General features: G+C 45.4%; 104 protein-coding genes, 2 tRNA genes and 3 pseudogenes (1 of these 109 running past the window's edge). 67 read left to right on the plus strand and 42 right to left on the minus strand.

Translation table 11 applies throughout. The features are described from left to right. Positions 1–97: 97 nt before the first annotated feature. From AQUSIP_RS01325 to AQUSIP_RS01345, 5 genes are all read left to right on the plus strand, one after another. Positions 98–1,330: an integrase family protein gene (locus tag AQUSIP_RS01325; protein ID WP_114835472.1), complete on the plus strand. Its 1,233-nt coding sequence runs from the start codon at positions 98–100 to the stop codon at positions 1,328–1,330. A gap of 17 nt (positions 1,331–1,347) precedes the next feature. Continuing rightward, a complete protein-coding gene (locus tag AQUSIP_RS01330; protein WP_114835473.1) occupies positions 1,348–2,028 on the plus strand; it encodes a hypothetical protein in 681 nt (226 codons plus the stop codon). An 82-nt stretch (positions 2,029–2,110) separates the two neighbouring features. Next, positions 2,111–2,389: a helix-turn-helix transcriptional regulator gene (locus AQUSIP_RS01335; RefSeq protein WP_114835474.1), complete on the plus strand. Its 279-nt coding sequence runs from the start codon at positions 2,111–2,113 to the stop codon at positions 2,387–2,389. A 1-nt stretch (position 2,390) separates the two neighbouring features. After that, entirely contained in the window at positions 2,391–3,953 is a 1,563-nt protein-coding gene (locus AQUSIP_RS01340; RefSeq protein ID WP_114835475.1) for a hypothetical protein, read from the plus strand. A gap of 138 nt (positions 3,954–4,091) precedes the next feature. Next, positions 4,092–4,490, plus strand: a complete 399-nt coding sequence (locus AQUSIP_RS01345; RefSeq protein WP_114835476.1) for a DUF5681 domain-containing protein — start codon at positions 4,092–4,094, stop codon at positions 4,488–4,490. 103 nt (positions 4,491–4,593) lie between these two features. Here the strand turns inward: AQUSIP_RS01345 and AQUSIP_RS01350 are convergent, their stop codons facing one another. The 3 genes from AQUSIP_RS01350 to AQUSIP_RS01360 are packed head-to-tail and all read right to left on the minus strand — an operon-like array spanning position 4,594 to position 8,937. Then, positions 4,594–5,838, minus strand: coding sequence for a restriction endonuclease subunit S (locus tag AQUSIP_RS01350; protein ID WP_114835477.1), 1,245 nt, complete (start codon positions 5,836–5,838; stop codon positions 4,594–4,596). After that, entirely contained in the window at positions 5,831–7,456 is a 1,626-nt protein-coding gene (locus AQUSIP_RS01355) for an HsdM family class I SAM-dependent methyltransferase (protein WP_114835478.1), read from the minus strand. Before AQUSIP_RS01355 ends, AQUSIP_RS01350 begins: the two co-directional genes overlap by 8 nt. Further along, the gene (locus AQUSIP_RS01360) at positions 7,453–8,937 is read right to left on the minus strand and encodes a type I restriction enzyme subunit R domain-containing protein (RefSeq protein WP_197737805.1); all 1,485 of its coding nucleotides are present in this window, start codon (positions 8,935–8,937) and stop codon (positions 7,453–7,455) included. The genes AQUSIP_RS01355 and AQUSIP_RS01360 overlap by 4 nt, the downstream gene beginning before the upstream one ends. A 296-nt stretch (positions 8,938–9,233) precedes the next feature. Between AQUSIP_RS01360 and istA the strand changes: the two genes are divergently transcribed. Continuing rightward, the gene (gene istA / locus AQUSIP_RS01365) at positions 9,234–10,751 is read left to right on the plus strand and encodes an IS21 family transposase (RefSeq protein ID WP_170131899.1); all 1,518 of its coding nucleotides are present in this window, start codon (positions 9,234–9,236) and stop codon (positions 10,749–10,751) included. Positions 10,752–10,767: 16 nt separating this feature from the next. Then, a complete protein-coding gene (istB, locus tag AQUSIP_RS01370) occupies positions 10,768–11,514 on the plus strand; it encodes an IS21-like element helper ATPase IstB (protein ID WP_114835531.1) in 747 nt (248 codons plus the stop codon). Positions 11,515–11,571: 57 nt separating this feature from the next. On the opposite strand, the gene AQUSIP_RS01375 is transcribed toward istB, so the two are convergent. After that, positions 11,572–13,140 (minus strand): type I restriction endonuclease, encoded by a 1,569-nt coding sequence (locus tag AQUSIP_RS01375; protein ID WP_114835501.1) that lies wholly within the window; start codon positions 13,138–13,140, stop codon positions 11,572–11,574. A 2-nt stretch (positions 13,141–13,142) separates the two neighbouring features. Then, complete coding sequence (locus AQUSIP_RS01380; protein ID WP_114835502.1) at positions 13,143–13,331, minus strand: helix-turn-helix domain-containing protein; 189 nt, start codon at positions 13,329–13,331, stop codon at positions 13,143–13,145. Between the two features lie 287 nt (positions 13,332–13,618). On the opposite strand from AQUSIP_RS01380, the gene AQUSIP_RS01385 reads away from it, so the two are divergent. The 5 genes and pseudogenes from AQUSIP_RS01385 to AQUSIP_RS12595 form a co-directional block, all read left to right on the plus strand. Beyond that, the gene (locus AQUSIP_RS01385; protein WP_114835503.1) at positions 13,619–14,845 is read left to right on the plus strand and encodes an AAA family ATPase; all 1,227 of its coding nucleotides are present in this window, start codon (positions 13,619–13,621) and stop codon (positions 14,843–14,845) included. Positions 14,846–14,936: 91 nt separating this feature from the next. Continuing rightward, a complete protein-coding gene (locus AQUSIP_RS01390) occupies positions 14,937–15,629 on the plus strand; it encodes a DUF3800 domain-containing protein (RefSeq protein WP_114835504.1) in 693 nt (230 codons plus the stop codon). Then, positions 15,629–16,078, plus strand: coding sequence for a hypothetical protein (locus tag AQUSIP_RS01395; RefSeq protein ID WP_114835505.1), 450 nt, complete (start codon positions 15,629–15,631; stop codon positions 16,076–16,078). Before AQUSIP_RS01390 ends, AQUSIP_RS01395 begins: the two co-directional genes overlap by 1 nt. Positions 16,079–16,312: 234 nt before the next feature. Beyond that, positions 16,313–17,488 (plus strand): annotated as a pseudogene (locus AQUSIP_RS01400) (ISL3 family transposase). Between the two features lie 29 nt (positions 17,489–17,517). Beyond that, positions 17,518–17,598: pseudogene (locus AQUSIP_RS12595) on the plus strand (transposase); the annotation flags it as partial. A 61-nt stretch (positions 17,599–17,659) separates the two neighbouring features. Here AQUSIP_RS12595 and AQUSIP_RS01410 read toward each other — a convergent pair. The 8 genes from AQUSIP_RS01410 to rpsU all read right to left on the minus strand — a co-directional run bounded on the left by AQUSIP_RS01410 (position 17,660) and on the right by rpsU (position 27,077). Further along, positions 17,660–17,733: transfer RNA gene (locus AQUSIP_RS01410), tRNA-Ile, on the minus strand. 86 nt (positions 17,734–17,819) lie between these two features. Next, positions 17,820–19,556, minus strand: coding sequence for a trehalase family glycosidase (locus AQUSIP_RS01415; protein WP_114834932.1), 1,737 nt, complete (start codon positions 19,554–19,556; stop codon positions 17,820–17,822). Between the two features lie 76 nt (positions 19,557–19,632). Continuing rightward, entirely contained in the window at positions 19,633–21,561 is a 1,929-nt protein-coding gene (locus AQUSIP_RS12315; protein ID WP_170131852.1) for a DUF2207 domain-containing protein, read from the minus strand. A 17-nt stretch (positions 21,562–21,578) separates the two neighbouring features. Then, positions 21,579–22,133: a LemA family protein gene (locus tag AQUSIP_RS01425; RefSeq protein ID WP_197737806.1), complete on the minus strand. Its 555-nt coding sequence runs from the start codon at positions 22,131–22,133 to the stop codon at positions 21,579–21,581. A 97-nt stretch (positions 22,134–22,230) separates the two neighbouring features. After that, positions 22,231–24,093: an RNA polymerase sigma factor RpoD gene (gene rpoD, locus AQUSIP_RS01430; protein WP_114834931.1), complete on the minus strand. Its 1,863-nt coding sequence runs from the start codon at positions 24,091–24,093 to the stop codon at positions 22,231–22,233. A gap of 126 nt (positions 24,094–24,219) precedes the next feature. After that, entirely contained in the window at positions 24,220–25,995 is a 1,776-nt protein-coding gene (gene dnaG / locus AQUSIP_RS01435) for a DNA primase (RefSeq protein ID WP_114834930.1), read from the minus strand. A 259-nt stretch (positions 25,996–26,254) separates the two neighbouring features. Further along, the gene (locus AQUSIP_RS01440) at positions 26,255–26,701 is read right to left on the minus strand and encodes a GatB/YqeY domain-containing protein (RefSeq protein ID WP_114834929.1); all 447 of its coding nucleotides are present in this window, start codon (positions 26,699–26,701) and stop codon (positions 26,255–26,257) included. Positions 26,702–26,828: 127 nt separating this feature from the next. Continuing rightward, positions 26,829–27,077 (minus strand): 30S ribosomal protein S21, encoded by a 249-nt coding sequence (gene rpsU, locus AQUSIP_RS01445; RefSeq protein WP_114834928.1) that lies wholly within the window; start codon positions 27,075–27,077, stop codon positions 26,829–26,831. 246 nt (positions 27,078–27,323) lie between these two features. On the opposite strand from rpsU, the gene AQUSIP_RS01450 reads away from it, so the two are divergent. The 3 genes from AQUSIP_RS01450 to AQUSIP_RS01460 are packed head-to-tail and all read left to right on the plus strand — an operon-like array spanning position 27,324 to position 30,316. Then, positions 27,324–28,259: an isocyanide synthase family protein gene (locus tag AQUSIP_RS01450; protein ID WP_114834927.1), complete on the plus strand. Its 936-nt coding sequence runs from the start codon at positions 27,324–27,326 to the stop codon at positions 28,257–28,259. 8 nt (positions 28,260–28,267) lie between these two features. Next, on the plus strand, positions 28,268–29,086 hold the full coding sequence (locus tag AQUSIP_RS01455) for a TauD/TfdA dioxygenase family protein (RefSeq protein ID WP_170131851.1): 819 nt from the start codon (positions 28,268–28,270) through the stop codon (positions 29,084–29,086). 12 nt (positions 29,087–29,098) lie between these two features. Next, the gene (locus AQUSIP_RS01460; RefSeq protein WP_114834925.1) at positions 29,099–30,316 is read left to right on the plus strand and encodes a cytochrome P450; all 1,218 of its coding nucleotides are present in this window, start codon (positions 29,099–29,101) and stop codon (positions 30,314–30,316) included. Here the strand turns inward: AQUSIP_RS01460 and AQUSIP_RS01465 are convergent. Continuing rightward, positions 30,304–31,176: a LysR family transcriptional regulator gene (locus AQUSIP_RS01465; RefSeq protein WP_170131850.1), complete on the minus strand. Its 873-nt coding sequence runs from the start codon at positions 31,174–31,176 to the stop codon at positions 30,304–30,306. The two genes, AQUSIP_RS01460 and AQUSIP_RS01465, sit on opposite strands and share 13 nt — an antisense overlap. Positions 31,177–31,266: 90 nt before the next feature. Between AQUSIP_RS01465 and tsaD the strand changes: the two genes are divergently transcribed. Further along, positions 31,267–32,280: a tRNA (adenosine(37)-N6)-threonylcarbamoyltransferase complex transferase subunit TsaD gene (tsaD, locus tag AQUSIP_RS01470; RefSeq protein ID WP_114834923.1), complete on the plus strand. Its 1,014-nt coding sequence runs from the start codon at positions 31,267–31,269 to the stop codon at positions 32,278–32,280. Between the two features lie 111 nt (positions 32,281–32,391). Here the strand turns inward: tsaD and AQUSIP_RS01475 are convergent, their stop codons facing one another. Then, on the minus strand, positions 32,392–33,318 hold the full coding sequence (locus AQUSIP_RS01475) for an F-box protein (protein WP_114834922.1): 927 nt from the start codon (positions 33,316–33,318) through the stop codon (positions 32,392–32,394). Between the two features lie 187 nt (positions 33,319–33,505). Further along, positions 33,506–34,156: a glycerol-3-phosphate 1-O-acyltransferase PlsY gene (plsY, locus tag AQUSIP_RS01480; protein WP_232058612.1), complete on the minus strand. Its 651-nt coding sequence runs from the start codon at positions 34,154–34,156 to the stop codon at positions 33,506–33,508. 112 nt (positions 34,157–34,268) lie between these two features. Between plsY and orn the strand changes: the two genes are divergently transcribed. Next, positions 34,269–34,826 (plus strand): oligoribonuclease, encoded by a 558-nt coding sequence (gene orn, locus AQUSIP_RS01485; protein WP_114834920.1) that lies wholly within the window; start codon positions 34,269–34,271, stop codon positions 34,824–34,826. On the opposite strand, the gene queG is transcribed toward orn, so the two are convergent. Further along, positions 34,804–35,880, minus strand: a complete 1,077-nt coding sequence (gene queG, locus AQUSIP_RS01490) for a tRNA epoxyqueuosine(34) reductase QueG (RefSeq protein ID WP_114834919.1) — start codon at positions 35,878–35,880, stop codon at positions 34,804–34,806. The two genes, orn and queG, sit on opposite strands and share 23 nt — an antisense overlap. A gap of 241 nt (positions 35,881–36,121) precedes the next feature. Here queG and AQUSIP_RS01495 point away from each other — a divergent pair, with 241 nt between their 5' ends. From AQUSIP_RS01495 to AQUSIP_RS01535, 9 genes are all read left to right on the plus strand, one after another. Beyond that, positions 36,122–37,315 carry an amino acid permease gene (locus AQUSIP_RS01495; RefSeq protein WP_114834918.1) on the plus strand — a complete coding sequence of 398 codons (1,194 nt, stop codon included), beginning with the start codon at positions 36,122–36,124 and terminating at the stop codon, positions 37,313–37,315. Positions 37,316–37,666: 351 nt separating this feature from the next. Continuing rightward, positions 37,667–38,875, plus strand: coding sequence for an amino acid permease (locus tag AQUSIP_RS01500; protein WP_114834917.1), 1,209 nt, complete (start codon positions 37,667–37,669; stop codon positions 38,873–38,875). A gap of 80 nt (positions 38,876–38,955) precedes the next feature. Beyond that, entirely contained in the window at positions 38,956–39,915 is a 960-nt protein-coding gene (locus AQUSIP_RS01505) for a TerC/Alx family metal homeostasis membrane protein (protein WP_232058613.1), read from the plus strand. 1 nt (position 39,916) lies between these two features. Continuing rightward, positions 39,917–41,410, plus strand: coding sequence for an NAD(P)H-hydrate dehydratase (locus AQUSIP_RS01510; RefSeq protein ID WP_114834916.1), 1,494 nt, complete (start codon positions 39,917–39,919; stop codon positions 41,408–41,410). 17 nt (positions 41,411–41,427) lie between these two features. Then, a complete protein-coding gene (gene tsaE, locus AQUSIP_RS01515) occupies positions 41,428–41,907 on the plus strand; it encodes a tRNA (adenosine(37)-N6)-threonylcarbamoyltransferase complex ATPase subunit type 1 TsaE (RefSeq protein WP_114834915.1) in 480 nt (159 codons plus the stop codon). A 53-nt stretch (positions 41,908–41,960) separates the two neighbouring features. Next, a complete protein-coding gene (locus AQUSIP_RS01520; RefSeq protein ID WP_172621963.1) occupies positions 41,961–43,415 on the plus strand; it encodes an N-acetylmuramoyl-L-alanine amidase in 1,455 nt (484 codons plus the stop codon). Next, complete coding sequence (gene mutL / locus AQUSIP_RS01525) at positions 43,393–45,249, plus strand: DNA mismatch repair endonuclease MutL (protein WP_114834913.1); 1,857 nt, start codon at positions 43,393–43,395, stop codon at positions 45,247–45,249. Before AQUSIP_RS01520 ends, mutL begins: the two co-directional genes overlap by 23 nt. A gap of 27 nt (positions 45,250–45,276) precedes the next feature. Next, on the plus strand, positions 45,277–46,185 hold the full coding sequence (gene miaA / locus AQUSIP_RS01530; RefSeq protein ID WP_232058673.1) for a tRNA (adenosine(37)-N6)-dimethylallyltransferase MiaA: 909 nt from the start codon (positions 45,277–45,279) through the stop codon (positions 46,183–46,185). Between the two features lie 130 nt (positions 46,186–46,315). Next, positions 46,316–47,266: a hypothetical protein gene (locus tag AQUSIP_RS01535; protein WP_114834911.1), complete on the plus strand. Its 951-nt coding sequence runs from the start codon at positions 46,316–46,318 to the stop codon at positions 47,264–47,266. A gap of 54 nt (positions 47,267–47,320) precedes the next feature. On the opposite strand, the gene AQUSIP_RS01540 is transcribed toward AQUSIP_RS01535, so the two are convergent. From AQUSIP_RS01540 to hldE, 4 genes are all read right to left on the minus strand, one after another. Further along, positions 47,321–47,980, minus strand: coding sequence for an HAD family acid phosphatase (locus AQUSIP_RS01540; RefSeq protein WP_114834910.1), 660 nt, complete (start codon positions 47,978–47,980; stop codon positions 47,321–47,323). Between the two features lie 10 nt (positions 47,981–47,990). After that, a complete protein-coding gene (gene rpoZ / locus AQUSIP_RS01545) occupies positions 47,991–48,305 on the minus strand; it encodes a DNA-directed RNA polymerase subunit omega (RefSeq protein ID WP_114834909.1) in 315 nt (104 codons plus the stop codon). 305 nt (positions 48,306–48,610) lie between these two features. Then, complete coding sequence (gene gmk / locus AQUSIP_RS01550) at positions 48,611–49,240, minus strand: guanylate kinase (protein ID WP_114834908.1); 630 nt, start codon at positions 49,238–49,240, stop codon at positions 48,611–48,613. Beyond that, positions 49,233–50,705, minus strand: coding sequence for a bifunctional D-glycero-beta-D-manno-heptose-7-phosphate kinase/D-glycero-beta-D-manno-heptose 1-phosphate adenylyltransferase HldE (gene hldE, locus AQUSIP_RS01555; RefSeq protein WP_114834907.1), 1,473 nt, complete (start codon positions 50,703–50,705; stop codon positions 49,233–49,235). Before hldE ends, gmk begins: the two co-directional genes overlap by 8 nt. Before the next feature lie 300 nt (positions 50,706–51,005). Here hldE and waaA point away from each other — a divergent pair, with 300 nt between their 5' ends. Next, on the plus strand, positions 51,006–52,289 hold the full coding sequence (gene waaA / locus AQUSIP_RS01560) for a lipid IV(A) 3-deoxy-D-manno-octulosonic acid transferase (protein WP_114834906.1): 1,284 nt from the start codon (positions 51,006–51,008) through the stop codon (positions 52,287–52,289). A 25-nt stretch (positions 52,290–52,314) separates the two neighbouring features. Here waaA and AQUSIP_RS01565 read toward each other — a convergent pair whose 3' ends face one another. Continuing rightward, positions 52,315–52,998: a uracil-DNA glycosylase gene (locus AQUSIP_RS01565; RefSeq protein ID WP_114834905.1), complete on the minus strand. Its 684-nt coding sequence runs from the start codon at positions 52,996–52,998 to the stop codon at positions 52,315–52,317. Between the two features lie 108 nt (positions 52,999–53,106). After that, positions 53,107–54,813: an NAD-dependent malic enzyme gene (locus AQUSIP_RS01570; protein ID WP_114834904.1), complete on the minus strand. Its 1,707-nt coding sequence runs from the start codon at positions 54,811–54,813 to the stop codon at positions 53,107–53,109. Positions 54,814–54,987: 174 nt separating this feature from the next. On the opposite strand from AQUSIP_RS01570, the gene coaD reads away from it, so the two are divergent. Both coaD and AQUSIP_RS01580 read left to right on the plus strand, forming a co-directional pair. Further along, positions 54,988–55,476 (plus strand): pantetheine-phosphate adenylyltransferase, encoded by a 489-nt coding sequence (coaD, locus tag AQUSIP_RS01575; protein ID WP_148326076.1) that lies wholly within the window; start codon positions 54,988–54,990, stop codon positions 55,474–55,476. Between the two features lie 6 nt (positions 55,477–55,482). Further along, entirely contained in the window at positions 55,483–55,740 is a 258-nt protein-coding gene (locus tag AQUSIP_RS01580; RefSeq protein WP_148326077.1) for a YfhL family 4Fe-4S dicluster ferredoxin, read from the plus strand. A gap of 301 nt (positions 55,741–56,041) precedes the next feature. Here AQUSIP_RS01580 and AQUSIP_RS01590 read toward each other — a convergent pair whose 3' ends face one another. Continuing rightward, positions 56,042–57,535, minus strand: a complete 1,494-nt coding sequence (locus AQUSIP_RS01590; protein ID WP_114834903.1) for a TolC family outer membrane protein — start codon at positions 57,533–57,535, stop codon at positions 56,042–56,044. Between the two features lie 102 nt (positions 57,536–57,637). Then, complete coding sequence (locus tag AQUSIP_RS01595; RefSeq protein WP_114834902.1) at positions 57,638–58,618, minus strand: zinc dependent phospholipase C family protein; 981 nt, start codon at positions 58,616–58,618, stop codon at positions 57,638–57,640. 129 nt (positions 58,619–58,747) lie between these two features. Between AQUSIP_RS01595 and AQUSIP_RS01600 the strand changes: the two genes are divergently transcribed. Continuing rightward, entirely contained in the window at positions 58,748–59,173 is a 426-nt protein-coding gene (locus tag AQUSIP_RS01600) for a hotdog fold thioesterase (protein WP_114834901.1), read from the plus strand. A gap of 16 nt (positions 59,174–59,189) precedes the next feature. Here AQUSIP_RS01600 and pdxA read toward each other — a convergent pair whose 3' ends face one another. From pdxA to AQUSIP_RS01615, 3 genes are read right to left on the minus strand one after another with little or no spacing between them, the layout of a single operon-like run. Beyond that, complete coding sequence (gene pdxA / locus AQUSIP_RS01605) at positions 59,190–60,146, minus strand: 4-hydroxythreonine-4-phosphate dehydrogenase PdxA (RefSeq protein ID WP_232058614.1); 957 nt, start codon at positions 60,144–60,146, stop codon at positions 59,190–59,192. Between the two features lie 26 nt (positions 60,147–60,172). After that, positions 60,173–61,141, minus strand: a complete 969-nt coding sequence (locus AQUSIP_RS01610) for a peptidylprolyl isomerase (RefSeq protein ID WP_114834899.1) — start codon at positions 61,139–61,141, stop codon at positions 60,173–60,175. An 8-nt stretch (positions 61,142–61,149) separates the two neighbouring features. Then, complete coding sequence (locus AQUSIP_RS01615; protein ID WP_114834898.1) at positions 61,150–63,738, minus strand: LPS-assembly protein LptD; 2,589 nt, start codon at positions 63,736–63,738, stop codon at positions 61,150–61,152. Between the two features lie 181 nt (positions 63,739–63,919). Between AQUSIP_RS01615 and AQUSIP_RS01620 the strand changes: the two genes are divergently transcribed. Both AQUSIP_RS01620 and AQUSIP_RS12600 read left to right on the plus strand, forming a co-directional pair. Beyond that, positions 63,920–64,957 (plus strand): aminoglycoside phosphotransferase family protein, encoded by a 1,038-nt coding sequence (locus tag AQUSIP_RS01620; protein WP_114834897.1) that lies wholly within the window; start codon positions 63,920–63,922, stop codon positions 64,955–64,957. A gap of 26 nt (positions 64,958–64,983) precedes the next feature. After that, positions 64,984–65,526: pseudogene (locus tag AQUSIP_RS12600) on the plus strand (sugar phosphate nucleotidyltransferase); the annotation flags it as partial. Between the two features lie 63 nt (positions 65,527–65,589). Here the strand turns inward: AQUSIP_RS12600 and AQUSIP_RS01630 are convergent. After that, a tRNA-Arg gene (locus AQUSIP_RS01630) sits at positions 65,590–65,663 on the minus strand. 279 nt (positions 65,664–65,942) lie between these two features. Between AQUSIP_RS01630 and AQUSIP_RS01635 the strand changes: the two genes are divergently transcribed. The 3 genes from AQUSIP_RS01635 to AQUSIP_RS01645 all read left to right on the plus strand — a co-directional run bounded on the left by AQUSIP_RS01635 (position 65,943) and on the right by AQUSIP_RS01645 (position 68,694). Beyond that, on the plus strand, positions 65,943–67,466 hold the full coding sequence (locus AQUSIP_RS01635) for a YifB family Mg chelatase-like AAA ATPase (protein ID WP_114834896.1): 1,524 nt from the start codon (positions 65,943–65,945) through the stop codon (positions 67,464–67,466). Positions 67,467–67,596: 130 nt separating this feature from the next. Beyond that, positions 67,597–67,986 (plus strand): hypothetical protein, encoded by a 390-nt coding sequence (locus tag AQUSIP_RS01640; protein WP_114834895.1) that lies wholly within the window; start codon positions 67,597–67,599, stop codon positions 67,984–67,986. Positions 67,987–67,989: 3 nt separating this feature from the next. Then, on the plus strand, positions 67,990–68,694 hold the full coding sequence (locus AQUSIP_RS01645) for a ferredoxin reductase domain-containing protein (protein ID WP_114834894.1): 705 nt from the start codon (positions 67,990–67,992) through the stop codon (positions 68,692–68,694). A gap of 160 nt (positions 68,695–68,854) precedes the next feature. Here the strand turns inward: AQUSIP_RS01645 and rpoH are convergent, their stop codons facing one another. The 3 genes from rpoH to ftsY form a co-directional block, all read right to left on the minus strand. Beyond that, positions 68,855–69,718 (minus strand): RNA polymerase sigma factor RpoH, encoded by an 864-nt coding sequence (rpoH, locus tag AQUSIP_RS01650; protein ID WP_114834933.1) that lies wholly within the window; start codon positions 69,716–69,718, stop codon positions 68,855–68,857. A 72-nt stretch (positions 69,719–69,790) separates the two neighbouring features. After that, complete coding sequence (locus AQUSIP_RS01655) at positions 69,791–70,675, minus strand: IS982 family transposase (RefSeq protein ID WP_148326070.1); 885 nt, start codon at positions 70,673–70,675, stop codon at positions 69,791–69,793. 147 nt (positions 70,676–70,822) lie between these two features. Further along, entirely contained in the window at positions 70,823–71,845 is a 1,023-nt protein-coding gene (ftsY, locus tag AQUSIP_RS01660) for a signal recognition particle-docking protein FtsY (RefSeq protein ID WP_114835451.1), read from the minus strand. 187 nt (positions 71,846–72,032) lie between these two features. On the opposite strand from ftsY, the gene rsmD reads away from it, so the two are divergent. The 7 genes from rsmD (at position 72,033) to gspF (ending at position 79,363) form a co-directional block, all read left to right on the plus strand. Continuing rightward, a complete protein-coding gene (gene rsmD / locus AQUSIP_RS01665) occupies positions 72,033–72,602 on the plus strand; it encodes a 16S rRNA (guanine(966)-N(2))-methyltransferase RsmD (RefSeq protein WP_114835450.1) in 570 nt (189 codons plus the stop codon). Further along, the gene (gene trpS, locus AQUSIP_RS01670; RefSeq protein WP_114835449.1) at positions 72,595–73,671 is read left to right on the plus strand and encodes a tryptophan--tRNA ligase; all 1,077 of its coding nucleotides are present in this window, start codon (positions 72,595–72,597) and stop codon (positions 73,669–73,671) included. The genes rsmD and trpS overlap by 8 nt, the downstream gene beginning before the upstream one ends. Next, a complete protein-coding gene (locus AQUSIP_RS12540) occupies positions 73,671–73,796 on the plus strand; it encodes a hypothetical protein (protein WP_267896362.1) in 126 nt (41 codons plus the stop codon). The genes trpS and AQUSIP_RS12540 overlap by 1 nt, the downstream gene beginning before the upstream one ends. A gap of 203 nt (positions 73,797–73,999) precedes the next feature. Then, a complete protein-coding gene (locus AQUSIP_RS01675; RefSeq protein WP_114835448.1) occupies positions 74,000–74,293 on the plus strand; it encodes a hypothetical protein in 294 nt (97 codons plus the stop codon). A gap of 217 nt (positions 74,294–74,510) precedes the next feature. Next, positions 74,511–76,583, plus strand: coding sequence for a type II secretion system secretin GspD (gene gspD / locus AQUSIP_RS01680; RefSeq protein ID WP_114835447.1), 2,073 nt, complete (start codon positions 74,511–74,513; stop codon positions 76,581–76,583). 79 nt (positions 76,584–76,662) lie between these two features. Further along, positions 76,663–78,129: a type II secretion system ATPase GspE gene (gspE, locus tag AQUSIP_RS01685; protein WP_114835446.1), complete on the plus strand. Its 1,467-nt coding sequence runs from the start codon at positions 76,663–76,665 to the stop codon at positions 78,127–78,129. 1 nt (position 78,130) lies between these two features. Then, positions 78,131–79,363 carry a type II secretion system inner membrane protein GspF gene (gspF, locus tag AQUSIP_RS01690; protein ID WP_114835445.1) on the plus strand — a complete coding sequence of 411 codons (1,233 nt, stop codon included), beginning with the start codon at positions 78,131–78,133 and terminating at the stop codon, positions 79,361–79,363. 253 nt (positions 79,364–79,616) lie between these two features. Here gspF and yhbY read toward each other — a convergent pair whose 3' ends face one another. The 3 genes from yhbY to AQUSIP_RS01705 form a co-directional block, all read right to left on the minus strand. Further along, positions 79,617–79,892: a ribosome assembly RNA-binding protein YhbY gene (gene yhbY, locus AQUSIP_RS01695; protein ID WP_114835444.1), complete on the minus strand. Its 276-nt coding sequence runs from the start codon at positions 79,890–79,892 to the stop codon at positions 79,617–79,619. A 100-nt stretch (positions 79,893–79,992) separates the two neighbouring features. Then, positions 79,993–80,772 carry a hypothetical protein gene (locus AQUSIP_RS01700; protein ID WP_114835443.1) on the minus strand — a complete coding sequence of 260 codons (780 nt, stop codon included), beginning with the start codon at positions 80,770–80,772 and terminating at the stop codon, positions 79,993–79,995. A 22-nt stretch (positions 80,773–80,794) separates the two neighbouring features. After that, a complete protein-coding gene (locus tag AQUSIP_RS01705) occupies positions 80,795–81,412 on the minus strand; it encodes a hypothetical protein (RefSeq protein WP_114835442.1) in 618 nt (205 codons plus the stop codon). Between the two features lie 185 nt (positions 81,413–81,597). Between AQUSIP_RS01705 and gspG the strand changes: the two genes are divergently transcribed. The 8 genes from gspG to gspM all read left to right on the plus strand — a co-directional run bounded on the left by gspG (position 81,598) and on the right by gspM (position 88,266). Next, a complete protein-coding gene (gene gspG, locus AQUSIP_RS01710; protein ID WP_114835441.1) occupies positions 81,598–82,047 on the plus strand; it encodes a type II secretion system major pseudopilin GspG in 450 nt (149 codons plus the stop codon). Then, a complete protein-coding gene (gene gspH, locus AQUSIP_RS01715; RefSeq protein WP_114835440.1) occupies positions 82,044–82,577 on the plus strand; it encodes a type II secretion system minor pseudopilin GspH in 534 nt (177 codons plus the stop codon). The genes gspG and gspH overlap by 4 nt, the downstream gene beginning before the upstream one ends. 342 nt (positions 82,578–82,919) lie before the next feature. Further along, the gene (locus AQUSIP_RS01720) at positions 82,920–84,005 is read left to right on the plus strand and encodes an IS110 family RNA-guided transposase (protein WP_197737807.1); all 1,086 of its coding nucleotides are present in this window, start codon (positions 82,920–82,922) and stop codon (positions 84,003–84,005) included. Between the two features lie 493 nt (positions 84,006–84,498). Then, positions 84,499–84,996, plus strand: coding sequence for a type II secretion system minor pseudopilin GspI (gene gspI / locus AQUSIP_RS01725; RefSeq protein WP_114835381.1), 498 nt, complete (start codon positions 84,499–84,501; stop codon positions 84,994–84,996). Further along, the gene (gene gspJ / locus AQUSIP_RS01730; protein WP_170131886.1) at positions 84,983–85,627 is read left to right on the plus strand and encodes a type II secretion system minor pseudopilin GspJ; all 645 of its coding nucleotides are present in this window, start codon (positions 84,983–84,985) and stop codon (positions 85,625–85,627) included. The genes gspI and gspJ overlap by 14 nt, the downstream gene beginning before the upstream one ends. Beyond that, positions 85,575–86,543 (plus strand): type II secretion system minor pseudopilin GspK, encoded by a 969-nt coding sequence (gene gspK, locus AQUSIP_RS01735; RefSeq protein ID WP_114835379.1) that lies wholly within the window; start codon positions 85,575–85,577, stop codon positions 86,541–86,543. Before gspJ ends, gspK begins: the two co-directional genes overlap by 53 nt. Continuing rightward, positions 86,537–87,751, plus strand: a complete 1,215-nt coding sequence (gene gspL, locus AQUSIP_RS01740) for a type II secretion system protein GspL (protein WP_114835378.1) — start codon at positions 86,537–86,539, stop codon at positions 87,749–87,751. Before gspK ends, gspL begins: the two co-directional genes overlap by 7 nt. Positions 87,752–87,759: 8 nt before the next feature. After that, positions 87,760–88,266: a type II secretion system protein GspM gene (gene gspM, locus AQUSIP_RS01745; protein WP_114835377.1), complete on the plus strand. Its 507-nt coding sequence runs from the start codon at positions 87,760–87,762 to the stop codon at positions 88,264–88,266. A gap of 9 nt (positions 88,267–88,275) precedes the next feature. Here gspM and AQUSIP_RS01750 read toward each other — a convergent pair whose 3' ends face one another. Both AQUSIP_RS01750 and AQUSIP_RS01755 read right to left on the minus strand, forming a co-directional pair. After that, a complete protein-coding gene (locus AQUSIP_RS01750; protein WP_232058615.1) occupies positions 88,276–88,662 on the minus strand; it encodes a sel1 repeat family protein in 387 nt (128 codons plus the stop codon). Continuing rightward, positions 88,662–89,165 (minus strand): type II secretion system protein N, encoded by a 504-nt coding sequence (locus AQUSIP_RS01755; RefSeq protein ID WP_170131885.1) that lies wholly within the window; start codon positions 89,163–89,165, stop codon positions 88,662–88,664. The genes AQUSIP_RS01750 and AQUSIP_RS01755 overlap by 1 nt, the downstream gene beginning before the upstream one ends. A gap of 69 nt (positions 89,166–89,234) precedes the next feature. Here AQUSIP_RS01755 and AQUSIP_RS01760 point away from each other — a divergent pair, with 69 nt between their 5' ends. The 15 genes from AQUSIP_RS01760 (at position 89,235) to AQUSIP_RS01830 (ending at position 108,233) form a co-directional block, all read left to right on the plus strand. After that, positions 89,235–89,696, plus strand: a complete 462-nt coding sequence (locus tag AQUSIP_RS01760) for a PH domain-containing protein (protein ID WP_114835375.1) — start codon at positions 89,235–89,237, stop codon at positions 89,694–89,696. A 166-nt stretch (positions 89,697–89,862) separates the two neighbouring features. After that, positions 89,863–90,933 carry a uroporphyrinogen decarboxylase gene (hemE, locus tag AQUSIP_RS01765; RefSeq protein WP_114835374.1) on the plus strand — a complete coding sequence of 357 codons (1,071 nt, stop codon included), beginning with the start codon at positions 89,863–89,865 and terminating at the stop codon, positions 90,931–90,933. A 14-nt stretch (positions 90,934–90,947) separates the two neighbouring features. After that, complete coding sequence (dsbD, locus tag AQUSIP_RS01770; RefSeq protein WP_114835373.1) at positions 90,948–92,753, plus strand: protein-disulfide reductase DsbD; 1,806 nt, start codon at positions 90,948–90,950, stop codon at positions 92,751–92,753. 150 nt (positions 92,754–92,903) lie between these two features. Beyond that, on the plus strand, positions 92,904–94,202 hold the full coding sequence (gene gshA / locus AQUSIP_RS01775) for a glutamate--cysteine ligase (protein ID WP_114835372.1): 1,299 nt from the start codon (positions 92,904–92,906) through the stop codon (positions 94,200–94,202). Next, positions 94,199–95,149 carry a glutathione synthase gene (gene gshB / locus AQUSIP_RS01780; protein WP_114835371.1) on the plus strand — a complete coding sequence of 317 codons (951 nt, stop codon included), beginning with the start codon at positions 94,199–94,201 and terminating at the stop codon, positions 95,147–95,149. Before gshA ends, gshB begins: the two co-directional genes overlap by 4 nt. Positions 95,150–95,531: 382 nt before the next feature. Beyond that, positions 95,532–96,641, plus strand: coding sequence for a DNA-processing protein DprA (gene dprA, locus AQUSIP_RS01785; protein WP_114835370.1), 1,110 nt, complete (start codon positions 95,532–95,534; stop codon positions 96,639–96,641). 17 nt (positions 96,642–96,658) lie between these two features. Continuing rightward, positions 96,659–97,126 (plus strand): Smg family protein, encoded by a 468-nt coding sequence (locus AQUSIP_RS01790; protein WP_114835369.1) that lies wholly within the window; start codon positions 96,659–96,661, stop codon positions 97,124–97,126. Between the two features lie 138 nt (positions 97,127–97,264). Further along, positions 97,265–99,562, plus strand: a complete 2,298-nt coding sequence (gene topA, locus AQUSIP_RS01795) for a type I DNA topoisomerase (protein WP_114835368.1) — start codon at positions 97,265–97,267, stop codon at positions 99,560–99,562. Between the two features lie 200 nt (positions 99,563–99,762). Beyond that, the gene (locus AQUSIP_RS01800; RefSeq protein WP_114835367.1) at positions 99,763–100,425 is read left to right on the plus strand and encodes a carbonic anhydrase; all 663 of its coding nucleotides are present in this window, start codon (positions 99,763–99,765) and stop codon (positions 100,423–100,425) included. A gap of 692 nt (positions 100,426–101,117) precedes the next feature. Then, positions 101,118–102,002, plus strand: a complete 885-nt coding sequence (locus AQUSIP_RS01805) for an IS982 family transposase (RefSeq protein ID WP_148326070.1) — start codon at positions 101,118–101,120, stop codon at positions 102,000–102,002. Positions 102,003–102,220: 218 nt separating this feature from the next. Then, positions 102,221–103,975, plus strand: coding sequence for an arginine--tRNA ligase (argS, locus tag AQUSIP_RS01810; RefSeq protein WP_114834848.1), 1,755 nt, complete (start codon positions 102,221–102,223; stop codon positions 103,973–103,975). A gap of 6 nt (positions 103,976–103,981) precedes the next feature. Continuing rightward, on the plus strand, positions 103,982–104,647 hold the full coding sequence (locus tag AQUSIP_RS01815; RefSeq protein WP_114834849.1) for an SPOR domain-containing protein: 666 nt from the start codon (positions 103,982–103,984) through the stop codon (positions 104,645–104,647). A gap of 265 nt (positions 104,648–104,912) precedes the next feature. Continuing rightward, positions 104,913–107,015: an adenylate/guanylate cyclase domain-containing protein gene (locus tag AQUSIP_RS01820; RefSeq protein ID WP_114834850.1), complete on the plus strand. Its 2,103-nt coding sequence runs from the start codon at positions 104,913–104,915 to the stop codon at positions 107,013–107,015. A gap of 30 nt (positions 107,016–107,045) precedes the next feature. Further along, positions 107,046–107,903, plus strand: a complete 858-nt coding sequence (locus AQUSIP_RS01825) for a YicC/YloC family endoribonuclease (protein ID WP_197737808.1) — start codon at positions 107,046–107,048, stop codon at positions 107,901–107,903. A 3-nt stretch (positions 107,904–107,906) separates the two neighbouring features. Then, the gene (locus AQUSIP_RS01830; RefSeq protein WP_114834852.1) at positions 107,907–108,233 is read left to right on the plus strand and encodes a YbjQ family protein; all 327 of its coding nucleotides are present in this window, start codon (positions 107,907–107,909) and stop codon (positions 108,231–108,233) included. Between the two features lie 160 nt (positions 108,234–108,393). Here AQUSIP_RS01830 and AQUSIP_RS01835 read toward each other — a convergent pair whose 3' ends face one another. From AQUSIP_RS01835 to AQUSIP_RS01850, 4 genes are all read right to left on the minus strand, one after another. Continuing rightward, positions 108,394–108,624 (minus strand): hypothetical protein, encoded by a 231-nt coding sequence (locus AQUSIP_RS01835; RefSeq protein ID WP_114834853.1) that lies wholly within the window; start codon positions 108,622–108,624, stop codon positions 108,394–108,396. 107 nt (positions 108,625–108,731) lie between these two features. Further along, the gene (gene icmW, locus AQUSIP_RS01840; protein ID WP_114834854.1) at positions 108,732–109,181 is read right to left on the minus strand and encodes a type IVB secretion system protein IcmW; all 450 of its coding nucleotides are present in this window, start codon (positions 109,179–109,181) and stop codon (positions 108,732–108,734) included. Between the two features lie 15 nt (positions 109,182–109,196). Then, positions 109,197–110,156, minus strand: a complete 960-nt coding sequence (locus AQUSIP_RS01845) for a hypothetical protein (protein WP_114834855.1) — start codon at positions 110,154–110,156, stop codon at positions 109,197–109,199. A 26-nt stretch (positions 110,157–110,182) separates the two neighbouring features. Then, positions 110,183–110,734: a hypothetical protein gene (locus tag AQUSIP_RS01850; protein WP_114834856.1), complete on the minus strand. Its 552-nt coding sequence runs from the start codon at positions 110,732–110,734 to the stop codon at positions 110,183–110,185. A 252-nt stretch (positions 110,735–110,986) separates the two neighbouring features. Between AQUSIP_RS01850 and icmV the strand changes: the two genes are divergently transcribed. Both icmV and dotA read left to right on the plus strand, forming a co-directional pair. Then, entirely contained in the window at positions 110,987–111,448 is a 462-nt protein-coding gene (gene icmV / locus AQUSIP_RS01855) for a type IVB secretion system protein IcmV (RefSeq protein ID WP_114834857.1), read from the plus strand. After that, positions 111,445–113,922, plus strand: coding sequence for a type IVB secretion system protein DotA (gene dotA, locus AQUSIP_RS01860; protein ID WP_114834858.1), 2,478 nt, complete (start codon positions 111,445–111,447; stop codon positions 113,920–113,922). Before icmV ends, dotA begins: the two co-directional genes overlap by 4 nt. A gap of 321 nt (positions 113,923–114,243) precedes the next feature. Here dotA and dotB read toward each other — a convergent pair whose 3' ends face one another. Next, positions 114,244–115,343, minus strand: the 3' portion of a protein-coding gene (gene dotB, locus AQUSIP_RS01865; protein WP_114834859.1) for a Dot/Icm type IV secretion system ATPase DotB. It continues 40 nt past the right edge of the window; the window shows 1,100 of its 1,140 coding nt (coding positions 41–1,140); its start codon lies beyond the right edge, outside the window — the gene reads right to left on this strand; its stop codon occupies positions 114,244–114,246.

Here is a 115,343-nt window from a genome sequence, read left to right on the forward strand (position 1 = left end):
ATCAAATACTATCACGACGTTTAATCCTCAGCTCCATGACTGAGTTTGAAATTGGCTTCCTACTATAGTCCTACTAAATGAAAAGGGCACCATCGAAATGGCGCGTATTAAATTATCAAAATCTAAGGTAGATGAGCTGCCATTTACTGAACAAGCAGGTGCGCAGGCTTTTTATTATGACACAGAGCTTAAGGGTTTTGGATTGAGGATAAGTAACAAAACCAAGACGTACATTGCTGAAACAAAGGTGCAAGGTAAGACAGTCAGGGTGTCATTAGGTAGGCATGGCGTGGTGACAGCGGAAGAGGCTAGAAAAGAAGCAAAGGTTCAATTGGCAGCCATGACGAAAGATGTCAATCCGAACCAAGTGCAGCGCGAAAACCGTATTAAGACTATCACCCTTAATGAAGTGTACACGCACTATATGGCTGCGCGTAAATCATTAAAGCCAAGCACAAAGCGTGATTATAAAACATGTATTGAAGTGTATTTGAAAGATTGGATGCATAAACCCATGCTCGATATCACGCGCGATATGGTTGAGAGCAAACATAAAGAAATCAGCGAAAAAAGTGAGGCAAGGGCGAATTTAGCAATGCGATTTCTGCGAGCATTATTTAATTTTGCTGCTGAATATCGCGATGCTAAGGGACGTGTTCTTATTGCGGATAATCCTGTAAGGCGACTATCTGCCAAGAAAATATGGAATAAAATAAAGCTGCGAAGCAACTATATTCAGCCTCATCAACTCAAAGCATGGTGGGATGCAGTTTGGGCACTAAAAAATGATCCAACTAGAGGTAGTACGCAAGATCGTGAGTCAGTTCGTGATTACTTGCTGGTATTGTTATTCACCGGTTTAAGGCGCGAAGAGGCACTGTCTTTGACGTGGGATAATATTAATTTTGAATCAAAAACTTTAAAAATATTTGATACTAAGAACAGGTCCGATCATGAGTTACCTTTGTCTAATTTTCTCTTTAATTTGTTCATGCGGCGCAAGAAAGATAACACCTGTAATTGGGTATTCCCAGGTAGTGGAAAACTAGGGCGTATTATTGATCCAAGAAAATTGATGCAAAAAGTAGAAGAAACCTCTGGTATCTCATTTACCAGCCACGATATGAGGAGAACATTTGCAAGCATAGTTAACATGTTGGGCGATTCAATTAGCTATTATACTGTTAAACGCCTGCTAAATCATAAATCCTCCGATGTTACTGCAGGGTATATTCAGCACAATCCGGAAAAATTGCGTGAGGCAATGCAGGCGGTGTCAGATTTTATATTGAAGAATGTAACTGTTTCGGCTGCTATAGAAGCTGCCTAATCAATAAGGAAAAGCATATGCAAAATATAACGCCAGATTATAAAAATCTGTCATTAAGGGATGGGTTGCTTGTAGAAGAGTTTTCGTTCCTTATTTATGAGGTTGACCCGAAATTGTATGTGGATGCAAAAAAGTACGACATGAGCATAGATTTTAATTTCAGTGATTTGGGGTTACCTCGATTGGTAATCCCATCTTCTTTAGAGGGTATGCTTGACGAACAGAAAATTAAGTTGATTGAAAATGCATATATTATTCTTGAAACAGTAAATTGGAAGGAAAAGTATAAGGGGCATGTTGATAAAAATTCACGGTTAATACATCCGTACCTTTTGGTTCGAGAGGCGCAGTTGAAGGATCTTCCTATTCCTGAAGTTTTTTTTAATTTTATTGAAGAGAGACGACTTAAAGAAAGTGAAATTGGATTATTGGAAGGAAAAGGTAAATCTTCAAAAAGATCACAGGCGCATATTTCTAGGTCTGAGAATAACAAAAATGCTCTTATTGCGGCTATGGCTTATGATGGCTATAACAATGCATTACGTAAACTTGATGGGCTTCCTGAAATTTTGGAAAAAGTGACTGATGAATTAGGGCGCCGTGTTGGCAAAGACACTATTAGAAAAATACTAAATGATGCATCGAGTTTTATACCTGATAAATTAGCAGGCGAGCTATCTAATAAAAAAGCTAATTAGCTTTTACGAATTCTAATTAGCGCCAATATCTATTTTAACCCTCCAAGATAGGACTTGTTTTTAAACAATAGGAACAAGTCTTATGAAATCTGATCGTAATAATACTGAAATGTACCGAGCTCGCTTGTTGCAAGAATTTCAATCCGCGCCGTCTGAAGCGTGGTTCGGACAAGAAGTTGTTGCAGCTATTAGAAATTGTTCTGAAGCCACCATCGAGCGTGATAGATGGTCTGGTGGAGGGGTGCCGTTTGTTAAATGTGGGCGAAGTGTAAGGTATAGCAAGTCTTCAATTTTGGAATGGTTGGCAAGCCACAAGCCTGTTAAATCAACAACGGAAAGTGATGCTAGGGAGGGTAATTAATATGGATAAGACTCAAAACAAAAGCCCCCAGTCTGTTACAGCAGATGTGAGGGCAAATGAAAATGTAATCAAAATCAATGATACTGCACTTTTGAAGAAGGAACAAACTAAAGCCCCGAAAGCTAGTGAGGATGACGGTAAGCCAAAACCGAATAGCACAGCATTATTGTTGGAGCTTGTGAAAAACGGTGACTTTTTTCATGACGAGCAAAAGAAGCCGTACATTACTATCGAGCATGACAACTATGTAACAACATTAGAGATTGATAGTAAATCATTCAGGGATTGGTTAGCCAATGAGTGCTGGAAAGTTTACGGCAGGCTTGCGAATAGCCAAATAGTAACTGATGCATTACAGATAATGAAGGGAAAAGCTTGCTTTGAAGGGCGATGCCTTCCTGTTTTTACGAGAATTGGCTCACTTAACGACAAGATATACATAAATCTGGGTGATCAACAGTGTCATGTTGTTGAGGTTTCGGCAAGTGGATGGGTTGTACTGAATAAGTCTCCAATCAAATTTAAACGAACCCAATGTATGAATCCACTGCCAATACCTACTCCTGGTTATGGCGATATTAATCTGCTCTGGCAGCATTTAAACGTGCCGGAAAGACAGAGACCACTTGTTTTAGCCTGGCTTATCGATTGTTTTATTACTAACACACCATTCCCAATTTTGGTGTTAATGGGCCGTCAGGGTAGTGGTAAAAGTAAAGCACAAGACAAGCTGCGTCACTTGGTAGACCCTAGTGTTGAGAACTTAAGAAATGCACCTAAGTACCGTGATGATATTTTAACGTCCGCAGCAAATAATTGGCTTGTGTCATTTAATAACGTGAGTAATCTGACTAATGATAATCAGGACGATTTATGTTGTTTGTCTACTGGTGGTGGTTTTTCAAAACGTCGATTTTTTAATGATAATGATGAAGTGGTCGTTAGTATAAAGAGACCGGTTATTCTTAATGGTATCGATGATCTTGTTACTAGGCAGGACTTGCTAGATAGGTCGGTGATTATAAGTCTTCCGGAAATAGACCCAAAGATGAGAAAAACGGATGTTGGCCTGGACAGTGCTTTTTTAAAAGATTACCCAGCAATATTTACAGGCTTGCTTGATGCGCTGGTGGCTGTTCTTCGTATATTGCCTACTGTGCAGCTATCGATAAAGCCACGCATGGCTGATTTTGCACATGTTGGGGCTGCGCTTGAAAAGGCGGGTATTGTACCAGTAGGTGTCTTTTTTGATGAGTATAAGAAAAACTATTCTGACAATATGCTTGCTTCACTGCAGGCATCGTCGGTAGCTCTGGTTCTTATTGATTATATGAAAGAGCGTCAATCAATTTATAGCAATTATGCTGGTCTATTAAAGGCACTAGACATCTATCGTCCGCACCGTGCAAGTGATTGGCCATCTTCGCCAAAAGATTTGGCGGCCACTTTGAAACGATTGGAACCTGCTTTGAGGTTTGCAGCTATATTTTTGCGATTTGATAGCAAGCCAAAGAACAATGGGTACCATGTTGAAGTATTCAATATGAATTTATATAAGGAATAGTCAATAAATACGTTCACCATGTTAACTAACTTCATTGACATAATGAGTCGCGGTTAACTTGGTGAACATGATGAACTTGTTTATGAAATTTATATATGTGTGCTTCTGTTAAATACAGGAAAAATACAGGGGGTAAATATGCAATTTAAACCAGGTGAAAGTGGAAATCCTGAAGGGCGACCAAAAGGGTCGTTGAATAAACGGACTCAATTGGTAAGGCTACTTGAACCGAGAGCTGAAGAGTTGGTGAATAAGATGGTTGAGCTTGCTCTTGGGGGTGATAGTAATGCGTTGCGTCTTTGTATCGAGCGTTTAATTCCTAAGGCAAGCAGTAGCCCTATAATTGCTGCGTTACCTGATTTGGATATTAATAAAGCGGGCTCTTCGATTGAAATAATAACAGAAGTAATGAAGCAAATGTTAGCTGGCGAGGTATCGCCTGATCAGGGTAAGGCAATCATCAGTCTGATTGAGGATTATAGAAGGATGCTAGATAGTCGTAAATCATCATTTTTCTTAGAGCCTGATGCTTTTTAGTGAATTTTTATTCAATAAATTGGGGTCGGTTGTACCGATCAGTTGAATTAAAGCATTGATTGTACGTTTGGGACTAATTAACTGTTATCAGCTCCCACGCACATTAAAAACTTGTAGATGCTGATTTAGCATTGCTTGCTTCATAATTACCTACCAACACCTGTTTATTCATTAGCATAGGGAGAAGCCAATCTCGGAGGTTAGATAATTGATTATTTTCAACCTGATTCTTGGCGCACATCATAATTGTGGGTCCTAAAATAGAGCCAAACAGTTCAGCAATATTATTATTATATGCAATAGAGTAATCCATCATTACAGCAGGATTGACTCTTTTATGGCTATTAGATGTGCCTGTTGCAGATTGTGTGCAGTATGTTACAAATGAAGTGTCTCTTGCAATCATGTATATATAATTTTTAATCGCGGTATTTCTAGCTCTCCAAACTACAAACTCAGTAGAACAAATTAAATCATCCATCTTGGTTGGAAAAATTACGCGACGAAACCATGGATTTAATTTGGAAACAAGTATATCTGTGTTCGTGACAATATATTTATTACTTTTTATTTCTACACCTTTCTCAATTTTAAAAGTACCTGACTCATCAAATGCTGGAATGCTATAGTGTTTGAATTCCTTATCAGGATAGTCCATGGGGTTCAGCGATTCATTGCTGATGTCTACAATGTCTGCTAAATTTTTTGCTTCCCATTCTGCTGGAATTTCTCTTTTTAATTTTTTATTCCATACCATTTTCCCGCCACTAGATTTGTATGGGTTGCCATTTTTATCGGGAAAATCAAATTGTATAAACCAATAATTATATAGAGTCCTAGCAAAGGTTTCTAAAGTATTGTTAATTCGGATATTTATATCAATTTTAGAATCCAATGGTGAGAGTGCCGCCGCAATTAATTTCTGGGTAGAGGGTAAATAATTAGGTATGTGGAATTTCAATATTTGCGATTTCTCACCGCGAGGCATTTTGGTGCCTTTTGAACCTTTCATCATGTGATGAAAAAAATCATCTCGGAAGAGAGAGTAGTATAGGAATTTAGAATCATACCCATTTTTAGATTTGAAAACTAAAACATCGGGAGAACATCCACCATCTTTGGTGGCAAACCAAATCTTTTTTAAATAGGGACGTATGTTAGCAACTAGAATATCACCTTTTTTAAATGCAATGAGGGTTGCATTTGGTAATTTTAAAGCTGAAACAATTCCACCCTTATTCGGTAGCATATTATCTGTAGTGACATAATCCTCTTTGCTAATATTAGAGGAATGAATCCTATCTTCGGAGTAAAATGCAGCATCGTCTAAAATTACGTATTCACGCATGGAATAGTTTTTCCAATTGTTTTTTGATATCAAGTTCAAGTTGATGTGATTCAGCAAAAAGGCAGTCTATATTTGATTTGAAAGAAGACATCTTGGCGTGAAATTCATCGGCAGTTATATCAGTATATTCTATTTTAACATCGAAATATTGACCGGCACTAAAAGAGTAAGCCTTATCTTTTATCTGTTCATATGAAACAATCACTGTAAAATCTTCTTTCGCTTCATGGCTCTTAAAGGTATTAATAATTAGATTTTCTTCGTCAACAGATAGAAGTGTTTTGTTATTTTTTCCTTCTTTAATTGTGGTACCCAGTTTAGATGCATCCATTAATACAATGTCACCTTTGGTATTAGCCTTATCAAGAAATAAAACGGAAACATTCGTTCCTGTTGTGGCAAAAATATTGCTTGGCATAGACACTACACCCCGTAACATTTTATTTTCTACAAGCTTTTCACGAATTTTGCGTTCAATCCCACTTTTTGCAGTAATAAAGCCAGTAGGTACTACTATAGCTGCTTTGCCAGTAGGTGATAATGAGTAGATTATGTGCTGAATGAATAGGAGGTAAATTTCCATCTTCTCTTTATCTTTGTCTTTTATTTTTGGTATCCCTGCAAAGAATCGATCGTGGTTTTGTTTTGAATCTAGAGTGTCTCGGTAATCACTAAAGTCTAATTTGAAAGGTGGATTTGAAATAATGTAGTCAAAAGTCATAAGTTTATCGCCAGACTTATGATAAGGATTAAGTAAGGTGTTACCTTGTATAATATTTTGAATTGAATGTACTAGATTATTTAAAATTAAATTCAGTCGTAGCATGCTGCTCGATTTTTGTGAGATATCTTGAGAATATATGGTGCAGCGATCTTCGCCAATCGCATGAGCTAAATTCATCAGTAAAGTTCCTGAGCCTGCAGAAGGGTCGTAACAGGTTACATTGCTGACCGGTTTGTCCACTAAAATTGACGCCATAATTTTTGATACCGCATGGGGTGTGTAATATTCTGCATATTTTCCTCCACCATCTTTGTTGTAATCTTTGATTAAATATTCAAAAATAGTAGAGAAAAAATCAAATTTTTGATTGAAAATCTTTTCGAAGCTAAAATTTACCAATGGGTTAATAATCGCTCGACAAAAGTTGTCGCGCTCTGAGCTATCTGTTATGTAATTACTTAATTCATCAAATAGAATAATTCTTGCACCAGTACCGGTTTTAACGGAAAAAATATCATTATTGAAAATAGAAATATCTCTCAGTGTGTCATCAAATAATTTGGCAAATTCCTCTGAATTTTGTTTATTGTGTAGATAAGATAGGTAATGTTCCCGTTTTAGTTTTGCGCTATCTGGACTCATCCGATAAAGAAGCATTTCGTATTCATTATCAGTATATTTTGCAATTTCTTTTTCCCAACTCTCAGCATTCTTTAATCTGGAATCTAATTGCTTTACTTCATATCCAAATTTGTCATTCATGAACTTGTACAAAAACATTTGCGTTATTATTTTAAATTCATTTCCATCATTACCTAGACCATAGGAGGTACAAACACCTTTTAGGCTATCAATCAATTTTTTTGTTTGAGCAGTAAAATCTTGTGTTGTCATCTATGCGTTCCTTGGTATTCGTTTATGTATTCTTTAACTAGGCAATGGTTGATAAATCTTGCAGATTCAGGCTCCAGAGTGATCTGCGATTTTTTGAAGCTATCAATAACCATTTTCATCATCATGCTTTCAAAATAGCTTTCATTATCTAAAAGACGAGAATTTGTTAAAACTTTTTCATCAGTCTGTTTTTTGATATCACTAAGAGTTTCATGAATTTTTCTTTCTTTATCGCATATGGATTTATTTTCCAATATCCGTTTATGTACGCGTGCATATTTCGCATCGTATTCATATTTTGCTTTTAATAAATTATTTTTACGGTTCAGTTCCGAGATTTTGCTGTATATTTGTTCTAATGTGCCAATATTTTCTTTCATTTCTTCTTGTGTTATTTCATCAAGATTCTTTTTGTCAAATAATCGTTTCAGTTCATCATAGAGCGATGCAAATTGCGGGTCGATTTGATCAAAGTTGTCACATAAGGCTTCGCGTGTTCTGCGCAGAGTATTTTTAAGCTGATCAGCGATTACTAATTCGTCTTCAGAAACTTTACGAAACATAAAGAAAATATTTTCTAAAGCGACATTCAATAAATTAGTAGTGTCTACATTGTTTTGTACTGAATCTTTCAGATTCAATAGATCAAGATGTCTCGCAGCCTCATTATAAAGTTGATTAATTTTTTTAAAATCCAATTTTTCTAATAACTCGAAATGACCATATAAGCGAATAATATTATAGAGATTTTTTGCGCTTTCTAATGCTTTCTTGATTTCAAGTATTTTTTTGCGATCTTCAATTTGATTAATCTGTTGTGAAAATATTTCAGCGTTACTTATATCGTAATGAAACAATGTTTCTTTGATATTTTCTATTTCTTCCTGTATTTCTTCTGCAGATTTAAAGAGATTCGAATAGGTTTGAATTTCATCGCCTAATTCTAACTGGAGCTCATCAAAATACGCTTTATTCGTTGTGTCGAATTCTGTTCGTATGTCTGCGAAATCGACTACAAATCCATATCTAAAGTCTTTATATGGACGATTTACTCGTGTTAGTGTTTGCAGCAGGTTATGGTCCTTAACAACGCGTCCTAAATATAGTTTTTTAAGTCGTTTAGCATCAAATCCGGTGAGCAACATGTTATATACAAATAACAGGTCAATTCTTCCTGCTTTAAAATCGCTCACTTCTTCTTTTCTTTCATCTTTAGACCCTACATGATGAAGAATCAAAGAAGCAGTTAGGCTTTTCTCATGTTTATTTCTATATGTAATGTATTCGGTTGGCTGTTCAGCGACTTTTAGATATTGCGGTACTTCTTCAATAGTTTTTTGAGTAGGATTGTATTTGCTTATGAATATTTCAAATAATTTCCTTGCTTGTTCAGCGCTATCACAGACAACCATGCCGCCAATTGAATGGTCGCCGAAGCGTATTCGGCTCTTAACGAAATCTTGAATAATATAATCCAGCATCGGTTCTACAAATCGTTCGTGAGCGAAGATTAGAGTTTTATTTAGATGGCCTTTTAATACTTCTATTTCTTTTTGTGTATTCCGACCTTATTAGACCACCTATTCCGGTAACATTGGGCCATCCATTCTGATTTTTCTGGGCCACTGGTTCTGGCCGTATTGGATCATCTGTTACGGGACATTGGGCCAGTGATTACGGCGTCATTGGGCTACTTACCAGCTCACGATAGTTTATTTTTTATACAATATCCTCTTGTTTTCAAAGCGAGGGGGTAGTAATCGTGAGATATATAAGTATGCGTAAAATCAGTGAAGTTTTAAGGCAATACCATGAGTTAAAATGCAGCCATCGAGTTATTGCAAGAAGTTTAAATATTGGAAAGACAACCGTTACAAGATACTTAGAACGGGCGAAAGCAGCAGGAATTAATTGGCCTTTGCCGCAATCGATGACAGAAGAAGATTTATACAATCGTCTTTTTCCATCTGCTGTAAAGGTCTCAAGACAGAAGGCATTTCCTGATTGGGAACGGGTCTATAAAGAGCTACGCAAAAAGGGCGTGACCTTACAACTACTCTGGCGAGAATATCGCGATGTTCAGCCGGAGGGCCTGGGTTATTCCCAATTTTGTACCCACTATCGAGCTTATCTCAAGGCGACATCACCCATCATGCGGCAAGTACACAAAGGTGGTGAAAAAACATTTGTAGACTATGCGGGCATGACAGTACCTTGGATTGATCCAGGGACAGGCGAAATTCATGAAGCACAAATTTTTGTAGGCTGTTTAGGCGCATCACAATTTACTTTTGCTGAAGCAACTGCCACGCAGCAAATACCTGATTGGATTCAATCACACGTCAGAATGTGGGAATATTTTGGCGGGGTCAGTGAAATCGTTGTACCAGACAATTTAAAAGCGGGTGTAAAAAAATCTCACCGCTATGATCCCGACATCAATGCAAACTATCAGCATGTGGGCGAGCATTATGGTTTTGCCATTGTTCCTGCGCGTGTTTATGAAGCAAAAGACAAAGCAAAAGTTGAAAATGCGGTTGGTATAGTTGAAAGACAAATTCTTGCGCCAATGCGGCATATCACTTTTACGAGTATTGCTGAAATTAACGCAGCCATCAAACCTCGTCTTGCTGTCCTTAACAATCAATCCTTTCAAAAAATGAAAACATCAAGACGGGCATTATTTGAAGAAATAGATAAATCAGCGCTAAAGCCACTGCCACCCGAAAAATACCAATACGCCGAATGGCAACACGCAAAAGTTCATATCGATTATCATTTTGTATTTGACGATCATTATTACAGCGTGCCGTATAAATATATTCATCATGAAGTTGAGATCCGTGCTACAGCTAACACGGTGGAGTGTTTTTATGAGAGAAAACGTATTGCTTCACATCCACGCAGTTATCATCGGTATAAACACAGCACCATCAAGGAACACATGCCGCCTGCACATCGTGCACATGCGGAATGGTCGCCAGACCGCATGAAGCGATGGGCAAATAAAATTGGCCCGCATACGATGAAGTTTATTGATCGCTTAATCGCCTCGCGCGCGTTTCCAGAACAAGCTTATCGCGCTTGCCTTGGTGTGCTTCGCCTAGGCTCAAGATATGGCGAAAACCGTCTTGAAAAAGCCTGCGCTATCGCCAATGAATCTGGTGCAACACGTTACAGCCAAGTCGAAGCAATATTAAAAAACAAACTTGATACTGTTCCCAATTCTCATTCGACGAATACGCCTGTTATTTCGTCGCATGGAAATATCCGTGGTTCTGACTATTACAAATAAAACTGGAGATAAAAAGATGTTAACTCAACCAACGTTAGAAAAACTAAGAGCGCTAAAATTATCTGGAATGGCAGAAGCTTTTTGTGAACAATTACAAAAACCCATGCCTGATCTGGATTTTGAAGCTCGCTTAGGGTTGTTGATCGATCGTGAATGGTATTTGAGAGAAAACCGCCGCTTAAACAGACGGCTTGCACAAGCAAAACTTAAAGCTCAGGCTTGCATCGAGGACATTGATTTTAAACATACCCGCAATTTAAACAAAACTGTCGTACAAGAACTTGCCCGAGGGCAATGGATTCAACAACACTTGAACTTACTGATTACTGGGCCAACGGGTTGCGGCAAAACTTATATTGCCTGCGCGCTTGCACATAAGACTTGCTTGATTGGCATGTCTGCGCGTTATTATCGACTCCCACGTCTTTGGCATGAATTAAAAATCGCAAAAGCAAATGGTAGCTATGCTAATTGGCTCGCACAACTAGCAAAAATTGATGTTCTTATCTTAGATGATTGGGGATTAGCAACTCCTGACGATGACCAACGCCGCGATCTGTTAGAAATACTTGATGATCGCTACCAACGAAAATCAACTATCATCACCAGTCAGTTACCAATCACACATTGGCATGAACATTTGAATGATGCCACTCTTGCAGACGCTATCCTTGATAGATTAATTCACAACTCAATCAGATTGGAATTAGATGGCGATTCACTTAGAAAAAAACAAAAATCTTTACAGACCGATGAAGTTTAACAGATAATGCCGTCGTGACTGGTAAAGTTGTCCCAATAAACCGGAATCATTGTCCCCTTACGGACTGGAATTAATGGTCCTTTCGATCGGAATACACACTTTTAAAGCTTTTTCAAGCTGCAGCCGATAGTTGGTTTCTATGCCCTCACGTATTAGTCTCAACGTGTAACCATCTGCTATAGATGCGTTGTAGTAATATTTATGAATATAATTCCCAAAAATATCCTTCGTCCGTCGGTCATTGCCTATTAAAGGCGTTCCTGTCAAACCTATCAAAATTGCATTTCTATAGGAGTTAAATAAATTTGCTAAAAAGCTACCTGACGGGTTATAGCTTCTATGAACTTCATCAAGAAAATATACGCGTTGTGTATTTAAATCATAGTCATTTTGGGTTAGAACGTCGGAATCTTCTTTGAACTTTTGGATATTTACTACTGTGATTTCACGTTTTCCAGCTAGGTTGCGGATCGCTTGTCTCAATCTGAAATCTTTTAACAATTCATCTTTAGTGTTTACAGTGTGTACAGTTAAGCCTCTGCTCGTAAATTCAGATTTTGCTTGATTCATGAGATCAATACGATCAACTATGAAATAGAATTTTGGAATTATGTTTTTACGTTGGAAATAATCTGTTAGATAGTGGACATTAAAGTAAGCAAGAGCTGTTTTGCCGCTTCCTTGTGTGTGCCATATAATTCCTTTTTTTATACCATTATCGATTGTGTGTTCTATGGCTTTGGTGGCAAATAGCTGGGGGTAACGCATTATATGTTTTTCAAGGCCGTTTTCAGTGTACACATATGCAAAACCATACCTCAATAACATTGCAATACGATCCCTATAAAAAAGGGACGTTAGTATTCTATTGGTAGGTGAGTTGGGATTTTTATTAGTGTGAAACTCAGGTGAGTGCTTAATTGCTGTAAGATTGTTGTCTTTGAGGATGAAATTCTCCAGTTCATTATTTTCTGGTTTGAGAATAGCTTCTATATCAAGTTTTTCTTCGTCTCTGAAACAATTAAAATTCGCATGAGAGTAAGAAGTAGATGAATAGAATGCTCCTTGTATCGGTTCAATTGATTCAATGTCATATTCCATGTTGTTGGAAAAAACAAGGAGTTGAGAAATGTTTACGAATTTGCGAAATTTTTTGTTCTTGAATCTGGAGTTTATTCTTTCTCTCTCTGCAAGTATTCCATCTGGATTATTAGGTTTCTTTACCTCAACAAATGCGAGAGGTATTCCATTGATTAAAATCGTAATATCGGGTCTGAATTCATCGTCGCCATTTTTATAGGTCAGCTCAGTTACAACGTGAAACGAGTTATTGTTGAAGTTTGCAAAATCAATTAATTTTGGTTCTGTAGTGGATGTAAGCAGATCAAAAAATGCTTTTCCCAGGTCTTCATTATCTAAAGCCAGTGTTATATTTTCCTGAAGCTTTTTAACGTCAGATTTTTCGATTTCTGGATTTATTCGTAGAATGCTCTCTGTAAAAATATCAGTAAATATATTTGTGTTGTTATCATATTTTGTTTTAGATAATGGGAGATAGTTATATCCCAATCTGCACAAATGAAGTATCGCCGGTATTTTTACTCTTGTGTTTTCGTTAAACGACATCTTTAAACATCCTCGGAAGCATTGCCGGATAAAACCCAGGCATCAACCTCATTTTGATTAAAACGCCATTGCTTGCCGACACGATGGGCGGGAATGCGTCCTTTCTCAAGCCAGCGATATATTGTTATCGCGGCAACGCCTAAATGCTTGGCGATTTCACTTACTGTCATCCACTTTTCAGTTGTGCTCATATTGAGTTGAGCCTTACTTATATTGGTTTTTTATGGTGTGATGATTATCAAAGATAAAATATGATAAAACAAGACGAAATTGGTATGTGGTTAAACATATACCTAATTTCCTTTTGATCGGATGAGAGCGGCCTGATTTATTAGCAGGTAATCCGCTTCTAATTTCCGGTTAAAATGCGTAACTATATGTATTAATAAGATTTTTATAATTTAATACTTGTTTATTGCAATCTATAAATTTATAGTTTACTCTAAATTTATATAAATCACTAAATGACCCTAAATCTATGACAACAGTTGTATTTGATAATCCTTTTCGTCCTGGCGCAGGACACAAGCCCCCTTATCTTGCCGGTAGAACGCATGAGCAAGATGAGGTAAGAGCTCTTCTTAAGCAGAAAATTGTAACTCAAAATATTGTGTTAACAGGGTTGCGGGGCGTTGGTAAAACTGTGTTACTCGAATCATTACAGCCCATAGCAGTGCAGGCGAATTGGTTGTGGGCTGGTACAGATTTATCTGAGTCAGCTAGTGTGACGGAAGAGACTCTTGCGGTCCGAATTTTAGCTGATATTTCAAGGATAACATCTACCTTGATTATGGCTGAAAGAACCATGCCTCCTACGATTGGCTTTACGCCACAATCAGAAAAGGTTTCCGAGCCCATCACTTATGATCACTTATATGATCTTTATTTAAAAACCCCAGGGCTGATATCAGATAAATTGAAGAATGTGTTAGAGGTCGTTTGGCATGTGATGCCTGACAAGGAGAAAATTCAGGGTATCGTATTTGCTTATGATGAAGCGCAAAATTTAGCTGATCATGCAAAACAAAAACAATATCCTTTGTCATTGCTGCTGGAGGTTTTTCAATCTTTACAGAGAAAGCAGATTCCATATCTCTTGATTTTGACAGGATTGCCAACTCTATTTCCTAAGTTGGTTGAAGCAAGAACTTATTCTGAGCGAATGTTTCATATTATTTTTTTAAAACAGCTAACCGAGGAAGCAACGAGGCAAGCTATTACAAAACCAATAGAAGATGCAAACTGTCCATTGAAATTTTCATCGGAGGCTGTTAATAAAATTGTAAAGCTTTCCGGTGGATACCCTTACTTTATACAATTTATTTGCAAAGAAACTTTTGACCTTTGGATAACTAAATTACGTCAGGGCCAAGTTCCATCAATTCCTGAAGAAGATATTATTAGGAAACTTGATTCTGATTTTTTTCAGGGACGGTGGGCAAGAGCGACAGATAGGCAGCGTTCACTATTGCATGTTATCGCCACTTTGAAGATGACCAATGATGAATTTACAGGCCAGGATGTGGCGGAAGCTTCAGAGAGGTTATTATCTAAACCGTTCAGTCCAAGTCGAGTAAATCAAATGTTGGTTGCTCTCTCAATGATTGGTTTGGTGTATAAAAATAGATTTGGTAAATATTCTTTGGCAGTTCCTTTATTAAGTGAGTTTATTTTGCGGCAACCTCCAGTTGTTGATGGGGAGTGATTATTTTTTAAAATGGATGCCGCAAAGCGGGAAGGTCTAATCCAAGAATAGATTCAAGAATTGTTATTTGCTTTAAAGCATGGAGTTGGTAATGGATTTCGAAGTTTATTGTGATGAAAGCCGTCAAGACCTTATAGCGCAGAAAAAAATTGGGCAGTACTTTATGATCGGAAGCCTCTGGCTGCCAGCAAATGTCAGAGAGGATGTTAAAGCTGGTATTGCACAATTACGTCAAAAGCATTCTGTCTGGGGTGAAATAAAGTGGAGCAAAATCTCACCTTCTAAGAAGGATTTTTATCTTGGGCTTATTGATCTGTTTATTTCTTACCAAGACAAATTGCGGTTTAGATGCATTGCGATTGAATCTAGTAAAGTGGATTTAGGTTGGCATAATCACGATAAAGAGCTAGGTTTTTACAAATTTTATTATCAGTTGTTGCATCACTGGATTTTGGATTTAAATACATACACAATTTTCTGCGACACAAAAACTAATCGTGATCCTTCAAGGCTCAAAGTATTGTCGGAATGCTTGTCTAGTGCCAATCTCACGGCAAAGATTAACTTTATACAAGCATTACCTTCTCATCAGGTTGCATTGATACAGTTCACGGATTTTTTGCTAGGCATAGTAAGTGCCAAAATGAATGATGGAACGAACAGCCAAGCTAAACTTGAAGTTATTACGCACCTTGAGCAAGAATTGCACCACAAATTGCGGCCGACTGTTCAACGCGAAGAAAAATTTAATATTTTCAAAATTAGGTTAGAAGGGGGGTGGTAATGTCGATGCCTGCCCTGACTATCTATGCCACAGTTGCAGAGTATAAGCAGCATTATGAAAAGCATTATTGCCAAGAGAAAATACTCACTTTTGATGGGATCAGGGTATATTTTCGCCAGTCGAAATTTGGTCATGTATTCTATGAGTCATCGGCTAAGGATGGCAAGAAAGATCAATTTTCAAAAATTCGTGCTGAGCGAATTGGTTGGATAAGAGCGACTCTTGAAAATCCTAAAGCGGAACTTTATCAGGGATGGAATAAAGACGGAAAGGTATACGATAGCACTCGACGAGTAAGCATTGTGTATGGGGATTTCATTGTAGTTATCAGGATGAATAAAACCGATTCGCAAGGGAAACCCTTAACCGCAGATTTTGTGACGGCATATGTTGCTAATAAAGGTAGTATTAAAAAGATTAAGGGTTCGCCGAAATGGATCAAAATCTAGGGGAATGGGCGGTCGCTGATTTGCTATGCTGGCTCGGCGACCGAAGCCTCTGTACGTTCCAAGCCGATAGGCAAAGAACCATATTTGAATTATAGCGCATCTTTGATTGATTTGAACAGTTCTATCTTTCCTACTATAGTCCTACTAAAACTGGCTCTACCCCAAATAAGGGGGCATTTTAATCGTAAATAACATACCTTACTTGTTGAATGGACAAGGAAAAGGAGATTAAAAATGCCCCAAAAGGATATTATCCTAAGTTTACCCGGCTTTACCATCAAAAATGTCAGTGGTCATAACCCGATAATTATTGATGTTCCTTATCGAAACAAACCATGATGCCCAGCTTGTAATGGCAGGAACGTGCGCAAGAAGGCTAGCTTCATTCGGCGTGTTCGTCATGAGCCGATAGGGCATAGACAAACAGTGTTGCGCTTTAAAGCTTATAAACTCTATTGCCATACCTGCCAGCGTTACTTTAACCAGCAGTTCCCTGGTATCAATAAGTATCAGCGAGCAACAGAACGCCTGCATAATCACCTTTATCATCGACACACGGAAGGTGTTTCGCAACAGTCTCTCGCTCGTGACTTTAAAATGGGTAAAGCAACCATTGAGCGCTGGTACCATCAGCAATATGTGCTTGCTCACAAAGAAATTGATGTTCGACACTGTCCAACAGTGCTTGGCATTGATGAGCATTTCTTTAGTAAAAAACAGGGTTATGCCACCACGTTTTGTAATCTCAGAAAACATAAAATATTCGACATCGTTAAAGGTCGATCGGCAAAAGATTTGGCAAGCTATTTAGATCGACTACCCGGAAAAGATCGCGTAAAAGTCGTCTGTATTGACTTAAGTAGCACATATCGAAGTATCGTGCATCAGTATTTCCCTAATGCCAAAATCGTTGCTGATCGCTTCCATGTGATTCGACTCATGCACCATATGTGTATGCAGACTTATCAGGAAATTGATCCCAAAATGAAAAATAAACGAGGGTTATTAGCAGCACTCAGAACTAACCCAGACAATCTCACTTCAGACAGATTGAAAAAGCGTGATCAGTATTTAAATGAGCATCCTGCAACTGCTGCCATATACCATTTTAAACGGCGCTTGCATCGATTGTTAATGAAAAAAACAGTGTTCAAAAGTCGTTGCCAGCGGCTAATTCCAGTATTTTTAAAAATGGTTACAGCATTGAAACAGAGTCCATTTAAACGATTAGTAACGCTTGGCAAAACACTTTATCAATGGCGTGAGGAGGTGGTACGTATGTGGCGATTCACAAAGAACAATGGAATAACGGAAGGCTTCCATCGGAAGATGAAATTAATACAGCGACGAGCATATGGGTTTCGGAACTTTGAAAACTATCGGTTACGTGTTAGGGTGCTGTGTTCGTAAATGGTGTGCCCCCTGAAATGGGAAAGACCCTGAAATTAATACAGCGACGAGCATATGGGTTTCGGAACTTTGAAAACTATCGGTTACGTGTTAGGGTGCTGTGTTCGTAAATGGTGTGCCCCCTGAAATGGGAAAGACCCCGAGAAACACTCGAACCTCTTGATTCAACACTGGGCCCACTAGGACTTGAACCTAGGACCAAGGGATTATGAGTCCCCTGCTCTGACCAACTGAGCTATGGGCCCGTGAAGGAACTTGGAGGTGGGAAGTATACACGGGAGAAAATGGCTTTGTCACTATTCCCGGTGATGCGCCCTAAGGGCAGTGGCATTTATTGCGCAGGAACGGGTTTATTCGTCGTGTCAGCGGCGAGGCGGATCTCTTTCTGTACAGTTTTATCCGGCACGAGGCCGAGCTCAGTTTGGGCGAAGTCACGTGGCAATTGGCGTAACAGTGCAAGAAACGTACCGTTTGTCCAGCCGAAGCCGATGACATTTACTTTGTAGCCTACTTTGATTTGCGTTTGTGACGAACCTGAAATCACATTGTATTTTTCCCAGATGGTCTGATCCCGTGCAAAATTATGCAGTACCATGGAGAGAAACTTGGAAGAGATGCGATTGGCATGCTGCTTGTAGCCGTACTGGTATAAGCCTTCAACGGTAATCAGCTGAAGGGGCGCCCAGCCATAAGGATAGTCCCATTGCACGCCTGACTCATGCAGGCTGGTCACGACGCCGCCGGACTTCTCAAATAGCGTCAGGTTAGCCGTGAGTTTGGCCGCCTGGTCGCGCGAGGCAAGTCCTGCCCACAGCGGGTAAAAAGCAGAGGCGTAGGCATCGCTTGACTGGCGTTTAAGACGTGCATTGTAGTCATAATAAAGACCCTGCTTATCATTCCACAGATAACGGTTTATCAGCTTGCGCCTTTGGCAAGCGCGTTTGCGCCATATTTTTGCTTGTTGCTTCCTGCCAAGTTGTTTGCTCATCCACGCCAGGTCTTTTTCGGCTTTGTAAAGCAGGCTGTTCAAGTCAACCGGTGCATAATCCAGCGTGTCAGCGCCAAAAGGGCCGAAGCGGAACGAAATATCGAAACCCGATTCACGCATGGCGCGGTCGCCTTGATAAAAGCGGGCATTGAGTGTGACGGCTTTCTTTTTGCAATGCCGATTTTGTTTTTTGCCGGGCGGACAATGCATGACAATATGTTTTTTTGTGTCTGCGCGCGAAACATATTCAAGATAATTTTTACCAACGTGTGGATGATGTAAAAAATAGCGGATGACATCTTCATAATACGTCACCATCGTGTCGTCCAGTTCAGGTACCGGGCCCTGACCGAAATCATAAAAGCGCGACAATCCTGTGTTGCCAGCGAGATGCGGTGAACGTGTCCATAAATTATAATCTCTGACTGCATAGCCATAGGCTTTTTTCAGCCACGCCAGATTCGCGCGGTGGTGTTTTTTTTCAGCTTCATACAGTGCGCGAATCATGGATGTTAGAAAGGGCAACTGACTGCGGGTGAGATAATACGTCCTGTTGCCATTTAACACGCTGCCGTAATGCTCAATCTCGAAAAAAAAGTTCTCGATCATGTTGTGCGCGAGGTCGAATTTTTTATCTTCCAGCAACCCGCGAATGATGAAATAACTGTCCCAGCCATACATTTCATTAAACATGCCGCCAGGGACGACATAGGGGTGCGGCAGGTAAAGCAATCCAGCAGGTTGGATGTTGTTAGCATCGATTTCGCCGAGTTGCGTAATTTTACGAGGAAGGCGCTTCAGGGTCAGCGAACAACGTTTTTGTAAATCCTGTATAGGCCGGGTGAGCGGGAAATCAGCCGGGATATAAAGGATCGAATGCATGTGCGTTTTGGGGTCTGTAAAGGTATGGCAATCCTCAATAGACCGTTTCAGTTCGCTCCATCCATTCGAAATATAATCCAGAATATGATAAGGGTTGCTTGCCTTATAAAGCTGGGCATTATTTTCAGCACAAACCCATGCGGGCAGGCAGAGCGCCACCAGCAACAGTATGATTGAAATAATGCCGTTTCGTTTCATCACACAGGTTATAAGAAGAAGTCAGTCCTCATTGTGTCAGACTTTTTTGCAAAGTTCGATGATGAAATAACGGTTTTTACCACCCGCCGCCACCACCGCCGCCGCCACCGCCGCCCGAAGAACCGCCGCCACCGCTTGCGGAAGAAGAGGAAGAGATGGATGAAGTCGCAAGCGCGCTGCTCAAGCCGCTGTTTAAAAAGACAGGCAGCGTGGCAGCTGTTGTCCCTGTCCACACATCGCCTGAATACCACTGTGGCCGATATGTTTGAGGATCCCTGCCTGCCTGAACAAGCAGATGGTTAAATTTTTCACCCCATTCATTTTCAACATTGAGTGCAATGGCATAGGGTAGGTATTTTTCAAATTGTTCCGGCGTTTGTTCTGGCGGCGTGAATTGTTCAAGCCGATAACGCTCCGTCGTGGATAAAAAGCGTTTGAATCCTTCGATCTGATCCATGAGCTTGCGTCCAGCTGGAGTAGGCGCTTTGAGCAGGCGAAAAAAAACAATATTAGCGATGACAATGATGAGTAATAGCAAGAGTAGGCTGATTGGGAGCACGCGTGAAAACATAATAAGCCCTGCTATTTCACCGCCAAAAAAAGGAATCGCGAATAACGTAGCCAAGCTGGCGGAGAAGATATAGCGGAACGAAGGCATGTAATAAGCGTGCTGAATCCCCCGCCATGCCATCAGAAAAAGCATGGTGCAGGCAAAGGTCCAGATACTTAGCCAGATCACAGCAAAAAGCGCCGCAGCATGATCATGCGAGGCGCCAACTGCTGCGAAAAAAGCAAGCAGAGTCAGGACCAGTCCGGGTAGAAGATAAGAAGTGTTTGTAATGAAGTACTGATCTGCACACGTTTTTTTTAAGGTTGTTTTAAAATCCTTTTTGGCTTGATTAATCACTGAAGCGTTACTTGATTGAAGCTGAAAAGAAGATTTTGTCTCAAAGAACCGGCGGCCAAGGACGGATTCTTCAGGAGAGAGGAGATTATCCTCGTCTGTTTTAGTTAACACAAAGGTATCATCTTTATTTTGAATAGTGAGATACCCTTTGGTTGCCATGCTGAGCAGCGCAGCAGTCAGTGCCTTGGTGTCATAACCCATGCGGCGAATATAGCGGAGAACGGCAGGTGTAAGGTTTTCTGGCGGTTCAAAAAGCGGGATGATTGTCCCCGGACGCAGGTCCCGTCCCACCATATACCAGACAATGAAATAATAAACCAACAGAATCAGTCCAATTTCAATGGCAATCCATCCGCCACGATTGACATATAGCTGGTTTTTTAACTGTGTTCCTATACCCGGGTGGTGAATAATGCCTTTAGGCCAGGCGACGGCAATGGTCAGGCCATCACCCGGCATCAGGGGACGAGTGGTTGCGAAAGAAATGCGGTTATCAGCGAGGGAGCGCGTGAAAAAATCGCTCCCTTTTTCCCCTTTTTTGCCTGTATAACCGGCAAAATTTTGAATAATGGCGCCTTCAGGAAGCGTGATATCTGCTTCGGCTTTAACGATGGGGAAGTCCCAATTATTGCCGGTGATATTCCAATAAAGTTCGTCTGCATCTTTCAATGCGTTTACTGCATAATCCACATGATACTGGATGGTAAAAACATAAATACCAGGCGAGAGCGTGACATCTTTTTCGCCGATATAAATGGCAAGCTGGTTGTCGGTGCGTTGTGTGTGATAGAGCGCGGGCTGGTTGTTAACCAGTATTTGTCTCAGTTGATAATCAGGACTGCGTGAGATGCCATAGCTGTCAGTGTAATGAGTAGGTAACCAACGCACCAAGCCGTGAATAATTTTTTTTTGATCGGCCTGCGCTGAAACAATTTCAGTGACATCAATGGAAGCATCTTTGTTGACGACGATGCTGCTATAAAAATTTAAAATCCGCTCTGACTGGCTTTCAAGCGCAAAGCTGTTTGCGTAAAAAAACAGACCAAACAGACCAAACAGAACAAAGGGAACTAACCATCCAATTTTTTTTTGTACCATCTCTTTTCTCGCGGATATTAGGGGAATTTCACTGTGGGAACTTCGCGTTCTTTTGCCTCTTCAATTTCAAAAAACGCGGCTGGCCGGAATCCAAAACTTTGCGCGACCAGGTTGCTGGGAAACGACTCGATCGTAATATTCAAATCACGCACTGTGCCGTTGTAATAACGACGGGCCAATTGAATCTGGTTTTCGATGGCGGCAAGCGACTGTTGCAGCTCGATAAAATTCTGGCTTGCTTTTAAGTCAGGATAATTCTCGGCTAGCGCAAATAATTGCCGGAGCGCGCCTGTCAGCATATTTTCGTTTTGGGCACGCTCCTGCACATTCTGCGAGGTAAGGCATTGCGTGCGCAACGCAGTGATTTGTTCGAGCACACCGCGTTCGTGGCCCATGTAGCCTTTGACGGTTTCAATCAGATTGGGAATGAGGTCTGCGCGCTGGTTAAGTTGCACGTCAATGCCGCTCCAGCCTTCTTTAGTGAGATTGAGCAGCCGGATGAGACGGTTATAGACATAGATGATGTAAAGAACAACGAGCGCGATGACAACAAGCAGAATGGTCATAATCATAATGCCTCCTCATGAAGCACCAATCGTCTACGGTTTTTTTTTGGCGGTCATACCAGCGAAAGCGCTGGTATGACCGCAATCGATGTTGGAAACACGATTACTCTTGTTCTTCCAGGAAGCTGCGCAATTGCTCGGCGCGGGAAGGGTGACGCAGTTTGCGCAAGGCTTTTGCTTCGATCTGACGAATACGCTCGCGGGTGACATCAAATTGTTTGCCCACTTCTTCCAGTGTATGGTCCGTATTCATGTTGATACCGAAGCGCATACGCAACACTTTTGCTTCGCGCGGCGTCAGTGATCCCAATACTTTTTGCACGGCTTCTGACAAGCCGAAATTGGTCGCTGCATCGATGGGCGACATGGTATTCATGTCTTCGATAAAATCACCCAGATGCGAATCTTCATCATCGCCAATCGGTGTCTCCATGGAGATGGGTTCCTTGGCGATTTTAAGGATCTTGCGGATTTTATCTTCCGGTATGTTCATTCGGCGGCTTAATTCTTCCGGCGTCGGTTCCTGGCCGGTTTCCTGCAGCAGCTGACGCGAGATACGGTTCAGTTTGTTGATGGTTTCGATCATGTGCACCGGGATACGGATGGTTCGTGCCTGGTCGGCAATGGAACGGGTGATAGCCTGACGTATCCACCAGGTAGCATAGGTAGAGAATTTATAACCGCGCTGATACTCGAATTTATCGACTGCCTTCATCAGGCCAATGTTGCCTTCCTGAATCAGGTCGAGAAATTGTAGACCGCGATTGGTGTATTTCTTCGCGATCGAGATAACGAGTCGGAGATTGGCTTCGACCATTTCTTTTTTCGCGCGACGCGCTTTGGCTTCACCGATGGAAAGACGGCGATTGACTTCCTTGATTTCAGCGATAGTCATGCGCATCTGTTCTTCGAGTGTAATCAGTTTCTTCTGTGCGCGCTGAATATCGGGCACGAATTTTTCCATATCACTGAAATAACTTTTACCTTCGTGCTGATGAATCCAGTCTATATTCGTTTCGTTATTGATAAATGAGCTGATAAACGCTTTGCGCGGGAGTTTGCCTTTGTTAACGCACAGATCCATGATCGCGCGTTCCTGTGAGCGAATTTCATCCAGCATACTGCGCATTTTTCTGGACAGCTTATTAAACTGACGCGGCGATAATTTAATGTCCATGAAATATTTGGCTAATTCATCGCGTTTTGCGATGCATTTCTTATGCTTCTGGCCGTGTTTTTTTTCTGCCGCAATGGTCTCCTGATAGAGTTTGCGCAGGCCTTCAAACCGTTCTCTGGCCACTTCTGGATCAAGACCGGCTTCATCATCAAATGGATCGGCAGCGCCTTCGCCTTCTTCTTCTTCATCTTCGGATTCTGCTGCTATTTTGGCAGGTGCGGCGGATTCTTTTTCTTCATCGCCATCTTCGCCTTCAAGGTTAGGCTCGATATAGCCGCTAATGACATCACTTAATCGTAATTCACCCTTTTCAACCCGGTCATAATCACCCAGCACTTCTGCAATCATTTGAGGCTGATAGGCAAGCGTCGTCAACATCTGATTGACGCCTTCCTCGATGCGTTTGGCGATAGCGATTTCACCTTCGCGGGAGAGCAGCTCAACGCGACCCATTTCACGCATGTACATGCGCACCGGGTCCGTGGTCCGGCCTAATTCGCCGTCTACAACAGCGAGAGCATTTGCCACTTCTTCCGCTGCGGACTCATCTTCAGCTGCTTCATTTTCTGTAAGCAGCAGTTCTTCCATTTCGGGCGCTTCTTCAGAGACACGGATACCCATGTCATTGATCATGCTGATAATATCTTCGATCTGTTCAGAGTCGGTAATATCAGCAGGCAAATGGTCATTGACCTCGGCATAAGTCAGGTAACCCTGCTCTTTACCGCGGTTAATCAATTCTTTAAGACGTGATTTCTGGGATTCTTTCTGCGAATCTTGTTGATCCATAAATAGCAACCTGTAGTCTGGGTGACAAATTAATTATAAATCAATCTGGGTAACCTATCATTATCTACCATTTTGTCAAAAAAGTCATTTATCTTGATCAAAATGGCCTTCGGCAAAATGAAGTAATTATATGCTAAGTATAGTCTTTTTTTTAGCTATCCAGGCTGAAAGTTCAACTTTTTCTTCTTCAGACAACCCTTCACGGGTTGCTTTGGCCAAAAGACGGTTAATTTCCTCATCGAAAGCGAGCATAGCGATTTGCCGCATAGTCCCTAAAAACTCGCTTTCAATGCCGTTATCGGGAATCATATGCTCAAAATGAGCCATTTTCATGATAAATGTTTCTTCTTTTTGGCCCCGCCAATATTCAATCAAGGCACCTGTGGTAACTATATTGGGTCTATTTTGAACAATTTCAAGCAGGCGGCTTAAAAAAGAATAACCGGGTAGCTGCGCTGTCGGCAAGGGTGTCTGGACCAGGCTCGCAAGACGCGGATATTGCACCAGGAGCGCAATAGCCAATTTAACGGGGACAGGCATTTTTGTTTTAGCCTGTGCTGGTTGAAGCGGGTGTGCTGGGGTCTCGGCATTAATGGTAGGCACGGAGGCTGTTCGATGAGTGTCTTTAATTTGTTGTTTTAATGAATAGATGTCGATGCGTGCCTGTTTACTTAGCTCCTCCGTCATCATTTCCTGAAAAATGCCCGAAGGAAGCTGTTTGATATAATCCAAGGCCTGTGCTGCCAGCCGGGCACGTCCTTCCATGGTGCTCATATCACTTTGCCGGCTCAATGTCTGAAAGAAGAAAGCAGAAAGTGAAGGGGCATCCTGCAGGCGCTTTTCAAAAGCCGTTTTGCCCTCTTTTCGAACCAGACTGTCTGGGTCTTCGCCTTCTGGTAAAAAGAGAAAGCGTACTTGCAGATTGTCATGCATCAGCGGAAAAATCACTTGCAGTGCTCGCCAGGCGGCGCCGCGTCCTGCTTCATCGCCGTCAAAACAGAAGATGATTTCAGCCGTGTAACGAAAGAGCCGCTCCAGATGATGGGTACTGGTTGCGGTTCCAAGGGTTGCGACTGCATAAGGGAGGCCATGCTGAAACAGGGCAATGACATCCATGTAACCTTCTACCACCATTACCCGCTCCAATTTTCGGTTAGCCTTGAGCGCTTGGTATAAGCCATATAATTCGTGGCCTTTTTGAAAAAGGGGGGTTTCCGGCGAATTCAGGTATTTGGGCTCACCCTGATCGAGAATGCGTCCGCCAAATCCAATCACACGGCCGCGATAATCATGGATGGGGAACATAATTCGGTCGCGAAAGCGGTCATAATATCCCCCTTCATTTTTTTTAATAACGAGGCCGGTTTCAAGCAGCCTTTTTTTGTCTGCTTCAGTTTTGCCGAAGGTATCCAGGACATGGCTCCAGCCGGGCAGGGCATAACCCAGACTGAATTGCCGCGCAATTGCGCCGGAAATGCCGCGTTGTTTGAGATACTGAATGGCGCGTTTTGACTGCCGCATTTGATCATAATAATAAGCGGCCGCTTCTTTCATCAGTTCATAAAGAGCGGGCAGGGAATCATCTTTTTTAAAAGTGGCAGAACGGGGAACTTCCATGCCCGTATGCCGGGCAAGCGCTTCGATGGCTTCTGGAAAGCTCAGGCGCTCATGCTGCATCATGAAATCAATTGCATTGCCGTGTGCCCCGCAACCAAAACAATAATAAAACTGCTTGGGCTGGCTGACGGAGAATGAAGCGCTTTTTTCATTATGAAAAGGGCAGCGCGCGAAGTAATTGCTCCCGGATTTTTTGCGTAAGGGCACTTGCACGTTGATAAGATCAACGAGATCGATTTTGGCAAGGAGCAATTCAATAAATTCCCGGGGGATAATGTCAGTCATGTTAACTACTCAAGATGCCTCAAATGCTATTGCGCCCTTCCTCACCGCGAAAGCCACTGTTTATCTACCTGTACTAAAATACCATTAAGTCTGTCATCCCGCACTTGTAGACTGTCATCCCGCAACAAGTGCGGGGTGACAAAGTCGCTAGTGCGGGATGATAGGGAGAAGGCTGATAGGAAGTGGTGGCGGTTACTTTGTGCTTATGCCCACACATTGCCTGGTAAAAGCGCAGAGCGTGAGCATCCAGGTATGGCAACTACCCAGCCAGCTTTTCTTTTACCTTGGCGCTAACAAGGGTCATGTCTGCTTTGCCTTGCAGCTTGCCTTTGAGAAGGCCCATGACTTTGCCCATATCTTTGGCTGAAGTGGCGCCGGATTCCTGTATGGCTGCGGAGACTGCCTGTTCAATTTCAGTTTCACTTAATTGAGCTGGTAGATAGGACTGAATAACCTTAATCTCTTCCGCTTCTTTTTGCGCCAGATCAGGTCGGTTACCAGCTTCATATTGACTGATGGAATCACGGCGCTGTTTGATCATTTTGTTCAGCGTCGCAAGAATCTGTTCGTCGCTTAGCGTGATGCGCTCATCTACTTCGCGCTGCTTTAAGGCTGCAAGAATAAGCCGAATCGTAGACAGGCGTTCTTTTTCCTGGCTGCGCATGGCGGTTTTCATGTCTTCAAGAATTTTGTCCTTGATTGTCATAGCATTCTCCTTACAGCAATGTAGATATTGAGGGGCTTGCAAAACAAGCTGCCCCGGTTTTCCGGGGCACGATTCATACGATTATTCAACTATTCCAGGAATAGTTGAATAGCAGGGATTGGCTTGATTAAGCAGCTTCTTTCTTGCCGGTGCCAATAGGCTGACGATCACGTTCCATCGCCATATGTTCACGCAGGATTTTTTTCTGGTAACGTTTAACGGCGGCTGCCTTTTTACGCTTACGTTTCCAGGTGGGTTTTTCATAAAACTCATGGCGTCTTAAATCGGCGAGAATGCCGGCTTTTTCGCAAAGCCGCTTGAAGCGGCGCAGGCTTAATTCGAAATTTTCATTGTCTCTTACACGTACTGTTGGCATAGCGCAGGCTTTTTCCTAAATTAATTTAACAATAAGAGGGCCAATTCTAATGCCAGCGCCTAAGAAATGCAAAGGGTGTCTGCGTCGAATCAGTGGTTTCATTTTTAAAGTAGGACCAAAAGCAGGTAAATGCCATTCAAGGCGCTGATGATAGGTTCTGCCTATTATAATGATATAAAATATATATTTTTATTATAATTTTCATGGGGCTATATTCTTCTGACAACAGGGCAGGAGAATATAGCCATGACGTTCTATTCCAATCAGACAAGGATTGCAGAAGCCATCATGCAGCTGCTCGCGCGCCATCACCGCGGTCTGGCGAGCGAAAGCGGCCAGCAGGCAGCGGCTCTGCATTGTTTTAAGCCGCATTGGGACCGAATCCTGCGAGCCCTTCAAGTCGGTCAGCCCATCCAATTTGTGCTGCCGGCTTTTCCTGCCAAATCGCCGAATCTGGATAAAACAGCGGGGGTACTGCCCGACTTGGGTGAGCGCCTGGCACTTCGGTTTTTGGATCAGCTCTGCCAAAAGATCAGTGCCCTTTATTCGCCCGGTGCGCAGATTTTGATTTGCTCGGATGGGCGTGTCTTTAATGACCTCGTTAATGTGACGGACAAGGCGGTGGATGCCTATGCAGAAGGTATACGGTGCATTCTCCGCGAAGATTTGCTGGTTTCACTCACGACTTTTGCGCTGGATGATTATTTCGGCGCGATTCCCTATGCTGTCATGCGTGAAAAATTGGTGAAGGATTACGGCGAAACCCTTCCGCTCATCAAGGAGCGCGTTAAAACAGATGGAGCTGCGAAAGCGCTATTCAATGGTATCCATCGCTTTATTTATGAAGACCAGCTGGTTTCATACCATGCGATGTCTAAAAACCAGGTGAAGAACCTGACGAAAGAAATTGCTTACAGCGTGATCCAGCGCAGTAATGCCTGGAGCCGTTTTGTTGAAAAATGTTTTCCAGACGCTGTACGGCTTTCCATCCATCCACAACCTTTTGGTTCAGAAAAACTCGGCATCATGCTGCTGAAAAGTAAAGATGTGTGGGCAACGCCATGGCACCGTGTTGTGCTCTATGATGGCAGGGAGCATTTGCTTGTCCGTAAAAAAGAAGCAGAAACATTAGGTGCGAAGCCAGTGTTTGTCCATGACCAGTTCAGCCACTATGCTTTATGAGGAAGATCATGACAAGCACGCTTAGCCTAAATGCGCTTACTGAAAGAAAATGTCATATTCAAATGCTTGAGCCGTTTGGCCTTGAAATCATAGCCAATGACCGTCCTGATTTCACGATGCTGGTTGACAGCAAGATATTAAAAACCCTGGTGAAGCAATTCCGCATTGTTGTGCTGCGAGGCTTTGCGCCAGTCGGCAAAGATTCACTGGTGCAATATGCAAAAACAATAGGACCTCTGCTTGAATGGGAGTTCGGAAATGTCATGGAAATGCATGCGCAAGAAATGCCAAAAAACTATCTCTTTACCCATGGGCGCGTGCCTTTTCACTGGGATGGCGCTTTTTACCGGGAACCGCGCTATTTACTGTTTCATTGCATTGAAGCGCCGCTTGCTGATTGCGGCGGTGAAACGATTTTTTCGGATACACATCAGATCTGGCTGCGTGCAGATGAAAATGAAAAATCGACGTGGGCCAACATAAAAATAACATACAAAACCGAGAAGCTCGCTCACTATGGCGGCTGCATTACTGTGCCGCTGGTACAAGCGCATCCCGACACGCAGGAAACTATATTGCGATTTGCTGAACCCGTGCCGCCTCACATGCTCAATCCAGTAGAAGTCCGGTTGGAAGAAACTGACGGAGATCAGTCCTATCAATTTATACACCGCATGGCAGAACGCTGTTATCGCCCGGAAAATTGTTATATCCATACCTGGCAGCAGAATGATTTTCTTATCGCGGATAATTTTGCTCTCATTCATGCGCGCCGTGCATTCAGAGCGTTTTCGCCGAGACATTTGCGGCGCATTCAAGTTTTGTAGCTGGAGAATTTTATGCAACAACCTTCTTTGCTTGATATCAAAATCAGCCACAGTCCCGCGGCTTTCGCAACATTTCTACGGGAGCAAGGCGATATTTTCTGGTGGGAACGCGGCAAATTCTGGGTCATTACTTCACATGAATATGCAAAACAAATCCTGACGAGCACGGATTTTACCTGTGATCGTACCCCATTTTTTATTTCCCGCATGCCCAATCTTGATCTCGGTTTAATACAGGATTTTTTTGGCGTTGTCGGTAAAATGATGGTTATGAGCGATGCGCCGCTGCATACGGCGCGAAGACGAATCTGCTATGACGGTTTTACGACACAGACGCTTGCGAATTTGCATCCGCTGATTGAAAAGACAATAGACAGACAGTTGTCACAGTGCCTGCAAAAAGGCCATATCGAATTAGTGGAAGACTTGGCGAAAATGATTCCTTCCACCATTCTCGCAGATTTTTTTCATATTCCTGAAGAAGAGCGCAGCACTTTTTATGAGTGGTCGAATAACATGACGCAGTTTTTTGGCGGCGCTTCGCAGTACCGAAACGAAGACGGCATAGAAGTGAATCACAGCGCGCGAAGCCTGCGTGATTATTTTGTCACGCTGGTCGAGAAGCGCAGGGCGAAACCGGAAAGCGATTTTTTAAGCATTCTGATAAAAAACCAACAGGCTTTTGGCCTTACCGATGATGAAATCATTTCGCAAGCCATTATGATGCTGGTCGCAGGCCAGGTGACGACAACCGACCAGCTTTGTAATAACCTTTATACTTTAATGACGGCACCGCATGCACTGGAAACATTACAGGCGGGTGATGTTGATATGGAAACGGCACTCGATGAATTAAACCGTCTGGATCCGGCTGTAACATTTATTTTCCGTGTTACCAAAAATGACACGTTCATTGGACATCAACCCGTGCGCGCCGGGGACGTGATTTTTATTTCGACACATGCGGTGAATCGCGATTCGCGCGTATTCGATCAGCCGGATGACTGTGTGCTGGCACGCCCGAACAATAAGCAATTGAGCTATGGTTTTGGCAGTCATTATTGCATTGGCGCAAAGCTCGCACGACTTGAAATGCAAAATTGCTTCACACAGTTGCTGAAGCGCCTGCCGGGATTGCACCTCCTGGCGCAGGATCCGCCAAAGCGCAAGCATCATAGTTTGGCATTTTCAGGTTTTGAGCGGCTGCCGCTGGGTTTTCATAAGCCCTGACAGCTTTTGAAAGCTGCTTTGACGGCATTGGTAATCGCCTGAATGGCTTTCACATCCCGGTTTTCGCCGCGATATAACAGACAGATTTCATCTTGATAGAAAGGCGCTTTGGGTATGCTGATCAGGTTTCTGGCCCGTGCAACATTGCCGGGCAGAATGCCAATGCCGCAGCCGCTTTGGGTTAAATCCGCAATGACTTCCAGGTTATTAGTGGAAATGATGCGTTTATAAGCGATGCCATCACGCTTCAGTTTTTTTAGAATGGACTGCGTCTGGCTCATGTCAGGATCACACAAGAGTACGGCTTCCCCTGAGTGCAAATCCTGAATTTTGCGTTCACTACGGCCTCGCCAGAGTTGAATGCGGTCATTGTCCAGATGCTTGATGATTAAATCCGGGTGCCTGACCGGATTGACGACAATGCCAATATCAATTTGCAATCGAATGACTTGTTCCGTAATTTTTCGAGAATGGTCATGCTGTAGCTTGATTTCGAGACGTGGATTGTTCTCCAGTAAATCACCTAGAAAACGAGGCAGTGAATGCAAGGCAACCGAGCTGTGGCAGCCGATCGTAAAGCATCCCTGAATCTGATGTACTGAAGCAAGTGTCTGCGATTTGATCGTATCCCAGTGCTGCAGCAACTGGCGGGTATGCGCCAGCAGCTGCCGGCCCGCCTGTGTCAGCGATACGCCGCGCTTATGGCGGGTGAGAAGGGAGGTGCCAACGGATTTTTCCAATCGCTGGATCGCAAGCGAGAGAGAAGGCTGGCTGATGGCGAGCGATTCGGCGGCGCGCGACAGATTTTGCAGTCTCGCGACTTCCAGAAAATAGGTCAAGTCGGCAGGGGATGGGATCATAACGCGCACTCCTGAAATTTTGTCGTGTACAGAGGTAAAATGCGCTAAAATGCGCACAAAATTGACGTTGCAGCTCAGGGTAAACATAACATGCTGGTATTAGGTATTGAAACATCATGCGATGAAACAGGCATAGCGATTTATGATGCTGATCGCGGCCTCATTGCGCATACTGTTTATAGCCAGACAGACGTTCATGCCCAGTTTGGCGGCGTGGTACCGGAACTTGCCTCGCGTGATCATGTGCGCAAGCTAATTCCGCTGATCGAAGAAGCACTCGGCAAGGCAGCGCTGACCATCAATGATGTTCAGGGGATAGCTTATACCAAGGGGCCTGGATTGGTGGGCGCGCTGCTAGCAGGCGCCATGCTCGGCCGCGCGCTTGGATTTGCGCTCGGCATACCGACGATAGGTGTGCATCACCTGGAAGGCCATCTGCTGGCGCCTTTTCTTGAGCCTAACCCGCCGTCCTTTCCTTTTCTCGCTTTGCTCATTTCTGGTGGGCACACGGAGCTGGTGAAAGTGGAAGGTTTGGGGCGTTACCAGATCATTGGCGATACGCTGGATGATGCGGTGGGCGAAGCGTTCGATAAAACAGGCAAACTGTTGGGGCTGGGTTATCCAGGCGGCGCGGCGCTTGCAAAACTGGCTGAGCAGGGCCAGGCTGGCCGTTTTCATTTTCCACGTCCAATGGTCGATCGGCCGGGTCTTGATTTCAGTTTCAGTGGATTAAAAACCTTCGCCTTGAATACAGTTCAGCAGCATGGCCAGGATGACCAGACCCGTGCGGATATTGCGCTTGCTTTTCAGTATGCGGTGGTAGAAACATTGATGATTAAGTGCCGCCGCGCACTGCAGGCGACAGGGTTGCAGCGGCTGGTAGTAGCGGGCGGCGTAGGCGCCAATCAAGCACTGCGTCAGGCACTCGCCGAGATGTGTGAAAAGCGTCAGGTTTCACTTTATTTTCCGCGACTGGAATTCTGCACTGATAACGGCGCGATGATTGCCTATGTGGGCTGTCAGCGTTTGCTTGCGGGTGAACGGGAAGAGCTGGGCGTTGAAGTCTATCCCCGCTGGCCGCTTGATCGTTTGAGGTCTGCTTAATACAGGAATGGTAGGATAATCGCAGGCCAATGGTTATTTAATCTAAGCCGGATTGGCATGCTATTAACGCCGGCGAACAAGACTGTCGGCGTTAATATTGCCCTTGTTATTTTAAGAAAAGTTTTTGATTGGCTTCTCTTCCTTGCTCATATTTTTGGCTAACTGAATATTTTTAAACAGCAGTTTAATACAATCTTGTATTAGCCCGTACACATTCTTTTGTTCTTTGGAAAGAGTGGATTTAGCCTGAGCAAGACGAGCAGTGTTAGGAGCACATAGGGTTTCCAATTGTGTTTCTAGAAAAGTAAGAAAATTACGTACGCTATTTGCATTGTCTTCCAAATCTTGCGGACGGTTTTTTGCTATTGCTGTTTGAAAATTCTTAAAGTCTATCGCAGTCAATGGCGTGTAAATATCTTCGTTGACAGGGAAGCAATGCTTGTCAAATGCTTCTAATCTGTGCGTAGTATGGCTATAGCGTTCAAATTCCAATTTGTGCATTATTGTGAGATAGCACATGATTTGATATAGCTGCACGATGGATTTTTCGATACTTTCGACAGAATTGATGTCCATGTCTTGCTTGTTCAAGCAAGCTTGCATATGAGAAGCGATGTATTTTAATTGCTGGATGGCTTCGCCGGGGCTATTAATCGAATGAACAGCTTGAGTGATAAAAAAGTCCTCGACAGCAAGGGCAAAGGCCAGTTTCATTTCTGTTTTTTTATGTCGAATAATATCATTGCTTGCACGATAAAAAAGTTTATTGACCAATTTGGTAGAGTAAAGATCGGTAAGATCAAGAAAGGATAAAATAACCCTGATAATTTCAATCGGGGTCTTTTGAAGCAATGGAGAGGTTTCCTTTGCTTTGTCATATTGAAAGCCAATATTAATGACTTTCATTTCAACACCATTCGCTGAATTAGCTTCTTCTACTTCGGGTTCGGAGCCAAGCGGATTATTATTTGTTGGTTTTTCGCTGTCAGGCGTTTTCTTTTTTGTGAAGCGATCAAAAAAGTTTGAATTGCGTTGCATAAAATTACCTCGGTGTGTGTTATGCGTTATAAATATTGGGTAAAAGTTTATCAGGGAAATATTAATCAAATATTAACCCTTCGCCTAATTACCGGCTACTGTCAGGCTGGCAGGACTTGCCTCGCGCGAATTTATTTCTGAAGGATCATCTGGGAAGCGGGCTGCTAACTGGATGAAAAAATTATAATTAAACGGTATGCCGCTGGCCTATTTTGCTTTCTTTTCCGGCAAAGAGGTTAGCAATGTTGCTTCGATGGCGATAGACCAGCATCAGGCTCATCAATGCGATGATGGCGGGAAAAATCAGGCTGGGCATAAAAAACCAGGCATAGAGGGGGGCGAGCAGTGAAGCCACGAGTGAAGCGAGTGAAGAATAACGGAAGAGAAAAGCCACGATCAACCAGGTGGCTATCCAGCTAAATCCCAAAGGAAGCGAAAGGGCAAGCAGGCTGCCAAGCAAGGTTGCGACGCCCTTGCCGCCTTCGAAGCGAAAGAAAATGGGAAATAAATGCCCAACAAAGGCAGCAAAGGCCACCAGTGCAAGACCTAAGGGGGGTAATGCTAATGCCTTGGCGGCAAGAACAGGAATAACGCCTTTTAGCATGTCGCCAAAAAGAGTAATAATAGCCGCTTTTTTGCCGCCGATACGGAGCACATTGGTGGCGCCGGGATTACGCGAACCTTGTGTGCGCGGATCCGGTAATCTCATTAATTTACAGACAATGATGGCGCTTGAGATTGAACCAAAAAGATAAGCGACCCCAATCGCAATCATGATTTCTACTGCCAGCATGTCATCATCTCGGTAAAAAAGTGGGGTTACTCTACACGAAGGCATACGGGTATGCCAACTGCTCCGCCACGGATTGACAGATTGCATTAGGAGAAAATGGTATGTAAGGGAAGGAGCGTGTACTATCATCATCAGCAACAAGATAGGAATTTTTTTCATGTCAGCCAACGCGAATAACCTCATCTGGATCGACCTTGAAATGACCGGCTTGGAACCGGAAAAGGACCGGATCATTGAAATCGCCACGATTGTGACGGATTCGGACTTGAATATTCTGGCGGAAGGGCCGGTTTTTGCCATTCACCAGTCGAATGAACTGTTGGCCAGCATGGACGACTGGAATACGCGGCAGCATACTTCCTCGGGACTCGTGGATCGTGTTCAGGCAAGCAAAGTGAGCGAACGGGAAGCGGAAGCTGCGACGCTTGCATTTTTGCAACAATATGTGCCGCCAGGAAAATCGCCAATATGTGGGAATAGCGTCTGGCAGGACAGGCGTTTTTTAACCCGCTATATGCCGGAACTGGACGGCTATTTTCATTACCGGATGATTGATGTGAGTACGTTAAAAGAATTGGCTCTGCGCTGGGCGCCGCGAATTTATAACGGTCTGCAAAAAGAATCTCGCCATCTGGCACTGGATGATATTCGCGAATCGATAGAAGAGCTACGGTATTATCGCCGAACTTTATTTAATCCTGCAGTGTTGGAGTAAGTTCCTTCCTGTTCTTTGCAAGCTGTCTTGCCAATGCCCATTCTATATGCTCTCTCACCATGGCAGAAACATGCTCCATCCTTTCCCGCAGCGCCTGTACGATAGTAGGATCAAAAGGCGCATTGCCTAGTGCGACGGCAATGTTGCGTAGCCAACATTCATAGCCTATTCGCCGGATCGCTGATCCTTCGGTTTTATGCATAAACTCGGCTTCTGTCCACGTGAAGAGGTCGAGTAATGGGGGTGCCTGCAGATCATGTCGCGGATGGAAATCAGCTTCACGCGTGGTTTTGGCAAATTTGTTCCAGGGACAGACCAGCTGGCAATCATCACAGCCATAGATACGATTGCCAATGAGGGGGCGTAATTCGATAGGAATGGATTCGCGCAATTCAATCGTGAGATAGGAAATGCAGCGTCGTGCATCCAGCTGGTAAGGGCCAATAATCGCTTGTGTTGGACAAATCTTAAGACAGGCCGTGCAAGAGCCGCAATGGCTCTTTTCCACAGGTTGATCAATAATTAGGGGAAGATCGGTGTAAATTTCACCCAGAAAAAACCATGAGCCTGCTTTTGAGTTGATCAAGTTAGTATGCTTGCCAATCCAGCCTAAACCGGCTTTTTCAGCAATGGGTTTTTCAAGCACCGGAGCGCTGTCGCAAAAAACCCGATAACCTAATTGTCCGGCTGCTTCATTCATTTTTTTAGCAAGTTTTTCAAGCCGCTTGCGCATGAGACGGTGATAATCGCGTCCCAACGCATAGCGTGAGATATAACCTTTCTTGGCATCATTCAGTACGGTCATGATCGAGGTATCGGGCGGTAAATAATCCATCCGTACGGAAATAATACGCACTGTTTGAGGCAACAATTCTGCCGGGCGTGAGCGTTTTAACCCGTGTTTTTCCATGTAATCCATCTTGCCGTGCAAGCCCTTTGCAAGCCAGTTCAGGAACCGGTCTTCATAGGTGGAAAGGTCGGCATCGGTTATGCCGACCTGTTGAAACCCGAGCGCCAGGCCCCACTGTTTGATATGGTGAGAGAGTTGTTGCATATTTTAACAATCGGCTTATACTGGATGGATTGAAAACAAGTATACTGCAATATGCCCATGCGCCATAGTCACTCAAACCATGTGAAAGCCCGCATGCTTCTTCCTGAAGACGCATATTTTTCCTATTCCTTTCGATTTTACGCCTGCGCCAGCAGGTAATTACTCACTCATCACATACATTTTTTAATTCATATCCAAATCAAAAATCAGTAATGTAGTTAAACATTGCAGGAGAAGTTCTATGGATTTCAAATTAGTGGGTAGTATTTTACTTATTGTGGGCACATCGATTGGTGCCGGTATGCTCGCGTTGCCCATTGCTACAGCGCAGCTTGGATTTTTGGGTTCTTTGATATTACTGTTTGGTTGCTGGTTTATTATGACAATGGGAGCGCTTTTGCTGCTGGAAGTGAATCTATGGATGCCCATGAACAGCAATCTCATCACGATGGCAAGAGCAACCATTGGACCCGTGGGCCAAATCATTTCCTGGATCACGTATCTGTTATTGTTGTACTCACTTCTTTGCGCTTACATCGCCGGGGGCAGTGATCTCTTTCACAATCTGTTAATGGTACGCGCAATCGATATTCCACATTGGGCTTCTTCTATTATTTTTACTGTTATTTTTGGCTCTGTGGTTTTCATGGGTATCCGCTCGGTGGATTACGTCAATCGCGGATTGATGTTCGTCAAATTTGGCGCTTACTTTTTATTAGTCATTTTGCTGATTCCTTTTATTTCTTCTGTGAAACTGATGGCTGGGGAAATACATAATGTGACATCAGCTACGGCGATTACTGTCACCATTACCTCGTTTGGTTACGCAGCCATCGTGCCCAGCTTGCGCGTCTATTTTGCTGGCGATATCAAAAAGCTTAAAAAAGCCATTTTAATTGGTAGTCTTATTCCCCTGCTCTGTTATATCGCCTGGGATGCAGCGATCATGGGTGTCATTCCACTTGCTGGTGAAAACGGTCTCATGGCTATTCTGCAATCCAAAACGTCAACCAGTGATTTGGTGAATACGCTGAGTGCCACGGCATCCAGCAACTCTGTGACATTTTTTACCAAACTGTTTACGTCTATTTGCGTACTGACTTCTTTTCTGGGCGTGGCACTTTGCCTGGCGGATTTTCTTGCGGATGGATTTCAGGTTGAGAAAAAAGGCGTCAATAATCTTTTTGTTCATGTAGTGACATTTCTTCCACCGCTTGTCATCGTGTTATTTTATCCCAGTGCTTTTATTTCTGCGCTTGAATATGCAGGGATTTATTGCATCATTCTGCTCATCCTGCTGCCTGCCTGGATGGCGTGGCGTGGACGCTATCGCAAGCGCATTGCTAACGGTTATCGTGTTCCAGGCGGTAAGGCACTGCTTGCTGTATTGATTATATTTTCATTGGTGTTAATTGCGCGCGGTGTGACAGGATAGAATCCAAGAATGGTTTTATCCTGAGAGCGTTTTTTGCTTGAAGGATCTCCAACTACACAAAAGGGGATCCTTCGTGCGCTCAGGATGGCAACATTGCCGGCGGGGAGAGGCTGCAAAATGATCTGCTTGACCGCTTTCTGCGATTTCTATACGATCATTAGCCTTATGAAAAAATTCTATCATGCTCATTCTGTTTTATCTTGCCATGCAGCCGCGGTGAGTAGCGTATGCGTCGTTGTTGTCGTGGTGCCCGGCCGGGCCCTATAACTCCTCCTTCATTTTTCTAAAATCCATTAATTAAAAAAACCGAGACAAACTCGATTCTAATAATGACGCATACAGGTAAATTTTATGAATTCTAGAATGTTAGGGGGTGTGTTACTGGTTGTAGGAACAACCATTGGTGCCGGCATGCTCGCGCTGCCCGTTGCGACCGCACAATTGGGGTTTTGGGGGTCGTTACTTTTACTACTCAGCTGTTGGGCTGTGATGACTGCCTGTGCCTTCCTTTTTCTCGAAGTAAACTTGTGGCTGCCTTCCCATACCAACTTCATCTCCATGACAGGTGCAACACTCGGTAAGACAGGACAGGCTGTTGCCTGGGTCGTTTATTTATTATTGCTCTATTCCATTTTGTCTGCCTATATCGCAGGCGGCGGCGATCTGTTTCACTACCTGCTTGCCGCAAGCGGTATCACTATTCCGCTTGCGCTGGCATCTATTCTATTTACCAGCTTGCTGGGCTTCGTTGTGTATTTTGGCATTCGCTGGGTAGATTATGTCAACCGCTGCTTGATGTTCGGCAAGCTGGGGGCTTTTATTCTGCTGGTCATGCTGATTTTTCCTTTTGTTTCGATGGCGAACCTCGATGCAGGCAGCATGAAGTATGTGACTTCGCCTACGAGCATGATGGTCACTACTACCGCTTTCACCTGCCTCATGATTATTCCCAGTTTGCGAGCTTATCTGGGTGATGATGTTCGGGTGCTGCGTAAAGTCATTTTCATTGGCATGTTAATTCCCCTCCTTTGCTATATCGCCTGGGATGCGGCGATCATGGGCGTAATCCCGCTCGAGGGACAGATGGGGTTAAAGCAGATGTTGCATTCTTCCAGTTCTAATAGTGACCTTGTGGTGGCTTTAACCTCTCTTTTGCAAAAAGACAAAGTGACTGTGCTTGCCCGGTTTTTTACTTCCATTTGCATGGCCACTTCATTTTTGAGCATTTCACTTTGCCTTTCTGATTTTTTATCAGATGGTCTGCGCATAAGCAAACAAGGTATCAGCAGGGTGCTGATTTACGCCATGACTTTTCTGCCTCCTGTCATGGTCGTACTGCTTTACCCGGATGCTTTTATACGCGGTCTCAGTTATGCAGGTATCTGCTGTTTTATTCTCATGATACTTTTTCCCCCGCTGATGGTCTGGCGCGGACGCTATCATTTGGCTTTAACGAAGGCACAGGCAGACTATCAGGTTGGGGGTGGAAAATTTTTGCTAGCACTTCTCTTAATATTTGCTACCCTGATGATAGGTTTTGGCTTTGAGGGTACTGTTTAATTCAAAAACACTGCCTAAGTGGCCTGGGTGAATGGCATCGCGTCCTGCTGCGGCAGACGCCTTAAAATGAAGTATCAGATATGATATCTAACGTTACTAATGTATGGATATGGCTGGGCTTTTCTCTATTTCTCGTGATTGCACTGAGCCTTGATACTTTTTTATTAGGTCCAAAGCATGCGCGTCCGCATGAATCAATACGGGCTTCGCTCACGTGGACAACCATCTGGGTGGTTTGTGCGCTGATATTTAACGGGCTGTTATGGCTTTATCTTTTTTACACAGCAACGCCTTACATTGCCCACCAGAAAGCACTCGAATTCTTAACGGGTTATATCATTGAAAAATCGCTTTCAGTCGATAACCTTTTTGCTTTTTACATGATATTTAGCCAGTTCCGTATTCCGCTTGTTTACCAGCAGCGTGTTCTTACGATTGGGATTTGGAGCGCTATTATATTACGTTTGCTGCTGATTTTGTTTGGCGTTTGGCTGGTGACGAATTTTCACTGGGTTTTATATATCATGGGCGCCTTTCTTCTTCTTACTGGTATTAAGATCTGTTTTGCGAAAGAAGAAGAAAAAGACTTGGCTGATACGGCTATTTTCAAACTCCTAAAACGTTTTTTCCGCCTCACATCAAAGATACATTCGCATCATTTTTTTATCAGGATAGATCGTCTGCTTTATGCTACACCGCTTTTCGTGGCATTGGTTTTTGTTGAAATCAGTGACCTTGTGTTTGCATTTGACAGTATTCCAGCCATTTTTGCCATCACAACGGATCCTTTCATTGTCTGGAGTTCCAATATTTTTGCGATCCTGGGATTGCGCGCCCTCTATTTTCTGCTGGCGGGCATGGTGCATAAGTTCCATATGCTGAAGTATGGCGTGGCACTGCTGCTGATATTTGTGGGTACCAAAATGTTAATTGAACCGTGGATACATATCTCCGTGTTGTTATCATTAAGTGTTATTCTAGGAGTGCTGGTTTTTTTCACCGGACTCAGTATTTGGCAGATCAAACGCCAGGGAAGGTAGTATGCAGCCAACCAAATTGCCCATTTATCAGGCTCAGCAAATTCGAGAGTTTGAACAGCTTGCTGAGGAACGCTTTAACATTTCCAGTCATGTGTTGATGCAGCGTGCCGGAAGAGCCGCATTTGACTTTTTAATCCGCCGCTGGCCGCATGCTCAAAAAATTGCTGTATTCTGCGGCGGCGGCAATAATGGCGGCGATGGTTACGTGTTGGCTTATCATGCCCGTCAGCGCGGTCTTCAAGTGACTATTTGGCAAGTCGGTCACCATGACAGGCTGAAAGAGGAAGCAAAGTATGCCTTGAACGCTTGCAGGGAAGCACATATCCTCATGAATTCGTTTAATGAAAAAGCTGACCTTGAACATCCGGACGTGATTGTGGACGCGCTTTGCGGGACGGGCGCACATGATCTTCTGCGGGAGGAAATGGTATCGGCCATTCGACGCATGCAGCGCATGGCAGCACCTATTTTGGCAATCGATGTGCCTTCCGGTATTGATGCCGATACGGGAAAAGTATTGGGTGCGGCGGTGCATGCTACCGCTACGGTGACTTTCATCGGTTTGAAACTGGGTCTGCTGACTGGGCAAGGCATCGCCTATGTGGGCGAGCTGATTAATAATGACCTGCAATTACCCGCCGAATTGTTTTTGGATATTAAACCCGTGGCAGAAAAAATCCAGCTGAATGCTTATCAGTCTTATCTTAAACCGCGCGCACGTGACTGGCATAAAGGCTTGTCCGGTCATGTATTGGTGGTGGGCGGTACAAGCGGATTTTCCGGCGCGCCTCGCATGGCAGCGGAAGCTGCGTTGCGTGTGGGAGCGGGATTGGTGAGTGTCGCCACACGACCTGAATATGCTGTTGCCATGAATGTGGACCGTCCTGAACTCATGTGTCATGGCGTGACTAAACGGGAAGAACTGGAACCTTTACTCGAAAAGGCAGACGTCATTGTGCTGGGCCCTGGGCTTGGCCAGTCAGATTGGTCAAAACAATTGTGGGCAGCTGTGTGTGAAAAAAAATTGTCACTAGTCGTGGATGCAGACGGATTAAATCTGCTAGCAACAATGCCGCAACAATATGAACATTGGGTGTTGACGCCCCATCCAGGTGAAGCGGCACGCTTGCTGGCTAGCACTGTGCAGGCAGTGCAGGACGACCGCCTGGCCGCGACCAGGTTGATCAGCCAGCGTTATGGTGGTACTTGTGTATTAAAAGGAGCAGGCAGCCTCATTACTGCGCCGAATTCGCTGCCCGCTTTATGCGACAGGGGCAATCCAGGCATGGCTTCAGCGGGAATGGGTGACATATTAAGCGGCGTGATTGGCGGCCTGATCGCGCAAGGTGTTCCGCTTGCGGACGCAGCCAGAATGGGTGTTTGTCTACATGCCATGGCGGGTGATCTTGCCGCAAAAGACGGCGAACGCGGCATGATTGCCACTGATTTGATGCCTTACCTGCGGCGCTTAAGTAATTATACCGGACAGGGTTAGAAATTGATGTGCAACATATGACTCAACAAAAATTAACGCATCTACAAAAAATATTGCCTACTGAAGAAGACATGCTGGCCTTTGGTTCACAGTTTGCGAATGCAATTGAATCTGGCGCCATCTTATTTTTATATGGCCCGCTGGGCGCGGGTAAAACAACGTTGACGCGTGGCTTTCTACGCGGACTGGGGTTCACCGAAAAAGTAAAAAGCCCTACTTATACATTGGTCGAGCAGTATGAAATCGCAGGCCACATATTATTCCATTTTGATTTTTACCGGTTGGAGGATGCGCGTGAGCTGGAACAAATAGGCATACAGGAATATTTTTCTCCTTCTTCTATTTGCCTGATTGAGTGGCCAGAAAAGGGCGTACCATTATTGCCCGAGCCTGATTTGGCTTGTTATATTGCCTTTGCAGAAGAGGGCAGAGAAATAAAGCTCGTGTCCTATTCCGATCGCGGCGAACGGATTCTGAAGAAACTGATATCACGATGATTGTATAAACTCAGCCGCAAGCAGCTGAGTTTTTATAAATGGCAATTCTCGCCATGACGATAGGAAAAATAAACATGCGGCAATGGGCTTTATTATTATTGCTGGTACTGTTTCCGATACCGGCAATGGCAAAAGAACCAGTTTATCTTACAGGCATGCGCATTCAGCCATCGTCTGACGCAACGCGCCTGGTATTTGTGCTAACAACCAAAACAGCGGGACGTGTTCGGTATATGCCACATCCGGATCGTCTGATTGTAGAATTTACCAATACAACCAAGCGTTTTATTATTCGCAACGCAAAACTGGGTGACTCCAATATCACTTCCATCAATGCTGAAACAGCTAACGGCACATTACGGTTTATATTTCATGTAAAAGGCAAAGTGAAATGGACAACGCAATATTTACCCAATGAGAAAGGAAGTGGCGTGGTATTGCAGCTGGATGTGATTTCAGTTAAACCTGCCTCTAGAATCAAGCCATTGCCGCTATCTAGGCAGGAATCAAGAAGGCAAAACCTGCCGGAACAAAAATTTGAACCAGTTCCCGTCACGACTGCTTCACCCCTTCTATTCAAGCACGATGATGTCATGGCACGTTTTGGCAATCTCATAAAACAAATTGAGACTAAAAAAGAAACGTCGAAGCAAATTGCACAGGTAGTAGTGCAGCCCAAAAAACCGGAATCTGTGGTGATTAAAAAAGCTCGTCTATTTACTTTAGTCATTGATCCTGGCCATGGGGGTAAAGATCCGGGAGCGCGAGGACCTAATGGGATTCAGGAAAAGGATGTTGTGCTGGCTATCGCAAAGCAGCTGGCGAAAGAACTTAATAGTGTGCCGGGTATGCGCACTGTCCTGACACGGCAGGGCGATTATTATGTGTCATTGCGTGATCGTTTAAGGATTGCGCGTAAATATGATGCGGATTTGTTTGTGGCAATTCATGCCGATGCGTACTTTGACAATAGCGCAGCCGGTGCCTCGGTCTATGCATTGTCACAACGCGGCGCGACCAGTGAAGCGGCACGGTGGCTTGCGAAGCGTGAAAATTATTCTGAACTGGGTGATGTGGAGCTGAATGAGTTGAAGGACCGCAGCCTCATGCTGCGAAAAGTGCTCATTGATCTTTCCCAAACCACGACTATTCAACATAGTATTCGGCTGGGCAACAAGGTGCTGGACGCACTTGATGAAGTGTCGAGTCTGCATTACAAAAAAGTGGAGCAGGCGCCCTTTGTTGTGCTGAAGTCCCCGGATATACCCTCGATTCTGGTCGAAACGGGCTTTATCACTAACCCAAGGGAGGCACGGCGCCTATCTAGCAGTGATTATCAACTCAAGGTCGCCCGTGCACTGCGGCGAGGAATTGACCAATATGTCAAAGCCTATGGCGCCGTGCGAGTCAGTGAGAATAGCCAATCCTTGTCATCGCCAGGATTTCATTTTATCGTTAGGCATCAATTACTGGCGCTAACACCCGATGACAACACAGCGTATTCATAAATTAACTCCCTTGCTGGCTAACCAGATCGCGGCCGGCGAAGTCGTGGAGCGGCCGGCTTCGGTAGTGAAGGAGTTGGTGGAAAACAGCCTGGATGCACAGGCGACCCAAATTGATATTGAAATCGAGCAGGGGGGAGTGAGGCTTATTCGTGTACGGGATAATGGCACAGGTATTCATGGAGATGACCTGCCCCTGGCATTGAGCCGGCATGCGACCAGCAAAATCCAATTACCGGATGATCTCTCCCAGATCATGACCCTCGGATTTCGCGGCGAAGCGCTCGCGAGTATTGGCTCGGTTGCGCGCTTGACGCTCACATCAGCATTGGAAAAAAGCCAGGGATGGCAAATGACTTTGCAAGGCGACGCAGAGCGGCCGGCGGTGACTCCCGCTGCGCATCCTCGAGGTACGACGGTAGAAGTACGCGATTTATTTTTTAATACGCCTGCGCGGCGTAAATTTTTACGGTCAGAAAAGACAGAATTTGATCATATCGATGAACTGATAAAGCGTATTGCTCTCTCCTCTTTTTCAGTCGGATTTACCTTAAAACATAATCAGCGTCTGCTCAGGCAGTATTTGCCGTCCTCATCCGTGCTTTCACCTGCCCAGGATGCAGGCGCCCTCGAGCGGCTGAGCGCACTCTGTGGCCCTGCTTTTGTTGAACAGGCTGTTTACCTGGAAGCAGAAGGCGCAGGCATGCACCTCACAGGTTGGATTGCGCTGCCGACTTTTTCACGCAGCCAATCGGATTTGCAGTATTTTTACGTCAATGGCCGCATGGTGCGCGATAAGCGGGTACTCCATGCTGTTCGTGAAGCTTATCATGATGTGCTGTATCGGGACCGGCATCCTGCGTGCATCCTGTTTCTTTCCATTCCACCTTCTCTCGTGGATGTAAACGTACATCCTGCCAAGCATGAAGTACGCTTTCGCGAAGGGCGCGTGGTGCATGATTTTATTTTCCGCAGCATACATGATGCACTTGCTAGAGCGGATAAAAGTGCCATATCACCTGTTACGGGTGAATGCCGTGAAATGAACGAAACATCTTCTGTTGAGTATAAACATGCATTGTGTTCATCTCCCTCTGTTGCTTCCAGCCAGACAAAACCACACACTTCTCCTTTGTCGCTTACCACTCATCCGCGTGAAACGCGAAAAACTTTTCCTCGTGTACAGGAGCAGCTTGCACTTTATCGCAGTCTGCATGAAGAACCGTCACAGGCTGCGCCCGTGCTTGATGCTGTTCCACCGCTAGGCTTTGCGATTGGGCAATTACAAGGCATTTATATTCTGGCTGAAAATGCCAATGGCTTAATCATCGTGGATATGCATGCGGCGCATGAGCGAGTACTGTATGAAAAAATGAAAGCAGCGTTTGCGCAGCAAACAGGCGCAGTACAAACATTGCTAGTGCCGTTGACACTTTTGTTGAGTGAAAATGAAACAGAGACAGTAGAAGAAAATAAGGATTTCTTTTCCCGTCTAGGTTTTAAAATTGAACGCATTGCCAAAGAAACCATCGCAGTGCGCGAAGTGCCGCAGTATCTGGCTGAAGCGCCTCTCGAACAGTTGGTTCGCGATATCATTACTGATTTGCAAGTGCACGGCGACAGCACACGCGCTCAGGAAAATATTCACGATCTATTTGGTACGCTTGCCTGTCATGCCGCGGTTCATGCTCACCGTCGGTTAAGTTTGCCGGAGATGAATTCACTGCTGCGAAACATGGAAAAAACAGATCATAGCGGGCAATGTAATCACGGCAGACCCACCACAGTGCAATTGTCGCTGGAAGATTTGGATAAACTGTTTTTACGTGGCCGCTAGATGAAACAACAAACGATCATCTGTTTAATGGGTCCCACTGCTTCCGGCAAAACACCTTTAGCTGTAGAGCTGGTTCAGCGGTTCCCCTTTGAAATTATCAGTGTTGATTCTGCCATGGTCTATAAAGGGATGGATATTGGTACGGCAAAGCCCGATCCTGATACATTAAAAATCGCACCTCACCGTTTAATCGATATACTGGATCCCAAGGAAGCTTATTCCGCAGGACAATTTCGCGCAGATGCGCTGCAGGAAATCAGCTCCATTTTTTCACAAGGGAAAATACCCCTGCTGGTCGGCGGTACCATGCTGTATTTTCGAGTGTTGACACAAGGCCTGGCTGCTTTGCCTAAAGCAAACCCTGACTTACGTGCGGAATTGCAGGCAAAAGCTGAACGTTTCGGCTGGGAGGCCCTGCATGCTGAACTGATGCGGATTGACCCGGCTGCTGCCAACCGCATTCATCCCCATGATGCTCAGCGTATACAGCGTGCGCTGGAAGTATATCGATTGACTGGGCGATCCATTACTGACCAGCAGGCAACTGATACGCACCCATTAGCCGATTATGCAATCCGGTATATCGGGTTGGTACCCGGGGACCGTGCCCGTTTGCATGTGCGCATTGCGGAGCGTTTTCAGGGGATGCTGGAGCAAGGTTTGTTGGACGAAGTCCGGTATTTATATGAGCGCGGTGATTTGACTGCAGATTTGCCTTCGATACGGTCTGTGAATTATCGCCAGGTATGGGAGTACTTTTCTGGCCAGACAACTTATTCGCAGATGTGCGAGAGAGCGGTTGCTGCAACACGACAACTTGCCAAACGCCAGTTAACCTGGCTTCGCTCATGGCAGCCGGCAGTGATGGCGGTTGATAGCGAATCACCTGATTTAATTGAAAAAGTAACCGTTTTTCTAAAAAACTTGGGGCCTTAACTCGTTGTTTGTGTGCGTCAGGAGGATGTCCGCTTCTAATCTTTCCCTAAGCTTCTCATGCCTATAATTGGTCAAAATATAAAACGAATCTTTATACATAAAATACGCAAGCGGAGTGGGCAGGGCAGAAATGCAGGCGAAATTTAAAAAAGAAATAAGTCGTTTCTACGGAGACAGCGTTGTCGTCGGATGCGGCGATACCTGGCTCAATAAGCTGACTGACATTGAAAATAAGTTTCATGAAAGACTCTCCTACCACTCGCTGCATTCCAATCCCAATTTCTTTTACTCCATTGATATAGATGAAAAAGCAAATGCGGATTGTGTCTGTGATTTTTCAAGAAATAAGGGAGAGTGCCCTGTAGAGTTACAATCCCGATTCGATTTTGTTCTTCTGGAATTTTTGCCCGGCGATGTTTATATAGACGAAAAGCGGAATATCTTCGAATGCAAACCGATAGCAAGTTTGATGGCCAAAACTTCGGTTATGTTGATTTTAGGCCTCGTACCTTCAGGAAAAGGCGATATATCGGATAGCGACTTGGTTTGTTATGATAAAAAAAAACTAGCTGCACTGATCATCAAAGGGTCGCAGCAAGTGAGTCCAACTTTAATCGTAAAAAGCCTTAATCCGGATGCGCAGCGGCTTATTCAAATACATGGTCTGCAGCTAAAAACAGTGGAAGAAAATTATAATCAGGGAGCAAACGAACAATTTCTTCAAGATAAAGCCATCGAGATTGTTGACAGGCAAATACAGCGATTAAAACAAGAAATATGTCAAATCGCATCGCAAATCCTGCGATCCAAGGCAACCAGCCTTTTCTATATGCAAAACCTGAAAAAGAAAAATGCGAAGTTAAGCGCGCTGCGTGAAATAAAAGTTCAGATTAGAAACAAGTTTCCTCAAACAAGCCTGCACAGCATTATTGAAGATGCAACGGAACGTTATCCGGAATTAACCAGCGGTTTATTTCAGCATGTGGTAGATGATTATTTGAAGGTGATTCTGGAAATGGAAAAATATCATCAGGCAAATTGTAAAGAAACGGTAAAAAATTTGCCGCAGGCCGTGAAGTAAGAGGCAGGTAAAGAAACCTGGGTGTTCTTCGCTGCCCACCCAGGTTAAAATTTTTTAAGGGATGAAGTAATAAGGATTAGGCAATTTAAAAGTTTTATCTGCGTAACCTCCCTCAAGATCGCTTCTTTGATCGCCGATATTGAGGACAATGTCATACCCTTCTTCTTCCAGTTTCTTACGCATGACTGTTTTATATTCGGCAGCGGGCTTGTTCTTGTATTCGCCGTCACGCAATATTAGGCCGTTCCAGTCGGTATAGCCTGCTTTTTTGAGATTGGCTTCAGTTACTGCACGCTCTTCTTCCTTTCTGCCTGTGATGAAGAAAACAGCTACTTTATTAGCTTTTGCGAACTGATAAAGTTTCAGTGTGGGCTGAATGACAGGATCCGATCCCTGGTCTTCAGCTTGCTGAATTTCTTCTAACGTACCGCCAAAATTCAGTTTCACCATGTCGGGATAATTGGAAAGCGAGGTTTCATCGATATCCAGCACGATAGCGGGCTTTTTGTCATCCCGCGGCTGTGCCAGGCGGATTTTGAGATAGCGGGTAGCTTCCTTGATAACATGGTCAATATCTTTATCGTATTGTCCGGAATCGTGATAACGAACCAGCCCTTGTTTCACCACAGCCAGGTTGGTGGGTTCTTTAGCCATCGCTATCATTGAGCCAAAAGAAACGCTTAGCACTAACGCCAGGGGGAGGATTTTTTTCATGAGATCACCTTTATTCTTCACCTGATGAAGCAGCTTGTTTATCCTGGGTGGTGGAAGTATCTGTATCTGGCGTTTCTTCTTCCTCTTTCATTTCAACAGCAGGTTTTGATGTGAGATGCAGTTCTTCAGGCTGGGGTTCATTGATAAAATTGGTATACCCAGCGGCAATTTCACGTAATGCTACGACTGTGGATTTATCATTGTCCCATTCGACCTTGGGTTCTTTGCCGTGCATTAACTGTCGCGCTCTTTTCGCAGCGATAATTACTAATTCAAAACGATTTTTTACATTTTTCAAACAATCTTCTACTGTCACTCTCGCCATGGCTGTCACCTTTGTTTATCGACAAAATAAGGTGCTTAATGATACTAGAATTTGCCGAAAAAGGGTATATCGGGTCAGGGTTCCCTTATTACAAAATGACATAACTTAATTCCGCGCAGATGTATTACTGTCGGTAAATTTCCTCCCCCGTCGTCCCGCGACTTGTTCGCGGGATCCACCAAGCTTTTAAAGAGGCTTTATGAATGTGCTGTTTCTCGCTGCTTCGCGGCGTCTGGATCCCGCTGACAAGCAGCAGGAAGACGGCTACTCAAATCTTGATATGGGAAAGACGGGTCTTGTATAGATCAAGCCCCGTTAAAAACAGCCAGGTTCTTGATCAATTTAGCAAATTTGGCCTGTTGACGTTTCTGGAGCAGGCGGCCTGCTTCAATAATGGTTTTAAGATCATGCAGGGCACTTACAAAATCATCATTAACCACAATGTATTCAAACTCCTGCAGGTGGGAGACAGTTTCTTTTGCATCAGCCAGGCGTTTTTTGATGATATCAGGGTGGTCCTGATTGCGTTTAATAAGCCGATCTTTCAAATCTTCCAGCGAGGGCGGCAGGATGAAAATGCCGATGGCGTCAGGAAACAGGCGTTTGATTTGTTGATGCCCCTGCCAGTCGATTTCCAGTACCACATCCACGCCGCTTGCCAGCGTTTCTTGAACCCATTGCTTGGATGTGCCGTAGTAATGGTCAAAAATAGTGGCATATTCCAGGAAGGCATCTTCCTGGATCATACGTTCAAATTCGGCTTTGTCGGTAAAATAATAGTTCACGCCATGCATTTCATTGGGACGTTGGGGGCGCGTAGTATGAGAAACAGAAACTGTGATTTTAGGCAGTGAATCCACCAGTGCTTTGACTAGCGTTGTTTTACCTGCGCCGGAAGGCGCCGCGACCACATAAAGATTGCCTGAATCAGCCATGGGATTGCTGCTCTCCGTCTAATGCAGGTTGCTGCATGCGTGTGATGATGCGCTGAATAATGGAAGTGCTGGAAGTAATATTGCTATTAACGATACGGACTTCACCGCCGTAGGCATGGACAATATCGGCGCCGACGACTTGATCTAGCTGATAATCGCCACCTTTGACAAGAATGTCAGGCTGTATCAATTTCAGTAAACGTTCCGGCGTCTCATCTGCAAAAGGAACAACCCAGTCAACCACGCCTAAACCAGCAAGTACTGTCATACGATGCTCCAGGTGATTAATGGGACGGCTCGGCCCTTTTAGTTTCTGCACGGATTCATCGGTATTCACCGCCACAATCAGGTAGTCGCCCAGCTCCTTAGCCATCTGCAAGCAGGTCACATGGCCAACATGCAGAATATCAAAGCAGCCATTAGTAAAGACGATTTTTTTGCCCTGTGCCTGCGCTTCCTTGGCAGCGCGAACCAGTTGTGCTTCGTTCAAGATGCCAGTCGCAAAACTGGTTTTGCCTGTAAGTGCCACCTCCAGCTCTGGCGTGCTGACGGTGGCAGCACCCAATTTGCCCACGACCAGACTTGCCGAAAGGTTTGCGAGCGCGGTGGCGGGTAGCAAGTCTAAACCGGCGGCAACCGCTGCACCCAGTACGCCGATCACGGTATCACCCGCGCCGGTCACATCCAGTACTTCACGCGCATAAGCGGGCAAGTGTGTGGAATTCTGCTGGTCAATCAACGTCATGCCATTTTCACCGCGCGTGATGAGCAGCGCACCAAAGTGATATTTTTTCAGCAAGGCTCGGCCCTTATCGAGGATGTCCTGCTCATGCTGGCAGGGGCCGACCACGGCTTCAAATTCCTTGAAATTAGGCGTCACAATATCGGCATTCGCATAGATACTGAAATCTGTTCCCTTGGGATCGACTAGCACAGGGACGTTAGCGTTGCGTGCCAGCTGAATAAGCGTTTGAGGATCGGACAGGGTTCCTTTTTTATAATCCGATAAAATGACCAGTTTTGCCTTTGTAAGATGCTTTTCATAACGTTCCATCAGCAGGTCATGATGGGATGGCGCGGATTTTTCTTCGAAATCAAGCCGGAGCAATTGCTGATGCCGGCTGATGACACGCAGCTTGATGATGGTGGAAATCGCATCAAGCATGCAAAGATCCTGCTCTACCAAAGCGGCTGCCAGCAGCTGTTTCAAGGTGCGGCCTGCCTCATCATTGCCTGTTATTCCAAGCAGGGTCACGTGTGCGCCCAAGGCAGCGATATTAAGCGCCACATTACCGGCGCCGCCCGGACGGTCATCCGCGCTGCCGATTCGAACGACCGGCACGGGCGCTTCGGGCGAAATGCGGGAAGTGTCGCCAAACCAATAGCGATCCAGCATGACATCGCCAATGACCAGGATAGAGGCTTGATTAAAGTCAGGTAATGCTTTAGGTAACAGATGCTGCATGAGGCCCTTTGCTATGTTGATCAAATTTTAAATGGCGAAATTCTATCATTTTCAGTTCAAAGGGGCAAAAGACTATTGATAAATATGCAGCCAAACCTTGCAAATCAGGCAGCTATCTTGCACCATTATCCGGAGTTTTATACCCGAATCCGGGGAGAGTTGTTGCATAAAACTATTCCGTCATTGCGAGCGTAGCGAAGCAATGACCAGGGAAAACATCACACAGTAGCAAGGTATGTAACAACGCCATCCCGGGCAAGAAGGTTTTTCTGAGCACCGACTGAATAGGAATACGTTTACGTGCGTTATATTTATAGCTTTTTGCTTTATCTTGCCTTGCCTTTCCTCTTTTTACGTTTATGGTGGCGTTCACGTCGGCTACCAGAATACCGTGAGCGGTTGGGAGAACGGCTAGGCTATTATCCCTTTACGTTGAAAAAATGCCTGTGGGTTCATGCTGTATCAGTGGGTGAAGCAATCGCAGCCATTCCACTGATCAAGGCATTGAAATCACGTTATCCAGACTTGCCTATTGTGGTGACCACCATGACGCCTACGGGCGCTGCGCGGGTGAAAGCGGGATTAGGGGAAAGCGTTACCCATGTTTATATTCCTTATGATTATCCCGGCGCCGTCAGGCGCTTTCTGCGAGCAATGCATCCAGTGGCTGGTATTATTATGGAGACAGAACTTTGGCCTAATCTGCTGGCTGCCTGCCATCAATTGCGTATTCCTGTCTGCCTCGCCAATGCGCGTTTATCCGAAAAATCAGCGCGGGGCTATCGCCGCATCAAGCCATTAACGCGCGATATGCTGCAGAAGATAGACGTGATTGCCGCGCATGGAAAGGCGGATGCGGACCGTTTTATTGCGCTAGGCGCGCCAAAAGATCGTGTGATTGTCACGGGAAACCTTAAATTTGATTTGGAAGTGCCGCGCGATCTTGCGGATAAAGCGAGCGTTTTGCGCGAAGCACTAGGCAAAGAAAGGTTTATCTGGATTGCCGCAAGCACGCACGAAGGTGAAGAAGAAATAGTCCTGACCGCGCATAAAAAAATAATGAAGACAAATCAACAGGCCTTGTTAATTTTGGTTCCGCGTCATCCGGATCGTTTTGATTCCGCTGCGGCGTTATGCCAGCAGCAGGAATTGACAGTCGCAAGACGTAGCCGCCAGGATCCCTGTACGACGAAAACTGCAGTTTACCTCGGCGACACCATGGGCGAGTTGTTGTTAATGTACGCGGTCTCTGACGCCGCTTTTGTCGGCGGCAGCCTGATTGAAAGAGGCGGTCATAATATTCTTGAGCCTGCTGCACTGGGAAGACCCGTTTTGTCCGGCCCGCACATGTTTAATTTTGCTGAAATCACTCAACTGTTTTCCGACGGTGAAGCGATTACCAAGGTGTTTGATGCTGAATCATTAGCGGCAGAAATCGAGTTACTGATGCAAAATTCCATTCTTCGCGCACAAATGGGTGAACGGGCGCTGTTGATTGTTGCGGAAAATCGCGGCGCGTTGACAAAGCAGGTCAATTTAATTTGCAGCGTATTGGATCAGCAAAAACACGTCACAGTTAAATAAATATTCTCTAAAATCGCCGCCTATTTTATACTTTTTTCAAATTGCATAATGTTTTCTGCGTGAATTGCAAGTCGGCAAATGCTTTGCCTTTGTCCGCGGGATTACGTAACAGATAGGCGGGATGATAAGTCACGATCAAGGGAGTTCGGTGTTCGCCGTAATAATGTAGTTTACTGCGCAGCGATTCCAGAGAGGCTTTTGTGTTCAGTAAATAATGGCTTGCGATTCTGCCCACTGCCAACAGTACCTTCGGCTTGACAAGCGCTATCTGTTGATCGAGAAACGGCGTGCAGGTTTGGACTTCTTCAGGTAAGGGGTCCCGATTATTGGGCGGCCGACATTTTAGGATATTCGCAATATAGACTTCACTGCGTTCCATTTGCATGGCTTTTATCATGGCTGTTAGCAATTGCCCCGCGCGGCCTACAAAGGGTTCACCCTGTTGGTCTTCATGAAAGCCGGGTGCTTCACCAATTAACATAAGATCTGCATCTGGGTTACCTGTGCCAAATACAGTCTGCGTACGTGTTTGATGTAAACTGCAGGCGGTGCATTGTGTCACTGTCTGCTGCAACACTGACCAATCGGGTAGGTCGGTAGCGGGTGAAGGTGGATTTGGGCGCTTAGCACTAGCAGCAACGTCAGGCAGCCGCAGCTCCCAGATATGGAGGCCTAATGCACGATAATAATTCTGGTAAAGATTGCTCATTTTTTAAGTTTGCCATTCCATCCTCTGTGCATCCTATTTTGGCCGGTTGAGGATGGAGTGACAATAGGTATTTTCTTAATCTATGCTGCTGCCTTGTTGCGGCGGTCCTTATGCCTTTCGATAGGGATAATAGCGTGGCTCCCAGGAGGCTTTTTTAATGACATCCTTAAGATTCGCCTGCTCGGGTATTTGCGCCAGTCCTTCCTTACGCGCCTGCTCGGCTACCGCAAGAGCGACTTTGAAGCTGACCATTTTAGTTTCTGAGAGCTTAGGGAGGATCGGTGCCATTTTATCCTGATTGACGGGTGAACATTCACTCAGTGCCTGTGTGGCCGCCCATAGCATTTCATCGGTCACATGCTTCGCTTTGACCGCAACCGCGCCCAGACCGATGCCTGGAAAAGCAAGTGCATTATTGCTTTGGGCAATTCGATACCATTTATTGTCATACATTACATCGGGGAAAGGACTGCCAGCCGCGATAATGGCTTTGCCGCGGGTCCATTTTAGCAGGTCATCGGGTTTAGCTTCCGCCAGAGATGTGGGATTGGAAAGCGGCATGATGATGGGACGGTCTACATGAGACGCCATCATTTTCACTATTTCTTCACTGAAGGCACCCGCAACGGTTGAGCAGCCGATCAAAATGGTAGGGCGTACGTTTTTGACCACATCATACAAACCAATATAGTGAGGATCGCGAAGTTCCCAATCAGAGACATCTTCTTTGCGAGCATAAGGCGCTTGGAAAGGAAGTAAAGAAGCGTTTTGGGTGAGTAAACCGGGTCTATCCAGCAGCCAGAATCGCGCTCGAGCTTCTTCTTCGGAAAGTCCTGCTCGCCGCATGGCGCCATAAACCTGGTCAGCGATGCCGACGCCTGCGGTACCCGCTCCCATAATGACAATACGATGGTTGCGAAGTGGCATGCCGCTTGCTATTACGCCCGCCAGTACTGTCGCCAGGCCTACTACGCCAGTTCCCTGCATATCGCCATTAATAGTACAGATTTTATCTCTATAGCGGCTCAGGAGACGGCGTGCATTATCCCGGCCCATGTCTTCCCAGTGCAGAAAAATATCAGGAAATTTTTTGGTAATGGCGGTCACAAACATATCAATGAAATCATCAAATTGTTGGCCGCTGATGCGTTCATGGCGCCAGCCCAGGTACATGGGGTCATTTAATAGGTGTGGGTTATTGGTACCCACATCGAGCTGGATGGGCAGAACGCGATGTGGATTGATGCCGCCGCAGAGTGTATAAACCATCAGCTTGGCATTTGAAATATTGATACCGCCGATGCCCTGGTCACCGATGCCGAGCACCGCTTCGCCATCAGTCACTACCGTCAGGTCAACCTCGGGAGGGAGACGATTATCCAGAATGCTCTCCATTTTGTCGCGGTCAGGGTAGCTGATATATAGGCCCCGTGGCTTCCTGTGTTCAAGGCTAAAACGTTGCACTGCTTCGCCTACGGTGGGTGTGTAGACTATAGGCAGCATTTCTTCCAGATGCTGGCTAGCCAGCTTATAGAAGAGGGTTTCGTTATAATCGTGCAGTACATTCAAATAGATATTTTTGCCCAGGTTGGTATGGTGTTCATGGTATTGCACATACATGCGGGCAACCTGTTGATCGAGGGTTTCTACCTGATGCGGGAGAAAGCCGGTTAAGCCAAACTCCTCTCGCTCTTCATGGGTAAAAGCACAACCTTTGTTTAATTTAGGCATATCGAGCAGGGCATGACCAGTCAGGCCTGTTTCGATGGCCGTTATTTCACCTTCATTATTGCGTATGATCTTAAATTCAAACATAGCGTCACTCTTTGCTTTTATTGTGTGCCTAAATGTGTACCATACCCGAGCAGTCTTAATTTATTATACCGTAGAATATGATAATTTATTGGCTATTCCGCGGCGGATGCCGTCCTTCAGGGAGGCGTAGTTTAGTCGCGATGAATGCAGAACTCTAGTACATGACGAGGGAGTATGCGTAAAAATATTGCTGTGTATGCAGGTACATTTGATCCTATCACTTATGGGCATATCGATCTGATTGAGCGTGCTTCGCGTATTTTTGACAAAGTTATTGTGGCCATCGCCTTAAACAAAAATAAAAAACCCTTGTTCTCGCTGTCAGAGCGGGTTCAGCTGACCACAAAGATCTTGTCGGATTACAAAAATGTGGAAATTGATGGATTTGACTCACTGTTGCTGGATTTTGCCAAGCAGCACGGCGCAAATGTTATTTTGCGAGGTTTGCGCGCGGTAGCGGATTTTGACTACGAATTTCAGCTTGCTAGTATGAATCGCAACTTGAATCCCGCGATAGAGAGCATGTTTTTAATGCCCGCTGAAAAATATATGTATATTTCTTCCAGTCTCGTGCGCGAAATTGCATCGCTCGGTGGTAAAGTCACAGGGTTTGTCCCGCCGCTTATCGTAGAGGCATTACATAAGAAATTTCACGAGGTGTGAAAAACCATGTCCTTGATCATCACTGATGAATGCATTAATTGTGATGTTTGTGAACCTGTTTGCCCAAATACCGCTATTTACCAGGGCGAACTGATTTATGAAATCTCTCCTGACAAATGCACGGAATGCGTGGGGCATTTTGCCGAGCCACAGTGTGTATCTGTTTGTCCTGTTGACTGCATTATCAAGGATCCGCAACACCCTGAAACGGATGAGCAACTGATGGAAAAATATCAGCGTTTGACAGGGGAAAGCGTTAAATAAGTGTGAAATCGTAATTTACTGGACTTTGACCATGTTACAAAATGCTCGACAATGCTGTCATCCTGAGAGCGTTTCAGTTAGTATTTTCACAAGAATTTGCTACACGAGAAGAGGCATTGGCATCGGAAAGACAAATAAAAGGTTGGAGTCGACAGAAAAAAGAAGCATTAATCAGGGGTGATTGGCAAGGATTGTCAATTTATGCAAAAAGGCGAAAGAAATTTGATTAAAAATGCCCTTCGAGACGGCCGCTTTGCGGCCTCCTCAGGCGAACGGTTAGAAGTTTTGTCGCTTCGCTCCATTACTGTCCGGTAAATTTCTGTTCTCGTCGTCCCGTGACGACGGCGGGCGTAGCTGGATCGTTCTTTGCCGCTGTCATCATGGCTGTATTATTGTAACGATGCGATTTTTTATCAGGATGGCTTTGTGTTTCGATCAACCATGCGTTAATAGCGCGCAAATCATCAAAGCTTAATGTGCCTGCCGCTTGCTTCAACGCCAATACATTGTTGACAAAAGCATAGCGGTCTGTGGCGTATTGTGTCTGTGCCTGATAAAGTTTTTGCCGCTGATTAAGTACGTTTACCAGCGTCTCGGTGCCCACCCTGTAGCTTGCTTCCATGCCTTCAAGCGAGCTGATATTGGATTTGATTGCTTGCTGATCCGCCTTGATCTGACTGATGCCGGCGATAATGTTTAAATAACTTTGACGTGTTGTGTTGGCAGTATTGCGAATGGTTTGCTCCAACTGTTGCTCGGCGGATTGATAGTTGTAAACCGCCTGATTAGTCTGGGCCACAACACCGCCGCCAGAAAAAATAGGTACATTAATGTTTAGGGCAATCGCGCGGTCTGTTTGTGTGCCGGGGCCATTGCGTGAGGTCAGCGAGTCATAACCATTAATATTATTTTCGTATAATCTGTCCATCGTCCCCTGCAGGTTCACAGTCGGTAAATGGCCTGCAATCTGTTGCCGGATGCTTTGCCGCGAGGAATCAACACTGTATTGCGATGACTTGATGGACCAGTTTTGTAAGATAGCTGTTTTTACCCACGCTTCCATGTTGGCGGGTTGCGGTGTTACCAGTGGAAAGGCTTCGCTTAATTTGGATAAATGCGGATAATATTTTCCGGTAATGACACGAAGATTTTCACGATCATTGGCAAGCGTCGTCTCGGCTGCAATATAACTGGCTACCGCGGATTCATAGGAGGCTTGTGCTGTATATACATCGGTAACAGTTTTGAGTCCGACTTTATATTGTTGCCTAACCTGATCCAGCTGCTCGGCATAAGCTTGTTTGGCCGCTTCATTGTAGCTTAAATTATCTTCGTCCCGCAAAACGGCAAAATAGGCGCTGGCAACGCGCGTCATCAGGTTTTGCAAAGAAGCGTTTAGCGTGGCATCAGCACTTTTGGATGTTGCTACGGCACCTGCGACGCCTGCGAATTTGGAAAAATCGAAAACCGTTTGCGTGACAGTCAGCGTTAATGTATAGGCACGCGCTGTATTATTACGGGGCGATAAAGGCGCGCCCGTGTTGGCGTCCACCGAGAAATTGGACCCTGCGAACCCGGAACGAGTGACAGAGGGCACTGCCTGTACGGAAAGATTGGGCAGAAGCGAAGAAACACTAATGGGTACACCTTCTTTGGTAGAGAGACGTTGTGCAACTGCCTGCTGGTACGTAGGATCGCTTAAAAGCGCTTGTTGATAGACTTCAATCAGATCAGCAGCGCTTGCTGTTATCTGCCAGCTTGATAAGGCAATTAATAACAGAACTCTTTTTTTCATCACCTGGTTTCCTACGTTAGTAGCTCTCACCTTGTTAAGGTTAAAAACAAGCAAACCCTGTTTGAGGCGGAATACCTCAAACAGGGGGAATAAAGATTACTTTTACTTGATAAGTTTGGCAACAAGCTCGTTTAGCAATGCCTGGAATTTTGCTGCTTCGTTGACGCCCGGCTGCTGCAATTCTACGCTGCCATCGGGGTTGTTTCTTGTTTTTACAGATGCTGCGCCGCTTTCAAGGGCTTTTTTTGCAAAATCGATCACAGGGGTTGAGCCAGAATGAACGGGTCCCTTGTTTGTGACGGCTTTTGCTTTTAAATTGGCCTTGCCTTGCAAGCGCTGCCAGAGGTTTATTTGATAGTCCGCTACTTTGTGCTCATCCATGACAATTCCGCCGGTGGGCCAATCGTAATAATGAGCGGCAGTCCAGGGCATTTTCCATTGCAGGTAAGGATAGGCAGGCCCTGAAATCAGTCGTTCGCCATAGCCAGCCATGGAAATGACCGTATTTCCCCAGATAATTTCCTGCGCGGTGTATTCATCCTTACCCATGCGGTGATAAACCTGAACAAGATCCTTCACTGGAACCCACCAGGTGCCAGGCTGGGATAGCCACTGGTTTTTGTCGACATTGACCAGTAAATCAATGCCCGTATCACCATAGTTATGTGCAGTTTCGCCGTCACCGTGAAAATCCTTGTCTCGAATCACAGGGTAAAAAGTCCGATGCATGATTTCATCGGAAACCCGATGAGCCGCACAACCGAATAAGAAAGCCACTAATTTGGGATTTTGTGTAACCGGATCGGTATAGGTTGCTTGAATGTAATCCGCAAAGGCATAAATGAAGGGGTCCCAGTGCGAATCTTCACCATAGTGGTTGCCTTTCACATAGCCGGAATCAGGATAATAGGCGCCTGTTAAGTAAGCGTCGCGGTTATTGTGTAAAAGGTCTCGCAGCTTGGTATCGGGCAGGTAATCGATAGCCTCTTGAGCGAGAAACATATGCGTCAGGCCGCCGCCTGCATAAACCAGAGGAACAAAGCATAAGAGAAGAAGACCGAGAATAAATTGTAGTTTTTTCATGTGCGCTCCTGCATTTGTGAACCAGTACGGTTAAAATCGGACTTGGGAGTGAAAGTGTAATGGGTTAATCCTGTCCGATTATACAGGTATCTGATATAACACAGTGTTGCGTTAAAGGTAAATACATCTATGACAAAGATCTGGCGAACAGAAATCAGCCTTGTTGCAGTCACGGAGCGGGCTAAAAACACCATGTCTGATCATCTGGGCATTGAGTTTATAGAGATTGGCGAAGATTTCCTCGCTGCCCGCATGCCCATTAACCATCAAACCAAACAGCCGCTTGGAATCATGCACGGCGGTGCATCCTGTGTACTTGCTGAAACGGTGGGCAGTACAGCGGCTCAATTCTGTGTAGATCAGACGCAGTATTATTGCGTGGGTCTAGATATTAATACCAATCACATCCGTGCGGTACGAGAAGGGCATGTGACGGCAGTCGCAAAACCGTTTCATTTGGGGAAAAGTACGCAGGTGTGGAGTATTGAAATAAAAAACGCGGAAGACAAACTTGTGTCAGTCAACCGCCTGACAATGGCCGTGCTAAAACGCTAAAGCAAATTTGCTATGGTCATGTGATCTGTATTGCCAGCCTGATAGCGGCCAGCAGGCTGCCTGCGTCTGCTTTGCCCGTACCAGCCACGTCAAGAGCGGTGCCATGGTCCACAGAAGTGCGCACAAATGGCAGACCCAGTGTCACATTCACCGCATTGCCGAAGCCAATGTATTTGACCAGCGGCAGCGCCTGGTCATGATACATGGCGAGGATCGCATCGGCTTCGCGTAAATACATTGGCGTGAAAATGGTATCGGCTGCCAAAGGTCCGTCAATGTGGTAATGCTGTTTGCGCAGTGCGGCAATGACAGGTTCAATGATATCTATTTCTTCACGCCCGAGATAGCCGCCTTCGCCCGCGTGGGGATTTAATCCGCAAACGAGCAGGCGTGGCGAGGAAATGCGGAAGTACTTTTGGAGTGAATCATGGAGAATAGTCAGTGTCGTTTGCAAGCTGTCCTTTGTGAGTGTCAGCGGCACGCGCGCAAGCGGTACATGAATAGTCGCCAGGGCTACTTTTAGCTGGTCTACAACAAACAGCATGACAGTATCTTTCACGCCCGCGCATTGCGCAAAGAATTCAGTGTGGCCTGTAAAAGGAATGCCAGCGTCATTGATCACACCCTTGTGCACAGGTCCTGTCACCACGGCGTCCGCTTTTTTCTGCAGACACCATTCTGCTGCGAGCTCAAGTGTACGGAGGACGTAGTGAGCGTTGGCCGGATTTAATTTTCCTGGTACCACTTTTTCATTGAGTGGCACAGAGACATACTTGAGCCGCCCCGCTTGATGGGGCAGCGGCGTTTCCTCTGCATGACACAAGGATAACTGCAGGGGGAGGCCGATGGCCTTTGCACGTTCTAAAAGCAAATCAGGGTCTGAGACGACAACCAACTCAACAGGCCATGCCTGTTGAGCAATCTGAGCAATAATATCAGGGCCAATGCCGGCGGGTTCACCGGGCGTTAGCATGATCCGCTGCGGCGAAGGCATTGTGTTCACGCGATTTTAGAAATAAAAGCCTGGCCGCGCAGTTTGGAAACCCAATTTTGCATGGCTTCTTCAAATTTGCGCTGCATCAGCAATTCTTCAACTTGTTTGCGATTGGGTGTTGCTTGTGCATCCGTGGCGGCGCGGGCATCCGTTAAGCGGATAATATGAAAACCATTTGAAGTCTGAATGGGGCCCGCTATTTCCTTCACCTGCATGCGTGTGACCTGTTCAGCGAAGGCAGAAGGAATTTCCGGCAATTTACGCCAGCCGAGATCGCCGCCTTCTAGCGCATGTTTTTCGCTGGATTCGGCTTGCGCCACTTCACGGAAGTTTTGTCCCTGGTGAAGCTTGGTAATCAGTGCCATTGCACGTTTTTTTGCTTCAGTAATCTCTGCGGGAGAAGGTGTATCTGACAGCGGTATTAAAATATCTTCGAGACGGTATTCCTTAGTGCCATTACTTTGCCAGATTTTAGAATGCATGAAGGTATCTACTTCCTGCGGCGTGATTGTGATGCGATTAACCACTTCCTGCTGCTGCAGTTTTTGCAGCGTCATTTGATCGCGGATTTCATTGCGATAGTCGGCAGTTTTCATGCCTTCCTGATTGATGCGTTGATACAGGGCATCAATAGAGACATTATTTTGTGCGGCAATACGCTCAATGGCCTTATCCAAATCATTGTCTGTTATGTGTACGCCAGCCTGCTTTGCAATCTGCAGTTGTAACTTTTTATTGATGAGCTGATCGAGTGTTTGCTTTTGGAGGATTGCTTCCGGCGGAACGGGCATCTGCGCTTGGGCAATTTGCATCTTCATCATCGATAAAGCTTGGTTTAATTCGGATTGGGTAATCACGTCATCGTTAACGATGACAAGGATCTGATCAAGCTCCTGTGCGCTTTTGGCATAGCTTTTGATGCAGAGGGTGGCGCTTAAGATCACTATTAAACCTGTCATGAATATTTTTTTCATTTAACTTCCTATCCAAATAACGTTTGTGTATTGTAACCTGTTACCGTGCTTAAAAGACCGCTGGGGTCTGGGCCGATTCCACCGAGTCCTTTCAGAAGGAGTTGAACATAGACTTCATTGGCATACATTGGGGTTCTATTTTCAAGATTGGTGAATGTGCGTCCTCCTACCATCCTCACTGCCCAGCAGCAGGTGTCGTATTGTAACCCATAGAGTAGGTTCTGAAAATGATTGGTATTCCAGTCTTGTGTCCAGCGCCCTACGGCATTTAAATCGCGGATTACAGGCCAAACGAATGAAAAATCAGTCATTTTTATATTGTTATCGGATTCATTTAGCGTGATACCAGAGAAAGGGTTACCGTTACGCGCATAGCCATACCCAAGATTGACGATATGCGAATCATCCTTCTTGTAGAAAAAGGCGACGCTAGCATTCGCCAGCTGTTTGGTGATGGGATCCCAAATGGAATTTGCAGTAAATTTCCATTGAGGATTGAGTTGGTAGAGAAGCGCGCCTGAGACAGGTGAAAGGCGATAACGGTTTGAAGGCGTGTCAGGATTATCCGAGCATGATTGATCGTTGCACAATGTGACGCGGCGATCGGTAAAGTAAACAATATCACCAATGACAAGACGTATTTTTTCAAGCCCGGTTTCACGATCAATCAGCCGGCTTGTAAAGCCCACGCCTATCTGGTTGGTATCGCCGATACGGTCCAGGCCGGTGAAGCGGTTGTAATAAAATATCTGATCATAATTCAGGGCGCTGACAGTGGTATCAAAAAGCGGAATATTGGCCTGATTGCGATAAGGTATATAGACATAATAAACCTGGGGTTCCAATGTTTGCTGATAATCGTTATTAAAAAGCGTGAAATCGCGGGCGAATGTTACGCCAGCCGCTGTGTCGAAGATGGGAACAGACCGTTGTATACCGCGAGGCGTATTAGTATCCGTGGTTTGCCGAAGGTTATAGTCCGTCAGCGCGAGTTGGAAGCGCGGATTCACATATGCAGAAGCCCAGTTAAGGGGTAGGTTGATACCGGGTTGCATATGCAGCCGGTCGCCCAGCGGAGGAATGACACTACTACCAGGTGTTTTCAAAATTTCAAAGTGAGTGACATCCGTATTAATAAAATATTCCAACCCTAACGCTTGATCCGGATAGTCGCCGTTTAAAATGAGTTGTGGAAAACGACGATAATTATTTTGTACCGGCGCTACATCAACAGGATGGAGAGTCTGGTAAGACTGGACGCGTGTCGTGAAGTTCCAGTGCTCGTTTTTATAATAGAGGTCGCCTTCCTGCAGTAACTGGTTTTCATTGATTTGAGTGAGATTGCCGAAGTCGCGCAGATAATAATCGTCGCCGGCATAACTGAAGTTGACATAGCTTGACCAGTTTTCGTTGAATTGTGAGTCATCACGCCAGCGAAAACCTTTGCGTGTAGTGCTGCTTTTCAACAGGCGATTAAGTTCTGCCTGCGTGATATTCGAATTGCCGGAGATAAGATTATATTCCGGCACATTTCCAGGTGCTGCATCTTGGAAATCTGCAAAAAAGCGGTCATTAGGTAACACGCTGAGATCGAAATTGCCTGCACTGGTCGTCGTCAGATAACGAAAATTGTCAGATAACAGAATGCCACGTTTTGACAATAACCCCGGTGTAATGGTCATGTCATAATTGGGGGCCATATTCCAGTAAAAAGGGGTCTGAAGATAAGGGCCCCATTGGTTTGAGCCGCCAAACTTTGGATAAAGAAAACCCGTTTTGCGCCGGTTATCTATGGGGAAATTAATGTAGGGCGTATAAAACACCGGGATATCTTTTATCAGAATGCGTGCATGCGTGGCGTAGCCGCGACCCGTATTTTTATTCAGAACAATATGGCTTGCTTTTACTTTCCATGCGGGATTTGTCGGCGGGCACGTGCTGTAGCTTGCACGTCTTAACTCATAAATTCGGGGTTCTGTTTGTGAAAATTCATACGCTTTGCCCCAGGCGGTTAGGGCTGAAATTTTCCGCTCTTTTTGCATTTGCGCCTGAGTGACGGTGGCAGGGCCTGCTATCTCTCGATTGTTCATCAAGGTAGTGCGGTAGAGGATATCGATCAGCGACTTGGCTGCAGAGTCAAAATGGTAGCGGCCTTTTTTTCCTATGACCAGCGTGTTGGGTTCACGCAAATGCACATTACCAATCAAATCAATGGCATTTAACTTGCCTGTGATAGGGTCTCTATATAAATAAGCTTTGTTGGCGGTAATTTGTTGTCCAAAGCGAGTAATGGAGACTTTCCCTTCCAACACGGATGTTCCGCGCTGCGAAAGCATTCCCTGCTCACCCGTGACTTCCACTGTGCTCCTGCTTTTCTGCCCATCCACCGGATAAATAAAAGGCGCTTCCACGTAATAACCACCGCAGTAATTTTCCGTACTTTCAGTCCATCCAAGCTGTCTTGCAATTGCGTCCTGCGCTAGAGTGTGATTGTTCGGCAAGGTCTCTTCCGAAGGGAGCGCGGAGAATGCAATAATCGGAAGCAGGCAAAAGGCGGCAATCACAAATATGGTTGATTTTTTTCGTACTACAGACATTTTATCGTCCCTGAGCTATATTATCTTTCCTCAGCGATTGGCAAAGCGCATTTTCAAGACAATTTTAAACCCTTAATTTATACCCGCGCTTTTGCGGGAACCATTGGTAGCAAAGCATGAATTTACTGAGCAATCTTAGCTGCATGCAGGTATCGGCAAGTGTAACGAAAAGGGATACATAATGGAATCCACAGGCGTGTTAAAAACAGCTGGACGAGAAGAAGCCCTTGTAGAATGGCTAAGACACGCGTGCCGGTCAAAGGATATTGTTTTGCAGCCCATTCCAGGTGATGCAAGTTTTCGCCGCTATTTTCGCCTCTATACAGAAACCGGTCCTTTTATTGTGATGGATGCGCCGCCTTCGCATGAAGATTGTCGCCCTTTTGTGGCTATCGCAAAAGCCTTGCGGGCAACAGGGTTGCACGCACCGGCCATTTTGCATGAAAACCTGGAAGCGGGTTTTTTGCTGATGACAGATTTTGGCGACTTGACTTATCTTCAGTCTCTCCAGGCGGGAAACGCAGACGAGCTCTATCAGCGTGCTTTAAGGGCCCTCGCAGTATTGCAGCGCATAAGAAGTGTGCCTGGCAGAACCATACCGCTATTTACGCCCGATTTCATGCGTAAGGAATGGGAATGGCATAAGGAGTGGTTTTTGCAAAAGCTGCTAGGTCTTTCTCTGACAGATAATGAGAAAGAACTGGACACCTGTTATGACCTGCTGGTGGCTTCCGCGTCAGCACAGCCGCAGGTTTTTATGCATAGGGATTATCATTCAGCCAATCTCATGGTCTTGCCTGATCAGCAGGTAGGTATTCTGGATTTTCAGGATGCTTTTATCGGACCCGTCACTTATGATGTAGTTTCATTGCTTCGCGACTGTTATATAGACTGGCCGCCTGAACAAGTCAGGCACTGGGCCAGTGCCTATTGGCAAATGCTACAAGCAGAGGAAGCGTTTCGCGATACGGATTCGGAAACGTTTTTGCGCTGGTTTGACCTCATGGGAATACAACGCCATCTGAAAGCATTACTTACCTTTGCGCGTAAGCATGTCAGGGACCACCAGCCGCAGTACTTGAGGCATGTTCCCCGTACGCTCAATTATTTGCTGCAAGTGAGCGCGCGTTACCCTGAGCTGGCTGTCTTGCATGATTACTTGACTGCCTCAGTCGAACCCGCTTTTCTAAACAAAAAGGTATCTTTATGCGTGCCATGATTCTAGCAGCCGGCCGCGGTGAGCGAATGGGTGCATTGACAGCGGATGTTCCTAAACCTTTGCTGCGTGTTAGAGGACAATACTTAATTGAATATGCGATTGCGAATTTATTGCGCGCAGACATCCATGAAATAGTGATTAATGTGTCTTATCAGGCAGAGAAAATTAAAAGCGCTCTGGGGGATGGAAAACGTTATGGCGCTACTTTTTTTTACTCTGATGAAAAGGAGCGGCTGGAAACCGGCGGCGGTATTTTGAATGCGCTGCCTATGCTGGGGCCCGAGCCCTTTATTGTTGTTAGCAGTGACATTATTACGGACTATCCGCTGGCCGATCTGCCCCGTGAACCTGATGGATTGGCGCATCTCGTGATGGTCACGAACCCGCCCTATCATCCGTGCGGTGATTTTGGGATTAAAAACGGGCGTCTCGACTTGCATGCCACGCCTACTTTTACCTTCGCCAATATCAGTGTCATGCGGCCTGAGTTGTTTGCGGATTGTGAAGCCGGGCATTTTCGGTTAACTCGGTTATTGATCCCTGCGATTCTGAACGGCCAGATGACTGGCGAATTTTATGACGGGGATTGGTGTAATGTGGGTACACCGGATGATCTCGTGATGGCAAATCATCGCGCCCGAGAGGATTCGAACCTCCGGCCTTTGGCTTCGGAAACCAACACTCTATCCAGCTGAGCTACGGGCGCTTTTGCCCAGTAGTGATAGCCTATCTTGTATCAAGATGCAATGGATTTTGAACATAGCTAAATAGCAGGTTATGAGCCCAGCCTTATCATCCTGAGCCCAGCCTTATCATCCTGAGCGTAGCGAAGGATCTCCTGTTGTACTTTCAGAGATCCTTCGAGCAAAAACGCTCTCAGAATGACAGCCATTCTGTTCAACATTTCCTCTCCTCATTCTCATGCAGCAAAAGCGGCATGAAAAAACCGCTTCTTCTCTTCAACTTTTTCACAAGGAAAACAATCATGTCACTCGCTATTGTTTATAGCCGGGCATCTTCCGGTATTACTGCGCCGCTTGTTACGGTGGAAGTGCATTTATCCAATGGCATGGCCGGTCTTAATATGGTTGGCCTGCCTGAAGCCGCAGTGAAAGAAAGTAAAGACCGTGTACGCAGTGCATTAATGAATGCGAATTTTGAATTTCCTGCAAGACGCATCACTATCAACTTGGCGCCGGCAGATTTGCCCAAGGAAGGCGGCCGCTTCGATTTGCCTATCGCACTAGGTATTCTCGCAGCTTCCAGACAAATTCCACAGCAGGCGCTGGCTGATTATGAATTTATAGGTGAGCTGGCCTTGTCGGGAGAGTTGCGTCCTATCCGTGGCGTGCTGCCGGTGGCGCTGGGCGCTTATCAATCCGGGCGGCGCCTCATAGTTCCTTATCTGAATGCACAAGAAGCAACGCTGGCAAAACAGGCGACAGTACTGTCTGCCAGGCATTTGCTCGATGTATGTGCGCATCTTAAAGGCGAGCAGACATTATCAGCTTGCTTGCCGGATGCGTTGAATAAGGAAAACGGGAGTAGCTTGTCTGCGGATCTGGCTGACGTCAAAGGTCAACAACACGCCAAGCGGGCACTCGAAATTGCTGCGGCAGGACGGCATAGCCTGCTTTTTATTGGGCCGCCTGGCACCGGCAAAACCATGCTCGCAAGCAGGCTGCCTGGTATTCTGCCTGAAATCAGTGATGAGGAAGCGTTGCAAGTAGCGGCAGTGGCTTCCGTGAGCAGTGACGGATTTAATCCGCGCCACTGGAAAAGAATCCCTTTCAGATCGCCGCATCACAGTAGCTCCAGCGTTGCCTTGGTAGGCGGCGGGCGGCCACCCCGGCCGGGGGAAATTTCGCTGGCGCATCACGGTATTTTATTTCTGGACGAGTTGCCGGAGTTTAGTCGGCATGTGCTCGAGTGTCTGCGTGAACCGCTCGAGTCAGGCTGTATCACCATTTCACGCGCTGCATACCAGGCGGTTTTCCCCGCACAATTCCAGTTCATCGCGGCGATGAATCCTTGTCCTTGCGGTTATGCAGGGGATTCAACGGAGCACTGTCAATGCACTAAGGAGCAGATCAGACGTTATATGGGAAGAGTTTCAGGCCCGCTGCTAGACCGTATTGATATGCAGGTGGAAGTGGCAAAACTGCCAGCGGCTGTACTCGCAGGATCAGAAAATTATGCCTCGGATAATAGTTTGGCGGTTCGTGCGCGTGTCAGCGGAGCGCGCGCGCTTCAATTCAAACGTCAAGGCAAGTGTAATGCCACGTTAACGGTCCCGGAGCTGGATTATCACAGTGCTTTGCAAGAAGAAGCAAAGCATTTGCTGCATCAGGTGATGACAAAATTTATGCTTTCAGCACGCGTTTATCACCGGATAATTAAAGTGGCCAGAACAGCCGCAGACTTGGAAGGAAGTGTATCTATTACCGTGCAGCACATTAGTGAAGCATTACGGTACCGCTGCTTGGACCGGATGAAAATCATCATTTAGTCAAACAGTTGATTGATTTTATGACTTATTTAATCCCGGATGCCGTTATTAAGGTTATACTAAAATATATTCTTGAGGTTATTTTTCCAAATAGGAAGTTGTGTTATTAAAATAAGAAAGAGGAGGGTTTATGCCATTAACGTTTTATCCCCATACTGATGATGCACAAAAAGGTTCTTATGAAGAGAGAGTGGAAGTGCTAATGGAGGCGGCTGAACGTTACAAGGCAATTGTGCTGGACGTGAGCGCTAAGCCTACTGAGCAAGAGGAAAGGAAACGCATGGTTCCACGGGAGCAGACAGCAGCTTTTAACTGGGAAGAAATCGCCCGTTTATTGCGGGAAATCAGAGAGCTGCCAGAAGGAAATAAAAGCGATAAACTTAAAAAAGCGGTGCTTTTAAAAAAATTAGCGGAAGTTTATGAAGTCTTGCGTGCGGCAAAAATGCCCAAGCTGGAAGCAGTAAGGCTTGCCTTAATCAGCGAATCCAATCAGCTGCAAGGGGGAACCCAGGTCGCTTAGTATATGCCCCAATTTCTTGATTATCATGTGATGGCCATCCAGCTGCTTGCGAAGGATGTATCACGCATTTTATTACAACCCCTCCATGCGCCCGTGATTTCCTATGAAGCGGGGCAATACATTGAAGTATCACATACAGACGGCCGTGTTTCCTATCTTTCTATTGCCTGCGCGCCCAGAGACGATGCAATACTTGAATTTCATTTGTTTCATCCGGCAGAAAATGAGAAAGCGCAAGCGTTGCTGCGCATGGCGCGAACGGAAAAAAAATGGCAACTACGCGGTCCGTTAGGACGTTGCACAGTCAGCCAGCTTCATCCCGACAAGCCTATTCTTTTTTTAGCGCAGGGTACGGGTTTTGCGCCTGTCAAGGCGGTTATTGAAGCGCTTATTCAGGCTGATTTTCCGCTTTTGTTGCATGTGTACTGGTTTTCCCAGAACCAGGAAGATTTTTTCCTGACAGAGCAGATTTCACGATGGAAAGCGTCGCATCCTCTCTTTATTTTTACACCCATCATTCTGCCGTCTGCTTTTAATGAAGATCAAATTGAGTCGGTATTGAATCAGGCCATTCTAGCCACCTACCCGGATCTTTCGGCATATCAGGTATACGCAAGCGGCCCACGTTCCTGGGTTTATCGTATTTTTCATGCTTTTCAGCAAAAGGGATTACCGCGGGCGTTTTTTTTCTCAGATATGTTTGAGTAAGTGTCATGTCATTTACATCACACCGGCAGCAAGAGGGGATGCTTAGCGATGACGTGTACAGTTTCATCAACGAAATATGTAAACCTTTACAGCAATGACAGTAGAGAAAAACTGGCTCACTTGCAATGGCAGAAAAGTTTTATGCAGCTCATGCCGCGGATTATGCTTCCACCGCTTCTACAGCCGCGCGAAGTTTATTCATCGCATTTTTTTCGAGCTGCCTTACGCGTTCAGCCGAGATTTGGTATTTGTCAGCGAGTTCCTGCAAAGTCAGTTTGTTTTCATCCAGCCACCGTGTGCGAATGATATCCTGACTGCGATCATCCAGCCGATCCAGCGCCTGATAAATCAAATCATTGGATTGTTCTGACCAGTCTGCACTCTCCAATTGTTGCGCAGGATTATAGCGTGTATCTTCCAGATAGCCGGCAGGCGCAAAGCTGGGCTCTTCGTCGTCGTATTCGCTATGGGTATCAAATGAGGCGTCGGATGTAGCAAGGCGCATTTCCATTTCCCTGACAGTTTCTGGTTTGACACCCAGGTCTTTAGCAACGTCATTCACTTCCTGCTGCGTCATCCAGCCCAGGCGTTTTTTAATGTTACGCAGGTTAAAAAAGAGTTTACGCTGTGCTTTGGTGGTTGCCACTTTGACAATGCGCCAATTGCGCAGGATGTATTCGTGAATTTCGGCTTTAATCCAGTGCATGGCAAATGTCACCAGCCGCACGCCCATTTCGGGGTTAAAGCGCCGAACGGCTTTCATTAGCCCTACATTGCCTTCTTGTATGAGATCGGCGAGCGGCAGACCGTAGCCGAGATAGCCTTTAGCGACCCGTGCCACATAACGTAGATGCGCCAGAATCAGGCGCTTTGCAGCAGCCAGCTCATTATTCTGCTGGAGCCTGACCGCCAATTCATACTCTTCTTCCTGGGTTAACAACGGGACTTGGTTGATATGATGAAGATAAGCTTCCAGGCTGTTAACCGGCAGGCGAATATCAACAGTTTGTAAGCTCGTATTCATATTGGCCATGATTTGCTCTTCTTGCTGAAGATGAATGGTAAATTTAGCTGCTTATTTTAACCTCAGTTATGGTTAAGCAATTGAGGACATCCAAAATTTACTTCTGCTGATAGACGGTTTTTTTGCTTTTAAACAGTAACCTGCTAAACCACTAACAAGATTAACCAGAAAATTTACCGGACTGCGATGTCGAGTATGCTCAATATGGCAGATAGATTTAAGTTGATCAATGACGGTTTCTACAATGCTTCGCTGATAAAGAAAAAATTTTTCGAACGCGCTTAGCATTTTTTTCTTCATGTTTTTTCTAACTTTCGTAATCAATTTTATGCCTCGTTTTGCAAGCGACTCCGCTAATTTTTTGCTGATGTATCCTTTATCGCCCGCACCAAAACCAGTTAATCCTTGCATTAATTTTTCAACAACTTCTCTATCATCAACATTTCCTTTTGTAATGCAAAAACTCATAATTTCTCCCTGGTGATTGATCGCTAAATGTAATTTGAATCCATAAAAAAAGCCTACAGAACAGTGTCCGCGTTCAGCAATGCCTTTAAAAACTTTATTTCTGTAAATTCGACGATTGTGGCATACAACCATTTTTGTAGAATCCAAATAATACAATCCGGTGTGTTTTCCTGTTCTTGATAGTACATACGCCGTTAGTGGTGCAAGCAACCTTGGCATGAGTGCAACAAAACGTGGATAGCTTACCGCTTTAGGAAATTCTCGAAAAAGTTGGCCTAACACACAATCCAGATAAAAATCCTTGAATGTGCGATAGTGGCTTAAGTGAAATAAAATCATGATCGTCATCATCTCGCTTTCACTTAATTCTGTTTTCCTCTGACGTTTGCCTTTAGGTAAGGGCAAAATTTTATTTGCAGATTCTTTTACATGGTTCTTGTAAAACTCATCAATATCACAGAAAATTTCAACGATCGGCGCTAGTAGCATTTTGACTCCATTCAAAACCTTGGGCGGTTAAAAATGGCAAAATTTACCAAGCGCCTTTCTTATTTTCAATCTTTTCAAAAAGTTAAAATTCGCTTATCCATAACTGAGGTTATTTTACTCATTTTTAGGGCTTTTTATCAATCTGTCTTAAGTGTAGTCGGCAAACAGGGCGTCCACAAATTCTTCCGCCTTAAATGGCCGCAGATCCTGGATTTTTTCACCTATCCCAATGAATCGAATAGGGATTTTTGTCTGCTGCGCAATGGCAAAAATGATGCCGCCCTTGGCTGTTCCATCCAGCTTGGTGAGCGCAATACCGGTTACGCCGACGGCTTCATTAAACTGTTTGACCTGATTCAATGCATTTTGACCCAGTGTGGCATCCAGAACGATGAGGGTTTCATGCGGGGCTGTGGGGTCGATTTTTCCCAGTACACGTTTTACTTTTTGCAGCTCTGCCATAAGGTTGGACTGCGTATGCAGGCGTCCCGCTGTATCTGCAATCAGGATCTGCATGCCGCGGGCTTTAGCGGCTTCCATGGCGTCATAAATCACAGCTGCTGTATCTGCGCCCGGTTGCTGTGCAATCACCGGAATCTGGTTGCGTTCCCCCCACGCTGCCAGCTGCTCAATGGCTGCGGCGCGGAAAGTGTCACCTGCCGCCAGCATGACTGTTTTTCTATCCTGTTTGAAAAGATGTGCCAGTTTGCCAATGGTGGTGGTTTTGCCTGAGCCGTTGATACCGACTACCAGAATGACATAGGGTTTAATTTCATTTGATAGAGGTAAAGGCGCCTCACAGGGCTGCAATATTTTTTTCATTTCGTTTTTCAGGCACTGAAAGGCAGCCTCAGCATCGCTTAACTCATTGCGCGCAAGCTTTTGTGTCAGTGTCTTGATGAGCTGATCGGTTGTCTCAACACCTACGTCGGCAGTCAGTAGCTGCATTTCAATTTCGCTGAATAATTCGGCATTTAATTCCTTTTTTCCCAGGAATAAATTCGCCATGCCTGCCGCCAGATTGGCCCGCGTTTTGGTGAGCCCCTGTTTTAACCGTACGAATAATCCCGGCTTTGTGTTGTCCGCTTCTTCCTGTGCAGTATCAGTTGTTTCTGCTGGTTTAGGCTCGGGTGTTTCTGGCGTTTTTTTTCTTTTCAAAAAATCGAACATTTTTACTGTCCTTACACGGATAAATAGAGCAGTTATAAATTAAAACTTAAATCCATTGCAGCAAGCTGCAAGACCTTGGCAATACCAATATTATTATTTTAATTTTCTTTCTTTGTTGTAAGTGTTACTTTCGTATCCAAAAAGAAGCTTATGGTAGCATACAACCCTCATGAAACAGGACTGAAAAATGCAGCAGGGGCAGGTACGTATTATCGCAGGCAAGTGGCGCGGGCGGAAACTGCAAGTGCCGGATATCAAAGACTTGCGACCTACGCCCGATCGCGTGCGGGAGACACTTTTTAACTGGCTTGCACCCATGATCGCGGGCGCACATTGTCTGGATGTATTTGCGGGTAGCGGTGCGCTGGGCTTTGAGGCGTTATCGCGCGGCGCTGCACATGTGGTCATGGTGGACCAGGCGAGAGTTGTGGTAGAGCTGCTAAAAGCAGAGCTGGTTCAATTCGGCGCTAATAATGCTGAGGTCTATCAAGCGAAAGTACCAGAGCAATTGCAAAAGCCCCGACATCCTTTCGATATTGTCTTTCTTGACCCACCTTATCAGAGCAACTTGCTGTTGCCTTGTTGTCACTACCTGGAGGGGCAGGGATTTTTAGCAGATTCCGCATATCTCTATCTGGAAGCAAGTGAGGTAATCAAGGATAATGAGCTTCCTAAAAACTGGCGCTTAATCAAAACCAGACAGGCGGGACAAGTCGCCTATCATTTAGCACAAAGAGAAAAAGCACACCATGACTGAAACAATACAGCAAAAGCAGCGATTGCTAACGGGCGATACGCCAACCGGGCGTTTGCATTTGGGACACTGGGTAGGGTCGCTCGAAAACCGCGTGCAAATGCAGAATGATTATGACTGTTATTTTCTTATCGCGAATGTTCATGCTTTTACAACCCGTATGGACCGTCCTGCTGAAATTCATCAGAGTGTGATGGATATTGCGATTGATTACCTGGCGGCAGGTATTGATCCTGATCGCAGCACTATTTTTCTGCAGTCTGAAATTCCCGCTATCGCCGAGATGACTTTTTTCTTCAGCATGCTTATTCCCTATCCTCGATTAATGCGTAACCCTACCATTAAAGATGAGATACGCGACAAGGGGCTCGGGGAAAACTATCCTTTTGGTTTTTTACTTTATCCAGTAGGCCAAGTGGCGGATATTCTGGTATTCCGGCCGCAAGTAGTACCCGTTGGCGAAGACCAGATTCCGCATCTTGAGATGACACGCGAGGTCGCCCGCCGGTTTAACCAGCTTTATTGTCATGTAGACCCGCATACTGAAGATGCGGATTATATCAAAAAAGGCGGTTTATTCCCGGTCATCGAACCTGTGCTGGGACGTTCCAAACGGCTGGTAGGAATAGGCCCGCCAGGCTTGGATGGTAACCTGTTGAAAATGTCCAAATCCCTTAATAATGCCATTTTTCTAAGTGATGATCCGGATACGATCAAAAAGAAAGTCATGTCCATGTATACTGATCCCAATCGGCTAAAGGCTACCGATAAGGGCCGGGTAGAAAATAATCCTCTCTGGATTTTCCATGAGACATTTAATCCGGATAAAACCTGGGTGGCGGAAGCAGAAGCGCGATACCGCGAAGGAACCATTGGTGATGTGGAATGCAAACGGCGGTTAATCGATGTGCTGGTTGCTTTTATTGAGCCGATGCGCGAACGCAGACTTCAGTATGAAAAGGATCTTCATTATGTGAAAAACGTTTTGCGCGAGGGCACTGCAAAAGCAAATCAGGTGGCCAACCAAACGTTGATGATGGCAAAAGAAGCAATGAACCAGAGGTATTTTTAATGAACGATAAAAACGAAACGCAAGGCCGCCGCAGCGGGCGGTTGACGGTGCTTGAGCTAATGGCTGTGATCTCGGTGCTAGGAATTCTGTTAACCTGGGTGGTGCATCATTTTCTGACATCGTAGATTGATGCCGCAAATAAGTGTAGTAAAATTACGCCTGGCATTAACGTTTAACTCTTTGCACCTATATTAAATTGCGATAAGATATGAATTTTAATGTGGGTTTATATAACCCTTGGCCGGGCGTCACTCGTTTTAATCCGAGCGAAAGCAGGTAAATGATTCAATAAAAATGGGCGTTAAATTTTTAAAAGGAAAAATCGACTATGCGTAAAAATCTTCTCATTGCCACTCTCGTTGGGTTATCCATTATTGGTATGACCGCTTGTTCCCGAAGTGAAGAAAGCAAACCAGCTGATGAAACCACCACCAACCAGACTTCGGCGATGACAACGGAGCAGCCAAGCGCAACTGAAACACAGGCTCCAGCACAAACAGCAGACAGCACCCAAGGGACAACAACCCAGGCAGATACCACAACCACCACACAGCCTGCTGATCAGTCAACCGCCACTGACTCAACCACGCAACAGTCCACTGATACCACAACGACTCAATAAGCGTGTTACCTTCCAAGCCATAGGCTGCTTAAAGCAGTCTATGGTTATTTTCACATTTTAGCCTGTTCTCCCGTACACCGACGTAGTTTATCAATACCCTTCCCAGTTTCCCTCACGCTAACTTTGCCTCATATACCTCATTGATGAGTACAGATATGCCAGAATTTTATGGTATTGTAGGCGATGTTTTTGTAAGAATCCGGGTCTAAAAAACGATATGAAATTTTCCCAATTTATTATGCGGCTGGTGTTAGTGCTTGCTGCTGGATTGTCTATTACAATCGCAAGTTTTGCAGAAAAAGGTTCAACCGTCGTGGTTTCTGCTCCACCGACTGAAGTGAATGCTGTTCAAGCGCAGCCTGCACCGGCCATACAACGGCCCGCCAGCCGCTTATGGAATTTGCAGGATGCTGATATCCTGAGTGTTATTAACGAGGTTTCCCAGGAAACAGGCAAGAATTTTGTAGTGGATCCTCGCGTTAGCGGCAAAGTCACCCTGATTTCAAGCAAGCCTTTACGCCAAGGGGAAGTCTATCAAGTATTTCTTTCAGTATTGGGGCTGCTGGGTTATTCCGCTATCCCTAACGGGAATGTCATTAAGATTGTCCCAAACATGGAAAGCGGCGAACAGGCGGTGAAGGTAGCGACCAACCGTTCGCCAGGCAGGGGAGAGGAAGTCGTGGTTCGCGTTATCAGGTTAGAAAATGTTTCTGCGACCCAGCTCATTCCTGTTCTGCGTCCCTTGCTGCCCCAATGGAGCAATATTTCTGCTTATACACCCGGCAATGTCCTGATTTTACTCGGTCGCGCTTCTAATCTGGAACGTATTGTTACCATCATTCAGGACGTGGATAAGGCTGCCAATAGCGGCATTCAAATTATTCCGTTACGTCATGCCTCGGCTACCCAGGTAGCCACTGTGCTTAACAATTTGCAGGCTGCTTCCCGTGCGGCAGGCGAGACTCCCGGGGTTTCCATCGCTGTGGACGAGCGCAGTAACAGTATTTTACTCGGCGGCCCTAAAGCAGCAAGATTGCGCATTCGTGTGCTGATTTCGCAGCTGGATGCGCCTGCCGCTACACCGGCAGGCAATACGGAAGTGGTCTATCTGCGTTATCTGCAAGCCAAAACATTTGCGCCGCTACTGGGCAAAATTGCCATGAATATTTTGGGCAAGGATGGCGGCGGTTCGCAAATGGATATGAGTAGCGGCCCATCTGCACCTGTCTCTGCTGGTACTAGTGGGTCAGCCCCAGCAGCCGCTGCTAAGGAAGCGCCTACTAATACAACGAATATTCAGGCCGAGCCTAATACCAATGCGCTAATTATCACCGCCCCGCCCGCCCTGATGCAGGCTTTGAAAAATGTCATTGCCAAGCTTGATATACGCCCTGCACAAGTTATGGTAGAAGCGATTATCGCTGAAATTGATGAAAGCAATTTAATGAGTCTGGGTATTCAGTGGGGAAGCGTGAATGCAAGTGGTGATGTGCAGACGGTTGTGACAAACACGCCGACTTCTTTCCCCAACTTTGGCGCCGGCGTCGTAGGGATTATGCCCAGTGTGCAAATTCAGGCTATTTTGAGCTTGCTGCGTAATCAGAATGGCGTGAATATTCTTTCTACGCCTTCCATCATGGTGCTGGATAATCAGAAAGCAACCATCGAAATTGGACAGATGGTTCCAACACAAACAGGTCAATATGTTACTCCAACAGGTACCGGAGATAATGGTTCGCCGCTACCCTTTACAACGAACGACTATAAAAACGTGACGCTGAAATTGGATGTGACGCCGCAAATCAACTTGGGCAATTCTGTGCGGCTCAAATTGAATTTAAAAAATGATACCCTCCAAAACCCGCAAAATCCGGGCCTGACGCCGATCATTAACACCAGCAAGATTTCTAATGCGGTGATCATCAATAGTAACGATGTCTTGGTTGTGGGGGGATTAATCAGTAATTCTAATAATGAGAATGTTAATAAGGTGCCGATTCTAAGCAGTGTACCTATTGTGGGATCCCTGTTTGTGCAAAAAAGCACGAGCCAGCAGAAAAAAAATCTGGTGGCGTTTATCAAGCCAATCATTATCCAGAACAGTGATGAAGCCATGGCGTTGACATATACAAAATATAACGCCATACGCAGCACGCAAGGCAATTTCCGTGATGATCTGGCTGAAATTGGCGATGAACCCGTGCCTACGAAGCTTCCACCGTGGAAAAATACAAAAGATCTGCCCAAACCCTTTGAGACCAAAGAACAATGTCCATCAGACAAGTGCTAATATTTAAAATTAATTTGGATCTCGCTCTACGCGGCATGAAACTGCGGGAGATGATAAGAAAAGAGGTGGCTGAGGCGCCATGAATCCATTGCGATTTGCTTATGCTAAGCGTTATGGTGTGCTTGTTACCAGCATGGATAACCAGATAGCGAAAGTAATTTATCATCGCAAGCCATCGCTTGCCGTGCTGACGGAAATCCGCAGGCGTTTGCAAATGCCGCTTGAATTGGAACTGGTCAGTGACGAATTATTTAATGAGTCCCTGGTGAAAATCTATGAAACGGATTCAACTACCGCTATGCAAATGGCGGAAGATTTGGGCGAGTCACTGAATCTGTCTGAACTTATGCATGAACTGCCCAAGGCAGAAGATTTACTGGAAAAGCAAGATGATGCGCCCATTATTCGCCTCCTCAATGCCTTATTAAGTGAAGCCATCAAAGAAGGCGCGTCAGATGTGCATATCGAAACCTTTGAAGACCATGTCACTATCCGTTTTCGCGTGGACGGGATTTTGCGTGAGGTGCTTGAACCGCCGCGTATTCTCGCGCCCCTCATCATTTCACGCATCAAGGTCATGGCGAGACTCGATATTGCTGAAAAACGTCTACCTCAGGATGGCCGAATTACACTGCGTATAGGCGGCCGCGCTGTGGATGTGCGCGTGTCCACCATGCCGACCAATCATGGCGAGCGCGCAGTGCTCCGCTTGCTGGATAAGCAAAGCGCGCGGCTTGATCTTGCTGAATTGGGGATGGAAGCGAATACGCTTAACCTGCTACGCACCCTGATTACCAAACCGCATGGTATTCTGCTTGTTACCGGTCCCACGGGTTCAGGTAAAACCACAACGCTGTATGCGGGTCTCACCGTGTTAAATGACAAAAAACGAAATATTCTGACGGTTGAAGATCCTATTGAATATGATCTGGCCGGCATTGGCCAGACGCAGGTGAATACGAAAACTAATATGACGTTTGCCAAGGGGCTGCGCGCCATTTTGCGGCAGGACCCGGATGTGGTGATGGTCGGTGAAATCCGTGACCTGGAAACAGCGCAAATTGCCATTCAGGCGAGTTTGACGGGACATTTGGTGCTTTCCACACTGCATACTAATAGTGCGATTGGTGCGATTACCCGGCTGGATGATATGGGCGTAGAGCCTTTTTTACTGGCCTCGAGCCTCGCGGGTGTGCTGGCGCAGCGATTGATTCGCCTGCTGTGTGAACACTGTAAAAAGCCCATGTTGGCAACCCCCTCCGAATGCGAGCTATTGGGCGTAGCAGAAACTGCGTCACCGGTTATCTATCATCCTGCAGGTTGTTCGCTTTGCCGGCATACGGGGTACTCAGGACGCAGCGGTGTGTATGAGCTGATTGCTATTGATGATGCGCTGCGAACCATGATTCATGACCGTGCGCCCGAGCAGCAGATGCGCAAGCATGCGCGCATGTCTTTTTCCAGCTTGCGTCGTGATGGCTACCGGCGTGTCCTGATGGGCGATACTTCGCTCGAAGAAGTACTGCGTGTGACGAGCGAGGATTAATATGCCAGCTTATCACTTCATCGCAGTCAATCAGGGTGGACAGGAACAGAAGGGAGTGCTCGAGGCAGAAAGCGAGAAGCATGCGCGTCAGTTATTACGCGACAAATCCCTCATACCTGTTAAGGTGCGGGCCGCTCAAGAGAAAAAAGGGTTACGTAAAGAAAGTCAATTCACAGCTTTATTTTCGCGCCAGCGTCGTTTGAGCAGCAAGGAACTTGCGCTAATTACGCGGCAGTTTGCGACGCTGCTTTCAGCCGGTTTACCAATTGAAGAAGCCTTGCAGGCGGTTTCAGAGCAAACGGAAAAATCGCATGTGAAAGGCCTGGTTCTTTCGGTACGCAGCAAAATTGTGGAAGGTCATGCGCTGGCGTCGGCTTTGCGTGAACACCCGGAAAGTTTTTCGGCGCTCTTCTGTGCTACGATTGCAGCCGGTGAAAAATCGGGCCATTTAGATAAAGTGTTATTGCGTCTCGCGGATTATACTGAGCAGCAATGGCATATGCGGCAAAAATTAAAAACGGCCCTGATTTATCCAGCCATGATCGTGCTGGTTGCCATGGGTATTGTAGGCTTTTTGCTGGAATACGTGGTGCCCAAGATGATTGCTGTCTATGGCCGCTTGAATCAGGCACTGCCGACTTTAACCACAGTTTTAATCAGTATCAGCCAGTTTGTTGGAAATTATGGACTCTATTTCTTGCTCTTGATAATCGCGGGTATTTTTTTCTGGCGGCGCGCATTAAAAAAGAATGCGCTTCTGCGTGAAAAAACACATCAGTTTTTACTGCGTCTTCCGCTAATAGGCTATGCGATTAAGACAGCAGACACGGCCCGTTTTGCGCGCACGCTCTCTATTCTTTCCGCAGCGGGTGTGTCTGTGCTGGAAGCGATGCGCATTTCAGCGCAGCTTATTACGACGATTCCCATTCGAAACGCCGTGGAAGAAGCGGTTGACCGTGTGCGTGAAGGAGCGGCTATTCATCTAGCGCTTAAACAAACAGGTTATTTCTCACCCATGAGTGTGCATATGATTTCAAGCGGCGAAGCGAGCGGGCAGCTGGAAGGCATGCTGGAGCGCGTGGCACAAAATCAGGAAGATGAGATTACACGCTTGATTGAAGTAGGACTCGCCCTGTTTGAACCTGCTATTATTCTGATCATGGGCGCGATCGTTTTGTTTATTGTCCTCGCGGTGCTATTGCCTATTTTCCAGCTGAATGAGTTTACTGGGTAAAAATAGTTTGCATCTTTCCTACGAATTGCCAGAACTATTTTTTTGGTCCAAAAAATTTATTTAGCTCTTCTTAATATTTTGCCGGTATGCGAACCTTTACCGAAACTGCTCGAAACTATTCCTTCATTTTCGCTTTTCTATGCATGAAAAAATATAAACCGTTCGCCCTGAGACGGCCGCGTAGCGGCCGTCTCAGGGCGAACGGTTTATATTCTTGAACCATTTACGGCATTTCATGCTGCTGTTCTTTAGACTATTCCTTTTCCCGCTGGCGATAAACGACACCAATATTGCCGATGACCTGGACCAGTTCAGCTTTCAACGCCGCACATAACTGGGCAAATAATGCTTTGCGCAGCTCACGGTCCTGCACGGCAATACGAACTTTTATTAGCTCATGATCATGAAGCGCGCGATCTGCTTCTTTTTCCACTGCTTCGGTTAGGCCATTATTGCCAATTAATACGATGGGTTTTAATTTATGCGCACGCGCTTTTAATTGCTGTTTCTGTTTTGGTGGAAGAGACACGTTAATTTTTCCTTACAGTTGAATGGCAGGCATTATAAGGATTGTAAAAATAAAACACAACGGAGATTTTTATGGAGATAATGAAGCCTGCGTTGAAGCGTTATTCAATAATATCAATATTCATGCCGCCGAATACATGCTCTACCGTTTCATCCGCCGCATCAGCGAGTGTATAGCCTGTCTCACCAAACCAACGCCGGATGGCAACCAATTCACGGCTACGGAGGAAAATATAAAACCCGAGAAAGATCACATCTGGGTCTTGCTGTTCGGTGCTTTCGTGAAAACCATAACGTTCAGCATAGGGCAGGCGTTTTTTGGACTCGGATTGCGTGTATTCAGAAAGAATAGTAAAAGCTTCCTGTGCGGTCGCGGCATGTTCTACTTTTTCCTGCACCACTTCGTAATCGTGAATGCGTTGCTGGATAATTTTCTCCAGTTCATCTTCCTTAAATAGTTCGGAAAAACCATGCGGTAAGCGCTCATCCAGGCCAAAAACTTTATTGAGAAAGTCAGCATGATCAACTTTAGCCACATCCGCGGAAATAGCACGATAGAAAAAAGGAACGGCCAAACAAGCGCGCTTGAAGGAAGGAAGATTAAAATAGAGCTTATCTTCCCGCAGCGTGATCGTTCCTAAACGAACTGGATGCTGGGGATTTTTTTTGAAGGAATCCAGGGATTCAAAATGCAAATTATCGCATTCGTCTTTCCAGAACCAATTCCAGGAGGTACCGTTGGGATTACGTTCGCAACATTTCAACTGATTTAATGCAGCTACCAATTTATCTTTTTGGTAAAGGTCGTAAGTCAGACGGATAGGTTGATAAGCCTCTCCTGTTTCGACAGTAAGGAAAGGCTTTTGCAACCGTTCAAACATGGGGAACTCCTATTTGCGAAAATTAAAGTTTGAAGCGTCTTGCTTCATCAACTTTTTGCTCAACTTTTTCAACTTGTTTATTAACCGCCCTAATCTCGTCTTTCAGTTTCTTGTTTTCTTGTAGAATAGGGGTGATGCGTTGATCAAAGTAAGATTGTATTTGCTTAGGATCAGATAAGACAGGATCACTTCCGATTAATGTAGCATGTTTTAAGCGTTCTGCCTGGTTCTTTACTAATATGGAATTAAGACTATTCAGCTCACCAGTGATGCGTTGCAGTTCCTCGGCTGACATTTTAGCAAGCGGGCCATTCTTGCTTATTTCCCCATGTAGCGCAGCAATTCTTTCCTGTATGCGACTAATTTCATGGTTTTGCTTTTCAAGCTCGCGGTTTGTTTCTTCTAAAGCGTCTGAAATATTACGCGGCGTTACCTCATCTGCTTTTCTTCCGCTTAGTTGCGCGTGTTCCAAATGCGTTTTTAAAATTTCCTTATTCTGCTTGTAATAATAAGCAGCGATACGCTCCATTGCCTGTTGGATTTTTTCTGACATTTCTTTTAGCTGCTGCGAGAGCTCCGCTGTCGTATTCAAAATGGCCTGACGGATGTCTTGCGCAATATTTTCATCTTTTCTTTGCATTTGGAGACTCCTCACTTTTGCCTCTATCTTTATTTTATTAATTATAAATGCTTTTGCTTAGGAATGACTTAAATTTTTATTTTAAACCACATCAAATCCCCATGATTCTGTTTACATTTTAGACATATTTTGTTAAATTTTTCAATTCATTAATACCACCGTTTATTTTATTCCCAGGATCAAATATGAGAACTGCTTTCCAATCAAAGAATTATAGAAAAGCTGCCGGTTTTACCCTGATTGAAGTCATGGTTGTTGTCGTTATTTTAGGCATCCTGGCGGCAATTATTGTCCCCAAAATCATGAGTCGTCCCGAGCAGGCGAGGATGGTGAAGGTCAAACAGGATATTCTAGCGATCCAAAGCGCACTCGACCTTTATAAACTGGATAACGGGACTTACCCCAGCACAGATCAGGGCTTGCAGGCGCTGGTGACCAAACCGACGGTTCCGCCCGTCCCGCGCAACTGGAAGTCTGAAGGCTATTTGCAGGATGTGCCGATGGATCCCTGGGGCCAGGCTTACCAATATCTGAACGAGAGTGAAAAAATTAAAATTTTCAGTTACGGGTCTAAAGGCAAGGATGGCAACAGCGAAGTCGGTAACTGGAATATCAATGAGGCAGAGGCGGGTTGAGGCAGCTAACGCGATCGGGCAGATCCGCGCGGGGGTTCACGCTCATTGAACTCCTGGTCGTCATCTTTATTATCAGTATTGTGACGAGCGTTGCATTGCTTTCGATCAGCCATAATAGCAACAAGCAGCTCGAGTCGTTTGCGAAGGAATTGACACAAATGGTCACCCTCGCTGAGGAGCAGGCGATGCTTTCGCCTAATGTATTGGGTTTGGCATTTGAGCAGCGTACTTTTTACTTTGCCAGTCTCCAGCCTGCGGTGAATAACAAAAAAAAGACTTGGATACGGTTGCAGGATAGCCTTTTTGGCAAGCGCGTCATTCCAGATCCTATCCAGGTGGATGTGGTCGTAGACGGTGTGCGGATCGGACTTTCGGATTCAGCGGAGAATAAAAAAAATCCACAAATCGTGATATCAACCAATGGTGATATTACGCCTTTTAAAATATACATTGGAAAACGGGGTGACAAACCGCGTTATGTGGTAACCGGCGATGCGGATGGGACGGTGGTTAGTAAGGCTTTGTCGTAGTGATATATATTCATGTGGTTTGGGCATGCTGTGTTGTTTTCATTTTGGGTTTTAGAACCAATTTCTGTTATTCAGCATTAGCTATTATCACTCCACATCAGCCCTGTCGCTGCATCAGCCCTGTCGCTGCATCAGCCCTGTCACCTCGCATCAGTTCTGTCACCCCGCACTTGTTGCGGGGTCTGGTATATAAAAATAATGTCTTTTTTATTTTTTGATACCGGATCCCGCAACAAGTGCGGGATGACAGGGCGGGGCAGTGCGAGTTGCTATGCTGTATTAAGAAAGACCCCACCAGTTAAAATAGTTTGCGACCAACAAACTAAACAACGGAGGGGTCTCATGAAACAGTACGATTATACAGGGAAAGAGGTATACGTTGGTATAGATGTTCATAAAAAGACCTATTCTTGCGTTATTATTTGCGAAGGAGAAGTAGTGAAACGAGATACAATGCCAGCCAAAGCTGAGATATTGGTAAGTTATCTAAAAAATACGTTTTCTGGAGCGGTCATCAAAACTGCTTACGAAGCTGGATTTTCTGGATTTCATCTGCATCGCTATTTGGTCTCCCATGGAATAAATAACATAGTGGTCCATCCTGGTTCTATTGAAGTAGCCTCCCGAGATCGGGTCAAGACAGATAAACGCGATGCATTAAAAATAGCCCTACAATTATCTGCTGGGCGATTGCATGGGATCTTTGTGCCAAGCCAAGAGCGAGAAGAGAAACGTAGCATGACGCGATTACGGACAAATATATTGAAACTACGGCATCAAGTTGGTCAGCAATTTAAAGGACTATTATTTACTCAAGGATTAATAGAAGTAGAAGATGATACGGTGATTTGTCCAAGATGGTTATCTCAAAAGTTAAGTGAAGTGGAACAGGGGAATTATTCAAACGATTTTTGTTATAGCGTTCATCAATATGCTGAGCAATGGATGCAATTGACGAAACGAATGAAAGAAATAGAAGCAAGGCTTGAAATTCAGGCAAATGATGAAAAAAGTCTGCAAATGATTTATGAAAGCGTCCCAGGGATTGGCCCAATTCATGCAAGACAATTAGCCAATGAGCTGGGTAATATGATTCAGTTTAAAAATGAAAAACAGTTATTTAGTTTTACAGGACTAACGCCGAGTGAGCATTCATCGGGTGAGCATACTCGACAGGGTCATATTACACGACAAGGAAATTCAGTATTACGCAGAATTTTTATAGAAGCAGCATGGATAGCCATTACAAAAGACCCGAGCCTGAAAGAAATATTTAATCGTCTCTCGAATAATCGAGGAAAAAAGCGTGCAATCGTTGGTGTTGCACGACGATTAGCAGGCCGTATTCGATCTTGTGTATTAACAGGAGCATTATATGAAATAAAACCAACTCAAGAAGCTTGTTCGCTTCAGGAAAAGGTTGCCTGACCTCGTTCAGTCATCCTGTGAGTCTGTAATTTTTAGGGACCACGTTCGCGAGTTTGGGGCAGGCATTATAAGACCGAATGAACAACTTGTGCGCGTTTTTACGGAAACGACCACGAATAGCAGATTGGCCTACAAGGTCTAGTGATAGGATCGGTATAAGAGCTGGCTTCTGAGTTGGTTTTAAATTGAAAAATAAGTGCTTTTATTAGCAGGAGATGCCGCTATGCGCAAACTTGAAAATACACATAGCGGATGACAGGGCGGGGCAGTGCGGGATGACAGGGCGGGGCAGTGCGGGATGACAGGGCGGGGCAGTGCGGGATGACAGGGCGGGGCAGTGCGGGATGACAGGGCGGGGCAGTGCGGGATGACAGGGCGGGGCAGTGCGGGATGACAGGGCGGGGCAGTGCGGGATGACAGGGCGGGCAGTGCCGGGATGACAGGGCGGGCAGTGCCGGGATGACAGAGCAAAGTGAGCGCGGGGAAATAGAGTGTGCGTTATATAGAGGCCAAATTTAATGATCCAGACTATTTAAAACAGTTTGCCCCCATGGTGTATAAAACAAGATCTTCATTTATGAACAAGAAAAACCCGCGTGCAAGTTCAGTCATGATGACAAAAATGACAGGTCTCACGCTGATTGAAGTCTTGATAGCGCTCGCGATCGTGGCGATTGCGCTGACAGCTGTGATCAAAGCGGCTTCACAGAATATTCGCTCAACTGCCTATTTGCAGCATAAAACCATCGCCATGTGGGTGGGCCGGCAAGTGTTGAATGAAATCCGGGTAGGTGCACTGAAATTACCGGAAGAGGGTGATAAAACCGAGCAGGCGACGACCATGCTTGGGCAAAACTGGCGTTGGCAGGCAGAGCAGAAGCCGACGCCCAACAACCGGATTAAAAAAATCGAAGTCAATGTTTTTGCCGGCGACAAAGCGGAGGGATCGCCACTGATAAGCCTTGAGAGTTATGTTTATGAAGATGCGTAGATACCACGCTTGCAAGCAACGTGGTTTCACGCTGCTTGAAATACTTATCGCTCTGTTTATTTTCACTATTCTTTCATTGATATTGGCTAATGCGTTGCACAACGTCATCACTATTCAGTCCGGGACGGAGCGAAACGCAGAACGCTTGCGCGAGTTGCAAATGGTGTTGCTGGTGATGTCACGCGATGTCGAACAGGCAGTCAACAGGCCCATCGTCAATGCATCGGGGAAAGAAGAAGCGGCTTTCATTGGCACACCGCACAGTTTTACTTTTACCCATACGGGGTTTGCGAATCCTACCGGGGAATTACTGCGCAGTAATTTACAGCGTACTCGCTATGACTGGAATAGAGGCAGTTTGCGCCGGGGGGTATGGCCGTCGCTCGATGCGGCGCCGGATGCGAAACCTCATGCACGTACATTATTGAACAATGTGGAAGCGGCACGCTTTGAGTATCTCGATCAAAATGGCCGGCCCCATGCAGGTTGGCCGGTGCAGGGCCAAACCAGCCAGCCTTTACCACGGGCGGTTCGAATTTCTTTGACTATTTCACAATGGGGAAAATTGAGTCAGCTTTATGTTATTTCAGCCGAGCCAAGCAAAACCATTTCATTGCCGCCTAAGCCCTAAACATCAACAGGGTGTTGTGATCGTTGTGGCGCTTTTTATCGTAGCACTGGTTGCGACAATGGCCTATGGCATGATGACCCGTCTGGAGCGGGACACGCGGCGCACCAGTCTCATCCTGCGCGATACACAAGCTGAATTTTATGCGCAGGGATCTATTATCTGGGCGCTTGATCAGCTGCGTTCAAACTGGGAAAAGCAAAAGCCCAATCAAGTGGTGGACCCATTACCCATCCGCTCGCCTGTCATCGATGTCAACGGCTATAAAATCACGAGCACCATTTATGATATGCAAGGGCGTTTTAATCTCAATAATTTGGTGAATACGGATGCGCAAGCGGATTTTAAACGTCTGCTCCAGACGGTGGATCCGAAGCTCAGTGAAGAAAAAAGACAGCAGATTGTGAAAGGGATTGTAGACTGGATTACGCCAGGCCAACAGCATAACGAGTTTAACCAATTCTATCTTGAACTGGCTGCCCCCTATCGTGCAGCGCATCGGCCTTTCTTTTCGATCAGCGAATTGCGGCTCGTGAAAGGTGTGACGCCGGCATTATTTAATGCCTTGCAGCCTTATATTACAGCTTTGCCCGTTGCCACGCTGGTGAATATTCAAACCGCACCGGCACCTGTGCTGATGACCTTAAGCCCTACGTTGACGCTGGATACGGCTAGAGCGATCGAGCAAGTGCGTGCGCGCACACCTATCGTGACAGCCCAGCAGTTTATTGAGCTGGATATTGTAAAAAACCACCATATCGCGGCGGACAAGATAACAGTCAAGAGCGGTTATTTTCTGATTGAGACTACGGTTGCGATAGAGAAGCAGCAGGCTCTGCTTTATACTCTGGTAGAGCGCACAGCGAAAGACAACAAAGCTAAAATGACCCTCTTATGGCAGAGTAAAGGCGAATGGTAAAGCAGGAAAAACTCATCATTTATTTACATTCCACCGAGGCAGAACAACCCAGCTGGGCGGTGGTTGATGCGGACGGCATGGTCAGACAAAGTGCCAGCCGTGATAATGCATCCGGCCTTGCGGAAATTGCAGAAGACAAAGAAGTGATCGTCATCGTGCCCGCTGAAAAAGTCTTACTGACCGCCGTCAAACTGCCCAAAATGAACCGTTCCCGTCTCCTGCAGGCGGTGCCTTATGCGCTGGAAGATGAATTGATTGATGAAGTAGATGCCCTGCATTTTGCCATAGATGAATATCATGCAGACCGGGATTTGCCTGTTGCAGTAGTAGCGCATGAACACATGCAGCAATGGTTGAATGTGCTGCAATCATTTGGTATTCAGGCAGACAGTATCATGCCGGCCATGTTCGCGCTGCCTTATGAAGCTGAAGCATGGCACGTTGCCATCAGCGAGCTGGTAGTCGTGCGCACAGGTTTGTTTCAGGGTTTTGCGGGCGATAAACAGAACCTCGCAACGTTGCTCGATGCAGCGCTGATGTCATCATTGCAAATGCCCGCGCAGATTCATCTTCATAATTATACCAATCACGCTTTCAGCGGCGTATTAGAGATACCGGCAAAAATCCAGGAAGATTTTTTAAAAGAAAGCGACTGGATAAAAGATTTCGCGCGTCATGCGGCTAAAAATGCGGGTAGTATTAATCTGCTGCAGGGCCCTTATGCGGTAAAAAAATTCCGGTTGCCGCAGATGAACAAGCTTTGGAAAATAACGGCGGGATTGGCGATCACCTGGGTATTTTTATTATTTTTCTATCCCACACTTTCTTATTTTATTTTGAAACACCGCATGAACGCGATTGAGGATCAGGTTGCAGAGATTTACAAGCGCAACTTCCCCCAGGCGAGCAGTATTGTGGCACCCAAATTGCGCATGCAAGAAAAGCTGCAAAATCTGAACGCAGATAGGGGTGCAAGCCGTCTTTTACTGTTGCTGGGCTATGTAGGCAAGGGAATGGCTGAAACGCCCAATATCAAACTCAGCCGTTTTGATTTTCAAAGTAACCAGCTTAGTCTGGAGTTAACGGCTGCAACATCCGATGATTTTTCCGCTTTTACAGATTATTTAACCCAACAGGGATTGAGCGTCAAACAGCAGAATGCAAATCTTGTGGGTTCGCGCATTAATGCGACGCTATTAATTGAGTGAGATGCCGTATGAAAGAGTGGCTTGTAAAATTGAAAGAAGCATGGGCGAATCTCGCGATGCGCGAGAAACGTATGGTAACGGCAGGAGGCGCCTTTCTCGGTATTTTTATTGTTTATCAGTGGATATGGACGCCGCTTTTGAATCATGTCGCTACGCTGCGGAATCGTATTGCAGCCAATCAGAAAACACTGGTCTGGATGCAATCGGCAGATAAAGCGATACAAAAAATGGAAGGCCGGACCAATATAAAAGCAAAGCGCACTTCACCCGTTGGGTTGTTGAGTCTGTTGCAAAAACAGATTAATCACGCGGGGCTTGAACAGCAATTGATACAATTAAAACAAACCACGAATGACTCTGTTGAAATGCACTTTCAGAAAGTGGAATTTGACAAATTAATAAAACTGCTGATGACAGTTGTTAAGGAACAAAGTGTGTTTATTTCACAAATGTCTGTGACAGCAGAAAACACGCCGGGCTTAGTGAATGCCGATATTATTTTAAAGCTGGCTTGATCTGATTTGTTATTTATCAAGCCATCGATTTCGAGGATTAACAAGCTTATTGTCTGTTCTTTCTATCAACGCCAGCGCCTGGACGGCAGGTGCAAACCCCTGATTGGCGGAACGCTTTATCCAGAAATAACCTACATCCGTATCTTGCGCGACACCGTAGCCATAGTAATACATATAACCTACTGCATATTGCGCTTCAGCGATGCCATCGCAGGCAAGCGGTAATAATTCGTGCATGGCACGCTTGTAATAGCCTTCTTCAAAATAACGTTTGCCCTGCTCCAGATAGGATTTTTGGGCAAGGGTCATTGTATTGGGCGGACGAGTGGTAGCACAAGCCAGGAGAAAAAAGGATAAAACACAGATTAATACGAATCTGATGATTGAATTTAACATTACAAACGCTCCTCAGACTGTCTCGTTTTGAATTGTAATTTTTCTCGTGGCAGGGGCAATTTTTCCAACTGACTGTCATTTTCCAGTATAACAGCGTCAGGCGTTATCTCATAAATTTTAACCCCATAGGGTAAGGTATCGCCGACCTGATAAATTTTGCTTGGTTGACCAGCGATGGAAATATAAGCTTTGGAAGCATTGCCATTTTGTTCTGTCGTTACTTTCACAATGCCCGTGACGCGCAACTGCAAATTGGTAATGGGGACCTCACCCGAGCCGGTAAAGGATTTGCCAAAGAGATGCTGGTCGGGAATAGCTGCAATCATGCGGGTAGTTGCATCTGCGCTCGTCAGGGTAGGGGCGGGTGGCGGCGCCTGATGAGTCAATTCCCAATCACCATACCATTGTGTGATTGAATAAACAAAAGTGAAGCCTAAAAGCACAGCCAACGCTGCGCAGAGACCCAGCGTAAGCCGCTGTTGAGTAGGGAAATTGATTATCATATTGCTTACGTTCATTGATGATTTTGCTTATTATAACTAAATCACAGGGATAAGTATGGAGATTCATTCATGAGTTATATTGACCGCAATTTGTTGCCCGATGAACGAATCTTGTTCCGCACTAAAAAGCACATCATTATTTTTTTCTTGCCCGCTGTCTGGACGCTGTTTTCTTTCTACGCCACCTATTATATGCGGTCAAACCCAATTCTGATCAGGCTCGACTGGGTTCCGTGGCTGCTGGCCCTTTTGTTTTGGGGGTATGTCGGGCTGGAATATTTCTTTTCCGAATTTGCCGTCACTAACAAACGTGTCATGATGCGCGAAGGTTTTTTTTATCGCCATACGAATGAAACACGTCTTGCTACTATTTCCCAGATTAACGTTGGCCAAAGCCTGATAGGCCAGCTGCTAAACTATGGAAGCATCTATATTAATGCCTTCGGCGCCTATGACGCGTTTTCGATGATAGCACAGCCTTTTATTTTTCAGAAATACGTTAATGAGCAGTTAGACAAGATTACGCAATAGCGACGGCGTTTTTTTGTCATTCCCACGTAGGCGTATTACTGTCCGGTAATGCACGCAGGCGGGAATGACACGCTTCTTCTTGTTTCGCAGCCCCCACAATAAAAAAATACCGTCCCAGGCAATTTTTCTTTATAGTTATACCCTCAAAATGAGGAAGATTTCTATCATGCCAGAATTAAAAAATGACCGCTTACTTAAGGCGCTTGCTCGGCAGCCGGTTGATATGACGCCTGTCTGGATCATGCGCCAAGCAGGACGATATCTTCCCGAATATAGAGCTACGCGCGAGCGCGCGGGCAGCTTTATGAAACTGTGCAAAACCCCTGAATTGGCCTGTGAAGTTACCTTGCAGCCGATTGAGCGGTTTCCACTGGATGCAGCTATTATTTTTTCGGATATTCTTACCATTCCTGACGCGATGGGTTTGGGTCTCAATTTTATCGAAAGCAAAGGGCCTGTTTTTGCTCGGCCGCTTCAGCGTGAGGCGCAAATTAAGGGCCTGGAAGTGCCCGATCCAGCGCGTTTACAGTATGTCTACGAAGCGATCAGTCTAGTAAAACATGAGCTTGCCGATCGTGTCCCCCTGATTGGTTTTTGCGGCAGCCCCTGGACGCTGGCCGCTTATATGATTGAGGGCGAATCCAGTCCCGGTTTCCCACGGATCATGCAAATGATGCAGGAAAATCCGGCTTTATTGCATAACTTATTGGATATATTGGCGAAGTCGGTTACCGCTCATCTTGAAGCGCAGATCCAGGCAGGTGCGGATGTTATGATGCTGTTCGATACATGGGGCGGGTTGTTAGATAATGAAAAATACAGAGAATTTTCTTTAAATTATGCCCATCAGATTATCGCCCGCCTGAGGCATAACCACTATAATAAGAGAAAGCCTCCTTTTATTCTGTTTACAAAAGGAGGAAGCCGGTTTATTGATGAAATGGTTGAATCAGGTTGCGATGCGCTGGGGCTTGACTGGGAAATTAGTCTGGCAGAAGCCAGGCACCGTGCAAGGAGTAAAGTGGCACTCCAGGGTAACATGCATCCGGCCTGCTTGCTGGAATCGCCGGAGGTAATACGCCAGGAAGTTGCAAAAGTTCTGGCGTCATTCGGGCAAGGCGAAGGACATGTATTCAATCTTGGGCATGGTATCACGCCGGATGTGCCGCCCGAACATGTTGCCGTTCTGGTAGAAGCTGTGCATGAATTAAGCCAGCCCTATCATCAAAAAGGCTGAAAGGTGAAGTGCATATGATAAAGGCAAAACTGATCGCTCTTTTCCTGCTGGTCTCAGCATGCCTGTTCCCGATGAGCAGCGTCGCATCTGTAACTCCTTTGCCAGGGGATGAAGCTTTTGTTTTTTCGGTGACTGTCAGCAGTCCGGAGGCAGCGCAAGTAGAATGGCAAATCGCGCCCGGTTATTATCTGTATGCCAAGCGAATACGCATTAATGCCCCTGATCCCAAGATGATTGATGTGCACATGCCGCAGGGCGAGATGAAATATGATCCTGACCGCGGGCGTTTTGAAGCGTTTTCGGGCTTGCTTAGTATTCCTGTTTTACTGCACACAAAAGAAAAACAACTGTCTTTAAGCGTGGACTATCAAGGCTGTTCGCAGGCGGGCTTTTGTTATCCCCCTATGCATCAAACCATGCTTTTAAATTTGTCAGATTTAAAGGCGACACCGATTGACGGCAACAAGGTTGCTACAAGCGCATCCCCTGCTGCCGCGTCATTTTCTTCCTTGTTAACCGATCAGAATGGAGTGCAAACTTTACTGGAATCGCAACGCTTTTTTGTCATGCTGCTTGTTTTTGCAGGCCTTGGCTTGTTGCTTTCACTGACCCCCTGTGTTTGGCCTATGATTCCCATTTTGACAGGCATTATTGTTGGGCAGAAACAGGTGATGAATACCAAAAGGGCTTTCTTTCTCTCAACCGCTTATGTGTTTGGCATGGCGATGACTTACGCAGCGGCAGGCTTGATTGTGGCTGCGATGGGCGGGTCCATTCAGGTATGGCTGCAGCAGCCCTGGATCATCGGTATCGTGAGTGGGTTATTCGTGCTGCTCGCCTTGTCACTCTTTGGACTGTATGACTTGCGCCTGCCAGCGCGTTGGCAAAACCGCCTTGTCCGCTTAAGCAACCAGCAAAAAGGCGGCTCCTATGCCGGTGTTTTTCTGATGGGCGCGTTATCAACATTGATTGTATCGCCTTGTGTCACGGCGCCGCTGGTGGGGGTGCTGATGTATATTGGCCAGACGGGCGATCTTGTTTTGGGTGCAAGTGCCTTATTCATGATGGGGATTGGAATGGGCATGCCGCTTTTATTAGTAGGCATGTCTGCGGGTAAATGGCTGCCAAAATCAGGGCCCTGGATGGGTGCGGTTAAAACCCTCTTTGGCATCCTTATGCTGGGCATGGCAATCTGGCTGCTGTCACGCGTGGCTTCACCTACCACCATCACTGTTTTTTGGGGCTTATTGTTTTTAGGTATTGCCCTGTACTTTGGTATCTATTTACCGCGCCTGGTGGGTAAGCCCCGGTTAAATCGCAGCCTGGGTTTTCTGGCAGTTTGCTCCAGTGGCCTATTAATGCTCAGTGCGTTTGAGCCTCATCTGCTGAATCAATGGCTACAACCAAATCGTCAAGCGACGTTTGCCGGGCCGTCTTTTACCGTCGTGCATGACATTTCTGATCTAAATAAACAGCTACTGACTGCGCAGGCCGCCCGCCGGCCGGTTATTTTGGATTTTTACGCAGACTGGTGTGAATCCTGCGTGTCCATGGACCGCCATGTCTTTGCTTCGCCCTTAGTCAGTCAGGCTTTAAAAAACTATGTTCTGTTGCGCGCTGATCTGACTGACATTAGCGAAGAAAATAAAGCGCTGCTCAAGCGTTTCAATGTTGTTGCACCGCCTACGGTTCTGTTTTTTGATAATAGCGGGCGTGAGGTGAATTCACAACGGATTGTGGGTGAAGTAGACGCCCAAGAATTTTTAGGGCGCCTCAATGCATTTATGGCAACCAACTGCGATAAAAAAGTAAAATGTTAATAATTTTTAGGTAATGATTTCTTTTTCCTGCGGTGAGCAGCGTGATCAGGATAATGGAGTTCACGAACACTGAATGGCTGACGCTATTCGCAAGCGACCCCATACTGTTTAACGACCCAAGCATTGCCATAACGAAAATGAGAGGGAAACATGTTGGCAGACTCACAAACAACGCCTCAATTAAGCACCACACAGACTGAGCCATTATATTATCTTGAACGGCATTTTCTCGCGCAGTGCAATCACATACAGGAATGGTTCCGGGACCAGTGGGAGCGAACATTGCCTCCGATCTATGGTTCGGTGGATTTGCGTAATGCCGGCTTTAAACTGGCGCCCATTGACATGAATTTATTTCCTGCCGGATTCAATAATCTGAATCCCAATTATTTGTCATTGTCTATTAGCGCTGCAAAGAAAGCGATCCATCGCATTGTCCCGGACGCAAAGCGTATTCTGGTGATTCCCGAGAGCCATACGCGAAATCTTTTTTATTGGGAAAATATTAAAACACTGCAAAAAATTCTGGAAGCAGCCGACTTTGAGATTCGTTTCGCCTTGTTAGCGGAAGATTTGAAAGAGCCGAAGGAAATAGCCTTGCCTTCCGGTGAAAAAGTTGTTGTTGAGCCGTTATTGCGAAAAAACAATAAGCTTTATATCACCGATTTTTGCCCGCATTTAGTCCTGTTAAATAACGATCTTTCTGAAGGTATTCCCGACATTCTGCAGAATCTGGAAATTCCACTGCTTCCGCCCGCCACACTGGGATGGAGCCAGCGTCTCAAATCAGAACATTTTCAATATTACGCTGAGGTGACTCAGGAGTTTGCTGCGGAGACCAATATTGACCCATGGTTGATCGCGCCGCTCTTCAGGCATTGCGGCCAGATTGATTTTATGCAGCAAGAAGGGCTGGAATGTTTGATCGCGCATGCTGAGACGCTATTTGCAGAAATCAAGAAAAAATATGCCGAATACAGTATCACGCATCAACCTTTCTTGATCGTGAAAGCCGATGCTGGCACTTATGGTATGGCAGTCATGACGGTGCGCAGTGTAGATGAGTTAAAATCATTAAATCGCAAACAGCGCACGCGCATGTCTATGATCAAGGGAGGACAACCTGTACGCCGCGTTATTATTCAGGAAGGTATTTATACGTTTGAAACCTTTGGATCTGAAAAAGCAGTAGCAGAACCTGTGGTCTATTTATGGGGAGACAGTGTAGTGGGCGGATTTTATCGTGTTCATAAGGAAAGAGGGATTGATGAAAATTTAAATGCCCCTGGTATGCGTTTTGAGCCGCTGCCATTCTCGCAGACTTGCAATGATCCGAACGCAAAATTAGATCCTGACGCCTCGCAGAACCGTTTTTATATTTATGGCATTGTTGCTCAGTTGAGTATGCTTGCTGCGGCACGTGAAATGAAGGACCAAATGAAAAAATGACAATTAAGCTAGGCATCATCATGGATCCCATTGGATCCATTCATTATAAAAAAGACAGCACACTGGCCATGTTATGGGAAGCGCGAGCACGCGGGTGGCAAATTTATTATTTTGAACAGCAAGATGTGTTTTTACGTGATTGCATTCCTTATGGCGACGCAAAAATCCTGAATGTTTTCCAGGATCCAGCCAACTGGTATGCTTTCCAGGAAAGTAAGCGTATTGCGCTTGCTGAGCTTGATGTTATCCTGATGCGCAAAGATCCGCCTTTTAATGAAGAGTATATTTATACTACGTATATCCTGGAGCATGCCGAGCGTTTGGGAGTGCTGATTGTTAACCGTCCGCAAAGTTTGCGCGATGCGAATGAAAAGTTTTTTGCCACTTATTTTCCCGACTGCACGCCCTCTACACTGGTGACGCAATCTATCACTAAATTGAATGAATTTTGGAAAGAACACAAAGATATTATTTGCAAACCATTAAGCGGTATGGGCGGCGTGTCGGTTTTCCGCTTGCAGGAACACGAAGTCAATGCGAATGTCATTTTCGATACACTGACGCTAAATGGAACGCGATCTATAATGGCGCAGCAATTTATCCCCGAGATAAAAAAAGGGGATAAACGTATTCTACTGGTGGATGGGCAAGCTGTTGAATATGCGCTGGCGCGTGTACCGCAAGAAAATGACTGGCGCGGTAACCTGGCAGTAGGCGCAAAAGGTATAGTGCAACCGCTATCTGAGCGTGACCGTTATATTTGTGCACAGCTAGGAGAGGCTTTGCGAGAACGTGGCCTGTATTTTGCAGGCATTGATGTCATTGGCGATTATCTCACAGAAATTAATGTCACCAGCCCCACGGGTATTCGTGAGCTTGACGCCGGTACTGGATTGAATATTGCCGGCTTATTGATGGATACGATTGAAAAATATTTAAAGCAGTAAATTTGCCATCGATTGGCCCTCACCACCTTCTCTTTGTTATTGCTGTAAAGGTTAGGCAATCCAGATTCCCTCCGATACAAACCAGTTTCGCAGGAACCATTTTTCCTTGGCAACATGCTGCTAAGAGCAGAATAGGTTCCAGACTTCCAGGAGAATGACAAATGATGCTGATTCTACAGAATGGCTGTCATCCTGAGCGCAGCGAAGGATCTCCCTCCCATTGTGCATTTGGAGATCCTTCGCTGCGTTCAGGATGACAAAGCAGTGCTCAGGATAGCAAAGCTGCGCTCAGGGTGGCAAATTCGTGAACACCTGTCAAAAATGGCCAAAGTCCAGTTTAAGTAAGCAGTATTACCCATCAATAATAAACAAGGAATGTCATATGTATGACGATCATCTCCCCTATTGGCTCGCCGCTTTGTTTTTACCCGGTATAGGGCCGCGCAAATTGCAAAGCTGGCTTGGATCATTCGTAAACATTAAAACGTTATTTCATGCATCTGAAGAGGAATGGCATGCGGCAGGCATCAGTACAAGGCAAATTCAACTGTTGCAGCGGCCTGATTGGGAAGCGGTGGAATATGAGCTCGCATGGGCACAAAAAACGAATCATCACCTTATATCCTTGGAGGATAAATCGTATCCGCCTTTACTGAAGGAAACAGCAGATCCACCTCTGGTGCTTTATGTACGCGGCAATCGTGAAGCGCTCATGCAGGCGCAAATTGCCATTGTCGGTTCACGCAATGCGAGCCCAGCCGGGATCGCCAATGCGGAACAGTTTGCGAAGCATCTCGCAGCGGCCGGCTTTGCCATCACCAGCGGTCTTGCGTTGGGTATAGACGGTGGCGCACATCGTGGTGCGCTGGCTGGCGGCGGTGTAACATTGGGGGTATCCGGTACGGGATTAAATTATCTTTATCCACGGTCTCATCATGCCCTGGTTGATTCCATTCTCCATCAGGGTGGTGCAGTGATTTCAGAATTTCCACTGCGAACCCCGCCCAAGGCGACTAATTTCCCACAGCGTAACCGGATTATCGCGGGATTAAGCCTGGGTGTGTTAGTGATTGAAGCGGCACTTAAAAGCGGTTCGCTGATTACGGCGCGGAATGCCATCGAGGAAGGCCGCGAAGTATTTGCGATTCCTGGCTCTATCCATCACCCGCTTTCACGCGGCAGTCATTATCTGATCCGCCAGGGTGCCAAATTAGTGGAAACGGCGGAGGATGTGATAGAGGAGCTGGGCGCTCTGCGAGCTGGTCTAGTGGCGCCAGTAACATCTCAGAGAGTTGAGCCACCCTTTGGTCTATCAGCTGACTATCGACAATTACTTGAACAAATCGGGTATGAAATTACACCCATCGATGTGATACTATTGCGTTCCGGATTGACTGCGGGCGAAGTTTCCTCCATGCTTTTAGCATTAGAATTAAATGGTTATATCCAATCGGTGCCCGGTGGGTATATCCGTACTGTTTCTCGTTTGTAAGGTGGATTGTTTATATTATGTTCGAAGTCCTTATGTATCTGTTTGAAAATTATATGGATGGCAGCGTCGCCCTGAACGCAGACCAGGACACCATCATGTCCGAGCTTGAGCAGGCGGGTTTTAGCCGCAATGAAATCGGCAGGGCGCTGGACTGGCTGGACGGGTTGAACCGGGTTCAGGAAACAGTCCAATCCGGTCCCCAATTAACGCCGCACGCTATTCGCCATTATTCAATGGAAGAGTGTGAGCGACTGGGTATAGAAGGGAGAGGGTTTCTGCTTTATCTTGAGCAACTAAGCATTTTGGACCCCATGACACGTGAAATCGTTATTGACCGGTTGATGGCGCTTGATAGCCGTGAAGTGGACCTGGGGCGGATTAAGTGGGTGGTTTTAATAGCATTATTTAACCAGCCTGATAAAAAATCTGCACTTTCCCTTTTGCAAGACATGATTTTGTCGGATGCATTTGATGTCCTACACTAACCTTTCTTCCCTTACTTTGCTGCAAGCCAATGTTCTTTCAGTAAAAATTATCCATTTTGGGGATGAATTGATAAAACATTGCACATTGAATTTAAGCTATAGTCTCTAATAGGTACTTTCTAAGGAAACTTAATTTCCATGACTACGAATCTTGTCATCGTTGAATCACCGGCAAAAGCCAAGACGATAAAGAAGTATTTGGGTCCCGATTTTAATATCGTTGCCTCGTATGGACACGTGCGCGATTTGCTGCCCAAAGAAGGCGCTGTTGATCCAGAACATCATTTTGCCATGCGCTATGAGTTGATAGAAAAAAATGAAAAACATGTGGCAGCCATTGTCAGTGCGATGAAAAAAGCGGATGCCTTATATCTGGCTACTGACCCTGATCGCGAAGGTGAAGCCATCTCCTGGCATATCTATACCATTCTAAAAGACAAGAAAGCGCTGGGTAAAAAACCCGTGCATCGCATCGTGTTCCACGAAATTACCAAGTCAGCCGTTAACGCTGCTGTTCAACATCCGCGTGAAATATCCATGGATCTGGTGAATGCGCAGCAGGCGCGGCGTGCACTGGATTATCTGGTGGGATTCAATTTATCTCCCTTGTTGTGGAAAAAAATACGGTATGGACTTTCCGCCGGCCGGGTACAAAGCCCCGCATTGCGTATGATTGTGGAGCGCGAAGAAGAGATTGAGAAATTCGTTTCGCAGGAATATTGGGACCTGGAATCGGCGCTGGAAGCGGAAAAGAAAGCTTTCAATGCCAAGCTGATTATTTATGAAGGCGAAAAACTGGAGCAGTTTTCGATTACGAATCAGGAGCAGGCTGAAGCCATTAAAGCACGCCTGATTAAAGAAGCAAAAGGTAAGTTGCGTGTCGCAAAAGTAGAAAAGAAACAACGCAAGCGCAATCCTGCCTCGCCTTTTATTACTTCGACCTTGCAGCAGGAAGCCGCCCGCAAGCTGGGTTTTGCCGTGCAGCGTACCATGCGAATTGCCCAGCAGCTTTATGAAGGTGTGGAAATTGATTCAGGCTCTGTCGGTCTTATCACTTATATGCGTACTGACTCCGTTAACCTGGCGCAGGATGCCATCACTGAAATTCGTGATCTGATTGCCGAGCGCTATGGCAAGGAGAATGTGCCGGAGGAAGCACGCATTTACAAAACCAAGGCCAAAAATGCACAGGAAGCGCATGAAGCCATACGGCCGACCTCGGTGCACCGTCTGCCCGAATCACTCAAAGACTTTTTATCGCCCGAGCAGTTTAAATTGTATGACCTGATCTGGAAACGCACTGTTGCATCGCAAATGATTTCCGCCACCATTGATACCATGACCCTTGATATGAGCGCAGGTAGCGACCAGCACCAGTTCCGCGCAACGGGCTCTGTCGTGGTGGATCCGGGCTTTATGCGCGTCTATCAGGAAGGTTCGGATGACAAACCGGAAGAGCTCGACAATGAGCATCTCTTGCCTCAGCTTGAAGAAGGGGATGAAGTTAAACTGAATGATATCATCTGCAATCAACACTTCACGGAACCCCCGCCGCGCTATTCTGAAGCGACCTTGATCAAGGCGCTGGAAGAATATGGCATAGGGCGTCCGTCTACGTATGCCGCTATTGTTTCTACCCTGCAGACACGTGAATATGTGGTGTTGGAAAACAAGCGTTTTCGGCCTACGGATATTGGGCGTATTGTGAACAAGTTTCTGACAAAATACTTTACCCGCTATGTGGATTATCTATTTACCGCTCAGCTCGAAGATGAATTAGATGAAGTATCACGCGGGGAAAAAGCCTGGGTGCCTTTACTGGAAGAATTCTGGGATCCTTTCAAACACCAGGTAGACAATATTGCAGAAACCGTCAAGCGCAAAGATGTGACTCAGGAGCAGCTTGATGAATCCTGTCCTTTGTGCGGTAAACCGTTGTCTATACGCTTGGGCAAGCGGGATCGCTTTATTGGGTGCACAGGTTATCCTGAGTGTACTTATACGCGCGCAATGGAAGAGCAGCCAGGTGAAGCCTCCCATGATGCTGAATTAGTAGAAGGTCGTTCCTGTCCTGATTGCGGCGGTGCGCTCAAAATTAAGCATGGCAGGTATGGCAAATTTATAGGCTGTAGCAACTATCCCAAATGCAAGCATATTGAATCATTGAACAAGCCAACGGATACAGGGGTAGAGTGCCCTGAATGCAAACAAGGCAAAATGGTAAAAAGGCAGTCGCGAAAAGGCCGTATATTTTTCTCCTGTTCCCGTTATCCAGACTGTAAATATGCCGTATGGAATGAACCTATTAATCAAAGCTGCCCAAAATGTGCTTGGCCCATGTTAACTGTCAAGAAAACGAAGAAACGCGGCACGGAACTGGTTTGCCCGCGACAGACGTGCGGATACGTGGAGCAGGTCGAAGAGATAACTAAGTAAATAACACGCATTTTACAAAGAGTGTTTATTTGGCTGGACTGGCCATTTTTGACAAATGAGGCTGATTCTACAAAAATGACTGTTATCCTGAGAGCGTTATTTGCTCGAAGGATCCCTAAATGTATAATAGGTGGTCCTTCGTTGCGCCGATTAGAGAGATTGCCAGCTTCGCTGGCATTGCATGTAAACAAGGGTATTAAATGAAAAAGCTAATTAAAGGCATTATTGATTTTCGGGAAAAGTCTCTCACAGCTTACCGTGAAAAATTTTCCATGCTTGCTTATAGCCAGTCGCCGGATGTGCTTTTCATTGGCTGCTGTGACAGTCGCGTTGTTCCCAATGTTTTTGCTTCTACTGATCCTGGCGATTTGTTTGTCATGCGAAATATTGGCAATCTGGTCCCTCCTTTTGAGATGACAGCACGTCATTCGTCCGCCACTCCCGTTGCAGCCGCGATTGAATTTTCGCTGCTGACATTGAATGTGAACCATATTGTCGTGTGCGGGCATTCGGATTGCGGTGCCATGCGTTTCTTTACTCACCCGGCGAATAGCCAGTCTGCACAGACAAATCTCGCCGAATGGTTAACCCATGCCGTCCCTTCGTTTGAGCGTTTTAAGGCCTGCTGTCATGCAAATATGGCGGAACCGCATAACGTATTATCAAAAATCAATGTCCTGCAACAGCTGGATCATCTCAAAACTTATCCCATTATTCAGGAACGCCTAAATAAACAGACGCTGCAATTGCATGGCTGGTGGTTTGAGCTGGCGAAAGCAGATGTTTACCAATATGAGGCAGACAAGAATGATTTTATTCTGATTGATGCTGCTTATGCAGAGAAGATGTTAAAAACGCTTTAGCTCTCCACAGCACACCCACCATTGCCATCCCACATTCCTCCTCTACCATCCTGCACTTGCCTTTCAGTCATCTCGCACTTGCCCTTCTGTCATCCCGCACTTGCCCTTCTGTCATCCCGCACTTGTTGCGGGATCCGGTATCAAAAAAATAAAAAAGACATTATTTTTTTACCCCAGACCCCGCAACAAGTGCGGAATGACAAAAGAAAAGAGCCATGAGCGACAAACGAGAAAGGGAGCAGACGCACGGCAAGAGGGAGTGCTGGGATGAGTTGTGCAGGGTGACAAAGAAGAAAGTGAATATAAAAAGAAAACGAAGGGAGAATAAAAAAAAGGCGGTACGCAAGGTACCGCCTACACATGCTCAACTCAGGTCTGGCAATCCATGCCAAAAATACCGTCCCTGAACACACAAAACGAGGAGTGGTTGCACAAGTCCTTTTTTGCGAGAGTAGTCAATCCGTGACTACGAAAACAAGTATACATAAATCGACTTTCTCATGCTATTTTAAAACAGGCAGTTGAATTGAAAGTGCTTTTTCAAAATGTCAGGGGCAGGAGGCAAGCGAATTTTAATATGTAACCTCAGTTATGGATAAGCGAATTTTAACTTTTTGAAAAGATTGAAAATAAGAAAGGCGCTTGGTAAATTTTGCCATTTTTAACCGCCCAAGGTTTTGAATGGAGTCAAAATGCTACTAGCGCCGATCGTTGAAATTTTCTGTGATATTGATGAGTTTTACAAGAACCATGTAAAAGAATCTGCAAATAAAATTTTGCCCTTACCTAAAGGCAAACGTCAGAGGAAAACAGAATTAAGTGAAAGCGAGATGATGACGATCATGATTTTATTTCACTTAAGCCACTATCGCACATTCAAGGATTTTTATCTGGATTGTGTGTTAGGCCAACTTTTTCGAGAATTTCCTAAAGCGGTAAGCTATCCACGTTTTGTTGCACTCATGCCAAGGTTGCTTGCACCACTAACGGCGTATGTACTATCAAGAACAGGAAAACACACCGGATTGTATTATTTGGATTCTACAAAAATGGTTGTATGCCACAATCGTCGAATTTACAGAAATAAAGTTTTTAAAGGCATTGCTGAACGCGGACACTGTTCTGTAGGCTTTTTTTATGGATTCAAATTACATTTAGCGATCAATCACCAGGGAGAAATTATGAGTTTTTGCATTACAAAAGGAAATGTTGATGATAGAGAAGTTGTTGAAAAATTAATGCAAGGATTAACTGGTTTTGGTGCGGGCGATAAAGGATACATCAGCAAAAAATTAGCGGAGTCGCTTGCAAAACGAGGCATAAAATTGATTACGAAAGTTAGAAAAAACATGAAGAAAAAAATGCTAAGCGCGTTCGAAAAATTTTTTCTTTATCAGCGAAGCATTGTAGAAACCGTCATTGATCAACTTAAATCTATCTGCCATATTGAGCATACTCGACATCGCAGTCCGGTAAATTTTCTGGTTAATCTTGTTAGTGGTTTAGCAGGTTACTGTTTAAAAGCAAAAAAACCGTCTATCAGCAGAAGTAAATTTTGGATGTCCTCAATTGCTTAACCATAACTGAGGTTATGTATTTAAATCAATAAGATATTATTACCGCTTTGATTTTTATATAAAATAGACTTGGGTAACGACGGGTAGATTTCCTCATTTTATTGTGAGAAAAAGCTTACACTGGCGATGGAGAAAAATCCCGGTAGTGTGCACCTTCTTGCAAGTTCAGCATAAGAAGGGATAATAGCAGCGTGCATTTTTAGGAACAGATTAGAATCATGAAACAACATATAGAAAACCTTATACAAATGGCTGTAAAACAATTGCAGGAATCGGGCGAGCTGCCAGCGATACCTGCCTTTTTCCAGGTTGATGCAACGCGTGATAAAAAACATGGGGATTTTGCAGCCAATGTTGCCATGATCCTGGCGAAGCCTGCGCAAAAAAAGCCGCGTGATATTGCCGAACATATCATTCAGTTTTTACCCGCTTCACCCTATGTGCAGAAAGTCGAAGTAGCGGGCCCTGGTTTTATTAATTTCTTCTTATCCCCTCAGGCGCTAACCGATGTGGTGGCCAGAATACTGGCAGAAAAAGCGGATTATGGTCGCAGTAAAATGGGAAGAAGCAAGCGGGTGCTGATTGAATTCCTCTCCTCTAATCCGACAGGGCCCTTGCATGTAGGCCATGGACGCCATGCTGCGTTTGGAGCCGTCGTTGCCAATCTGTTGGATGCTGTCGGGTTTTATGTTTATAGAGAATATTATGTCAACGATGCCGGCCGTCAAATGGATATACTCGCTGTTAGTGTCTGGCTCCGTTATCTTGCGGCGTGCGGTGAAGCAATCACCTTTCCCGCAAACGGTTACCGTGGTGATTATGTAGTGGGTATCGCACAATCTGTACACTCTCTGCATGGGTCACACTTTCAGGTGCCAGCCCAAGCTGTTTTTGAAAACTTGCCGCCTGATGAACCGCAGGGTGGCGACAAGGAAATATATATTGATGCAATTGTCGAGCGTGCAAAACAGCTTCTGGGTGATAAATATACCGCTATTTATGATCTGGGTTTGAGTAATATTGTGGCTGATATGCGGGAAGACCTGGCTGAATTCGGTGTTCACTATGATAACTGGTTTTCAGAACGGGATTTTGTCGCCTCCGATGCGGTAGATAATTTCCTGCAGCGGTTGCAAGCAAGCGGACATGTTTATGAACGCGATGGTGCATTATGGTTCCGCTCTACTGATTTCGACGATTCCAAAGACCGTGTACTAGTGCGGTCCAATGGCGTACGCACCTACTTTGCAAACGATGCAGCCTATCATTTGAATAAATTTGAACGCGGATTTGATATCGCGATTGATATTTTTGGCGCAGATCATCACGGCTATGTTCCTCGCATGAAAGCCGCAATGGAAGCTTCGGGGATCAATCCGGAGCGTTTAATTCATCTAATCGTGCAATTTGTCACGCTCTATCGGGGCCGCGAGCAGGTACAGATGTCTACGCGCGGTGGAAATTTCGTTACGCTGCGTGAATTACGAAATGAAGTTGGCAACGATGCTGCGCGCTTTTTTTATGTGATGCGTAAATCCGAACAGCACATGGATTTTGATCTGGAACTTGCCAAGGCGCAGTCCACTGAAAACCCCGTATACTATGTGCAGTATGCTTACGCGCGTATCTGCAGCGTGTTTAAACAGCTAGCAGAGCGTAACCTGCGTTATGATGAAGCAAATGGGCTTGCTCACCTGGATCTTTTGAAAGAACCGCATGAACGTGAATTGCTGAATACCTTGTCCCGTTATCCTGATATGATCATACAGGCAGCATTAAATTATGAACCCCACCAGGTCACCCATTATCTGCGTGATTTGGCTACGGACTTTCATTCATATTATAACTCGCACCAGTTTCTGGTAGAGGATGCTGCATTACGGGATGCGCGTCTTGCATTGATCTCGGCAGCCCGGCAAACTCTGTTAAATGGATTCAACTTGTTGGGTATTTCAGCACCGGAAAGCATGTGAACAAGTATGAGAAGGGATGCTGCAAAAAAAAATCCGAGGAAAGAACCGCCGCTCAAGCGTTGGGCTGTTTTTGCAAGTGTTTTTGCCATTCTTGGTTGTTGCGTTGCCTATTTTGCTTATCAACACATCCGGGCTAATGCGGGTTTTTCGGAAGGAGCGGTTTATTTTTCACAAATAAAAAATTGGTTCGGTGAGCGAAAGAGCCGTCTGCGTCAGGATATCGCCAAGGCTAAGCAGTTGGTCAAAAACCGAGAAAAACCGGCTGAACCCACCATTCATTTTGAATTTTATACGGCTTTACCCAACATGCAGGTGACAGTGTCCGAACCTGCTGACAAGGCTGAAAAAAGCAAGAATGAAATCAAAATGGCCAGCAAACGCCATCCAGCTTTTCTGAATGCCGATGAATTGGAGCGGGAGTTTGCCAAAGAAATCAGGCAAACTGCTTATGTGATTCAAGTGGGTGTTTTCAAAAGCGCCGCTTCAGCGGAACGATACCGTCAATCGCTTGCCGTGGCCGGTTTTTCTCCCTCTGTGGTAAAACTAAACGAAAAAGAAACCTACCGCGTACAGCTTGGCCCTTTTTCAAGTAAGGATCAGGTCAGCCTCGCCAAACAGAAATTACAAAAAAAGGGTGTCACAGGACTGGTTAGGCAGATAGCTGCAGGATAAGATGAAGGGTGAGTGTTAGAATAACATGTCGCTAAGTTTGTCATACCCGCATAAACGCATGACGCACTTGATGATCTGTTAGACTGGACTTTGGCCATTTTACAAAACGCTCGATAATGTTGTCATCCTGAGCGTAGCGAAGGATCTCCCGATGTACAAAGGAGATCCTTCGCTACGCTCAGGATGACAGTTTTGTGAACGCTTTTCAAAAATGGCCAAAGTCCTGTTAGATCAACGCTCTTTATTTTGCAGCATGGAATAAGTCATGACCGCAAGGCTTCAATATCTTAAGGACAAGACGACGCAATTCATTGTGACGCTGCGTTTTAGTCTGCTTTTCATTTTCATGACCCTCTTTGTGATCACCATCATTACGCTCTTTAGCGTTTTTTATTTTCATGTTTCTGATCTCGTGATGCGCGCTGCTTATCTCCTGATAGATAAGGAATCCTATGCCATTATCAATGATCTCAACATTCACTTATATCCCGTTGAAGAAGCCAGTGAATTTACCGGTGAATTGGTACGGGAAAAAGTGCTGGATGTCGATGATGTGGATGAAATGCAGGAATATCTGCTGCATTTTCTGAAGCGATTTGCGCTGGTGAGTGGCGTGTATTGGGGCGACATCAACGGGAACTTTATTTATTCACGCAAGGAAAATAACGGTAATATCACGAATATTTTTATAGATCAGCGGGCAAAGCCTGCGACTGAAACACTGCTTTACCGCGATAAACAGGAAAATATCGTAAAAAGACTGACTGTAAGACTGAATTATGACCCGCGTACGCGTCTCTGGTTTAGAAATGCATTGCAGCAGAAAAAAATGATCTGGACAGATGTTTACGTGTTTGCACTGGAACCTGTGTTGGGTGTTTCAGTGGCAACACCCGTTTTTGATAGAAAAGGCAATGCGCTCGGCGTGTTTGGCATGGATGTGCGTCTCGATTATCTATCCCAATATGTGGGCACGCATAAAATTCGGCAATTGGGGGAAGTATTCATTACGGATGACGAGGGAAATTTAATCGCCGCACCGCAATTTACTATTGATCCGACGCGATACAAGGGTGGCTTAATCAAGCTAAGCGATGTCTCCGAAGCGTATGCGGCTGCGTTTAATGCATTTAGGAAAAGCAACAAATCGATGTTTATTTTTGAAAGCAAAGGCGAGGATTATATTGCCGCTTTCAAAAAAATACCTTCACTGGCAGCGCACGGCTGGTATATCGGTGTCATTGATCCTGAAACAGATTTTACTCGCCCGATACGCGAGCTTGAGTTCATTTACCTGTTTGTTGACTTGGTTATTTTCATGCTTGGTATTGTGTTGATCTCAGGATTTGTGACCCGTATTGTGACGCCGATTAAAAAACTGGTTAAGGAAACCGAAAAAATAAAGCATTTCGATCTGTCATCCCGGGAGCGTGTGCGTTCCCGTATTAAAGAAGTTGTAGAACTGTCGGATGCCATTTACGCCATGAAAATGGGTTTACGTTCATTCCAGAAATATGTTCCCTCAACGCTCGTGCGCCGGCTGATTGATGCGGGCGAAGACGTACGAGTGGGCGGTGTGAAGCGTGAGCTGACGGTGATGTTTACCGATATCAAGGGATTTACCGCCATTGCAGAGAAGGCTGACTCCAACCAGCTGGTTCAACAGGTGTGTGATTATTTTGAGGCGCTTTCCAATGTGATTATCGAGGATAAAGGCACCATTGATAAATATATTGGTGATTCGATCATGGCTTTCTGGGGCGCGCCGGTTGTCATCGATGATCCGGTGAGGCATGCAGCGCATGCGGCTTTGCGCTGTCTTGAACTTTCACGCGAGATGAATGGCCGATGGGTAAAAGAGAATAAACCGCCGCTCATCACCCGCATCGGCATCCATACCGGCGATGCGATTGTTGGAAATATTGGTTCATCGGAGCGTTTGAACTATACTGCACTTGGCGATATGGTTAATATGGCCAGCCGGCTGGTTGACGCTAACAAGGCATATGATACGTCTATTTTGACCACTGAGCCGGTATATCAAAAATTGAAAGATACCTTTGTCTTACGGTTGGTGGACAGAGTCCGGTTTAAGGGTAAAGCGGAAAGTACAGCAATTTATGAATTGCTGGCAGGAGGTGCTAAAGCCGTTTCGTTTGATGTCGAAGTCTATCGCTGCGAGTTTGATCAAGCATTTGCAGCTTACCAGCAGCAAAAATGGCGAGACGCGATGACGCATTTTAAAGCCTGTTTGCTGATTTACCCGCAAGACACATTGGCGCCAAATTTTATTAGGCGATGTGAGCAGTTTAAATCCAATCCGCCCCCGCCTGACTGGGATGGCGTGTGGGACGGCATTGAAAAATAAAAACAGTGAGAACCGATTATGATTTATAGTATGACAGCATTTGCACGAGCACAGAGCCAAGGGGAATGGGGCAGCCTGATTTGTGAAATACGCTCCATCAACCATCGTTATCTTGAGGTTAGTGTACATTTACCTGAAGTGCTGCGTGTATTTGAAATGCCTATCCGTGAGCGCATACGGCAGCAAATCAAACGCGGCAAAATCGAATGTGTGGTGCGTTATCAGCCCGGAGCAGGTACAAATGGTCCCTTGTTTACAATTAACACCGTGATTGCTCAGGAGCTTTGTGCTGCCAGCGAAAAAATCGCAGCGCTTTTAAAACACCCAGCGCCTATTACCCCCACCGATATCTTGCGTTTTCCCGGAGTGCTTGAAAGCAAGGAAGCGGATCTTGGTAAATTGGAACAAGCACTTTTTCAATTAATAGACACAGGATTGAGTGATCTGGTCGAAGCGCGGAAGCGTGAAGGCGAAGAATTGAAGCAGCTGTTCTTGCAGCGCATGGATCTCATGCAGCAGGAAGTTGCCAAAGTGCGCGAGCATTTGCCTCAGGTCCTGCGCGACCAACAAGAACGATTAGCGAAGCGTTTTGCTGATGTAAAAATGGAATTGGATCCTGCCAGACTCGAGCAGGAAATGGTGATTTTTGCGCAGAAAATTGATGTCGCAGAAGAAGTTGACCGTACGCAAACCCATATTGCTGAAGTCAGGCGTATTTTAAAACACGGCGGTGTCGTGGGACGTCGACTGGATTTTCTGTTGCAGGAATTAAATAGAGAAGCCAATACGCTTGGTTCAAAATCAACCGATTTCATTGTGACGCATGCGGCCGTAGAATTGAAAGTGTTGATTGAGCAGGTGAGGGAGCAGGTCCAGAATGTGGAGTGATAAATGATTGTTACAACGACAATGGATTTGGCTGGCTATCGGATAGTAGAGTACCGCGGAATGGTGCGTGGTCTGATTGTGCGTTCGCCAACGATCATGCAAAGCATTACCGGCGGCCTGAAAAATATTATCGGCGGCAAAATAGGCGCCTATACTGACATGTGCGAGACTGCCCGGCAACAAGCCTATGACCACATGATCGAGCATGCTGAGCAAATGGGCGCCAATGCGGTCATTGGCGTACGCTACGATGCATCTCAGGTCGCGGCGGATGCGGCAACAGAAGTTTTATGCTACGGCACGGCTGTCGTGATCCAAAAGATAAGCTAGAGATAACTGCTGTGCCATGTCAGAAATAAAAAACTGTTAACCGATGTATCGGTTAACAGTTGCACTTCATGTTGCTAAGGGACGGTGTGGAACCATCTTTTCCTTATTTTTTTATTTTACCATAATCAGCCAGGCGGTATCATTATTGCTCAAATGCATGTTATTTTGGTTCTGATGCTGATTTCAAGCTTATAAAGTGTTTAATTAATTGAGAATGATCCAGTCCCCGTGAAACGGGATGTGAAAAAAAACATCCCCAAAGAATGAAAAGTGCCAAAATTTTTAAAAAAATAATTAAAATCATTTCCTTGCGATAACGATTTCGCAGAATAAAAGGAACAATCGATACACGTAGAAAAGACAGCATGGTGATACCATCAAATAATGCCATGATTATACCAGAAAATTCGAGGGTGTTTTCGTCGAGCAGATTCAAGGTTACTGAAGCCGGTGATTTTGCATGTGCTTTAGGAAATTTTATACTAGAGAAGTCTGGGTTCAGGCATGTTCTTGCTCAAGCACTTTCAAGACCAGATCAAAGCGTTCCTGTGAAAAAACCCGAGCTAGCAGGCGCAGCCTTTCAAAGACAATATTACGCCGCAAAAACAAGCCGGCCATGGGGTTTTCGGGACTATTATTTTCTTCAGCATACATTAACAATTTGGAGGCAGAGCCAGGATCAATTGTATCAATGGCTTGAAGCAACCGCAGGATGCGAGATGTTTTAATGTGGGAGCAAAGCGTCACGAATTGGTCTTCTTTCCCCAATTCAAAGCTGGACAATTCATCCAGTGCTGCGCCTAGTTTGTTTATCATGTCTTCCAGCGCCGGATTCCCATCCAGGGTCCAATCTTCTGCTGTTTCCATGAAAGCGATGACCCGATAGATCATCGGGTCTTCATAGTTTTTCCAGAATTCATGTGACGAAAGCAAATCCAGTTTTGGCATAGGTCATCTTATTATCTACATAGGTTGTCTAGTGCCGGTGGCCTTGGAATATAATTGTTTTTCTTTATCTTCATTGTTCAGTATCAGTAGTGTGTTTGTTAATGTCTGTGCGGCCAGCTGCTGTTTCTGCGTTTGTAACAGTTGTGTCATCAAGACATAAGCCTGCGATTCAAACATGAGGATCTGGCGCAAAACAATGCCCAGATTTTCGCCACCAATCGCCGTGAACCAAGAGCTTTGCGTTGCCTGTTGAACTAATGAAGTTTGTAATTGATTCAGCGGGCCGCCATTTCTAGATTCTTCATAAAGTCCACTTAAAACATAACTATTAAATGATTCTGCTGCCATGACGGTGCTGTAATTAGCGAAATACCTTGAAATGGCGTCAGGGTCAGGTCCACCCAAAGGCGGTAGGGGATGCCTGATATTGAACCCCGATGCTGTCTTGATATAGTTGTAGGCAGAATCAACATTAGCAGGTGATCCATCAGGTTTTCTGCGCGGATCAGGATCAAAACGGCGGACGCCATAGAGGCTTTGATAAACTAAGTCATTCGCATAATTCAAGTTCTCAGATGTCACTGTTGGGCCAAATAAATCAGTCAGTATTTGAGTTTGGAGCGCTGTCTGTGCTTGTGAGACGGTGGTAATTGAATTGCCATAACTCGTCAGTGTTTGTTGAAGCTGGCTAGATTCTGTTGAATTATCTTGCGTATTCCAGCTTACCGCCATATCTGAAATGTTTTTGAGATAAGTCGAAATATCACCATTTATTTTGCCTAATATTAAGTAAGTGTATTGGGCAATCAGGGACAAATAATATTCGGAGGTTTGGCCTTCTGCGGGCGCATCAGGGGTGGTTGTTGTTGTGTCTTCCTGCGCCCTAATCGGCGCAAAGCAAAAGATGCTGATGGCGATGGCTGAAACAATGAGAGCTGCCATCTTTTTAAGGTGGGCCAATAAAATGGTGCGCATAAAAAGTGCTCCTTCACAATGCGGTTTTAGTACTGGATGTTCCAGCCGCCTGTCTGACCTGCGGGTTGACTGGGTTGGGCTCCGTTGCTGCTTGGAGTCTGAAAACCACTATAGACAGGTTCCTGCTTTGCTGGTTGGGCAGCAGGTGCCTGACGCTCCGGTAATCTTGGAGGTGGAGCACTCCTAATTGCCCCGCGTGTAATCGTTTGAGGCGATGATGTGAGTGGCTGTGTTTGTGCAGCTGGCGGCGCAGCGCGCATCTGAATAGCTTGGCCGGGCTTGCTTGAGGGAGAAGGCTTGTAAGGTGGTGGAGGCGGCGGTAATGGATCTGCCTTGGCACGTTGCTGGGTTACTTGCTGTTGAATATTCGCCTGAGACTGTTGGTAACGCTGATTAACACTCGCTTTATATTCTTGCGGTGAAAGAGGTGGCGAAACGGAGGGTTTCTGCGCTGACGGTTGCGTGACAGCCTGTTTCTGGCCAGCACCAAAAAAGCTTTGTACCTGAGCCATGGCAGTCGAATGTGCTAAAAAGAAGCATCCTGCCATAATTGCTGAATGAATAATCCACTTGGACATAAATCAACTCCGCAGCATATTTGGTTACTATTTCTTCAAAGGACTATCAACCTTTATTGCTATCCTGCTTTAGTTGCATGATCGTATCTGCAACCGGATTTGACGATATATTTTAAAAGTATAATCGATTTAAAAAGAAATATTCATCTCTTTTGCCATGGAGAGAAGAAATATCATACTGATTTTATTCGGTTGTATTTCAATGCTGACTCGATAATAATAATAAAACATCTGACTGTAGGATAATGCAGTATGGCGATTTGGCGCATTTTTAAAGTGTCCCGTAAAACCTTCGTCGATCCCGGGTCATGGGTAGGTTCTGACAGCATCAAGGAACAAAACCAGACGATATGGAGCATTTTAAAGGATATCTTTGTTTCGCCTGAAGCGCCTGTTAAAAAAGAAACGTTTGAAGAAGCAGCCAAGCGGCTTGAACTGACAGAAGAAGACATCAAGCAGGCAAGGGCAAATTATTATTTTTACGCTATCCTGTTTGCCGTCTTGGGTGCCGCCACCGCATTATTTAGCCTTTATCTTCTTTTCTTTCATCTCTCATTTTATGGCTTGCTGCTTGCTGCAGCAGCTTCTGGTCTTTTCTTTGCGCAAGCTTTTCGATTTCATTTCTGGTATTTCCAAATCAAACACCGCAAGTTGGGCTGTACGTTTGATGAATGGTGGAGCGGCAAACCTTCTGACAAGGGCTCATCATCATGATTAATCTTTTTCAGCTGGCTCCAGAAGACCAGTCTATTTATTACCTAGGCCAGATTTTTGGCTATGTGGGAACTGTACTGCCAGTAAGTGATGATGTTCCTCTTATCCTGGGCGTCATGTTCAAGACATTTAACTCGATTGTGCTGACAGTTGGCGCGCTCATTATTATTTATGTGACTGTCGTGGGTGTGATGAAGACGGCAGCAGAAGGTGAATTTTTGGGCAAGCAATGGAATTCAATATGGTTGCCAATCAGAATGGTTTTGGGGATTGCTGCGCTGGTTCCCTCAACAACTGGGTATTCTGCTATTCAGATTGTCATGATGTGGGTTATTGTGCAAGGGATTGGTGCGGCTGATACGGTTTGGACGACTGTGTTGAAGTATGTCCAGGTCATGGGTTCGACAACCGCAACCGTACCCGTAGTTCCTTCGGGTGACTTGTCCGTTATGATGAAAACTCTGTTTCAAGGATTAACCTGTCAGGCAGCAGCGGCTTCTCATTCAAGTTTTACCGATAGTGAAGGTTCTTTTGTTGGCGGTTATTATTGTGCTCAAGTGGGAAGGAATGATCAATTTTGCACTTTAAGTGATGACCAGCTGCTAAATATTAAACGAGTCTCATCGTCGGGCAGAGTATCTGAAGCAGGCGGGACTTATCAGATGGGGCCAGGTGGTGCCTGTGGAACGGTGAGTTATTGTAATGCCAGTACGGATAGTAGTGTCGAGGGAGCTTCCTGTGCCGACACAACAACAGAATCAGGGCGGCTTAAATGCGAAGTGTGTAAAACTCAGCAAACTACTTTGCAGAATATCGTTACCGTCCTGGGCGGTTTAGCTAAAACATTTGTTGATGTGGATCTTTCCTACAGGCAATTCTATAAAGTTTTTGGCCCTCAAAGTTCGGTACCTGGCTTTGTCTCAGATTATTGTGCTGCCAATAATATTTCGGCAGATGCCTGTTGCAGGGGCATCACTATCCAAATACCCGGTTTACCAGAAATCAGTACGCCCTGTAAAATTTCACAACAGTATAATGCCGGCGATTATGCCAATGCCAATGAGGATACTGTTCGCACAATTTATTGGCCTTACGCTATATCGCCCTCGATTGAGGGAGCCAATTTTGTACGGATAAGTATCAGCAATTACACAACAGCCATTGGTACCATGATTTCCGACATGATTTCGGCGAGATTGGAGGATACGACACTATCGGATCCAGTATTACTAGAATCCCAGCGATATGGCTGGATATTTGCCGGTGCTTATTACTACAACATTGCCAAACGTAATAACGAGAATCAGAGAAATGTGACACCGTCACTTGTGGTCAGCACCAGTGATCCCACCACAAATCCAGCCAATATATTGAATCTTTATCGGAATAACTATCAAGCGGCCAAATATCTTGTTTCAAGCTCTTTTGGTTCGCTATCCGGAGCGGGTGCAGTATTACCGCCGCAGCTTAAGGGGCTTTCCGAGCTTTCAGACAGTATGAGTTCTTTTGGCTCAGATATCATGACTTTCTTTATGCAGATGCTAACCGGTGGAGGACCCGGTGAAAAAGTTTCTAATCCTCTTGTTACACTTCAGAACCTGGGCTTCTGGCTGCTCATTATTGCACAAATTGTGTTAGCCTTAGTGATCATTGTAATACCTACCTTGACTTTACTCGGGTATCTCTCTGTTTATGCGCTAGGTACGGGTTTTGATAATCCTATTGGGCCAACAGTCACAACGCTTTCTATTATCTTTACACCCATTTTCTCACTCTTTCTGGGTGCATTTTTCATGTTTGGCGCCTCTCTTGCCATCTATGTTCCTTTGATTCCGTATGTCATTTTTACCTTTGGTGCGTTTGGCTGGTTTATTGCTGTGATTGAAGCCATGGTCGCTGCACCGTTGGTAGCGCTAGGCTTGTTGATTCCGGGCGGCCAACATGAATTACTGGGTAAAGCAGAACATGCCCTGATGCTGATCTTCAATATTTTCCTGCGGCCATCCTTAATGATTTTTGGCTTGATTGCTGCGACCCTGTTGGCCATGGTCGGTGTCATGATGGTCAACGCCGGTTTCTTAGGTGTTGCAAGTGCTATTTATCAAAACCCGGGCCCTGTTGAAGTGATTCTTTTCCTGGCCGCTTATGTTTCCATCATTCTGTTGATTATCAATAAAAGCTATTCTCTCATTCATTTGATTCCAGACCGTGTACTGCGCTGGATTGGCGGACATGCGGAAGGGACGGGTATGGAAGAAGCAGGCCTTGGTGCAGCCGAGAAAGGCGTTGCTGGTGGAGCTGGCGGTGTGCAAGCGACTGGTAAGCAGGCTGCTGGTAAGGCAGATCAGGCTAAAGGCGAATGGATGAAAGAAGGTAAGAGACAGCAGGAAGAATACCAAGCCAAGAAGAAAGGGATGGCAGAGTCAGACAAAGGAGCCCAGTTGGGCGGAGGAAAGAAAGACGACAAGAAATAAAAAAGTTTACGCTTGAGTGTTACTTCAAAAAAATAAAAAATTATAAAATGATTAAGCTTAAACCAGTAATTTATATCGGACAACAAACAAAATGGACACACTTCACAATGCTGTCACCCTGATCACAATGCTGTCATCCTGAGCGAAGCGAAGGATCTCCTTTTGTACATCGGGAAATCCTTCGAGCAAAAAAACGCTCTCAGGATGACAGCATTATCGAGCATTTTGTAAAATGGCCAAAATCCAGTTTATGAAATTTATTACAATGCTTCCCAACAATCAGCGCCGAAAACCCTGGATTGCTTCGCTGCAAGATGAATATTAAATCGCCCCCGTATCTTTCTCTTCCCGTTTAGCCTGCTCAGCTACGAGGCGGTACTGCCGTTCGGAGATGATACCTGCATTAAGCTTCTCATGCGCATCTGCTTCCATGGTGCGCCCATATTCTCTGACGAGTTTGCGTACAACATTAGTGATATTGAGAATATCGGTTTCCAGCAGAATATCTCTGATTTTTTCATCAAAAACGAGGTATTCGCGTAACGCAACACGCTTGCCTTCTACAGTGGGCACGAGGCGTTGTGAAATAACAAGGCGCACTGTTTCAATAATATCAATCGTTCGACCCTGTCGTTCATCCGGCGGGAAGGTGATCACCAGACGACGAATGGTTTCAGCGACGCCATTACTGTGCAGGGTAGTATAAACCGGATGACCTGTCATGGCGGCTTCCATGACCGCACTGATCGTTTCCGGATCACGCGCTTCACCCACGAGAATCAAACGGGGTTTACGCCGTAATGCATTACGCACGCCAGCCGCGAAGCTCGGCAAATGACGCGGGATTTCAGACTGGCTAACGACACTCGATACTTTTTCCACATTATCGAAAACAAATTCAATGGGCGCTTCATAGGTCAGCACCTTACGGTTGCTCTCCGCGTTTTCCGTAATGTCACGGATAATGGCGGCAAGCAGGGTACTCTTACCTGAGCCGGTTGCCCCAGTGACATAGACAACACCCTGCTCGGGAGCAATCGCATCGAGCACGGTTTGAGACAGGTTCATGCTTTCGAGTGTAGGCGGATCGGTAGGAATGGTACGTGCTGTAATTTGTATGCCATCGTGGCCTTCGACCATGCAGCCGGTCCCATTGATACGAAAGCGGTAACGTTCCGTTCGGCTGGGTCGTATTTCATAATGCGTATCGATATCTTTGCCCGACATGATAATGGTTGTTGCATTAGGACCATACATGGCATTAATGACTTCGCCCACTTCTGTGTTTGACAAACGCCTGCGAGTGACTTTTTTTAACTTTCCATATACCTCAGCGATGATGGGCTCACCTGTTTGAAAGGTGATATCCGAGGCGCCCAGTTTGACGCAATGAATGAGAATCTCATTGGCTGCTTCAATGG

It is taken from the genome of Aquicella lusitana, assembly GCF_902459475.1.
GTDB classification, from domain to species: Bacteria; Pseudomonadota; Gammaproteobacteria; order DSM-16500; family DSM-16500; genus Aquicella; species Aquicella lusitana.

What these genes read in the sequence shown, in the direction of transcription:
- gshB (WP_114835371.1), top strand. Translation starts at nt 94,199, where the DNA reads ATGACAATTAAGCTAGGCATCATCATGGATCCCATTGGATCCATTCAT.
- AQUSIP_RS01460 (WP_114834925.1), top strand. Translation starts at nt 29,099, where the DNA reads ATGCAACAACCTTCTTTGCTTGATATCAAAATCAGCCACAGTCCCGCG.
- plsY (WP_232058612.1), bottom strand. Translation starts at nt 34,156, where the DNA reads ATGCCTTCGTGTAGAGTAACCCCACTTTTTTACCGAGATGATGACATG.
- AQUSIP_RS12540 (WP_267896362.1), top strand. Translation starts at nt 73,671, where the DNA reads ATGAACGATAAAAACGAAACGCAAGGCCGCCGCAGCGGGCGGTTGACG.
- gspG (WP_114835441.1), top strand. Translation starts at nt 81,598, where the DNA reads ATGAGAACTGCTTTCCAATCAAAGAATTATAGAAAAGCTGCCGGTTTT.
- AQUSIP_RS01705 (WP_114835442.1), bottom strand. Translation starts at nt 81,412, where the DNA reads ATGCAAAGAAAAGATGAAAATATTGCGCAAGACATCCGTCAGGCCATT.
- ftsY (WP_114835451.1), bottom strand. Translation starts at nt 71,845, where the DNA reads ATGTTCGATTTTTTGAAAAGAAAAAAAACGCCAGAAACACCCGAGCCT.
- AQUSIP_RS01700 (WP_114835443.1), bottom strand. Translation starts at nt 80,772, where the DNA reads ATGTTTGAACGGTTGCAAAAGCCTTTCCTTACTGTCGAAACAGGAGAG.
- dprA (WP_114835370.1), top strand. Translation starts at nt 95,532, where the DNA reads ATGTATGACGATCATCTCCCCTATTGGCTCGCCGCTTTGTTTTTACCC.
- pdxA (WP_232058614.1), bottom strand. Translation starts at nt 60,146, where the DNA reads ATGCTAACGCCCGGTGAACCCGCCGGCATTGGCCCTGATATTATTGCT.
- gspM (WP_114835377.1), top strand. Translation starts at nt 87,760, where the DNA reads ATGAAAGAGTGGCTTGTAAAATTGAAAGAAGCATGGGCGAATCTCGCG.
- AQUSIP_RS01820 (WP_114834850.1), top strand. Translation starts at nt 104,913, where the DNA reads ATGACCGCAAGGCTTCAATATCTTAAGGACAAGACGACGCAATTCATT.
- AQUSIP_RS01750 (WP_232058615.1), bottom strand. Translation starts at nt 88,662, where the DNA reads ATGTTAAATTCAATCATCAGATTCGTATTAATCTGTGTTTTATCCTTT.
- rpoD (WP_114834931.1), bottom strand. Translation starts at nt 24,093, where the DNA reads ATGGATCAACAAGATTCGCAGAAAGAATCCCAGAAATCACGTCTTAAA.
- gspJ (WP_170131886.1), top strand. Translation starts at nt 84,983, where the DNA reads ATGAAGATGCGTAGATACCACGCTTGCAAGCAACGTGGTTTCACGCTG.
- AQUSIP_RS01355 (WP_114835478.1), bottom strand. Translation starts at nt 7,456, where the DNA reads ATGACAACACAAGATTTTACTGCTCAAACAAAAAAATTGATTGATAGC.
- AQUSIP_RS01850 (WP_114834856.1), bottom strand. Translation starts at nt 110,734, where the DNA reads ATGTCCAAGTGGATTATTCATTCAGCAATTATGGCAGGATGCTTCTTT.
- istA (WP_170131899.1), top strand. Translation starts at nt 9,234, where the DNA reads ATGCGTAAAATCAGTGAAGTTTTAAGGCAATACCATGAGTTAAAATGC.
- AQUSIP_RS01580 (WP_148326077.1), top strand. Translation starts at nt 55,483, where the DNA reads ATGTCCTTGATCATCACTGATGAATGCATTAATTGTGATGTTTGTGAA.
- AQUSIP_RS01395 (WP_114835505.1), top strand. Translation starts at nt 15,629, where the DNA reads ATGTCGATGCCTGCCCTGACTATCTATGCCACAGTTGCAGAGTATAAG.
- AQUSIP_RS01425 (WP_197737806.1), bottom strand. Translation starts at nt 22,133, where the DNA reads ATGATTATGACCATTCTGCTTGTTGTCATCGCGCTCGTTGTTCTTTAC.
- AQUSIP_RS01800 (WP_114835367.1), top strand. Translation starts at nt 99,763, where the DNA reads ATGAAAAAGCTAATTAAAGGCATTATTGATTTTCGGGAAAAGTCTCTC.
- AQUSIP_RS01565 (WP_114834905.1), bottom strand. Translation starts at nt 52,998, where the DNA reads ATGAGCAATCTTTACCAGAATTATTATCGTGCATTAGGCCTCCATATC.
- AQUSIP_RS12315 (WP_170131852.1), bottom strand. Translation starts at nt 21,561, where the DNA reads ATGGTACAAAAAAAAATTGGATGGTTAGTTCCCTTTGTTCTGTTTGGT.
- dnaG (WP_114834930.1), bottom strand. Translation starts at nt 25,995, where the DNA reads ATGACTGACATTATCCCCCGGGAATTTATTGAATTGCTCCTTGCCAAA.
- AQUSIP_RS01385 (WP_114835503.1), top strand. Translation starts at nt 13,619, where the DNA reads ATGACAACAGTTGTATTTGATAATCCTTTTCGTCCTGGCGCAGGACAC.
- gspD (WP_114835447.1), top strand. Translation starts at nt 74,511, where the DNA reads ATGAAATTTTCCCAATTTATTATGCGGCTGGTGTTAGTGCTTGCTGCT.
- AQUSIP_RS01455 (WP_170131851.1), top strand. Translation starts at nt 28,268, where the DNA reads ATGACAAGCACGCTTAGCCTAAATGCGCTTACTGAAAGAAAATGTCAT.
- AQUSIP_RS01610 (WP_114834899.1), bottom strand. Translation starts at nt 61,141, where the DNA reads ATGAAAAAAATATTCATGACAGGTTTAATAGTGATCTTAAGCGCCACC.
- istB (WP_114835531.1), top strand. Translation starts at nt 10,768, where the DNA reads ATGTTAACTCAACCAACGTTAGAAAAACTAAGAGCGCTAAAATTATCT.
- AQUSIP_RS01350 (WP_114835477.1), bottom strand. Translation starts at nt 5,838, where the DNA reads ATGCGTGAATACGTAATTTTAGACGATGCTGCATTTTACTCCGAAGAT.
- dsbD (WP_114835373.1), top strand. Translation starts at nt 90,948, where the DNA reads ATGATAAAGGCAAAACTGATCGCTCTTTTCCTGCTGGTCTCAGCATGC.
- AQUSIP_RS01500 (WP_114834917.1), top strand. Translation starts at nt 37,667, where the DNA reads ATGAATTCTAGAATGTTAGGGGGTGTGTTACTGGTTGTAGGAACAACC.
- argS (WP_114834848.1), top strand. Translation starts at nt 102,221, where the DNA reads ATGAAACAACATATAGAAAACCTTATACAAATGGCTGTAAAACAATTG.
- AQUSIP_RS01345 (WP_114835476.1), top strand. Translation starts at nt 4,092, where the DNA reads ATGCAATTTAAACCAGGTGAAAGTGGAAATCCTGAAGGGCGACCAAAA.
- AQUSIP_RS01830 (WP_114834852.1), top strand. Translation starts at nt 107,907, where the DNA reads ATGATTGTTACAACGACAATGGATTTGGCTGGCTATCGGATAGTAGAG.
- AQUSIP_RS01535 (WP_114834911.1), top strand. Translation starts at nt 46,316, where the DNA reads ATGCAGGCGAAATTTAAAAAAGAAATAAGTCGTTTCTACGGAGACAGC.
- hemE (WP_114835374.1), top strand. Translation starts at nt 89,863, where the DNA reads ATGCCAGAATTAAAAAATGACCGCTTACTTAAGGCGCTTGCTCGGCAG.
- AQUSIP_RS01615 (WP_114834898.1), bottom strand. Translation starts at nt 63,738, where the DNA reads ATGTCTGTAGTACGAAAAAAATCAACCATATTTGTGATTGCCGCCTTT.
- AQUSIP_RS01465 (WP_170131850.1), bottom strand. Translation starts at nt 31,176, where the DNA reads ATGATCCCATCCCCTGCCGACTTGACCTATTTTCTGGAAGTCGCGAGA.
- AQUSIP_RS01815 (WP_114834849.1), top strand. Translation starts at nt 103,982, where the DNA reads ATGAGAAGGGATGCTGCAAAAAAAAATCCGAGGAAAGAACCGCCGCTC.
- AQUSIP_RS01540 (WP_114834910.1), bottom strand. Translation starts at nt 47,980, where the DNA reads ATGAAAAAAATCCTCCCCCTGGCGTTAGTGCTAAGCGTTTCTTTTGGC.
- AQUSIP_RS01590 (WP_114834903.1), bottom strand. Translation starts at nt 57,535, where the DNA reads ATGAAAAAAAGAGTTCTGTTATTAATTGCCTTATCAAGCTGGCAGATA.
- AQUSIP_RS01645 (WP_114834894.1), top strand. Translation starts at nt 67,990, where the DNA reads ATGCCCCAATTTCTTGATTATCATGTGATGGCCATCCAGCTGCTTGCG.
- AQUSIP_RS01675 (WP_114835448.1), top strand. Translation starts at nt 74,000, where the DNA reads ATGCGTAAAAATCTTCTCATTGCCACTCTCGTTGGGTTATCCATTATT.
- orn (WP_114834920.1), top strand. Translation starts at nt 34,269, where the DNA reads ATGTCAGCCAACGCGAATAACCTCATCTGGATCGACCTTGAAATGACC.
- trpS (WP_114835449.1), top strand. Translation starts at nt 72,595, where the DNA reads ATGACTGAAACAATACAGCAAAAGCAGCGATTGCTAACGGGCGATACG.
- icmW (WP_114834854.1), bottom strand. Translation starts at nt 109,181, where the DNA reads ATGCCAAAACTGGATTTGCTTTCGTCACATGAATTCTGGAAAAACTAT.
- AQUSIP_RS01790 (WP_114835369.1), top strand. Translation starts at nt 96,659, where the DNA reads ATGTTCGAAGTCCTTATGTATCTGTTTGAAAATTATATGGATGGCAGC.
- AQUSIP_RS01330 (WP_114835473.1), top strand. Translation starts at nt 1,348, where the DNA reads ATGCAAAATATAACGCCAGATTATAAAAATCTGTCATTAAGGGATGGG.
- mutL (WP_114834913.1), top strand. Translation starts at nt 43,393, where the DNA reads ATGACAACACAGCGTATTCATAAATTAACTCCCTTGCTGGCTAACCAG.
- AQUSIP_RS01495 (WP_114834918.1), top strand. Translation starts at nt 36,122, where the DNA reads ATGGATTTCAAATTAGTGGGTAGTATTTTACTTATTGTGGGCACATCG.
- rsmD (WP_114835450.1), top strand. Translation starts at nt 72,033, where the DNA reads ATGCAGCAGGGGCAGGTACGTATTATCGCAGGCAAGTGGCGCGGGCGG.
- AQUSIP_RS01760 (WP_114835375.1), top strand. Translation starts at nt 89,235, where the DNA reads ATGAGTTATATTGACCGCAATTTGTTGCCCGATGAACGAATCTTGTTC.
- AQUSIP_RS01640 (WP_114834895.1), top strand. Translation starts at nt 67,597, where the DNA reads ATGCCATTAACGTTTTATCCCCATACTGATGATGCACAAAAAGGTTCT.
- AQUSIP_RS01380 (WP_114835502.1), bottom strand. Translation starts at nt 13,331, where the DNA reads ATGAGCACAACTGAAAAGTGGATGACAGTAAGTGAAATCGCCAAGCAT.
- icmV (WP_114834857.1), top strand. Translation starts at nt 110,987, where the DNA reads ATGGCGATTTGGCGCATTTTTAAAGTGTCCCGTAAAACCTTCGTCGAT.
- AQUSIP_RS01475 (WP_114834922.1), bottom strand. Translation starts at nt 33,318, where the DNA reads ATGCAACGCAATTCAAACTTTTTTGATCGCTTCACAAAAAAGAAAACG.
- AQUSIP_RS01375 (WP_114835501.1), bottom strand. Translation starts at nt 13,140, where the DNA reads ATGTCGTTTAACGAAAACACAAGAGTAAAAATACCGGCGATACTTCAT.
- AQUSIP_RS01390 (WP_114835504.1), top strand. Translation starts at nt 14,937, where the DNA reads ATGGATTTCGAAGTTTATTGTGATGAAAGCCGTCAAGACCTTATAGCG.
- AQUSIP_RS01335 (WP_114835474.1), top strand. Translation starts at nt 2,111, where the DNA reads ATGAAATCTGATCGTAATAATACTGAAATGTACCGAGCTCGCTTGTTG.
- AQUSIP_RS01600 (WP_114834901.1), top strand. Translation starts at nt 58,748, where the DNA reads ATGACAAAGATCTGGCGAACAGAAATCAGCCTTGTTGCAGTCACGGAG.
- gspF (WP_114835445.1), top strand. Translation starts at nt 78,131, where the DNA reads ATGCCAGCTTATCACTTCATCGCAGTCAATCAGGGTGGACAGGAACAG.
- AQUSIP_RS01620 (WP_114834897.1), top strand. Translation starts at nt 63,920, where the DNA reads ATGGAATCCACAGGCGTGTTAAAAACAGCTGGACGAGAAGAAGCCCTT.
- AQUSIP_RS01720 (WP_197737807.1), top strand. Translation starts at nt 82,920, where the DNA reads ATGAAACAGTACGATTATACAGGGAAAGAGGTATACGTTGGTATAGAT.
- topA (WP_114835368.1), top strand. Translation starts at nt 97,265, where the DNA reads ATGACTACGAATCTTGTCATCGTTGAATCACCGGCAAAAGCCAAGACG.
- AQUSIP_RS01520 (WP_172621963.1), top strand. Translation starts at nt 41,961, where the DNA reads ATGACGATAGGAAAAATAAACATGCGGCAATGGGCTTTATTATTATTG.
- AQUSIP_RS01595 (WP_114834902.1), bottom strand. Translation starts at nt 58,618, where the DNA reads ATGAAAAAACTACAATTTATTCTCGGTCTTCTTCTCTTATGCTTTGTT.
- AQUSIP_RS01505 (WP_232058613.1), top strand. Translation starts at nt 38,956, where the DNA reads ATGATATCTAACGTTACTAATGTATGGATATGGCTGGGCTTTTCTCTA.
- rpsU (WP_114834928.1), bottom strand. Translation starts at nt 27,077, where the DNA reads ATGCCAACAGTACGTGTAAGAGACAATGAAAATTTCGAATTAAGCCTG.
- gspL (WP_114835378.1), top strand. Translation starts at nt 86,537, where the DNA reads ATGGTAAAGCAGGAAAAACTCATCATTTATTTACATTCCACCGAGGCA.
- gshA (WP_114835372.1), top strand. Translation starts at nt 92,904, where the DNA reads ATGTTGGCAGACTCACAAACAACGCCTCAATTAAGCACCACACAGACT.
- coaD (WP_148326076.1), top strand. Translation starts at nt 54,988, where the DNA reads ATGCGTAAAAATATTGCTGTGTATGCAGGTACATTTGATCCTATCACT.
- AQUSIP_RS01570 (WP_114834904.1), bottom strand. Translation starts at nt 54,813, where the DNA reads ATGTTTGAATTTAAGATCATACGCAATAATGAAGGTGAAATAACGGCC.
- AQUSIP_RS01845 (WP_114834855.1), bottom strand. Translation starts at nt 110,156, where the DNA reads ATGCGCACCATTTTATTGGCCCACCTTAAAAAGATGGCAGCTCTCATT.
- AQUSIP_RS01325 (WP_114835472.1), top strand. Translation starts at nt 98, where the DNA reads ATGGCGCGTATTAAATTATCAAAATCTAAGGTAGATGAGCTGCCATTT.
- hldE (WP_114834907.1), bottom strand. Translation starts at nt 50,705, where the DNA reads ATGCAGCATCTGTTACCTAAAGCATTACCTGACTTTAATCAAGCCTCT.
- AQUSIP_RS01360 (WP_197737805.1), bottom strand. Translation starts at nt 8,937, where the DNA reads ATGCTGGATTATATTATTCAAGATTTCGTTAAGAGCCGAATACGCTTC.
- AQUSIP_RS01805 (WP_148326070.1), top strand. Translation starts at nt 101,118, where the DNA reads ATGCTACTAGCGCCGATCGTTGAAATTTTCTGTGATATTGATGAGTTT.
- AQUSIP_RS01510 (WP_114834916.1), top strand. Translation starts at nt 39,917, where the DNA reads ATGCAGCCAACCAAATTGCCCATTTATCAGGCTCAGCAAATTCGAGAG.
- AQUSIP_RS01340 (WP_114835475.1), top strand. Translation starts at nt 2,391, where the DNA reads ATGGATAAGACTCAAAACAAAAGCCCCCAGTCTGTTACAGCAGATGTG.
- queG (WP_114834919.1), bottom strand. Translation starts at nt 35,880, where the DNA reads ATGCAACAACTCTCTCACCATATCAAACAGTGGGGCCTGGCGCTCGGG.
- rpoH (WP_114834933.1), bottom strand. Translation starts at nt 69,718, where the DNA reads ATGAATACGAGCTTACAAACTGTTGATATTCGCCTGCCGGTTAACAGC.
- gspK (WP_114835379.1), top strand. Translation starts at nt 85,575, where the DNA reads ATGTTATTTCAGCCGAGCCAAGCAAAACCATTTCATTGCCGCCTAAGC.
- rpoZ (WP_114834909.1), bottom strand. Translation starts at nt 48,305, where the DNA reads ATGGCGAGAGTGACAGTAGAAGATTGTTTGAAAAATGTAAAAAATCGT.
- dotA (WP_114834858.1), top strand. Translation starts at nt 111,445, where the DNA reads ATGATTAATCTTTTTCAGCTGGCTCCAGAAGACCAGTCTATTTATTAC.
- AQUSIP_RS01415 (WP_114834932.1), bottom strand. Translation starts at nt 19,556, where the DNA reads ATGAAACGAAACGGCATTATTTCAATCATACTGTTGCTGGTGGCGCTC.
- AQUSIP_RS01635 (WP_114834896.1), top strand. Translation starts at nt 65,943, where the DNA reads ATGTCACTCGCTATTGTTTATAGCCGGGCATCTTCCGGTATTACTGCG.
- AQUSIP_RS01835 (WP_114834853.1), bottom strand. Translation starts at nt 108,624, where the DNA reads ATGGCATTATTTGATGGTATCACCATGCTGTCTTTTCTACGTGTATCG.
- tsaE (WP_114834915.1), top strand. Translation starts at nt 41,428, where the DNA reads ATGACTCAACAAAAATTAACGCATCTACAAAAAATATTGCCTACTGAA.
- tsaD (WP_114834923.1), top strand. Translation starts at nt 31,267, where the DNA reads ATGCTGGTATTAGGTATTGAAACATCATGCGATGAAACAGGCATAGCG.
- gmk (WP_114834908.1), bottom strand. Translation starts at nt 49,240, where the DNA reads ATGGCTGATTCAGGCAATCTTTATGTGGTCGCGGCGCCTTCCGGCGCA.
- miaA (WP_232058673.1), top strand. Translation starts at nt 45,277, where the DNA reads ATGGGTCCCACTGCTTCCGGCAAAACACCTTTAGCTGTAGAGCTGGTT.
- AQUSIP_RS01440 (WP_114834929.1), bottom strand. Translation starts at nt 26,701, where the DNA reads ATGACAATCAAGGACAAAATTCTTGAAGACATGAAAACCGCCATGCGC.
- AQUSIP_RS01655 (WP_148326070.1), bottom strand. Translation starts at nt 70,675, where the DNA reads ATGCTACTAGCGCCGATCGTTGAAATTTTCTGTGATATTGATGAGTTT.
- AQUSIP_RS01825 (WP_197737808.1), top strand. Translation starts at nt 107,046, where the DNA reads ATGACAGCATTTGCACGAGCACAGAGCCAAGGGGAATGGGGCAGCCTG.
- AQUSIP_RS01450 (WP_114834927.1), top strand. Translation starts at nt 27,324, where the DNA reads ATGACGTTCTATTCCAATCAGACAAGGATTGCAGAAGCCATCATGCAG.
- AQUSIP_RS01755 (WP_170131885.1), bottom strand. Translation starts at nt 89,165, where the DNA reads ATGATAATCAATTTCCCTACTCAACAGCGGCTTACGCTGGGTCTCTGC.
- gspE (WP_114835446.1), top strand. Translation starts at nt 76,663, where the DNA reads ATGAATCCATTGCGATTTGCTTATGCTAAGCGTTATGGTGTGCTTGTT.